Origin of the sequence: Thiocystis violascens DSM 198 (assembly GCF_000227745.2) — a bacterium.
GTDB classification, from domain to species: domain Bacteria; phylum Pseudomonadota; class Gammaproteobacteria; order Chromatiales; family Chromatiaceae; genus Chromatium; species Chromatium violascens.
In genome coordinates this window covers 401,230-514,504 of record NC_018012.1, presented here as the reverse complement: position 1 = coordinate 514,504, position 113,275 = coordinate 401,230, and the positions used below count along the sequence as shown (strand labels likewise).

Annotated in this window: 107 protein-coding genes, 3 pseudogenes and 1 CRISPR repeat array (2 of these 111 running past the window's edge); of the genes and pseudogenes, 37 read left to right on the top strand and 73 right to left on the bottom strand. The window is 62.2% G+C overall.

Features of this window, described 5'->3' with window-relative positions:
* The 6 genes in view from THIVI_RS02415 to THIVI_RS02390 are tightly spaced (at most 5 nt apart) and all read right to left on the bottom strand, a layout consistent with a single transcriptional unit that may run on beyond the window.
* Nucleotides 1–248: the 5' portion of a 4Fe-4S dicluster domain-containing protein gene (locus THIVI_RS02415; RefSeq protein ID WP_014777058.1), read on the bottom strand. 103 nt of this gene lie to the left of the window's left edge; only the first 248 of its 351 coding nucleotides appear in the window; it begins with the start codon at nt 246–248; the stop codon falls past the left edge of the window.
* A 5-nt stretch (nt 249–253) separates the two neighbouring features.
* On the bottom strand, nt 254–1,336 hold the full coding sequence (locus THIVI_RS02410; RefSeq protein WP_014777057.1) for a hydrogenase large subunit: 1,083 nt from the start codon (nt 1,334–1,336) through the stop codon (nt 254–256).
* A gap of 3 nt (nt 1,337–1,339) precedes the next feature.
* Nucleotides 1,340–1,777 carry an NADH-quinone oxidoreductase subunit C gene (locus THIVI_RS02405; RefSeq protein ID WP_014777056.1) on the bottom strand — a complete coding sequence of 146 codons (438 nt, stop codon included), beginning with the start codon at nt 1,775–1,777 and terminating at the stop codon, nt 1,340–1,342.
* Nucleotides 1,774–2,223 carry an NADH-quinone oxidoreductase subunit B family protein gene (locus THIVI_RS02400; protein ID WP_014777055.1) on the bottom strand — a complete coding sequence of 150 codons (450 nt, stop codon included), beginning with the start codon at nt 2,221–2,223 and terminating at the stop codon, nt 1,774–1,776. The genes THIVI_RS02405 and THIVI_RS02400 overlap by 4 nt, the downstream gene beginning before the upstream one ends.
* A gap of 5 nt (nt 2,224–2,228) precedes the next feature.
* Entirely contained in the window at nt 2,229–3,089 is an 861-nt protein-coding gene (locus THIVI_RS02395) for a respiratory chain complex I subunit 1 family protein (protein WP_014777054.1), read from the bottom strand.
* Nucleotides 3,086–5,020, bottom strand: a complete 1,935-nt coding sequence (locus THIVI_RS02390; protein WP_014777053.1) for an NADH-quinone oxidoreductase subunit 5 family protein — start codon at nt 5,018–5,020, stop codon at nt 3,086–3,088. Before THIVI_RS02390 ends, THIVI_RS02395 begins: the two co-directional genes overlap by 4 nt.
* 351 nt (nt 5,021–5,371) lie before the next feature.
* On the opposite strand from THIVI_RS02390, the gene THIVI_RS02385 reads away from it, so the two are divergent.
* The 4 genes from THIVI_RS02385 (at nt 5,372) to THIVI_RS02370 (ending at nt 11,613) form a co-directional block, all read left to right on the top strand.
* Nucleotides 5,372–6,481, top strand: a complete 1,110-nt coding sequence (locus tag THIVI_RS02385) for an IS5 family transposase (protein WP_041447215.1) — start codon at nt 5,372–5,374, stop codon at nt 6,479–6,481.
* 168 nt (nt 6,482–6,649) lie between these two features.
* Nucleotides 6,650–8,761, top strand: a complete 2,112-nt coding sequence (gene pta / locus THIVI_RS02380) for a phosphate acetyltransferase (protein WP_014777052.1) — start codon at nt 6,650–6,652, stop codon at nt 8,759–8,761.
* Nucleotides 8,758–9,963: an acetate/propionate family kinase gene (locus THIVI_RS02375; RefSeq protein WP_014777051.1), complete on the top strand. Its 1,206-nt coding sequence runs from the start codon at nt 8,758–8,760 to the stop codon at nt 9,961–9,963. The genes pta and THIVI_RS02375 overlap by 4 nt, the downstream gene beginning before the upstream one ends.
* Before the next feature lie 99 nt (nt 9,964–10,062).
* The gene (locus tag THIVI_RS02370) at nt 10,063–11,613 is read left to right on the top strand and encodes an OmpA family protein (RefSeq protein ID WP_014777050.1); all 1,551 of its coding nucleotides are present in this window, start codon (nt 10,063–10,065) and stop codon (nt 11,611–11,613) included.
* Nucleotides 11,614–11,677: 64 nt separating this feature from the next.
* On the opposite strand, the gene THIVI_RS02365 is transcribed toward THIVI_RS02370, so the two are convergent.
* Nucleotides 11,678–12,007 carry an FmdB family zinc ribbon protein gene (locus THIVI_RS02365; protein ID WP_014777049.1) on the bottom strand — a complete coding sequence of 110 codons (330 nt, stop codon included), beginning with the start codon at nt 12,005–12,007 and terminating at the stop codon, nt 11,678–11,680.
* 102 nt (nt 12,008–12,109) lie between these two features.
* Between THIVI_RS02365 and THIVI_RS02360 the strand changes: the two genes are divergently transcribed.
* Nucleotides 12,110–12,964, top strand: coding sequence for an SDR family oxidoreductase (locus tag THIVI_RS02360; RefSeq protein WP_014777048.1), 855 nt, complete (start codon nt 12,110–12,112; stop codon nt 12,962–12,964).
* A gap of 1 nt (nt 12,965) precedes the next feature.
* On the opposite strand, the gene THIVI_RS02355 is transcribed toward THIVI_RS02360, so the two are convergent.
* The gene (locus THIVI_RS02355) at nt 12,966–13,235 is read right to left on the bottom strand and encodes a nitrogen fixation protein NifZ (RefSeq protein WP_014777047.1); all 270 of its coding nucleotides are present in this window, start codon (nt 13,233–13,235) and stop codon (nt 12,966–12,968) included.
* A 227-nt stretch (nt 13,236–13,462) separates the two neighbouring features.
* Here THIVI_RS02355 and nifU point away from each other — a divergent pair, with 227 nt between their 5' ends.
* Nucleotides 13,463–14,335: a Fe-S cluster assembly protein NifU gene (gene nifU, locus THIVI_RS02350; protein ID WP_014777046.1), complete on the top strand. Its 873-nt coding sequence runs from the start codon at nt 13,463–13,465 to the stop codon at nt 14,333–14,335.
* Nucleotides 14,336–14,726: 391 nt separating this feature from the next.
* The gene (nifS, locus tag THIVI_RS02345; RefSeq protein ID WP_014777045.1) at nt 14,727–15,953 is read left to right on the top strand and encodes a cysteine desulfurase NifS; all 1,227 of its coding nucleotides are present in this window, start codon (nt 14,727–14,729) and stop codon (nt 15,951–15,953) included.
* 304 nt (nt 15,954–16,257) lie between these two features.
* Here the strand turns inward: nifS and rpoS are convergent, their stop codons facing one another.
* The 4 genes from rpoS to surE form a co-directional block, all read right to left on the bottom strand.
* Nucleotides 16,258–17,274: an RNA polymerase sigma factor RpoS gene (rpoS, locus tag THIVI_RS02340; protein ID WP_014777044.1), complete on the bottom strand. Its 1,017-nt coding sequence runs from the start codon at nt 17,272–17,274 to the stop codon at nt 16,258–16,260.
* 30 nt (nt 17,275–17,304) lie between these two features.
* The gene (locus THIVI_RS02335) at nt 17,305–17,982 is read right to left on the bottom strand and encodes a peptidoglycan DD-metalloendopeptidase family protein (protein ID WP_245537358.1); all 678 of its coding nucleotides are present in this window, start codon (nt 17,980–17,982) and stop codon (nt 17,305–17,307) included.
* 152 nt (nt 17,983–18,134) lie between these two features.
* On the bottom strand, nt 18,135–18,803 hold the full coding sequence (locus tag THIVI_RS02330; RefSeq protein ID WP_014777042.1) for a protein-L-isoaspartate(D-aspartate) O-methyltransferase: 669 nt from the start codon (nt 18,801–18,803) through the stop codon (nt 18,135–18,137).
* 11 nt (nt 18,804–18,814) lie between these two features.
* The gene (surE, locus tag THIVI_RS02325; RefSeq protein WP_014777041.1) at nt 18,815–19,570 is read right to left on the bottom strand and encodes a 5'/3'-nucleotidase SurE; all 756 of its coding nucleotides are present in this window, start codon (nt 19,568–19,570) and stop codon (nt 18,815–18,817) included.
* 150 nt (nt 19,571–19,720) lie between these two features.
* Here surE and THIVI_RS02320 point away from each other — a divergent pair, with 150 nt between their 5' ends.
* The 3 genes from THIVI_RS02320 to THIVI_RS02310 all read left to right on the top strand — a co-directional run bounded on the left by THIVI_RS02320 (nt 19,721) and on the right by THIVI_RS02310 (nt 22,186).
* Nucleotides 19,721–20,275: a Smr/MutS family protein gene (locus THIVI_RS02320; protein WP_014777040.1), complete on the top strand. Its 555-nt coding sequence runs from the start codon at nt 19,721–19,723 to the stop codon at nt 20,273–20,275.
* A 45-nt stretch (nt 20,276–20,320) separates the two neighbouring features.
* On the top strand, nt 20,321–21,169 hold the full coding sequence (gene lgt, locus THIVI_RS02315; protein WP_014777039.1) for a prolipoprotein diacylglyceryl transferase: 849 nt from the start codon (nt 20,321–20,323) through the stop codon (nt 21,167–21,169).
* A gap of 198 nt (nt 21,170–21,367) precedes the next feature.
* Nucleotides 21,368–22,186, top strand: coding sequence for an IS982 family transposase (locus THIVI_RS02310; protein ID WP_014777038.1), 819 nt, complete (start codon nt 21,368–21,370; stop codon nt 22,184–22,186).
* Nucleotides 22,187–22,310: 124 nt separating this feature from the next.
* Here the strand turns inward: THIVI_RS02310 and THIVI_RS02305 are convergent, their stop codons facing one another.
* The 3 genes from THIVI_RS02305 to rpsT are packed head-to-tail and all read right to left on the bottom strand — an operon-like array spanning nt 22,311 to nt 24,854.
* Nucleotides 22,311–23,810, bottom strand: coding sequence for an ABC transporter permease/substrate-binding protein (locus THIVI_RS02305; protein WP_014777037.1), 1,500 nt, complete (start codon nt 23,808–23,810; stop codon nt 22,311–22,313).
* Nucleotides 23,807–24,559 (bottom strand): ATP-binding cassette domain-containing protein, encoded by a 753-nt coding sequence (locus THIVI_RS02300; RefSeq protein ID WP_245537357.1) that lies wholly within the window; start codon nt 24,557–24,559, stop codon nt 23,807–23,809. The genes THIVI_RS02305 and THIVI_RS02300 overlap by 4 nt, the downstream gene beginning before the upstream one ends.
* 31 nt (nt 24,560–24,590) lie before the next feature.
* On the bottom strand, nt 24,591–24,854 hold the full coding sequence (gene rpsT, locus THIVI_RS02295; protein WP_014777035.1) for a 30S ribosomal protein S20: 264 nt from the start codon (nt 24,852–24,854) through the stop codon (nt 24,591–24,593).
* Nucleotides 24,855–25,016: 162 nt separating this feature from the next.
* Here rpsT and THIVI_RS02290 point away from each other — a divergent pair, with 162 nt between their 5' ends.
* From THIVI_RS02290 to THIVI_RS22470, 4 genes are all read left to right on the top strand, one after another.
* Nucleotides 25,017–25,406, top strand: a complete 390-nt coding sequence (locus tag THIVI_RS02290; protein WP_014777034.1) for a hypothetical protein — start codon at nt 25,017–25,019, stop codon at nt 25,404–25,406.
* Nucleotides 25,407–25,596: 190 nt separating this feature from the next.
* A complete protein-coding gene (locus THIVI_RS02285; protein WP_014777014.1) occupies nt 25,597–26,652 on the top strand; it encodes a transposase in 1,056 nt (351 codons plus the stop codon).
* Between the two features lie 143 nt (nt 26,653–26,795).
* Nucleotides 26,796–28,331 (top strand): murein biosynthesis integral membrane protein MurJ, encoded by a 1,536-nt coding sequence (gene murJ / locus THIVI_RS02280; RefSeq protein WP_014777033.1) that lies wholly within the window; start codon nt 26,796–26,798, stop codon nt 28,329–28,331.
* 86 nt (nt 28,332–28,417) lie between these two features.
* Entirely contained in the window at nt 28,418–28,762 is a 345-nt protein-coding gene (locus THIVI_RS22470) for a PilZ domain-containing protein (protein ID WP_014777032.1), read from the top strand.
* Nucleotides 28,763–28,824: 62 nt separating this feature from the next.
* On the opposite strand, the gene THIVI_RS02270 is transcribed toward THIVI_RS22470, so the two are convergent.
* Nucleotides 28,825–29,808, bottom strand: a complete 984-nt coding sequence (locus THIVI_RS02270) for a Gfo/Idh/MocA family protein (RefSeq protein ID WP_014777031.1) — start codon at nt 29,806–29,808, stop codon at nt 28,825–28,827.
* Nucleotides 29,809–30,207: 399 nt separating this feature from the next.
* Here THIVI_RS02270 and apaG point away from each other — a divergent pair, with 399 nt between their 5' ends.
* Together apaG and THIVI_RS02255 are read left to right on the top strand one after the other, a co-directional pair.
* Complete coding sequence (apaG, locus tag THIVI_RS02260) at nt 30,208–30,582, top strand: Co2+/Mg2+ efflux protein ApaG (protein ID WP_014777029.1); 375 nt, start codon at nt 30,208–30,210, stop codon at nt 30,580–30,582.
* Between the two features lie 205 nt (nt 30,583–30,787).
* Nucleotides 30,788–31,624 carry a symmetrical bis(5'-nucleosyl)-tetraphosphatase gene (locus THIVI_RS02255; RefSeq protein WP_014777028.1) on the top strand — a complete coding sequence of 279 codons (837 nt, stop codon included), beginning with the start codon at nt 30,788–30,790 and terminating at the stop codon, nt 31,622–31,624.
* 141 nt (nt 31,625–31,765) lie between these two features.
* Nucleotides 31,766–34,360: a CRISPR direct-repeat array (repeat unit 29 nt; unit sequence CGGTTCATCCCCGCGAGCGCGGGGAACAC).
* 93 nt (nt 34,361–34,453) lie between these two features.
* Here the strand turns inward: THIVI_RS02255 and cas2e are convergent.
* The 14 genes from cas2e to THIVI_RS25500 form a co-directional block, all read right to left on the bottom strand.
* Nucleotides 34,454–34,753, bottom strand: a complete 300-nt coding sequence (cas2e, locus tag THIVI_RS02250; RefSeq protein ID WP_014777027.1) for a type I-E CRISPR-associated endoribonuclease Cas2e — start codon at nt 34,751–34,753, stop codon at nt 34,454–34,456.
* Nucleotides 34,734–35,651, bottom strand: a complete 918-nt coding sequence (cas1e, locus tag THIVI_RS02245) for a type I-E CRISPR-associated endonuclease Cas1e (protein WP_014777026.1) — start codon at nt 35,649–35,651, stop codon at nt 34,734–34,736. Before cas1e ends, cas2e begins: the two co-directional genes overlap by 20 nt.
* A gap of 35 nt (nt 35,652–35,686) precedes the next feature.
* Complete coding sequence (locus THIVI_RS02240; RefSeq protein ID WP_041447231.1) at nt 35,687–36,124, bottom strand: PIN domain-containing protein; 438 nt, start codon at nt 36,122–36,124, stop codon at nt 35,687–35,689.
* Entirely contained in the window at nt 36,114–36,341 is a 228-nt protein-coding gene (locus THIVI_RS02235) for a hypothetical protein (protein ID WP_014777024.1), read from the bottom strand. Before THIVI_RS02235 ends, THIVI_RS02240 begins: the two co-directional genes overlap by 11 nt.
* Nucleotides 36,342–36,421: 80 nt before the next feature.
* Nucleotides 36,422–37,081, bottom strand: a complete 660-nt coding sequence (locus THIVI_RS25510; RefSeq protein ID WP_245537356.1) for an IS630 family transposase — start codon at nt 37,079–37,081, stop codon at nt 36,422–36,424.
* Entirely contained in the window at nt 37,078–37,446 is a 369-nt protein-coding gene (locus THIVI_RS25505) for a helix-turn-helix domain-containing protein (RefSeq protein ID WP_245537355.1), read from the bottom strand. The genes THIVI_RS25510 and THIVI_RS25505 overlap by 4 nt, the downstream gene beginning before the upstream one ends.
* A gap of 158 nt (nt 37,447–37,604) precedes the next feature.
* Nucleotides 37,605–38,372, bottom strand: coding sequence for a type I-E CRISPR-associated protein Cas6/Cse3/CasE (cas6e, locus tag THIVI_RS02225; RefSeq protein WP_014777023.1), 768 nt, complete (start codon nt 38,370–38,372; stop codon nt 37,605–37,607).
* A complete protein-coding gene (gene cas5e, locus THIVI_RS02220) occupies nt 38,369–39,175 on the bottom strand; it encodes a type I-E CRISPR-associated protein Cas5/CasD (protein ID WP_014777022.1) in 807 nt (268 codons plus the stop codon). Before cas5e ends, cas6e begins: the two co-directional genes overlap by 4 nt.
* The gene (gene cas7e, locus THIVI_RS02215) at nt 39,172–40,269 is read right to left on the bottom strand and encodes a type I-E CRISPR-associated protein Cas7/Cse4/CasC (protein ID WP_014777021.1); all 1,098 of its coding nucleotides are present in this window, start codon (nt 40,267–40,269) and stop codon (nt 39,172–39,174) included. Before cas7e ends, cas5e begins: the two co-directional genes overlap by 4 nt.
* 26 nt (nt 40,270–40,295) lie before the next feature.
* Nucleotides 40,296–40,847, bottom strand: coding sequence for a type I-E CRISPR-associated protein Cse2/CasB (gene casB, locus THIVI_RS02210; RefSeq protein ID WP_217160936.1), 552 nt, complete (start codon nt 40,845–40,847; stop codon nt 40,296–40,298).
* Between the two features lie 20 nt (nt 40,848–40,867).
* A complete protein-coding gene (casA, locus tag THIVI_RS02205) occupies nt 40,868–42,421 on the bottom strand; it encodes a type I-E CRISPR-associated protein Cse1/CasA (RefSeq protein WP_014777019.1) in 1,554 nt (517 codons plus the stop codon).
* Nucleotides 42,405–45,158 carry a CRISPR-associated helicase/endonuclease Cas3 gene (locus THIVI_RS02200; RefSeq protein WP_014777018.1) on the bottom strand — a complete coding sequence of 918 codons (2,754 nt, stop codon included), beginning with the start codon at nt 45,156–45,158 and terminating at the stop codon, nt 42,405–42,407. The genes casA and THIVI_RS02200 overlap by 17 nt, the downstream gene beginning before the upstream one ends.
* A 366-nt stretch (nt 45,159–45,524) precedes the next feature.
* Nucleotides 45,525–46,400, bottom strand: coding sequence for a transposase (locus THIVI_RS24395; RefSeq protein WP_245537354.1), 876 nt, complete (start codon nt 46,398–46,400; stop codon nt 45,525–45,527).
* A 222-nt stretch (nt 46,401–46,622) separates the two neighbouring features.
* Complete coding sequence (locus THIVI_RS25500; RefSeq protein ID WP_245537353.1) at nt 46,623–46,811, bottom strand: hypothetical protein; 189 nt, start codon at nt 46,809–46,811, stop codon at nt 46,623–46,625.
* A gap of 144 nt (nt 46,812–46,955) precedes the next feature.
* Here THIVI_RS25500 and THIVI_RS02190 point away from each other — a divergent pair, with 144 nt between their 5' ends.
* The 3 genes and pseudogenes from THIVI_RS02190 (at nt 46,956) to THIVI_RS02180 (ending at nt 49,547) form a co-directional block, all read left to right on the top strand.
* Entirely contained in the window at nt 46,956–48,065 is a 1,110-nt protein-coding gene (locus THIVI_RS02190) for an IS5 family transposase (protein ID WP_041447215.1), read from the top strand.
* 62 nt (nt 48,066–48,127) lie between these two features.
* A pseudogene (locus THIVI_RS25265) lies at nt 48,128–48,790 on the top strand (Mu transposase domain-containing protein); the annotation flags it as partial.
* Between the two features lie 109 nt (nt 48,791–48,899).
* Nucleotides 48,900–49,547, top strand: a complete 648-nt coding sequence (locus THIVI_RS02180; RefSeq protein ID WP_014777017.1) for a hypothetical protein — start codon at nt 48,900–48,902, stop codon at nt 49,545–49,547.
* Between the two features lie 275 nt (nt 49,548–49,822).
* On the opposite strand, the pseudogene THIVI_RS02175 reads toward THIVI_RS02180, so the two are convergent.
* Together THIVI_RS02175 and THIVI_RS25985 are read right to left on the bottom strand one after the other, a co-directional pair.
* Nucleotides 49,823–50,065: pseudogene (locus tag THIVI_RS02175) on the bottom strand (hypothetical protein); the annotation flags it as partial.
* A 21-nt stretch (nt 50,066–50,086) separates the two neighbouring features.
* Nucleotides 50,087–51,781 carry an SbmA/BacA-like family transporter gene (locus THIVI_RS25985; protein WP_014777016.1) on the bottom strand — a complete coding sequence of 565 codons (1,695 nt, stop codon included), beginning with the start codon at nt 51,779–51,781 and terminating at the stop codon, nt 50,087–50,089.
* Between the two features lie 680 nt (nt 51,782–52,461).
* Here THIVI_RS25985 and THIVI_RS25495 point away from each other — a divergent pair.
* Nucleotides 52,462–53,190, top strand: a complete 729-nt coding sequence (locus THIVI_RS25495) for an HMA2 domain-containing protein (RefSeq protein WP_052314938.1) — start codon at nt 52,462–52,464, stop codon at nt 53,188–53,190.
* Nucleotides 53,163–54,611, top strand: a complete 1,449-nt coding sequence (locus tag THIVI_RS02160) for a heavy metal translocating P-type ATPase (protein ID WP_052314937.1) — start codon at nt 53,163–53,165, stop codon at nt 54,609–54,611. Before THIVI_RS25495 ends, THIVI_RS02160 begins: the two co-directional genes overlap by 28 nt.
* Nucleotides 54,612–54,766: 155 nt before the next feature.
* On the opposite strand, the gene fur is transcribed toward THIVI_RS02160, so the two are convergent.
* Nucleotides 54,767–55,186, bottom strand: coding sequence for a ferric iron uptake transcriptional regulator (gene fur, locus THIVI_RS02155; RefSeq protein ID WP_041447230.1), 420 nt, complete (start codon nt 55,184–55,186; stop codon nt 54,767–54,769).
* A 404-nt stretch (nt 55,187–55,590) separates the two neighbouring features.
* On the opposite strand from fur, the gene THIVI_RS02150 reads away from it, so the two are divergent.
* Both THIVI_RS02150 and hemP read left to right on the top strand, forming a co-directional pair.
* Nucleotides 55,591–56,646 carry a transposase gene (locus THIVI_RS02150; protein ID WP_014777014.1) on the top strand — a complete coding sequence of 352 codons (1,056 nt, stop codon included), beginning with the start codon at nt 55,591–55,593 and terminating at the stop codon, nt 56,644–56,646.
* A 349-nt stretch (nt 56,647–56,995) separates the two neighbouring features.
* A complete protein-coding gene (gene hemP, locus THIVI_RS02145) occupies nt 56,996–57,244 on the top strand; it encodes a hemin uptake protein HemP (protein ID WP_014777013.1) in 249 nt (82 codons plus the stop codon).
* A gap of 104 nt (nt 57,245–57,348) precedes the next feature.
* On the opposite strand, the gene THIVI_RS02140 is transcribed toward hemP, so the two are convergent.
* Genes THIVI_RS02140 through THIVI_RS02130 form a run of 3 tightly spaced genes read right to left on the bottom strand, consistent with a single transcriptional unit; the run spans nt 57,349 to nt 59,261 of the window.
* On the bottom strand, nt 57,349–57,582 hold the full coding sequence (locus THIVI_RS02140; RefSeq protein WP_157174340.1) for a SlyX family protein: 234 nt from the start codon (nt 57,580–57,582) through the stop codon (nt 57,349–57,351).
* An 11-nt stretch (nt 57,583–57,593) separates the two neighbouring features.
* Nucleotides 57,594–58,208, bottom strand: a complete 615-nt coding sequence (trhA, locus tag THIVI_RS02135; RefSeq protein WP_014777011.1) for a PAQR family membrane homeostasis protein TrhA — start codon at nt 58,206–58,208, stop codon at nt 57,594–57,596.
* A gap of 6 nt (nt 58,209–58,214) precedes the next feature.
* Nucleotides 58,215–59,261: a serine hydrolase gene (locus THIVI_RS02130; protein ID WP_014777010.1), complete on the bottom strand. Its 1,047-nt coding sequence runs from the start codon at nt 59,259–59,261 to the stop codon at nt 58,215–58,217.
* A gap of 163 nt (nt 59,262–59,424) precedes the next feature.
* Between THIVI_RS02130 and THIVI_RS02125 the strand changes: the two genes are divergently transcribed.
* The 3 genes from THIVI_RS02125 to THIVI_RS25980 all read left to right on the top strand — a co-directional run bounded on the left by THIVI_RS02125 (nt 59,425) and on the right by THIVI_RS25980 (nt 65,478).
* Entirely contained in the window at nt 59,425–60,666 is a 1,242-nt protein-coding gene (locus tag THIVI_RS02125; RefSeq protein WP_014777009.1) for a YcjF family protein, read from the top strand.
* Nucleotides 60,663–62,207 (top strand): GTPase, encoded by a 1,545-nt coding sequence (locus THIVI_RS02120; protein ID WP_014777008.1) that lies wholly within the window; start codon nt 60,663–60,665, stop codon nt 62,205–62,207. The genes THIVI_RS02125 and THIVI_RS02120 overlap by 4 nt, the downstream gene beginning before the upstream one ends.
* Nucleotides 62,208–62,649: 442 nt before the next feature.
* Nucleotides 62,650–65,478: a methyl-accepting chemotaxis protein gene (locus THIVI_RS25980; RefSeq protein WP_014777007.1), complete on the top strand. Its 2,829-nt coding sequence runs from the start codon at nt 62,650–62,652 to the stop codon at nt 65,476–65,478.
* A 152-nt stretch (nt 65,479–65,630) separates the two neighbouring features.
* Here the strand turns inward: THIVI_RS25980 and prfH are convergent, their stop codons facing one another.
* Both prfH and THIVI_RS02100 read right to left on the bottom strand, forming a co-directional pair.
* On the bottom strand, nt 65,631–66,266 hold the full coding sequence (gene prfH / locus THIVI_RS02105; protein WP_014777006.1) for a peptide chain release factor H: 636 nt from the start codon (nt 66,264–66,266) through the stop codon (nt 65,631–65,633).
* Nucleotides 66,263–67,417 carry an RNA ligase RtcB family protein gene (locus THIVI_RS02100; protein WP_014777005.1) on the bottom strand — a complete coding sequence of 385 codons (1,155 nt, stop codon included), beginning with the start codon at nt 67,415–67,417 and terminating at the stop codon, nt 66,263–66,265. The genes prfH and THIVI_RS02100 overlap by 4 nt, the downstream gene beginning before the upstream one ends.
* A 235-nt stretch (nt 67,418–67,652) precedes the next feature.
* On the opposite strand from THIVI_RS02100, the gene THIVI_RS02095 reads away from it, so the two are divergent.
* The 3 genes from THIVI_RS02095 to THIVI_RS02085 are packed head-to-tail and all read left to right on the top strand — an operon-like array spanning nt 67,653 to nt 71,462.
* Nucleotides 67,653–68,552 carry an alpha/beta fold hydrolase gene (locus tag THIVI_RS02095; RefSeq protein ID WP_041447229.1) on the top strand — a complete coding sequence of 300 codons (900 nt, stop codon included), beginning with the start codon at nt 67,653–67,655 and terminating at the stop codon, nt 68,550–68,552.
* Between the two features lie 49 nt (nt 68,553–68,601).
* The gene (locus THIVI_RS02090) at nt 68,602–69,390 is read left to right on the top strand and encodes a Fic family protein (RefSeq protein ID WP_014777003.1); all 789 of its coding nucleotides are present in this window, start codon (nt 68,602–68,604) and stop codon (nt 69,388–69,390) included.
* A complete protein-coding gene (locus tag THIVI_RS02085) occupies nt 69,387–71,462 on the top strand; it encodes an amylo-alpha-1,6-glucosidase (RefSeq protein WP_014777002.1) in 2,076 nt (691 codons plus the stop codon). The genes THIVI_RS02090 and THIVI_RS02085 overlap by 4 nt, the downstream gene beginning before the upstream one ends.
* Here THIVI_RS02085 and THIVI_RS02080 read toward each other — a convergent pair.
* The 5 genes from THIVI_RS02080 to THIVI_RS02065 all read right to left on the bottom strand — a co-directional run bounded on the left by THIVI_RS02080 (nt 71,459) and on the right by THIVI_RS02065 (nt 73,396).
* A complete protein-coding gene (locus tag THIVI_RS02080) occupies nt 71,459–71,914 on the bottom strand; it encodes a Uma2 family endonuclease (RefSeq protein ID WP_041447227.1) in 456 nt (151 codons plus the stop codon). The genes THIVI_RS02085 and THIVI_RS02080 overlap by 4 nt on opposite strands.
* Before the next feature lie 55 nt (nt 71,915–71,969).
* Nucleotides 71,970–72,173, bottom strand: a complete 204-nt coding sequence (locus THIVI_RS23290) for a hypothetical protein (RefSeq protein ID WP_014777000.1) — start codon at nt 72,171–72,173, stop codon at nt 71,970–71,972.
* 156 nt (nt 72,174–72,329) lie between these two features.
* Complete coding sequence (locus THIVI_RS02075; RefSeq protein ID WP_014776999.1) at nt 72,330–72,740, bottom strand: styrene oxide isomerase; 411 nt, start codon at nt 72,738–72,740, stop codon at nt 72,330–72,332.
* A gap of 33 nt (nt 72,741–72,773) precedes the next feature.
* Nucleotides 72,774–73,091, bottom strand: a complete 318-nt coding sequence (locus THIVI_RS02070; RefSeq protein WP_014776998.1) for a HigA family addiction module antitoxin — start codon at nt 73,089–73,091, stop codon at nt 72,774–72,776.
* 11 nt (nt 73,092–73,102) lie between these two features.
* Nucleotides 73,103–73,396 (bottom strand): type II toxin-antitoxin system RelE/ParE family toxin, encoded by a 294-nt coding sequence (locus THIVI_RS02065; protein WP_014776997.1) that lies wholly within the window; start codon nt 73,394–73,396, stop codon nt 73,103–73,105.
* Between THIVI_RS02065 and THIVI_RS02060 the strand changes: the two genes are divergently transcribed.
* Nucleotides 73,379–74,131 carry a group II intron maturase-specific domain-containing protein gene (locus THIVI_RS02060; RefSeq protein WP_083845673.1) on the top strand — a complete coding sequence of 251 codons (753 nt, stop codon included), beginning with the start codon at nt 73,379–73,381 and terminating at the stop codon, nt 74,129–74,131. The genes THIVI_RS02065 and THIVI_RS02060 overlap by 18 nt on opposite strands.
* 170 nt (nt 74,132–74,301) lie before the next feature.
* Here THIVI_RS02060 and THIVI_RS23285 read toward each other — a convergent pair whose 3' ends face one another.
* The 3 genes from THIVI_RS23285 to THIVI_RS02055 form a co-directional block, all read right to left on the bottom strand.
* The gene (locus tag THIVI_RS23285) at nt 74,302–74,838 is read right to left on the bottom strand and encodes a GNAT family N-acetyltransferase (RefSeq protein WP_014776996.1); all 537 of its coding nucleotides are present in this window, start codon (nt 74,836–74,838) and stop codon (nt 74,302–74,304) included.
* Between the two features lie 137 nt (nt 74,839–74,975).
* Nucleotides 74,976–75,188 (bottom strand): ParE family toxin-like protein, encoded by a 213-nt coding sequence (locus tag THIVI_RS23280; RefSeq protein WP_245537351.1) that lies wholly within the window; start codon nt 75,186–75,188, stop codon nt 74,976–74,978.
* A 41-nt stretch (nt 75,189–75,229) separates the two neighbouring features.
* Nucleotides 75,230–75,430: a hypothetical protein gene (locus THIVI_RS02055; protein ID WP_014776994.1), complete on the bottom strand. Its 201-nt coding sequence runs from the start codon at nt 75,428–75,430 to the stop codon at nt 75,230–75,232.
* 196 nt (nt 75,431–75,626) lie between these two features.
* On the opposite strand from THIVI_RS02055, the gene THIVI_RS02050 reads away from it, so the two are divergent.
* The 3 genes and pseudogenes from THIVI_RS02050 (at nt 75,627) to THIVI_RS25480 (ending at nt 77,299) form a co-directional block, all read left to right on the top strand.
* The gene (locus THIVI_RS02050; protein ID WP_014776993.1) at nt 75,627–76,811 is read left to right on the top strand and encodes an ISAs1 family transposase; all 1,185 of its coding nucleotides are present in this window, start codon (nt 75,627–75,629) and stop codon (nt 76,809–76,811) included.
* Nucleotides 76,795–77,031: pseudogene (locus THIVI_RS26240) on the top strand (phage integrase N-terminal SAM-like domain-containing protein); the annotation flags it as partial. The gene THIVI_RS02050 and the pseudogene THIVI_RS26240, both read left to right, overlap by 17 nt.
* 121 nt (nt 77,032–77,152) lie before the next feature.
* Nucleotides 77,153–77,299, top strand: coding sequence for a hypothetical protein (locus tag THIVI_RS25480; protein WP_245537350.1), 147 nt, complete (start codon nt 77,153–77,155; stop codon nt 77,297–77,299).
* Between the two features lie 279 nt (nt 77,300–77,578).
* Here THIVI_RS25480 and THIVI_RS02045 read toward each other — a convergent pair whose 3' ends face one another.
* The 13 genes from THIVI_RS02045 to hfq form a co-directional block, all read right to left on the bottom strand.
* The gene (locus tag THIVI_RS02045) at nt 77,579–78,688 is read right to left on the bottom strand and encodes an IS5 family transposase (RefSeq protein ID WP_041447215.1); all 1,110 of its coding nucleotides are present in this window, start codon (nt 78,686–78,688) and stop codon (nt 77,579–77,581) included.
* 88 nt (nt 78,689–78,776) lie between these two features.
* Complete coding sequence (locus THIVI_RS02040; protein WP_014776991.1) at nt 78,777–80,213, bottom strand: GTPase/DUF3482 domain-containing protein; 1,437 nt, start codon at nt 80,211–80,213, stop codon at nt 78,777–78,779.
* Nucleotides 80,213–82,585 (bottom strand): DUF2868 domain-containing protein, encoded by a 2,373-nt coding sequence (locus THIVI_RS02035; protein ID WP_014776990.1) that lies wholly within the window; start codon nt 82,583–82,585, stop codon nt 80,213–80,215. Before THIVI_RS02035 ends, THIVI_RS02040 begins: the two co-directional genes overlap by 1 nt.
* 22 nt (nt 82,586–82,607) lie before the next feature.
* Nucleotides 82,608–84,272 carry a methyl-accepting chemotaxis protein gene (locus tag THIVI_RS02030; protein ID WP_014776989.1) on the bottom strand — a complete coding sequence of 555 codons (1,665 nt, stop codon included), beginning with the start codon at nt 84,270–84,272 and terminating at the stop codon, nt 82,608–82,610.
* Nucleotides 84,273–84,357: 85 nt separating this feature from the next.
* Nucleotides 84,358–84,936 (bottom strand): PDC sensor domain-containing protein, encoded by a 579-nt coding sequence (locus THIVI_RS02025; RefSeq protein WP_014776988.1) that lies wholly within the window; start codon nt 84,934–84,936, stop codon nt 84,358–84,360.
* A 67-nt stretch (nt 84,937–85,003) separates the two neighbouring features.
* Entirely contained in the window at nt 85,004–86,299 is a 1,296-nt protein-coding gene (locus tag THIVI_RS02020) for an adenylosuccinate synthase (protein WP_014776987.1), read from the bottom strand.
* 12 nt (nt 86,300–86,311) lie between these two features.
* Entirely contained in the window at nt 86,312–87,538 is a 1,227-nt protein-coding gene (locus tag THIVI_RS02015) for an ATP phosphoribosyltransferase regulatory subunit (RefSeq protein WP_014776986.1), read from the bottom strand.
* Nucleotides 87,538–87,786, bottom strand: a complete 249-nt coding sequence (locus THIVI_RS02010; protein WP_342610419.1) for a DUF2065 domain-containing protein — start codon at nt 87,784–87,786, stop codon at nt 87,538–87,540. The genes THIVI_RS02015 and THIVI_RS02010 overlap by 1 nt, the downstream gene beginning before the upstream one ends.
* A gap of 94 nt (nt 87,787–87,880) precedes the next feature.
* Nucleotides 87,881–91,156, bottom strand: a complete 3,276-nt coding sequence (locus THIVI_RS22450) for a PAS domain-containing hybrid sensor histidine kinase/response regulator (RefSeq protein ID WP_014776984.1) — start codon at nt 91,154–91,156, stop codon at nt 87,881–87,883.
* 406 nt (nt 91,157–91,562) lie between these two features.
* On the bottom strand, nt 91,563–92,444 hold the full coding sequence (hflC, locus tag THIVI_RS02000) for a protease modulator HflC (protein WP_014776983.1): 882 nt from the start codon (nt 92,442–92,444) through the stop codon (nt 91,563–91,565).
* Nucleotides 92,444–93,616 carry an FtsH protease activity modulator HflK gene (gene hflK / locus THIVI_RS01995; RefSeq protein ID WP_014776982.1) on the bottom strand — a complete coding sequence of 391 codons (1,173 nt, stop codon included), beginning with the start codon at nt 93,614–93,616 and terminating at the stop codon, nt 92,444–92,446. Before hflK ends, hflC begins: the two co-directional genes overlap by 1 nt.
* Nucleotides 93,617–94,039: 423 nt before the next feature.
* Nucleotides 94,040–95,332 (bottom strand): ribosome rescue GTPase HflX, encoded by a 1,293-nt coding sequence (gene hflX, locus THIVI_RS01990; RefSeq protein WP_041446775.1) that lies wholly within the window; start codon nt 95,330–95,332, stop codon nt 94,040–94,042.
* 59 nt (nt 95,333–95,391) lie between these two features.
* Nucleotides 95,392–95,658 (bottom strand): RNA chaperone Hfq, encoded by a 267-nt coding sequence (hfq, locus tag THIVI_RS01985; protein ID WP_014776980.1) that lies wholly within the window; start codon nt 95,656–95,658, stop codon nt 95,392–95,394.
* Between the two features lie 34 nt (nt 95,659–95,692).
* On the opposite strand from hfq, the gene THIVI_RS26235 reads away from it, so the two are divergent.
* Nucleotides 95,693–95,932: a hypothetical protein gene (locus THIVI_RS26235; RefSeq protein WP_425358602.1), complete on the top strand. Its 240-nt coding sequence runs from the start codon at nt 95,693–95,695 to the stop codon at nt 95,930–95,932.
* Here the strand turns inward: THIVI_RS26235 and miaA are convergent.
* Nucleotides 95,927–96,904 carry a tRNA (adenosine(37)-N6)-dimethylallyltransferase MiaA gene (miaA, locus tag THIVI_RS01980; protein ID WP_083845810.1) on the bottom strand — a complete coding sequence of 326 codons (978 nt, stop codon included), beginning with the start codon at nt 96,902–96,904 and terminating at the stop codon, nt 95,927–95,929. The two genes, THIVI_RS26235 and miaA, sit on opposite strands and share 6 nt — an antisense overlap.
* A 44-nt stretch (nt 96,905–96,948) precedes the next feature.
* Here miaA and THIVI_RS01975 point away from each other — a divergent pair, with 44 nt between their 5' ends.
* Both THIVI_RS01975 and THIVI_RS01970 read left to right on the top strand, forming a co-directional pair.
* Complete coding sequence (locus tag THIVI_RS01975) at nt 96,949–97,293, top strand: flagellar protein FliT (RefSeq protein ID WP_014776978.1); 345 nt, start codon at nt 96,949–96,951, stop codon at nt 97,291–97,293.
* Nucleotides 97,294–97,361: 68 nt separating this feature from the next.
* Nucleotides 97,362–98,471 (top strand): IS5 family transposase, encoded by a 1,110-nt coding sequence (locus THIVI_RS01970; RefSeq protein WP_041447215.1) that lies wholly within the window; start codon nt 97,362–97,364, stop codon nt 98,469–98,471.
* A gap of 24 nt (nt 98,472–98,495) precedes the next feature.
* Here THIVI_RS01970 and flgL read toward each other — a convergent pair whose 3' ends face one another.
* From flgL to THIVI_RS01905, 13 genes are all read right to left on the bottom strand, one after another.
* Nucleotides 98,496–99,797 (bottom strand): flagellar hook-associated protein FlgL, encoded by a 1,302-nt coding sequence (gene flgL, locus THIVI_RS01965; RefSeq protein WP_014776977.1) that lies wholly within the window; start codon nt 99,795–99,797, stop codon nt 98,496–98,498.
* Between the two features lie 14 nt (nt 99,798–99,811).
* Nucleotides 99,812–102,241: a flagellar hook-associated protein FlgK gene (gene flgK / locus THIVI_RS22445; protein WP_014776976.1), complete on the bottom strand. Its 2,430-nt coding sequence runs from the start codon at nt 102,239–102,241 to the stop codon at nt 99,812–99,814.
* Between the two features lie 30 nt (nt 102,242–102,271).
* Entirely contained in the window at nt 102,272–103,348 is a 1,077-nt protein-coding gene (gene flgJ / locus THIVI_RS01955) for a flagellar assembly peptidoglycan hydrolase FlgJ (protein ID WP_014776975.1), read from the bottom strand.
* Nucleotides 103,349–103,357: 9 nt separating this feature from the next.
* Complete coding sequence (locus THIVI_RS01950; RefSeq protein ID WP_014776974.1) at nt 103,358–104,524, bottom strand: flagellar basal body P-ring protein FlgI; 1,167 nt, start codon at nt 104,522–104,524, stop codon at nt 103,358–103,360.
* 38 nt (nt 104,525–104,562) lie between these two features.
* Nucleotides 104,563–105,237 carry a flagellar basal body L-ring protein FlgH gene (gene flgH / locus THIVI_RS01945; protein ID WP_014776973.1) on the bottom strand — a complete coding sequence of 225 codons (675 nt, stop codon included), beginning with the start codon at nt 105,235–105,237 and terminating at the stop codon, nt 104,563–104,565.
* Between the two features lie 261 nt (nt 105,238–105,498).
* Nucleotides 105,499–106,290, bottom strand: coding sequence for a flagellar basal-body rod protein FlgG (gene flgG / locus THIVI_RS01940; RefSeq protein WP_014776972.1), 792 nt, complete (start codon nt 106,288–106,290; stop codon nt 105,499–105,501).
* A 197-nt stretch (nt 106,291–106,487) separates the two neighbouring features.
* The gene (locus tag THIVI_RS01935) at nt 106,488–107,228 is read right to left on the bottom strand and encodes a flagellar basal body rod protein FlgF (protein ID WP_014776971.1); all 741 of its coding nucleotides are present in this window, start codon (nt 107,226–107,228) and stop codon (nt 106,488–106,490) included.
* An 82-nt stretch (nt 107,229–107,310) separates the two neighbouring features.
* Nucleotides 107,311–108,765, bottom strand: coding sequence for a flagellar hook protein FlgE (locus THIVI_RS01930; RefSeq protein WP_014776970.1), 1,455 nt, complete (start codon nt 108,763–108,765; stop codon nt 107,311–107,313).
* Nucleotides 108,766–108,839: 74 nt separating this feature from the next.
* Entirely contained in the window at nt 108,840–109,517 is a 678-nt protein-coding gene (locus THIVI_RS01925; RefSeq protein WP_014776969.1) for a flagellar hook assembly protein FlgD, read from the bottom strand.
* Between the two features lie 107 nt (nt 109,518–109,624).
* Entirely contained in the window at nt 109,625–110,044 is a 420-nt protein-coding gene (gene flgC, locus THIVI_RS01920; RefSeq protein WP_014776968.1) for a flagellar basal body rod protein FlgC, read from the bottom strand.
* A gap of 4 nt (nt 110,045–110,048) precedes the next feature.
* On the bottom strand, nt 110,049–110,456 hold the full coding sequence (gene flgB, locus THIVI_RS01915) for a flagellar basal body rod protein FlgB (protein ID WP_014776967.1): 408 nt from the start codon (nt 110,454–110,456) through the stop codon (nt 110,049–110,051).
* Nucleotides 110,457–110,857: 401 nt separating this feature from the next.
* Nucleotides 110,858–111,670, bottom strand: coding sequence for a CheR family methyltransferase (locus THIVI_RS01910; RefSeq protein WP_014776965.1), 813 nt, complete (start codon nt 111,668–111,670; stop codon nt 110,858–110,860).
* Between the two features lie 56 nt (nt 111,671–111,726).
* Complete coding sequence (locus THIVI_RS01905) at nt 111,727–112,650, bottom strand: chemotaxis protein (RefSeq protein ID WP_014776964.1); 924 nt, start codon at nt 112,648–112,650, stop codon at nt 111,727–111,729.
* Between the two features lie 431 nt (nt 112,651–113,081).
* On the opposite strand from THIVI_RS01905, the gene flgA reads away from it, so the two are divergent.
* On the top strand, nt 113,082–113,275 hold the 5' end (the start) of the coding sequence (gene flgA, locus THIVI_RS01900; protein ID WP_014776963.1) for a flagellar basal body P-ring formation chaperone FlgA. 553 nt of this gene lie beyond the right edge of the window; the window shows 194 of its 747 coding nt (coding positions 1–194); the start codon lies at nt 113,082–113,084; its stop codon lies off the right edge, out of view.

Sequence of the window (113,275 nt, the reverse complement as noted above, 5' to 3'; positions counted from 1 at the left end):
ACACAGTTCCCGCAGAGAATGCAGAGGCCGTGGTCGATGGCCCAGGTCTTGTCTTTCTTGCTGGCGACGATGGCACCGGTCGGGCATTTCACGGCGCAGACGGTGCAAAAGGTGCAGTCGTTGATCTTGAATTCGATGTGTCCGCGCGTCTTGGCATAGGGCGTTCGCCGCTCGAACGGATAAAGCCGGGTCGCGGGACGGTGCAGTGCGCTGCGGGTCACGAGGGCGGAGATGGAGAACCAGGACATGGGCGTTACCTCTCGGTGCAACTGACGCAGGGATCGATGGTCAGCACGATGACCGGGACATCGGCTAGGTCGCAGCCCTTGAGCATGTGCACCAGCGGGGCGATGTTGGCGAAGGTCGGGGTGCGGACGCGGAAGCGCTCCAGGTTTTTCTGGCCGTTGGCGCTCATGTAATAGCAGACCTCGCCGCGCGGCTGTTCGAGCCGGATCATGGTCTCCCCTTTGGGCCGCTGTCCCTTGAAAGTGACCTCGATCTCGCCCTCGGGCATCCGGTCGAGACATTGCCGGATCAGGTCGATCGACTGGCTGATCTCGCGCAACCGAACCACGCAGCGGGCATAGCAGTCGCCCGCCTGTTCGACGATCGGCTCCCACTCCAGATCCGCGTAGGCGGCGTAACCAAGTTGTCGGGTGTCTCTTGCCACGCCGCTTGCACGCAGTACTGGGCCAACGGCGCCCAACGCATAGGCGTCATCTGCGCTCATGACGCCAACCCCGACCGTGCGCTGCTTGACCGTGTGGTCGCCACGGAAGATGTTGGCCACCTCGTCGAAGGCGGCTTCGATGTCCTGCATGCGCCGCCCGACCCGTCGCAGGGTCTCGGCATCCACATCCTTACGAATCCCGCCGACCTTGCACGACCCGAAGATGACCCGCCCGCCGGTGGTCTCCTCGATGATGTCGACCAACATCTCGCGGATGCGCCAACTGTGCTGAAAGAGGCTCTCGAAACCGAAGGCATCGGCGGACAGACCCAGCCAGAGCAAATGGCTCTGGATGCGCGACATCTCGGCCCAGACGGTGCGTAGATAGACTGCGCGCGGCGGAACCTCCAGCCCCAGGAGGTGCTCGATCCCCTGACAATAGCCCTGGCCGTGAATGAAGCTGCAAATCCCGCAGATGCGCTCGGCGACCTGGGCCATCTCGACGAAGTCGTGCCGCTCGGCGAGCAGTTCGAGACCCCGGTGCACATAGCCGATCGAAGGCAGTGCCTGGACGACCCGCTCGTCGTCGAGTTCGAGATCGAGATGGATCGGCTCGGGCAGGACCGGATGCTGCGGACCGAAGGGGACAATGGTGGTATTCGCCATGGTTCAGCCCTCCCGGACTGGCGTGGGTGGGGCGACCCTCGCGCCCGCTTCCGCCCGACTGGACGCGCGCTCCGGCTTCTCCTTCTTCAGGGTCACGTCGCCGGAAAAGGGGATCTTGGTCTTGGTGCGCAGAAAGTTCCCGCCATAGTCCAGAGCCAGACCCGGAATGTTGAAGCCGAACAGATCCTTCAGCTCGTTTTCATAGGTGAAGGAGGCGGGAAAGACCGCGCTTAGGCTCGGCAGTTCAGGCAGATCGCGAGGGACGCGCACGCGATAATTGACGCAACGGTAATCCTTGTCGTAGCTGATCATGACCTCGAAGTGATCCGCGCGCGCGGTCCCGGTCATCTGCACCAACCGGAAGCCCTCGGCCCGGTGGCGACCGGCCGTCGTAACCCATTGATCAAGTTCGATGTCCTCGAAGGATTCGTGCTGACTCATGACGCTACCACTTTACGTTGACGTTTACGGTCCTTGGCGCGCTCCTCCAGAATCGCGAGCGCCTGCACCACCCCATCGATGATCGATTCCGGGCGCGCCGCGCAGCCAGGGACATAGACATCGACTGGAATCACCTGATCGATCCCGCCATAGACGTTATAAGCATCGCGAAAGATCCCGCCGCTCAGGGCGCAGGCGCCGATCGCGACCACCGCCTTGGGGTCCGGCATCTGCGCGTAGAGATTCTCGACCACCTTGCGCGACTCCTCGTTCACCGAGCCGGTGACCAGGAAGATGTCGGCATGTTTCGGGTTGCCGGTGTTGACGATGCCAAAGCGCTCCACGTCGTAGAGCGGCGTCAGACAGGCCAGCAGCTCGATGTCGCAACCGTTACAACTGGTCGCGGCGTAGTGCAGGATCCAGGGGGATTTTTTGAGGAAGCTCATGGGATTCAGGTGATCAGAGGGAGGAGCATGAGGTTGGTCACGCCGAACAAGCCAGTGACCACCCAGGTTGCCTTCAGCGTCGTCGCCCATTTAAGCCGCGCATGGGTGTTGTCGACCAGTACCTCGGCGAAAAACAGCACCAGCGCGATCGGCAGCGCCAGGGCCAAGCCCCAGGGCGCGAAGAAGAGATACAGCCAGCCGAGCAGGATAACGTTCTCGTACCAGTGACCGATCTCCACCAGGGCCAGATCGCTCCCGGACAGGTCGGTCGTGATGCCCTTGACCAGTTCCTGATGACCGTGGTGCGACGCACTCAGATCGAAGGGCGATTTGCGTAGCTTGATGGTGAGGATAAAGAGAAACCCGAGCAGGATGCCGAAGAGTTGCACCACCTGCCAGGGACTGCCCGCGACGATGTCGCTCACCCGGAAGCTGTCCGCCACCAGAAAGAATCCGAGCGCCACGATGATGAGCATCGGCTCGTAGGCCATCATCAGCATCAGCTCGCGCGAGGAACCGATATTGCTGTAGGGCGAATTGGTCGAATAGGCCGCGAGACAGAGAAAGATCCCCGAGACCGTCAACGCGAACAAACTCAGCAGCAGGTCGCTACCGAGAAAGAGGATGAACCCGGAAATCACCATGAAGAACAGGAAGCCCCAGAGATAGAGCGTCTGGAGTTCGGTGACGACGACGGTGTCCTTTTCCAGCAGTTTCAGCACATCGTAGATGGGTTGCAGCAGCGGCGGCCCCTGACGGGACTGCATGCGCGCGGTCAGACGCCGGTCGAGACCGGCCAGCAGCGCGCCAAGCAACGGCCCGAGGACCAGAAAGGCAATCGCCAAACCCCAGTTTTCCGCATTCATGGATTTGCACTCAACAGCATCAAGGTCAACAGGAGCAGCGCGCCCAGCAGACCGCGACGGACCAGGAGATCTTCCTGGATGAATCCGGCGAGATAATACCCCCGGCTTTCGACCTCGCGCGTCGCCCCCATGGCGCCCCGGTAGGAGGCGCCGCCGTCGACATTCGCCCCGCTCAGATAGCCGCTCACCACGGCGAAGCGCGGCGGTCGCAGCCAGAAGATCAGCGGCAGCAGGAAGATCCCGCCCAGCATGGCCGTCATCATCGCAATCGTCTCCCAGGGAATGCGGTCATCCGTCAGCGGGATCAAACCCGCGCCGGTGAGGAACTCGGTATAGGGTTGCACGAAAATCCAATCGGCAAGCGGAAAGAGTGCGCAGGCCACATACGTGATCACCGTCAGCGCGAAGAGCGCGATCGCCTCGTCGCGAGGAATCGCCGCTTCGATGGGGTTTGGCCGGCGCGGCATGGCCACCAGCTTGCCCATCCATTTGCTCCAGAAAAAGAGCGTGGGCGCGCTGCCGAAGGCGAGAATGGCTGCCAGCAGGATACCGTCGCCCGGCATCACGTCCATGGTCAGGAACGCCTGGAAACAGGTGTACTTGCTCAACAGCATGCCGAAGGGCGCGAGGAACATCCCCAGGATGCCGACCAGCATCATCGCGGCCAGCACCGGACGCCGATAGACCAGCCCCTCCATGTCCTCGATGTCGCGGCTGCCGATCAGATGCTCGGTGGTGCCGACACTGAGGAACAGCAGGGCCTTGGCGACCGCGTGGAAGAGGATCAGCAGAATCGCCGCCCAGATCGTGGTGGCCGTCCCGACCCCGGCGCACATGACGATCAGACCGAGATTGGCGATGGTCGAATAGGCCAGCACCCGCTTGGCGTTGCGCTGATTGATCGCGACCAGCGAGGTGACGAGAAAGGTCACCCCGCCGACCAGCGACAAGAGGAAACCGGCATAGGTGTCATGGAAGACCGGCGAAAGCTTGACGAGCAGAAAGACGCCTGCCTTGACCATGGTGCTCGAATGCAGCAGCGCGGACACCGGCGTGGGCGCGACCATGGCCCCGAGCAGCCAAGACGAAAAGGGCAACTGCGCCGACTTGGTCAGCCCGGCGATCGCGATCAGGACCGCCGGAATCAGGGCGAGCGTGCTGCCGGCGGCAATCAACTGGTCCAGTTCCCAGGTATGCAGCCCCGGACCATGAGTCAGCCAAACGATGGCGCCAGCAAAGGCGACGCCGCCGATCAGGTTGAGCCCCAGCGCGCGGAAACCGTTACGGACCGCCTCCTCCGTCCCCGAGTAGGAGATCAGCCAGAAAGAGCAAAGCGTCGTCACTTCCCAGAAAAAGAACAGCCAGGGCAGATGGTTGGAGAAGACGATGCCGAACATCGCCCCCAGAAAGACGAACAGCATGAAGAAGAAGGCCGGACGGCGATCCTTCACCTCATGCTCGTGCGCCTGATAATCCTGCATGTAGCGGATCGCATGGAGGCAGATCAGACCGCCGACCAAGCCGACGATCAAGGTCATCAGGATCGAGAAACTGTCGACATAGAAGTGCCGGGCCACCTCGGGATGCTCCGGGGCGAGTTCCGCGAACAGCATCAGCCCGGTCTGCGCCAGGATCAGCAGCGGAATATACCACTCGCGCCCCTTGATTCGACGGCAGGCGAAGAGCAGATAGGCCGAGAGCGCGATCCCGCCCAGCAGGAAAGCCATGTCCAGCGCGCCGGCAACACCCGCACCGAGGCTGAAGAATTGTGGCTCCATCCGAAAATAGGACAGCGCCAATGCCAGCGCGGCGCCGCCCAGTCCATAGACCGACCAGCGCACCAGGTCAGCGCGCCGCGCGTGGGTCGGGGCAAACAGAATCGCCAGCCCCGCGATCAACGGGAACCCGATCAGGAGGACAATCAATGGCATCCGGGGATCCTCGGATTAATTCGCAAGGAGGCGAACGGCGCGACAGTGGCCGGACGAACCGCCCGGGCGGTGGGTGAACGATGATTCATGGGATCAGGATATGGCGTGTTTGAATGGCGATGGAAACCGGCGCCTGAACGGGCGTCTTCTTATGAGCGACGCGCTAATCTAGCCGATCCGGTCGCGTCCGGCATCAAAAATTCATTGCGAAAACGCAACTGATTGCGCCGGATCAGTCGAGATGATTGGCCTCAGGGGCACGAGCGCCATGGGTTTCCTCTGAGAGGGTGTAGACAAAAATAATTGAGCTGCTATTTGTATACCAGTCTACAACTGAGCTGGTGTGCGCTGATGTCGAAAGCTGGTCGTCCCCCCAAGATTCACGAGGCGGAGCAAGCGGTATTGCGTCAAATTGTCACGGATCGCCCGACCTCCACGCTGTCAGAGATTGCCCGGGAACTCGCGGCACGGACGGGAATCGAGGCTCATGAAGCAACGATTCGCAAGTCCTTGCGGGAGGCGGGCGTCACGCGCCTCCGGGGCGAGAGTGGTCTCGAGGCGCAAGCGCGCGCAACGCCGCGTCGGTATGGGTATACGGATGCGCATCGTCGCCACGACCCCGACCAAAGCTACCCAAGTTGTCTGACCGATGCGGAGTGGGACTTGGTCGCCGCTCTCTTTGAGATGCCGGGCGGGCGGGGTCAACCGCCCCGCGTGTCGCGCCGGAGCATCCTGGAGGCGTGTTGCTACGTGGTGCGCACGGGGTGCGCGTGGCGGATGCTGCCGCACGATTTCGCGCCTTGGCAGAATGTCTACAAGACGTTTCGCCGTTGGAGTGCGGCTGGGAAGTTTGAGCAGATGCATGATCGACTGCGGGGGCAATGGCGCGAACGCGAGGGGCGTGAGATCGCGCCGACGGCGGCGGTGCTGGATGCGCAATCGACCCGCGGCTCGCCGCAGGGTGGACCGAGCGGCTTTGATGCGGGCAAGCAGGTCAAGGGGCGCAAGCGCAGCCTGGTGGTCGATACCTTGGGGTTCGTGTTGGCGGTGAGCGTGGTCGCGGCCAATCTTCAGGACCGCGATGCCGCCTCGGGCGCCGTCGCTGACGCGGCCGCCAAGTACCCCCAGATCAACACGCTGTTTGTCGATAGCGCCTACGCCGGTCAATTTGCCCAAACCACCGAGCAGACCCACGCGATCCGCGTGGAAGTCGTGCGCCATCCAGCCAACAAAAGCGTTGGCTCCTGGCACGTGGACGGGGCGCCTGACCGAGTGGTGATCGCCAACGCCGACGGCTTCGTTCCGCTGCCGAAGCGCTGGGTTGTCGAGCGCACCCATGCGTGGAATGAGCGTGCCCGTCGATTGATCATGCATCATGACCGTCTGCCAGCGGTCTCCGAAACCTGGGTTTGGCTGGCGGAGGCGCGCATCCTGCTGCGGCGGTTGACCACAACGGTTTGATTTTGTCTACACCCTCTGAGGCATGGGTAGATAATCGTTCAACAAAGACCAACTCCGCCACTCCGTCACATCCCCATCGCCCCTTTCCCGGCGGAATCTGGTATTTTTGCGCAGTGCAGCATGCGGCAAGTCCCTCGCCGTCTGCCCCTTTCGCCAAGAGAGAAATCAATGCAAAGCGTCTATATCGCCGGTGCCGGTTCCGGCAGCGGAAAATCCGTGGTGGTCCTGGGCTTCATGGAGTTGTTGTCCGCCGTGAACCGGAAGGTGGGTTTCTTCCGCCCGTTCGCGCCCAAGGATGGCGAGTCGGATAATCTCACCGCCCTGATCCGCAGCCGCTACGATCTGCCCTACCCGCCCGAGATGCTCTACGGCTGTACCCTGGAAACGGCTCGTCAACTCCTCGGCAGCGGTCATTACGATGAGTTGCTCAAGCTCATCATGAACAAGTTCAAGATGCTCGAAGAGCGTTGCGATCTGGTGGTCTGCGCGGGGACCGACTACAACGGTCTCATCCCCTCGCTGGAATTCGACTTCAACGCGGATCTGGCGACCAATTTTGGCTGCCGTCTGGTGGTGGTGGTCAAGGGTTTCGGGCGCAGCCCGCAGGAGGCGGTCGACGCCCTGCATATCGCGCACGAGATGATGCGCGAACGCGGCGGCGACTTTCTGGCAAGCGTCGTCAATGGCGTGGCCGCCGAGTATGTGGAAACGGTCAAGACCCGCGCCCACGACCTGCTGACCGAGACCGAGAACGTCTATGTGCTCCCGGAACAATCCGTTCTCGGGCGGCCAACCGTCGGCGAGATCCGTCAGGCGCTCGATGCCGACTGTCTCTGCGGCGAGGGCGACGCCATGTATCAGGTGGTCACCAACTACAAGATCGCGGCCATGGAGATCCCGGACTTCCTGGGCTATATCGAGGATGGCTGTCTGATCATCACCCCCGGCGACCGCTCCGACATCATCCTCGCCAGTCTGGCGGCGGACGCCTCCTCGGCCTTCCCGCGCGTGGCCGGTCTGCTGCTGACCGGCGGTCTGCGCCCTGCCGAAAAGGTCCAGCGTCTGATCGAAGGTCTGCGCCGGACCAAAGTCTCGATCATGCAGGTGCCTGCCGACACTTTCACCACAGCGATGAACGTCAATCGCATCGAGGCAACCATCCTGCCCGGCGATGACCGCAAGATCGCCGCCGCGCTCGGTCTGTTCGAAAGCTATGTGGACGTGGAGGAATTGCGCGGACGGATCGCCGTGCACCATTCCGACCGGATCACGCCGCTGATGTTCGAGTACGAACTGATCCGTCGCGCCAAGGCCCGGCGTCAGCGGATCGTGCTCCCGGAGGGCAGCGACGAGCGCATCCTGCGCGCCGCCGAGATCCTGACCCTGCGCCAGGTCGCGGATCTGACCCTGCTTGGCGATCCGGACAAGATCCGCCGTCGTATCGGTGAACTGGGCCTCAAACTCGACGACATCCGCATCGTCGACCCGCTGACCTCGCCCGACCGCAAGCGTTATGCCCAAACCTATTTCGAGCTGCGCAAGCACAAGTGCATCTCCGAGCAGATGGCGTATGACGTCCTGGAAGATGTCAGCTATTTCGGTACCCTGATGGTCTATCTGGGCGAAGCCGATGGCATGGTCTCGGGCGCGGCGCACACCACCCAGCACACCATTCGCCCCGCCTTCGAGACGGTCAAGACCAAGCCTGGCATCAAGCTGGTCTCCAGCGTCTTTTTCATGTGTCTGCCGGATCGGGTGCTGGTCTATGGCGACTGTGCCGTCAATCCGAACCCGAACTCCGAGGATTTAGCCGACATCGCCATCAGCTCGGCCGCCACCGCCGCCGCCTTCGGGATCGAGCCGCGCATCGCCATGCTGTCCTATTCGAGCGGCAGTTCCGGCAAGGGCGAGGACGTGGAAAAGGTGCGCGAGGCGGTGCGGATCGCCCGCGAGCGCCGTCCCGATCTGAAGCTGGAGGGACCGATCCAGTACGATGCCGCCGTCGATATCGAGATCGGGCGCTCCAAGATGCCCGATAGCGAGGTGGCCGGGCACGCCACCGTGCTGATCTTCCCGGACCTCAACACCGGCAATAACACCTATAAAGCGGTGCAGCGCAGCGCCGGCGCGGTCGCCATCGGCCCGGTGCTGCAAGGGTTGAACAAGCCGGTCAATGACTTGAGCCGGGGCTGCACGGTGACGGACATCGTCAACACCGTGGCCATCACCGCCATTCAGGCGCAAAACGAACACGACGCCGTCAAGGAGATCGCCCAATGAAGGTTCTGGTGCTCAACTCGGGGAGTTCCTCGATCAAATATCAGCTCTTTCGCAGCGACGATTGGGTGGCGATCGCCTATGGCCTGGTGGCGCGCATCGGCGAGGCCGAGGGCGAACTCAAGCTAAATTGGCTGGATGGTGCCCACAATCATCAGTCCAGACAGGAGACCCTGCCGATTCCGACGCACCAGGAGGGCATCGACCACATCGTCGCCGCGCTCAGGGCGAGCGGCGCACTGGCGGACGTCTCGGAGCTAACGGCGATCGGCCATCGGGTGGTGCACGGCGGCCCCCATTTCAAACATCCCGTCATCGTGGATGACTGCGTGCAGGCCGAGATTCAGAGCGTCGTCCCGCTGGCGCCGCTGCACAATCCGGGTCATCTGGCTGGGATCGAGGTCGCGCGCCGACTCTTTCCCAGCGTGCCCTCGGTGGTGGTGTTCGATACCGCCTTTCATCAGACCATGCCGCCGGCCGCCTATCGCTACGCGATTCCGGAATTCCTCTATACCGAGCACCGCATCCGGCGCTATGGCTTCCACGGCACCTCGCATGGTTACGTCGCCAGTCGCGCCGCCCGCGTTCTCGGCAAACCGCTGGAGCAGTGCAATCTGATCACGCTGCATCTGGGCAATGGGGCCAGCGCCGCAGCCATTCGCGGCGGTCAGTGCATCGATACCTCGATGGGGCTGACCCCTCTGGAAGGACTGGTGATGGGCACGCGCTGCGGCGACATCGACCCGGCCGTGCTCATCTATCTCGGCAAGAATCTGGGGCTCGACGCCGAGGCGCAGGACCAGTTGCTCAATCGTCAGAGCGGGCTGCTGGGGATTTGTGGCGTCAACGACATGCGCGAGATCGAACAACTCGCCGTGGAAGGCAACGCGCGCGCCGAACTGGCCATCGGCATCACCGCCCATCGACTAAAAAAGTACATCGGCGCCTATTACGCCGAATTGGGCCGGGTCGATGCCATCATTTTTACCGGCGGGATTGGCGAAAACTCGGTCGGGATCCGGCGGCGGGCCTGCGCGGGGCTGGAGCGCCTGGGGATCGTGCTCGACGAGGAGGCCAACGCCTCGCGCGAATCGCGCGGGGAGCGTTGCATCAGCGTGGCGGATGGCGAGGTCAGGGTACTGGTGATACCGACCAACGAGGAACTGGAGATCGCCCGGCAAGCGCTGGCGGCGGTTGGGGGCTGACGCGGGCTTTATCAAGCATCGTCGGCGCAAATGCGGGATAATCGCGCTCTTCGATACCGAAGAGCGATCACCGCCGCAACCCAGCCGAAGGAGATGATGATGTCCGATCCCAGCACGTCGTTCTGGAAATCCATGGCGTTTTTTCTGCTGTTTGCCCTGATTGGCGTCTACCTGCTCTATGAGTGGTACGACGACCGACTCTACGCCCGACTCGCGGAAAAAGACGCGCTGATCGCCCAGTCAAACGCGCAGATCAAAAACGCCGGCACGCAACTTCTCCAGGCCGAGGATGCACAGGACAGCGTCCGCTCCGAAATCCTTGCCCTGCAAGAGCGGCATCAAGCCGAAAAGCGTCAATTAAACGATCAACTGGAGACGCTCGCGCAGGCCAAATCCGCATTCGAGGAGGAACTTGCGACACTCCAGGCAAGACACGCGGACGCATTAGCCGCCGAACAGTCGGAGACCAGCCAGGCGCTTGCCGAACGGGACAGAATCGCCATTGCGTATACCGAACTGCAACGACTCTACGATGCGAATATCGCAAAAACCTTCGCCCTGCAGTCCGACCTGGACAAAGTCCGCCAGGCGATCACGGAAACAGCAGAGGAACATCGGGCAAAGGTTGCGGAACTGGAAAGCCACCTCAACGAACGAGTCGAACTGGCCAAAACCACTCCGATGGATGCCGATCTGGTCCGCACGGCGATGGCGATCGGAGTGATACCGCCTGACGAGGCCGATACGGAAGAGCGCCAGGCGCTGCAAAACCAACTCGCCGCGGCAAAATCGCAGTTGGAGACGCTTCGATCGGACGATGCCGCCGTTCGCGAACAACTGGCCGACATCCAGCAGCAGCTTCAGGACACCCAAGCCGAACTGAACCAAAGCAGGACCCAAATTGCCGATCAGGGTCCGATCCAGGAAACCGAGGACAGGCTTGCCACCTTGAACAAGCGACTCGCGACCGAACAGAGTGTCCGCGAGGGTCTTTTGCAGCAACATCAGGCCGCGATTGCGGCACTCACCGAAACGCTGGACGAGACCCGGCAGAAACTCGCCGCGACCGAAGACGCCTTGCGGACCGCCCAAACCGAAACGCGCGAAACGGATCGGGATGTATCGGAGCAGGTCGAGTCGGCCTCCGCCCAAACCGCCGCGCTGGAAACACGTTTGGAAGAGGAACGTCATCGATCGGCAGCGGCTCAACAGGCGATTCGCGAAGAGGCCGACATGGCATTGACCAAACTGCGTGCACGCCATGCCGCCTTTGCCGATCTTGGCGGAACCTATACGCCGCGCGGCATTTTATTGCGACTAATGGAGACCGAACTGCGTTTTTCTCCGGGTCAGGCGACCCTGCCGAATGACGAACTTGCAAGTCTGGCGCGCATCGCCGGCTTGCTCGCGGAACAGCCCGAGCTGTCGGCCCGGATCGAAGGACACACCGACAGCCTGGGTGGCCCCGAACTCAATCGAGCCCTGTCTCAGCAGCGTGCCGAAGCCGTGAAGCAGTCACTCGTCGCGCGTGGCATTGATCCAGAACGCCTGACCGCCGAAGGAATCGGTGCCGCCAAACCCATCGCCACGAATGCAACCTCCGCTGGCCGGAGTCAGAATCGCCGGGTCGAAATTTACCTGGAGGAATAGGCGTCCGCCGATTCCTCATACCTTGCTGGTGGGCGCGGGCAAACCGCTCGCGCTCCCAGCGCGATCAAGCAACCGTTTTCTTTTCCGACGACGTCGCGGGTACCGTCGCGGCCTGACCGGCTCCCGCCGTCGTGCTTGAGACGGTTTTGTCCGCGGATTTGGCCGTCGTCTTCTCCCCCTTTTCGCCGCTGTCGTGCAGGTTCTTCTGTTTGTCCTTCTTGAAATCGGTTTCGTACCAGCCGCTCCCCTTGAGCCGGAAACCGGCGGCGGAGATCTGTTTTTTCAGGGTGGGCTGCCCGCAGGCGGGACAGTCCGCGAGGGCCGGATCGCTGACTTTTTGGATCTTTTCCAACTCGTGGCCACAACTTTCGCAACGGTATTCGTAAATCGGCATGCTTGTCTTCTCGCTAAAGTTTCATCGAATCCGGTTGCGGACGATCTCGGGATTGGCGTTAATGCCCGCCCAGCGCTTTTCGGGATTCCAGACGGATCACCAATGCACTCGACCAACCTCCGTTCCATCCTCATCACCGGCTGCTCCAGCGGCATCGGTCATCATTGCGCGCAAGGACTTGCGCGGCGCGGCTGGCGTGTCATCGCCTCCGCGCGTCGCCCCGAGGACGTCGCCCGGCTTACGCGCGAGGGTCTGACCGCGATCCGGCTGGATCTGGACGATCCCGCCAGCATCCGCGCGGGCGTCGAGCAAACCCTGGAGTTCACCGACGGTCGGCTGGATGCGCTCTTCAACAACGGCGCCTACGGACAGCCCGGCGCGGTGGAGGATCTGAGCCGCGAGGTTCTGCGCGCCCAACTGGAGACCAATCTCCTGGGCTGGCATGACCTCACCTGTCACGTCATCCCCATCATGCGCCGTCAGGGTCATGGGCGTATCGTCCAGAACAGCTCGATCCTGGGCTTCATGCCCCTGCCCTATCGCGGTGCCTATGTGGCGAGCAAATACGCGCTGGAGGGATTGACCGATACCCTGCGGCTGGAATTGCGCGGCACCGGCATCCGCGTCTCGCTGATCGAGCCCGGCCCGATCCTCAGCCATTTTCGCGACAATGCGCACCGCGCCTTTCTGGCCAACATCGACCGCGAACGCAGCCCGCACCGCGAGTCCTACCGCCGGGCCGAGGCGCGTCTGACCAAGGCCGGACCCGCCCAACCCTTCACGCTGCCGCCGGACGCGGTGCTGAAGAAGCTCGTTCACGCTCTGGAGAGTCCGCGTCCGCAAGCCCGCTATTATGTCACCCTTCCGACGCATCTGTTCGGAACGTTGAAACGCATTTTGCCGACCCGCGCGCTGGATTGGATCCTGGCGCGGGTGTCGCGCGGCGGTGAAGGATAGCTTAAAGCTCCGCCGATGGCTGGGCGCCAAGTTCCTCCGCCCAACAGCCCGTGGGCGGCCCCAGTACCAGATCCTTACCCTCGAAGCGCACCAGGAACAATTCCCGGCTCGGCTCCGCTTCCAGATAACCGATGTTGACGATCACCCCGCGCGTCCCCGCGCGGGCGATCAGCGCATCCTCGGGGAGATCCGGGATGCCGCCGTCATTGCGAATATCGGCGGTCGCATAGACCATGTCGCCGGGGTTCAGTTGGCTCAATTCGATCATCATCGTCGACTCCTGTTGTCGGGTTTGTCACCAGAGGACCGCCCTCGCTTGTTCCGGAAATGACAAGCGAATCGGCGTCGCCTTGAAAATTATCAATGAATCAGCGCCCTGCCTGTGAAACTGGCCGTGGCATAGAGTTTGCTGAATTCTCTGTATCGACAAAAGCAAGACTCAAGCCACGCGCCGGCCCTGACGCCGCGCGCTCAAGCCAACGCGACCGGAGACAAGCCATGTGGGAGTATTCTGAAAAGGTCCAGGAACACTTTTTTAGCCCGCGCAACGCCGGGGCCATCGCCGAGGCCAACGCGACCGGCGATGTCGGCTCGCTATCCTGCGGCGATGCGTTGCGTCTGACCCTGAAGGTCGACCCGGAAACCGAGGTTATCCTCGAAGCGGGCTTTCAGACCTTCGGCTGCGGCTCGGCCATCGCCTCCAGTTCCGCCCTGACCGAGATCATCAAAGGCATGACGCTCGACGAGGCGCTGAAGGTCAGCAATCAGGACATCGCCGACTATCTCGACGGCCTGCCGCCCGAGAAGATGCATTGCTCGGTCATGGGCCGGGAGGCGCTTCAGGCCGCCGTCGCAAACTATCGCGGCGAGGTCTGGAAGGACGATCACGAGGAAGGCGCGCTCGTCTGCAAATGCTTCGCCGTCGATTCGGCGCTGATCGAGCACACCATCCGCGCCAACGCACTGAGCACGGTGGAGGATGTCGCCAATTACACCAAGGCCGGGGGTGGCTGTTCAGCTTGTCACGAAGAGATCGAGGAGATCCTGACGCGCGTGCTGGCCGAAACCGGCAAGACCTTCGCGCCCACCGGCGCGGCCACCAAACCGGCGCCCGTCCGCCGCAAGCTGACCAACCTGCAACGCATCCGCTGTATCGAAAGCTCGATCGAGGCCATCCGGCCCAATCTTCAGCGCGATCATGGCGACGTGGAGTTGGTCGATATCGACGGCAAGAACGTCTACGTGAACATGACCGGCGCCTGCGTGGGTTGTCAGATGGCCTCCACGACGCTCGAAGGCATCCAGCAGCGCATCGTCGAGGATCTGGGCGAATTCGTGCGGGTGTTGCCGGCGGCGGCGCAGAGACATTAAGGAAGCTCCTGGAACATAAGGTGATTTACGGGAATGACTTTACTGATTTCCGTTCGTCCTGAGTCCTGAGCGGAGCCGAAGGGTCGAAGGACGGGCGGAAATCGCGCTCCGAGGCCGACATTGCATCCGTTCATGGTTCGACCCTTCGACTGCGCTCAGGACTCACCACGAACGGATGCAATGTCACCACGAAAGTGGGTATGAGCTTTTCCGGAGAATAACGACAACGACAACGAGATGCATGAAGCAGGCTTCGCTTCGCCAGGTCGCATCGTCCGGCTACTAGAGCGATCGGCGATATGTCGCCGCCAATCGCGCCAGTCGACCACATGCCGACGACCCCAGGCGCCGACGGCAAGTCGGCGCTCCCAGTTCATCGCGAGAGAAATCCATGACCACTTCCCCGCCCGTCCAAGGCATCTATTTCGATAACAACGCCACCACCATGGTCGCCCCCGAGGTCGTGGAGGTCATGCTGCCCTATTTCACCGAGCAGTTCGGCAATCCGTCCTCGCTGCATCAATTCGGCAACCGGGTGGGAATGGCGATCAAGCAGGCCCGCCAACAGGTCCAGGCGCTGCTCGGAGCCGAGCATGATTCCGAGATCGTCTTCACCTCCTGCGGAACCGAGTCCGATTCCACCGCCATCCTGTCCGCGCTCAAGGCACAGCCGGAGCGCAAGGAGATCATCACCACGGTCGTGGAACATCCGGCGATCCTCTCGGTGTGCGAACATCTGGAGAAGGACGGCTATAAGGTTCATTACCTGAAGGTGGACGGCAAGGGCCGGCTTGACATGCAGACCTACATGGATCTGCTCTCCGACCGGGTCGCGATCGTCTCGGTCATGTGGGCCAATAACGAATCCGGCACCCTCTTTCCGGTGCAGGAAATGGCCGAGCTGGCCAAATCCGCTGGCGTCCTCTTCCACACCGACGCGGTCCAGGCCGTCGGCAAGCTGCCGATCGATCTCAAGGACACCGCCATCGACATGCTGTCGCTGTCCGGGCACAAGCTGCACGCGCCCAAGGGGATCGGCGTGCTCTATCTGCGTCGCAATACCCGTTTTCGCCCACTGCTGCGCGGCGGTCATCAGGAACGCGGACGGCGCGCCGGCACCGAGAACAGCGCGGCCATCGTCGGACTCGGCAAGGCATGCGCGATGGCGCTGGAGCACATGGAGTCCGAAAAGACCGTTGTGCGCGCGATGCGCGACCGGCTGGAACAGGGAATCCTCGCCGCCGTGCCCAACTGTTTCGTCACCGGCGATCCGACCAACCGCCTGCCGAACACCAGCAATATCGCCTTCGAGTACATCGAGGGCGAGGCCATTCTGCTGCTGCTGAACAAGCTCGGCATCGCGGCATCGAGCGGCTCGGCCTGCACCTCCGGCTCGCTGGAGCCCTCGCACGTGATGCGCGCCATGGGCATTCCCTTCACTGCGGCGCACGGGACCACCCGCTTCTCGCTCTCGCGCTACAACAACATGGACGAGGTCGAGCGGGTCATTGCGGCGGTTCCGCCGATCGTCGCGCAACTGCGCAAACTCTCACCGTATTGGGGAGACAGCGGCCCCGTGGAAGATCCCGAGAGGGTCTTCGCGCCGGCCTATGCTTAGGAGCCATCCATCAACACTTTCCCCTGTATCGGCGTCGCCCGCAAGCGGGCGACTTGGCCGTCGGTTTCGCCGATTCGGGAAATCGTTGCTGGACGGTTTCTTGGAGCCTGACCTCGATCGCTGGAGCAAGACCATTAGCGGTACAGGAAGTGGCATTTTTCCGAGGGTGGCGGGCGGCAAAGTGGTCAAATCCTGACCAGTTACAGGATCAGGCTTCCCAGTCAGTCTGTTACCCATCCATCGCACAGCTTATCCACAGAAGCGCCCACTTGGATTGGGGACAACCACGGAAACAGTCCTCGTCTCACTTGAAAAAGGATTCGACTGAAAATCCTTCTTTTTCCAGGATATCCCGAAGACGTTTCAGTGCGTCCATTTGAATTTGGCGGACGCGCTCGCGGGTCACGCCAAGTTCCTGGGCCACGCTCTCCAGCGTCGAATAATCATAACCGTGCAATCCAAAACGCCGTTCCACCACCTCGCGCTGTTTGTCGTTGAGCTTGTTTAGCCAATGTTCGAGATTGGTCTGGATGTCGGTGTCCTGGATATTGTCGGCCGGATCGCTGGCCGCTTCGTCTTCCAGCATATCCACCAATGGCTTGTCGGCATCCTTGCTGAACGGCGTATCGACCGAGGAGATGCGTTCGTTGAGCCCCAGCATGCGTTTCACTTCGCTGATAGGCTTGTCGAGCAGGCTGGCGATCTCCTCGGTGGTGGGCTCGTGGTCGAGCCGCTGCCCAAGATTGCGCGCCGCCTTGAGATAGAGGTTGATCTCCTTGACGACATGAATCGGGAGACGCACCGTGCGGGTCTGGTTCATGATCGCCCGCTCGATGGTCTGGCGGATCCACCAGGTCGCATAGGTGGAAAAGCGAAATCCGCGTTCGGGGTCGAATTTCTCGACCGCCCGGATCAGGCCCAGATTGCCTTCCTCGATCAGATCGAGCAACGGCAGACCGCGGTTCAGATAACGACGGGCGATCTTCACCACGAGCCGGAGATTGCTGACAATCATGCGCTGACGGGCGGCGTTGTCGCCCCCCTGGGCCAGGCGCGAAAAGTAAACCTCTTCCTCGGCGGTCAGAAGCTTGGAGGCGCCGATTTCGTTGAGGTAGTACCGGGTGGCATCGAAATCGCCATCTCCCGAGCTGAAGCGCTCGCCGCGGGGCTCAATGCGATCCGGGGATTCGACCGCGTCGACCTCAACCTCGACAGCCTCCTCCGCCTCGATCAGTTCGGAATCCTCATTGAGCAAGAGCAGCGATTCGCTGTCGAGATCCGACGAATTCTCGTTTGCCTCCAGGTCTTCGGCGATTGGCATCCACATCTCCCTCCGCCCAGTCGGGCGGGGTTAGTTTCGCGCGGGCAGGTAAGCGATCGGGTCAACGGCCGTCCCGTGACGGCGGACCTCAAAGTGCAGCAGATGGGTTCCTTCGGCTCCTTGACCAACCTCCGCCACGGCCTGACCGCCCGTGACGCGATCCCCCTCCTTAACGAACAGCGAGCGGTTGAAGCCGTATGCACTCAAATAGTTGTCGTTATGTTTGATGATGATAAGGTTGCCATACGCCTTGAGTCCACCACCGCTATACACCACCAGGCCATCCGCGCTGGCTCTGACCGCCTCGCCGGCACGCCCGCCAATGCGGATCCCCTGGCGCGTGCGATCGCCGGCATGGAACCCCTGAATCAATGGACCGCTCAAGGGCCATGCCCAGGCAATTTCGGAGGATTCACGTTGGCTGCCAGGTTTGTTTTTATCTTTTAGCTCTCTGCTTTTTTTGCTGGCGGAGACTCTGGGCGTCTGGACATGGCCGCGGCTGGGGCGCACCGCGGCATCGGATTTTTTCTCGGGCGCGACCGCCGCCCCGGCGATCCGCCTGGGACTGGCTGGATCCGGCGGTGCCGCGCGCAGCAAGGTATCCGCATAGATGACGTAGGGCGGCTTCAGTCCATTCCATTTCGCCAGTTTGCGCGCGCTGATGCCGAGCCGCTGCGCGACAAGACTCAGGCTGTCGCCCGTGCGCACGAGGTAAAATCCCTCGGGAACCGGCCCCCGCCAATTCCAACCATACACTGGCGCCGGAGTCGTGCTACTGCAACCGCCAAGCATCGACGGCAACCAAACAATCAGGCAAAGGGCAAGGAGAACGCGCCTATTTGAAACACCCATCAACCCGCTTATCCTTCCGATACCGAATCGGAAATTCCCATCAGCAAGGGCACAAAACTCACCGCTTCCAGCATCTCCTGCTCGAATCCATCCCCGACCCTGGTGACTCGCACCAGCATCTGCCGCGCGGCATCCCCGATCGGCAGCACCATGACTCCTCCCGGCGCCAGTTGCTCGGCCAGCAGCCGCGGCACTCCGCGTGGCGCGGCGGTCACCAGGATGCCATCGTAGGGCGCATAGTCAAGCCAGCCCTTCGACCCATCGCCAAGCAGAAAACGAATATTTCGCTGTTTGAGAGCACTCAACCGTTGCCGCGCGCGATCCAGCAATTCGCGCACGCGTTCCACACTGTAGACACGGCGCACCATGGAGGCGAGCACGGCGGTTTGAAAACCCGAACCCGTGCCGATTTCAAGCACCGTATCCGGCCTGACGCGTTCCAACAGCGATTGCGTCATGCGCGCGACGGTATAGGGCTGAGAGATGGTCTGACCATGACCGATCGGCAGCGCCGAATCTTCGTAGGCCCGGCTCGCCAGCGCCTCGTCCACAAACAGATGCCGCGGCAGATCCCGCATCGCTGTCAGCACCTCCGGCGCGTGAATCCCGGCCTCGCGCAGACGGAGAATCAACCGTTTCCGTGTGCGCAGGGAGGTCATCCCGATCCCTGGATCCATCGTCACCTCAATCATCCTCTGGCCGCCAACCAATGGCCAAGCGTCTCTAGCGCGGCGTGGCGAGTCAGGTCGACCTGCAAGGGGGTGATCGAGACGAAACCATGACGCACGGCATCGAAATCCGTTCCCGGTCCGGCATCCTGCTCCGGTCCCGCGGGGCCGACCCAGTAAATCGTCCGGCCTCGGGGATCCCTCGCCATCACCACCGGCTCCGCCTTGTGTCGATGCCCAAGCCGGGTTGCCACGAATCCCTTAAGATCCTCGTACGGCAGATCCGGCACATTCACATTGAGGATGATGCTGGACTCCAGCGGATGCTCGCGTAATCGAGAGACCAGCCGCACGGCGACTCTGGACGCCGTCGCCAGGTACCTGGGCTCATGCGAGACGATGGACACCGCCATCGAGGGCAGGCCCAGGAAGCGCCCCTCGGTCGCCGCCGCGACCGTCCCGGAATAGAGCACGTCATCGCCTAGATTTGGCCCGTGATTGATCCCCGCGACCACGAGATCGGGGTCGGGGTCGGTTTGGAACAAGCCCGTCAGGGCGAGATGCACGCAATCGGTCGGCGTTCCATCCACTCGGATATAGCCATTCGCCGTGCGCGTTGCCCGTAGCGGCACATCCAGGGTCAGCGAATTGCTGGCGCCGCTCCGGTCGCGCTCCGGCGCGACCACCACGACCTCTCCGAGCTGACCCAGCGCACTGGCAAGTGCGATCAAGCCCGGCGATTGATAGCCGTCGTCGTTACTGACCAGGATTTTCATAGGATGTCATGCGTTCCGAAGACGGCGATAAAAGCAGGGAATGCTCCTGGGATCATACCCAATAGAAACCCATCAAGCATCCCGGCTGAATCAACGCCCGCACTGATATACTCCGGTGCCAAGTTCTGCACACCGCGGTCGCCACCCGTCATGAAGAAGCAAATCCAAGAGGCCGACCTGGACTTGTTTCGCGAGCAGGTCCGGGACGCCGCGCCGCTGCGGCATGACGCTGTCGCGACCTATCGCCCCAAGCCGCCGCCAATTCCGCGCCCGCGCCACATCGCGCCGCCGGAAGACGACGCGAACGCCACCCTGTCCGAATCCGAAGTCGAAACGCACGACTTCCTCCTGTTTGTCCGCCCCGGCATTCAACGCCGCGTCATCGCCGACCTGCAACGCGGCGCGATCGAGGTGGGGCTGGAGGTGGATCTGCATGGTCTGCATGCCGAGCATGCCCGGCAACTCCTCGCCGAATTCCTTGCCGAGTGCGGCCATCGTCATGTCCGGTGCGCGCGCATCATCCATGGCAAGGGGCATCGTTCCTCGGACAATCAGCCGGTGCTCAAGCAGAAGGTCAATTACTGGCTACGCCTCTACGATCAGGTTCTGGCCTTCTGTTCGGCCACCCGACGCGACGGCGGCACGGGCGCAGTCTATGTTCTGTTGCGAAATCCCAATAAACAGAGGCAGTCAGATCGACTCTGACGATCACTTCAACCCTGTCATATCACAGTGATACCATCCGCACCCATGTTGACCTACCCCGATCTCGACCCCATCGCGCTGGCCATTGGACCGCTCAAGGTCCATTGGTACGGTCTCATGTATCTCGTCGGCTTCGCCGTGGCCTGGACGCTGGGCCGCTGGCGCGGCTCGCGACCGGGCTCCGGCTGGACCGGCGAGATGGTGGACGACCTGATTTTCTATTGCGTCATCGGCACCATCGCCGGCGGACGTCTCGGCTACATGTTTTTCTACGGCTTCGACCAGATCCTCGCCAACCCGCTAAATCTCTTAAAGGTCTGGGAAGGCGGCATGTCCTTTCACGGCGGTTTGATCGGTGTCCTGCTGGCCATCCTCTACTTCGCGCGCCGACAGCGGATACGCTTCTTCCAGGTCGCCGACTTTCTGGCTCCGCTCGTCCCGCCGGGGCTCCTCGCCGGACGGCTCGGCAATTTCATCAACGGAGAGCTGTGGGGGCATCGCACCGACGCCCCCTGGGGCATGCGCCTGCCCTGTGACGAATTTCCAGGTCAATGCCTGGATCAAGCGCGGGACGCCCTCTGGAGTCCGCCGGTCCATGCCTCGCAACTCTACGAAGCGGCGCTGGAAGGACTCGCGCTGTTTTTCATCCTCTGGTTCTTCTCCCGCAAACCGCGCCCCATGATGGCCGTCTCGGGTCTGTTTCTGCTCGGTTACGGGACATTCCGATTCATGGTGGAATTCGTGCGGTTGCCGGATGCCCACATCGGCTACCTCGCCTTCGACTGGCTCACCATGGGGCAGTTGCTGACGCTCCCCATGATCCTCGCCGGAGCGCTCCTGCTGGCGCTCGCGTATCGTCCCCAAACCTCGACGGGGCGACCGCCAGCGCACTGATTGCTCTCTTAAACCGCGCCCAGAGCGAAAAACGTCGTTTTGTGGCTTTCTCCAGCTTTTGCGCCATGACGGACATCCCGGTGGGGCGCGGTTTAAAATATTAAAAAACCCAAGTTGCCACCTTGATGGATCGGCGTCCATCGGAGTTTGCTAGCGTTGTGAGTACCCCTACTGCGCAACGACTGGCGAGGAACCCCGATGGATACACAAATTATATTCGTGTACTGCTTTTGTGACGATCTGTTGAAAGCACTCGGTCATCGTGAAGACCCCCAGTGTCAGGTGTCCGACGCGGAAATTCTCACCACCGCGTTGGTCGCTGCCCTCGAGTTTGGCGGATGCTTCAAACGGGCACATCGGTTCTTGCATGAAACGGGCTATCTGCCACATCGGCTCAGTGCGAGTCGCTTCGTGCGCCGTCTCCATCGTTGCGAACCGTTCGTGATGCCGTTGTTTCATGTCTTGGCCAGCCTCGGGCATCAATTGAACACCGAGCGTCTCTATATCGTCGACAGCTTTCCGCTCCCCGTCTGCGACAACATCCGGATTCGTCGCTGTCGTCGTTATCAAGGCGAAGCCTGGCGCGGCTACCAGGCGAGCAAACACCGCTACTTCTATGGAGTCAAAATCCACCTGATGGTCACTGCTCAAGGACAACCCATCGAGTTTTTTCTGACACCCGGCGCGGACAGCGATGCTAAAGCATTGAAACAATATGCCTTCGATCTCCCGGCTCAGGCGACGATCACTGGCGATAAAGCCTATAACGACTATGGCTATGAGGATCTCCTGAAGGAAGCAGGTTTGCATCTGCTGCCGCTCCGCAAGAAAAACTCCAAGCGTCCCCACGAACCGGCGCTGACGTACTTGATGTCCTCCGCGCGTCATGCCGTGGAAACGACCGGGAGCCTCATCGAGCGATTGCTACCCAAGCATATCCACAGCGTGACCGCTGCCGGTTTTGAACTCAAGACGGCATTCTTTATCCTGGCCTGCAGCCTCAACTTCCTCTTCTGAATCTCGCTGGGTAGCAACTTGGGTTAAAAAATATAAATTTCTAAACCGCGTCTCTACCTGATGTCGCTGAAATCCACATCATTGAACACATAACGAAAATTACGCATTTCGCTCTGGACGCGGTTTAGCTGCGAATCCCGCGCGGAACCACCGCCCGCTCCGCCCGCTCGAACAGCCATTGCGCGGCGAGCGCGAACAGCGCCGAGGGGATGGCGCCTTCCAGGATCAAACCCGTGTCGTCGAGCCGAATGCCGGCCAGAATCGGCTGACCATACCCGCCGGCGCCGATCAGTGCGCCAAGCGTAGCCGCGCCGATGTTGATCACGGCCGCGGTTTTGATACCGGCGAGCAAGGTTGGCAGCGCCAGCGGCAGTTCGATCCGCCACAGACGGGCGCCAGCCGACAGCCCCAAGGCGTCGGCGGACTCGCGCAGGGTGGCTGGGATGCCAACGAGACCGGCATGGGTGTTGCGAACGATCGGCAGCAGACTGTAGAGAAACAGCGCCACCAGGGCCGGACCCGCGCCGATCCCGAGAAAGGGGATCATGACCACCAGCAGCGCCAGGGCCGGAATGGTTTGCAGGATGCCGACCAGGGCAAGCAGAGACTGCCCCAGACGGCGGCGGTAGGCGGCCAGGATGCCGAGCGGCACGGCCACGACCACCGCCGCCAGAAGCGACACGCCGACCAGCATCGCGTGCTCAAGGGTATAGCGTAGCAGGCGTGCGGCGCGGCCCTCGGTCGGGGCGGCGGCCGCGAGATCGAACCGGGTGCGCAGCCAGTCGGCGGCAACCTCGGCCTCGGCGCGGCCATCGATTTTCACCGCCGCATTCAGCGCGATCATCCGCTCCGCGTCGATCAGACCGAGACTGCGCCGCAATGCCGCCACCGCCAGGGGCGAGCGCTGCTCCAGGTCCGCCCGGTAGAGCAGCACGGCATCGTAGCGCGGGAAATAACCTTGATCGTCGACGAGGGTTCGCAGATCGTAAGCGGCAATCTCGGCGTCGGTCGTATAGACCTCGGTGACGTCGGCATCTCCAGCGCCAAGCGCGCGATAGGCCAGCTCGTGTTCGACGCCGCGCACATCGCGCTGCGGCAGTCCATAGACATCGCGCAGCCCCGGCCAACCATCGTCGCGATCCATGAACTCGCTGCCAAAGCGCAGTCGGAGATCCGGTTGGCCCTTCAGGTCGGAGATGTTCGCGATCCCCAAGGCGGCCGCCCTGGACTCCGGGATGCCGAGCGCGAAGTTGTTCTGAAAACCGATCGAGCCAGCCATGTGGATGCCATCCAGCGCCAGGCGGGCAACGAGCGCCGCCTCATCCTGGGGCTCGGCACGGGCCAGGATTTCATGGGTCAGGGTTCCGGTGTACTCGACATAGGCGTCGATCTCGCCGTTGGCCAGGGCATTGAAAAGGATCCGGGTGCCGCCGAGCGCGCGACGGTGACGCACCGGCATGCCGGAATCGGCGACCAGATCCTTCAGCACCTCCCCAAGCACGACACTCTCGGTAAACTTCTTGCTGCCGATCACGACCTCGTCGCCAGTCCGGCCGCAACCGGCAAGCAGCGGCATCAGGGCGGACAGCACGCCGAGAAAAGCCCATGCGCGGCGAGCAGTCAAAAGACCCCCTCCGTCAGATGGCTGCGCTGGGCGCGGATGAATTGTTCGACGAAAGGTTCGGCGGGCGCGGTCATCAGATCCGTCAGGCACCCGGCCTGGACGACCCGCCCGGCTCGCATCAGGACGATGGCGTGAGCGAGAAAGGCCGCCTCGGCCAAATCGTGTGTCACCAAAACGACCGTCTTGCCCAAGGTCGCGAAGATCTGTTTCAACTCTTCCTGAAGCTCGTAGCGGATCATCGGGTCCAGGGCGCCGAGCGGCTCGTCGAGCAGCAGCGCCTCCGGGTCGAGCATGAGCGCGCGCATCAGGGCCACGCGCTGATTCTGACCGCCGGAGAGTTCGCTCGGAAAGCGGTCCAGACCGTCGGCCGGGAAGTGGGTCAGTGCGGTGAGGTCCGCCAGGCGCGGCGCGATGCGCGCCTGGGACCAGCCGAGGTGACGCGCCATCAAGGTTACGTTCTGGCGAGCCGTGAGGTGCGGGAACAGGCCGCCCTGCTGGATGACATACCCCATCCGCTGGCGCAGACGACGCAGGCTTGCCGCCTCCAGGGGCTGAGCGTCAAAGCGGACGCTGCCCGCGTCGGGAGTCAGCAGCCCGATCAATAAACGCAGCAGAGTCGATTTGCCGCACCCCGAGGGTCCGATCAGCGCGGTGGTTCGCCCCCGCTCGAATGTCAGCGTGATCCCGTCAAGGGCGGTCGCCTGTCCGTAACGCTTGCAAACCTGATCGAGCGCAAACATGGACGACATAAAAAAACCGGCTAGAAGCCGGTTTTTTCGATCAGGCCATTGCCTTGATATGAGCGTTGAGACGGCTCTTGTGGCGCGCCGCCTTATTGGCGTGGATCAAACCCTTGCGCGCGGCGCGATCAATCCGTGGCACGGCGTCCTTGTAGGCTTGGGTTGCGGCTTCCTTATCTTCCGAACGAATCGCCTTGATGACCTTCTTAATAAAGGTGCGCAGGGTGCTGCGTTGCGCGGCATTGCGCTGGCGATGGACCTCGGCCTGACGGGCGCGCTTACGGGCTTGTACTGAGTTAGCCAACTGGGTCTCCTGAAAATCCGGTTTTTGAATTTTTATCCAAAACTTTAAGACCGAGCATTCTTCCTGAATTGGGGCCGATTGTCAATTCTTTGATCTCCTTGCTCATCACCTATCACATTCTGGCAAACTGCCGCTCAGGCGATGTTGAGTGGAGTGAGGATCATGGGAAGCGTCAAACGATTGGCTGATGAAGTGGCGCGCGGGCTGCGCGAGGTACATCCGCGCCTGCGCAAGACGGTGGTGAACAAGCTGGCGCTGGCGGTCGGGGCGATGATCGAAGGCCAAACCCCGAACACGGTGGAGTTGGCCAATCTGCTGCCCTTGGACACCGAGCGGCAGGATCTGCGCGAGCAATGGCTGAGGCGTTTGCTGAAGAATCCGCGGTTGGGTCCGGGGATGGTGATCGAGCCCTTTGCGCGAGCGGAGTTGGCGAAGGCGGCCAGCCATGGTCAGACGGTGTCCCCCGGTGTCAGGATAGAAGTCGCCTCCCAAAAGGGAGGCGACTTCTATCCTGACACCGGGGGGTTTCTGGACCTGCCCACAGGTTTATGAAACATCCGGGGTAGAACTGCTGCCTGTGAGGGCCGCGTGGCTCGCCACGAACGGCTGAACGCTACGCTTGTACGTTTTCCGTGCAGGTTAGGCTCAACCTAAGCATTGTGTTTTTGGTTGTATTGAGATCTCATCACCTATCACATTCTGGCAAACTGCCGCTCAGTCGATGTTGAGGTGATTGAGGATCATGGGAAGCGTCAAACGATTGGCTGATGAAGTGGCGTGCGGGCTGCGCGAGGTGCACCCGCGTCTGCGCAAGACGGTGGTGAGCAAGCTGGCGTTGGCGGTCGGGGCGATGATCGAAGGCCAAACCCCGAACACGGTGGAGTTGGCCAATCTGCTGCCCTTGGACACCGAGCGGCAGGACATGCGCGAGCAATGGCTGAGGCGTTTGCTGAAGAATCCGCGGTTGGGTCCGGGAATGGTGATTGAGCCCTTTGCACGAGCGGAGTTGGCGAAGGCGGCCAGCCATGGTCAGACGGTGTTGTTGAGCCTGGACCAAACCGATTTGGGTGATCGGATGGCGCTGCTGATGGTGGCGTTGCGGGTGGGTGATCGCGCGATACCGCTGGCGTGGCGGGCTGAGGAAGGGGCGGCCAATCTCGGCTTCGCGGGCCAGCAGGTGGTGTTGGAGCCGCTCCTGGCCTGGCTGCCGTCCGGGGCGCGCGTGCTGCTATCGGCGGACCGGTTCTATCCGTCGGCGGGCCTGTTCGGGTGGCTCCAAGCCCGGGGCTGGAGCGACCGGCTGCGCCTGAAGAGCAACGTGCTAACGGATACCGGGCAGGGCGATGAGACGACGACGGGCGCGTTGGCACACGGGGTGACGGAACGTTACTTCACCGGTGTGCGCCTGTTTGCGCAGGGGGTGATCACGAACCTCGGGATCCTGCACGAGGATGGCCACCCCGAGCCGTGGATCATTGCCATGGACGCCGCCCCGACACGGGCAAGCGTGCTTGACGACGCTGCTCGCTGGGCCATCGAACCGATGTTCTCCGACGTCAAGGGCCGGGGCTTCGACTTGGAGGATTCGCAACTCCAGCATGCCGAGCGTTTGGAGCGACTGGTGCTCATCATGGCCTTGGCCATGTACTGGTGTGTTCGCGCCGGCCGAGACGAGGGGCTGAACGATCCGACACCACTCGAAAAAAAGTCCAGGCGCAGAACGACCCCGCGCATTGGAGCTTCAGGAAACTCTATCGTAGCCTGGTCTCGTGGTTCACGCGCGGCCTGCGCCGTCTGAAGCGGTGCCTTCAAAACGACCTCCCGTTGCCCGCTTTTCATGCCCGTGAGTAACTGATAGGTGATGAGGATCTCCTTGCCCGCCATCGCCGCCAACCCCGGCCAGCCGTATAATCGCCGCTTTCCCGTGGAGCACCCCAATCCTTGGCATCACTCGCGGCCTCGCTCGCCAAGGTCGGCGGCAACACCCTGCTTTCGCGCATTCTGGGCTTTGCCCGCGATCTGGTCGTGGCACACGCGTTCGGCGCGGATGCGGGCACCGACGCCTTTTTCGTCGCCTTCAAGATCCCGAATTTCATGCGCCGACTGTTCGCCGAAGGGGCCTTTTCGATGGCCTTCGTGCCCGTCCTCAACGCGTATCGCGAAACGCACGGCTTCCCGGCACTCAAGCATTTCGTCGACGACATCGCCGGCACGTTCGGCGCCGTCCTGCTTCTGATCACGGCGCTCGGCGTCCTCGGCGCGCCGGTGCTGATCCTGATCTTCGCCCCCGGTTTCGCGCACGACGTCGCCCAGTGGGAACTCGCGACGGCCATGCTGCGGCTGACGTTTCCGTATGTGCTGTTCATCTCCTTGACCGCCCTTGCCGGCGGCATCCTGAACACCTACGAACGCTTCGGGATCCCGGCCTTCACCCCGGTGCTGCTCAACCTGTCGCTGATTGGCTGCACAATCGTGCTGGCACCGCGCATGGAACAGCCCATCATGGCGCTAGCATGGGGTGTGCTGTTTGCGGGCATGATCCAGTTGGCCTTTCAACTTCCATTTCTGGCGCAACTCGATCTGCTACCTCGTCCACGACTCACACGCAAGGATCCAGGCATCGGGCAGGTGATCCGGCGGATGGGACCGGCCCTGTTCGGCGTCTCGGTCGCCCAGATCAGCCTCCTGCTGGATACCCTTCTGGCCTCCTTTCTGACGACCGGCAGCATCTCCTGGCTCTATTACTCCGACCGTTTAATGGAATTCCCGCTGGGGATTCTCGCGGCCACGCTCGGCACCGTTATTTTGCCGCGCCTGTCCAGACGTCATGCCGCGAACGATCCGGAATCGTTCTCCGAGACCCTGAACTGGGCGTTACGCTGGATCCTGTTGCTCGGCGTCCCCGCGGCGGTCGGGCTGCTGGTTCTGGCTGGCCCACTGATGGCAACCCTGTTTCATTCCGGCGAATTCAACGCCGATGACGTAGCGATGGCGAGCCACAGCCTGATGGCCTACTCGCTTGGCCTTATCGGCTTTATGGGCATCAAGGTACTCGCACCCGGCTACTATGCGCGCCAGGAGATGAAAATCCCGGCGCGCATCGCCGCCATCGCCCTGCTGGTCGGCTTGGGCTGCAATCTGATCCTCATGATTCCGCTGGGTCATGCGGGTCTTGCGTTGGGCACCACCATTGCCGCCATGCTCAATGCAGGCTTGCTCCTGCGCGGCCTGCTGAAAGACGGGATCCTGCGACCGCAAGCCGGCTGGATCGTCCTCCTGGCCAGAGGTCTGACCGCCAGCCTCATCATGGGGTGCGTCATTCATCTCGGCGCCGACGACACCGCGCGCTGGATCGCAATGGACTCGGGCGAGCGCATCCGGCATCTTTTGACCTGGATCGCGCTTGGCGGTTTCGTCTATCTTGCCGCCTTGCTCGCGCTCGGGATCCGCCCGCGACACCTGAGGGCCCGGACTTGATTCGCGGCGTCAGACAACAATTGGCAAGAGCCTGCTATACTGCACGCTGATTGCTCGCCTGCACCTTCAACCTTGGATTGTGACCGATGCAGACCACTGGATTCGACAATCGCCGCCAACATCCTCGCGCCCCGCTCGGCTGCGAGGTTCAGTTACAGCCGATCAACAGTCAATTGGCAGGCACGGCGGGATGCAGCTACGACAGTGTGTCGTGCGACATTAGCGCGGGAGGAATGCGGATCTGGTCTGATCGGCCGTATCCGACGAAGACACGGCTGCTGCTTGCTTTCGAGTGCGATGCCCAGGGCTGGTCAGGCGTCACCTCCTGTGTCGGTTCGGTGGTCTGGATCGACCCGCACCCAGCCGAAGGCCGCTGCCTGCTCGGGATCAAATTCGGGGATGCGGAAGATGTCGATAAGGAGACCGCTTAGCCGTCATTGTCATCTCTGGATTCGTTGACGCCGGACCGCGACCGGAGCGGCGGCCCTCGCCATCATCGTCCAGCTTCTCTCCCTGCAGTCTCGCTGGACTGCGCAATCCGAGCGCGCACCTCCAGCGCCACTTCCAGCGCCTTCAGCCCAATCCGGCCGTCCACCAGTGGCGGTTGTCCTTCACGGATGCACCGCACGAATTCGGCAAGCTCAAGATCCAAAGGCTTGATCGGCTCCACCTGGATGCGCTGGCGAGCGATCTCGGGGCGAATGGCGCCATCGACCGGACGAGGCTCGGCGATGTCGATGGTTTGCTCGACAAAGTCCAGCGAGAGATACCGACGCGGCTGAAAGACCCGGATCCGCCGGGTGGTCTTCTCCGAGACGCGGCTGGCAACGACATTCGCGACGGTTCCGTTGGCGAATTCCAGACGGGCATTCGCAATATCCACATGCTCGGTTAGGACCGACGCGCCGACCGCGGAGATGCTCCCGATTTCCGCGTCCACGAGCGACAGAATGATGTCGATGTCATGGATCATCAGATCGGAGACGACATCCACATCCGTCGCCCGCTCCACGAAGCCGCCCATGCGTTGGGCCTCGATATACAGCGGCGAACGGATCCGTTGGGCGAGCGCCATGACGCCCGCGTTGAACCGCTCGACATGGCCGATCTGAAGCGTTGCGCCATGCGCCCCGGCCAGACGCACGATCTCGGCGCCATCGGCCAGCGTCGGAGCGATCGGTTTTTCGAGCAGGACATGAATCCCCCGTGACAGAAAGGGTGCGGCGGCGTCCAGATGCGCCGTGGTCGGAACCACGACGCTGACGGCATCGACCCTACCGAACAAATCCTCGATGCGCTCAACGCTCGCGCAACCGGCTTCCGCCGCGACCGATCGCGCGCGCGCGCGATCAGTGTCGAACACGCCGACCAGATCGACTCCTGACAGACGCGAATAGATCAGCGCATGGAAACGCCCCAGATAGCCAACACCGACAACGGCAATCCGAATCCTGTCGGACAACAGCGGATCAGACATAGACGTCAACCAGATCTGAGGTGATCGAAGCGCAAGTGCGTCAGGATAAACAACAGCGAACGGCCCGCACGGTCAGCCGCCCACCTCCGCGGGCCGAGGCGTCTGTGTCGCGAGCGGATTATCCGTCGCCACGGAGTAGATCGCCACCTGATAGCCGAGTGTCGCAAACATCCCGATGGCGACAAAAACCACAAGCAAAAAAAAGGGATCCGGTTTCCGGCGACTGGGTTTAGAGGGGATCAGCATCGCGGCCATCACTTCGAGTAAACTTTAAGAACAGCATACAACCCTATCAAATAATTAGAAAGGTGCTGAATAATCCGAATGGATGGATTACGCGAAGACATCGAATAGGTATTATCGCGCTTTCCGATCCGCTTGTCCGCAATGGAGTCTCAGGTGAAAGAATTTTCGATCAAAATCGTGACGCAAAGCCAATACCAGCCTGACCAGTCCTCCCCCTCGGAAGGCCGTTACGTCTTCACCTACACCATCACCATCGAGAATCAGGGGGACGAGCCCGCCCGCCTGCTGGACCGGCACTGGATCATCACCGACGCCGACGGCCAGGCACAGGAGGTACGGGGGCAAGGTGTCGTCGGCGAGCAGCCGCATCTGCGCCCAGGCGAACGTTATCAATACACCAGCGGCACCGTCCTGTCGACGCCACTGGGCAGCATGCACGGCAGTTATGGGATGGTCGACGATGACGGGATCCGTTTCGAGGCCAGGATACCGGCATTTTCGCTGATCTCCACGACGAGCATTCATTGACGCCGCCGCGCCCGGCCTTGAAAGGCGTCGTCATTATATTGATGGACGCGGTTCTAAGGTGATTTCCTGAAAAGCGCATACCCGCGTTCGTGGTGACATTGCATCCGTTCGTGGTGAGTCCTGAGCCCGTCGAAGGGTCGAACCATGAACGGATGCAATGTCAGCCTCGGAACGCTTTGTTTAACCTCATCGATCCAGCACGATTATGCCTACCTATGCGATCGGCGATCTCCAGGGCTGCTATCTTGAGCTGAGGGCACTGCTCGACCGACTCGCCTTCGATCCGCAGGTCGATCGGCTCTGGTTCGTCGGCGATCTGGTGAATCGGGGACCGGACTCCCTGAAGGTTCTGCGCTTCGTTCACGATCTCGGAGAGGCCGCGCTCGTCGTGCTGGGCAATCACGACCTGCACCTGCTCGCACTCGCCGCGGGCAATTCCAGGCACGCCAAAAAAAGTACCCTGGAGGCGGTCTTGAGAGCCCCGGATCGCGACGAACTCCTGCATTGGCTCCGTCATCGCCCACTGCTCCACCATGACCCGGAACGGAATTTCACCCTCATCCATGCCGGCCTGCCGCCCCAATGGGATCTGGCGGAGGCGCAAGTCCGCGCGGGCGAACTGGAAGCAGTGCTGCGCGGCACGGATTATCAGGACTTTCTACGCGACCTCTACGGGAATCAGCCAGACCGCTGGTCACCTGATCTAACCGGCCTGAAGCGGCTGCGTTTCATCACCAACTGTCTGACCCGTCTGCGTTTCTGCAAGCCGGATGGCACCCTGGCCCTGACCGAAAAAGGCAGCCTCGAAAACCATACGGTCGGACTCGTCCCCTGGTTTCGGGCCGCGGGCAGAAAGACCCGGTCCGACCGCATCATCTTCGGCCATTGGTCGACCCTGGGCTACCGTCAGGAAGACAACGTCTGGGCAATCGACAGCGGCTGTCTTTGGGGAGGCGCACTCACCGCCATCCGGCTGGACGCCACGTCATTGATTCCGATCCAATTGAACTGCAAAGGCTATCTCGCGCCCGGCCAGGATTGAACCCATCTCGTTATACGCAAGGGTTCATCCCGCGAGCGCGGGGAACACGATGTTCGCGGTGCACCTCTTCGGCGTCGTTCAACGCTCATCCCGCGAGCGCGGGGAACACGAGATTGCCGCCGCGCTCACGGCGGCAGACAACGGTTCATCCCCGCGAGCGCGGGGAACACGAGGGCCATGTGGGTTTCGCCGGTCGCGGGGTCGGTTCATCCCCGCGAGCGCGGGGAACACGTCGCCGACTTCGTTCAGGTGGAGCTGCGCGGCGGCTCATCCCCGCGAGCGCGGGGAACACCAGCACCCAGAAACGCTTTCCCGCACCATGTCCGGTTCATCCCCGCGAGCGCGGGGAACACGGCGGTGGTTTTCATCGGATTCCCCTAGGGGCCGGTTCATCCCCGCGAGCGCGGGGAACACAAGCGGGCCATCTCCTCGGTGCTGGCTTCGGTCGGTTCATCCCCGCGAGCGCGGGGAACACCGATTCGCGACGCCTGCGCGGCGATCCCCGGCCGGTTCATCCCCGCGAGCGCGGGGAACACTTTGATCCGGTAAATACATGGGTCTCGCCAGTCGGTTCATCCCCGCGAGCGCGGGGAACACCCGGATTCCTTGAAAACGTTTCCGCCAAGCGCCGGTTCATCCCCGCGAGCGCGGGGAACACATCAGAATGCGATCCGGGTAAGCACCCTCGTTCGGTTCATCCCCGCGAGCGCGGGGAACACCCTCAGCCGCCTAACCCTCTCGAATTCGCCACCGGTTCATCCCCGCGAGCGCGGGGAACACCGCCGCGACGGTGGCCACGTCCATCAATCCGGCGGTTCATCCCCGCGAGCGCGGGGAACACTTACCGCCGATCTACTCGCCATCCTTCATCACTTCGCGGTTCATCCCCGCGAGCGCGGGGAACACACGATTATGCGATTGCCGATATTCCCGCCGAGCGGTTCATCCCCGCGAGCGCGGGGAACACATCTCGACCAGCAGCAGCATGCACCCGCGCGCCGGTTCATCCCCGCGAGCGCGGGGAACACTCATACGGAAACGACAGCTTGCCGTCGGGCAGCGGTTCATCCCCGCGAGCGCGGGGAACACTTCAGGTCGCTCGCCCATATCTCTAAGAAAAGCGGTTCATCCCCGCGAGCGCGGGGAACACGCTCAGGCTGCCGTGTTCTGATACAGCGCCAGCGGTTCATCCCCGCGAGCGCGGGGAACACAGCGTCCGCTTGATGAAGAAGCCTGGCATCCGCGGTTCATCCCCGCGAGCGCGGGGAACACCCCCTTTGAGGCGGCCGCCATCGATTGAAAGGCGGTTCATCCCCGCGAGCGCGGGGAACACCGCGTTGATCGTGCGAACACGGCCGCCGGTTCCGGTTCATCCCCGCGAGCGCGGGGAACACATGGCCGGTCGTATCAGCGACATGAGCCATATCGGTTCATCCCCGCGAGCGCGGGGAACACTTATGTCAAAGGGAAAGGTTCAGGCGGAAGAGCGGTTCATCCCCGCGAGCGCGGGGAACACGCCATGCGAGAGGCGCGCAAGATGGCTGAAGACGGTTCATCCCCGCGAGCGCGGGGAACACCGCTCGATCTGCGCCCACATGTCCGGTGAGACCGGTTCATCCCCGCGAGCGCGGGGAACACTCCGCATAACTCACACCGCCCCGGCAACGGGGCGGTTCATCCCCGCGAGCGCGGGGAACACCCTGACGTGCTCGAGGCGGTCAAGGCTGGCACCGGTTCATCCCCGCGAGCGCGGGGAACACGACGTGGTGACGATGCGGCGCTACGAACTGGACGGTTCATCCCCGCGAGCGCGGGGAACACTCTCCGGTGACTGGAAGCATGCCGGGTTCGAGCGGTTCATCCCCGCGAGCGCGGGGAACACGGTCATGCGCGCGTCTTCCTTTTCGGCGGTCATGGTTCATCCCCGCGAGCGCGGGGAACACGGCGTTGGAGACGTCCGCCATGCCGTCGAAAGCGGTTCATCCCCGCGAGCGCGGGGAACACGCCATGCGAGAGGCGCGCAAGATGGCTGAAGACGGTTCATCCCCGCGAGCGCGGGGAACACCATCGACGCACGCGCCCGAATCCGGCGCCGACCGGTTCATCCCCGCGAGCGCGGGGAACACGATGCGCTTTGACGGGAAAATCATGCAGGTCACGGTTCATCCCCGCGAGCGCGGGGAACACGCTTGCGAATTGTCGGCGAGATGGGGCCGGAACGGTTCATCCCCGCGAGCGCGGGGAACACGTCCGCGAGCAGCAACGATTCGAGTCGAGAATCGGTTCATCCCCGCGAGCGCGGGGAACACCATCTGGTCGGCGACCTCGCCGGTGCCCTTGCCGGTTCATCCCCGCGAGCGCGGGGAACACAACATTGCCGCCGGCGCCCATCCACTGATAGCCGGTTCATCCCCGCGAGCGCGGGGAACACTAAATATCACGGCGAATAACGGAGGCTCTTACCGGTTCATCCCCGCGAGCGCGGGGAACACAGACATGAACGCGTTGACGACCAAGATTGGATCGGTTCATCCCCGCGAGCGCGGGGAACACCCGCGTTGATCGCGTCGACGGCATCGTCATAGCGGTTCATCCCCGCGAGCGCGGGGAACACAGCAGGCCCAATCGCCCCGCCCGTCGCCGTCACGGTTCATCCCCGCGAGCGCGGGGAACACATCGCCGCGTAAGGGCGAGTCCTGTCCTCCTACGGTTCATCCCCGCGAGCGCGGGGAACACTCTTCCCGTACTTACCTGATCCTCAAAAGAAAATCAGGCGCGGATAAATCTACCAGCAAAATGGCCAATTTCAAAGGGGTTAGTCTTCGATTGTTAAAGAGCTTTTTCAGGTTCATCGGGCGGCAGGAAACTCACTAATCGAAGCCCATCGAAATCGACCGGAATCCGCCGGTTCTTTCCGACGGTGAGAAAATCGTAGCCCGATTCCGTGTTCGTATTCCAGGCCATGACGGCGTTGCCCTCCTCGACACCCTCCAGCACCTGACCCCAGATGAACTCGCGCAGCCGTTTGGATGGGTTGCCGAGATAAACGCCGGCGCGAATCTCCAGCAGCCACACGGCGAGCCGTCCGCGCAAACGGGGCGGGACGTTTTCAGTGACGATGACCAGCATCGCCCAGATTCTCCGTGTCCTTGATGGCGGGGGCGACCGATTCCTTGGGAGGCTTGGGCGGTTCCAACCCGCCCGCGGAGAGCACCTCCTCGATCATCGGGATGATCTTGCCGAGCAGCTTGGTCTCGCGAAAGACATCGCGGCAGGCCAGACGGACCTGGCGTTCGGCCTGGGACTGAGGCGGATTTCTGGCCGCGATCTTGAACGCGACCGGAACCACCGTCTCAAATTTGACGATGTCCGCGATATCGTAGACGAACGACTGTGGTTTGCCGGTATGGATGAAACCCACCGCCGGGGCATAACCGGCGGCCAGCACGGCAGCCTCGGTGATGCCATAGAGACAGGCGGTGGCGGCCGACAGACAGGTATTGGGAAGGTCGCTGCTGTCCCAATCCGTGGCGTCATAGCGGCGACCGTGCCACTGGACGCCATGACGCTTGGCCAGATTGTCATAGGTTTTCTTGACACGCGCCCCTTCGATACCGCGCAGTTGCTCGACGCTGCGCCGCTCGGGCGGTGCTTCGCCGAAACGCAGTTCATACATCTTGCGAACGACCTTGAGCCGGGCCTGATCGTCGAGCGCGAGTTTGGCCTGATAGAGCAGCCGATCCGAGCGGGCGCCACCGGGTTGACCGGAGGCATAGAGCCGCACGCCGGCCTCGCCGACCCAGACCAGCAGGGTACCGACCCGCGCCGCCAGCGCCGCCGCCCGGTGCGAGACGCGGGTGCCGGGCTCCAGCATGATGCAGGCGATGCTGCCGATGGGAATATGCGTGCGCACGCCGGTCTTGTCGATCACGACGAAAGCGCCGTCGAGTACGTCGATCTCGCCGTACTCGATGAAGATCATCGAGATGCGTTCTTTCATGGCGATGGGCTTGAGAGGTGGAAGCATAAGACACGTCCCTGTTCGGTGAGATTAGGTCCAGGTTATCCTGCTGAAGTCGCCGCTTCGAGCAATGGATTCAGAATCGTGAGTTTGTGGTCAATCACCTGGCCATGCTGCATGTCTTCCGAGTAAAGCATCAGGCAGTCGGCTTCCAGTGCGGCAGCGACAATCAAGCTATCCCAGAAACTGAACTGATGCGCGCTTCTCAATCGGCTGGCGGTGCGGTGACACTCAAGGTCCGTACTCACGACCCGACACCGGCGATAAAATCCCTCGACGATGTCGAGCAGGCTATTTTCTTCCATTCCAGCCTTTCTCAGCAGATTGACCGAAACCTCGGAAACCACCTGGGTGCTGATGGTGTAGCGGTCGCGTGCTTCCAGCAACGCCAGGGCGCGGGCATGTTTGACCTCCTCGCCCGGCCGCAGAACGAAGGCATAGAGCCAAAGGTTCGAGTCCACAAAGATGCTATCGCGCATGGGCATCGTCGCGCGAGAGCGGAACAAAACCCGCCATCACCAATGGGTGTCGCGCAAGCCTCAGGATCGCATCATCATCGGGCGCCGGCTGATCCACATCAGGTGTCGGCTCATACATCACCACGACCCGCACCGGCTGTCCTGGGGAGAGCGCGGCGGTACTCGGAAGCGGAATGGCTTGTCCCTGTACGACGGATTCGAACTCAATGGCTTGCATGATTCTAACTCGCAGTGGCGCGGTGAATGACGGGGCGGCGGTGACATCCTATACCGAGCTAATACCAATTTTTCGTTGACTCACTCACCGACAATGGCGAAGTTTTCCGTCAGCAACGATCGTAGATCACCACGATATTGGTTCGGGTGACGAAAGAAATTTTCGCAAGCGGCTTTAAAGTCAGCGAACGACTCGAAATAGCGGTTGTAGAGCACTGTCTTTTTGAAATACTTCCAGAACCGCTCGATCAGATTGAGGTTTGGCGCATAGGGAGGGAGAAAGACCAATTGCACGCGTGATGTCTTCAAGTGCTCACGAACCGCCTTGGAGCGATAGTAGCGCGCATTGTCGCAAATCACGTGAATCACCGCCGCGTCTGGATGCCGCTGCTCGATTTGCTGAAGCAGAGCAATGGTCGAGACGGCATTGACGCTGTCGTCGAAACGCACGACGGGTTCGAGGCGCTTGAGATCGATGGCGCCGTTGATGTTGACGCGTCGCCGCCCGGTGTTGGAGCGGATCTCACGATCCTCGCCGCGCTTGATCCAGCCCTGGGCGATAACCGGATTGTGCTGCGGGTGGACCGCGTCCATGAAATAGATTGGATCGTCGACGCCCTTGGTTTGCTTGAGCTTTTCGTACTCGGCCAGGAAGGTTTTCTGTGCCTCGGGATCAGCCTTGCCGGGGATGAGCTTGGGCTTCTTGTAGACGTAGCCCAGGCGATGCAGCAGCGCCGTCATGCCGCTGACGTGTAGGCAACATCAAAGGTGTCTTCCACCCACTGGGCGACAGCCTTGGCGCTGAGATAGAGGTGGCTTTGCAGGTGTGCTTCCAAGCACGCCAATTGCGCGGCGTCGAGCTGGCACGCGCTGCCACGGAACGCCACGTGCCCCAGTGACTTCAGGCCATCCTGGCGATAGCGCTTGAAATGGTTGCGCACCGTATTCGGGTCGATCTGTAGCACCTCGGCGATTTGCTCGGCTGTCCAGCCGGTCGCGAGCAGAACCACAGCCTTGATCCGATCAGCCTCGCGTTTATCGCGCGTGCCTCGGTGGGCGGCACGCAGCTCCGCGAGTTGCTTGTCAGTGAGACAGTAGTCAGACATGGCGAAGATTCTACAGATCCGGTTGATGTGTCACAAAATGCCTGTCGGCGAAAAACTCAAATGAGAGCGGTATATCCTGAGTCGAACGGTCCGGAAGCGTTGCAGCGGCGGGCATTTTTCCAGCTGATCAAACGAAGTGCCTGCATGGTTGCTTTTTTTCAATGGTCCGTCATACGCCGCACTAGCAGCAGACCGCAGCCGAAGGCTTTGGCGGGACCGATACCGTTGAACAGGATCGGGGTGAATCGTTCCAGATCGGTCACCTGCAATTCGCCCTCGAAATCGACCGTCGACAGCGCGATCCCGCGTTTTCTGTGCATCCGATGGGTGCGATAACCATCGACGCGAAGTCTGGCCGGGTTGAACTGGCAGCCCAGGCGCTCCTCCCGCTCGCGCAGCCAACCGGCGCACGCCTCATAGGCAAGGTGGGCCAGCGATGGTCGCTCGTCCGGCGGTAGTGCCTTCCAATCCATGCGCTGTTTGGCGTCCATCACCACATCGTGCCGCTTGATCCTGTGCCTGGGTTGCCCGGTTTTCAGACCGCTTGTTCTCAGCTTCGGTGCCCCATCGCGACCGAGCACGACATCGCCAGGCCGTGCCACGGTTGGATTGGCGCGCAGCTTGAACGCCAGGCGGTCACCCAAAGTCAGCGCCGGGCGATAGTCCTTGGACTCGATGCGCCACTTTCCGCTGGTGTCGCGCGGCTCGTCGCTGGAGAGCACATAGAGCAGCGGCAGCCCATCCCGAACTTCCGCCCGGAACAGGAATGGAACCTGCGTCGGTGTCGGCTCGCGCGGCAGGTCGAAGAATTTCCACACCAGTTGATGTTGGCCATAGGGATCGAGTCCGCCCAAGGCGACAAGGTCGCTGAAATCCAGGCCAGGCCGAGGCGTCATCCGGCTCAGCCGATAGGATGCGCCATTCATGTCGCGGCTCCGGTCGTGTGGTGGGCGCGGCACTCTTCACGCACGGCGAACTGCCAGCGGCGGCGGGAGGTTGGAAGATCGCGCCGGCTGACCGTGAGTTCCTTCTCAAGACTCGTTTCAGCGTCGCTGTCCCAGCAGAGGATCGGTTTGGATTCGTCCAGGTGCCGTTTGATCGCCGAAAGATCCCGGTCGTCGATGACGCCCTTGACGGCTTGAGCAAGACCATATCCGTCAAGCGCCGCCTCAATGCCGTCCGCCGTGCGAATGCCAGGATTCAGCGGCAAGGCGAGTGGGCAAGACTTGCGCCCCAGGTAAAGCACGAACTCAGGCGCCAGCAACCGATCATGCAAGGTTTGCAGCGGGTAAGGCGCGCCCTCCCGTGCCCACAGTGCGATGCCCGCGTAGGCATCCTGTCGATAGTCGCGTCGGGACAGGATAGTGTTGAGTTCATGGCGCGGCATCCAGGTCAGTTCATCGCGACGGGTGGCGAAGACCTTCCGGTTTCTGCCGCTCCCGGAGGACGGTACCTGAGCCGTGTGATAGTCGGTGAGTGGCAAGCCCGGCAGGGTGATCTTCGCGGCCATGCCGTAGCCCTCGGCCAGTGCCAGGTGTTCCGCTTCCCACTGGCGACGCTGGCTTTCATCGGCGGTCGTGTCGGGACGGCGCAGACCCAGCGCGGCGGCGATCAAGCCCAGCACGGCGGATTTGGATGGGGCGAGATCCGCTGGCCGGGTCTCGCCCACGGCGATGTCACCCCAGGCCGAGAGCGGGCCATAGAGTTGAAAGACCAGATACTCCCTCATGCGTCATCCCCAACGCCAGCCGCCCATTTCTTGAGCTTTGTGAAATCGCCTTCGCCAGAAAGAGCATTGATGCTGCGCGAGGGTAGCGAATACTGCTTATTCTCGCTGTTCTCGCTATTTTGGTAATACACCTTGTCGATGTTATCGCGCATGCTGGTCAGCGCGTTGACGGCGCTATCGAGCATATCGCCTTCACTGACCGGCTTCATGAAGGCCAGCGACAGCGAACGGGGTTGGCGGCTGCCCTTTTCGGCCAGAACGTAATAGGCGCAGGCGCGGCTGGCGAAACTGTTCTGTTTGCCGGTGGGCGCGACGGTGGCGGCGGCCTCGATCAGGGCCTGAATGGTCCGGCTGGCGAGGTCGGGATCGCCGCCGAGGTTTTCGCGCAGCCGGTCGCAATCGATGCAGACATATTGATAGAACAATCCGGCGCCAAAGCCCTGCTCGCCCATGTGGGCGGAACCGGCGTCTTCCTCATGATCATTCAGATCGTCCACGGCGGTGAAAAAATCGTCTTCGACCGCTGCGCGGTGAACCGTGATGGCATGGGCGACCTGGCAAGCGGCTTCGGTGTTGAACGATGGGTTGTCGGCCAGCATGCGACCGAAGAGCGCGATATCGGCGGCCGTGTGTTGTTTGCGCAGCAAGGCCAATTCCGGTTCCGTGGGCGCCCGGCCCTCACTGATCAGTACCTCGGCCAAGGCATCGATGGCGCCCTCTTCTTCTGGGCTGAAATGGGCCAGTTGCTCGATTTCCAGATCATTGAGTGGCTTGTTGTCTTTTTTACTTTTGAGTTTGCCGAATTGCTTGGCAATAGCTTGCGCACATTCTCGCGCCGCTTTCTCCTTGATACCGGCGGCGACCAGCTTCTCGAAAATCTTGACGCCCTTGAGTTTCGTTCGGGTGCCCAGGTGTCCCGTCAAGGCATCCTCGAATTGTTCGGAGGCTCGCCAGGCGCGTTTCAGACTCTGGCTGGAGATCCGCAGTCGTGGGACGCCGCCCATGATGGCGCTCTTGGGCCGATTCAGATCATCGCGATTCAGGCAGGCGGGCGGATAACTGGTCAGCAGGTGCAGTTGCAGAAAGTTCGACATGGTTGGCTCCAGGAGTCTGAATCGGCTTAGGATTTAATCGGCGCGGCGGCGTAATAGTCATAGGCCAGACGGCGACGTGGGTCGTAGGGTCGCTTGTCATCCAGCGGCGACCAGTTCCAGACCGTTGCGGCGAGGTCCGCCAGATCGGCCTTATCGTCCAGCACGGCCAGCGCACGGCGCAGCAGGGTGTACAGCTCTTCGATGTCATCACAGGCCAGGATGCGGCGCAGGCGCAGTTGCGAGACTGTCGGTGTGGAACCAGCCGCTTTCGGTGTACCCATGCGGGTGGCGAGTCCCGCATCGGCGGGTGCCTTGATGCGAGCCGATAGGCCGGCAATGGCGGCAATCCTGGAGAGCGGATGGTTATGGTTGCTGACGGCATAGCCCTGGTTGCGGAGCGTTCGCAGCAAATCCACGAAACTCGGGCTCAACATGACTTCGGTTAAAGTGCCGGCGCGGCGCAGGAAGGCGCGTTCGCCTTTGTCGTCCTCCAGCCGTCGCCACCAGGCGATCAGTAATCCAAAGGATGGATGGTCAGGCTTACCTTGTGGAAATGGGTATTCCCCCCAGTCTGTCACGGCGATCTCCTTGTGAAGGTTCAAGATTTCTGGCGCTTCGGTTTCAGTGGCTTGGGTAGACCAAGGATTTTTTCTTTCAGTGGCGCACCTGCCAGCGCTTTGCCCAAGCCATTACGCGCCCGAGCGATCTGTCCAGGGTCGACGGCATCGAAATCGCCCGTCTGAGAATGTCGGTCGAATAAGAGAAAAGCCGCGGCGCGGAGCGTCTTCAACCAGCTTTCCAGGATTGGATGAGCCTGTTGATCGGTCGGCAGGAGGTCGCGGAGTTGGCGCAGATGGTCATAGAAAGCCGCTTCGGTTTCCGCCCAGAAAGCGCTTTGCACGAAACTCAAGTCACCGCGTACCTTGGTCTCGCCAAATAAGGCGGTTTTCAAGCTATTGCGCAGGTCACCGGCAACTTTGTCGGCGGTATTGACCAGACGAGTCACCAAATCCCTGAAGACAGCCTCCATGTCTTTAGAAATCAACAGGATCGGCATCCGAGCGTCATACCAGCAGCGCGCTTTGTTGCTTTTCATGTCATAACCGAACGCCCATAGATCGCCATCCATGCGCGTCAAGCTGCGAAACTGTTCAACGACTCGGGCAGGTCTGTGAACACCATCCGCGTCGCTCTCTACTAGACCGAGCCAGTGCCGGTAACCGATTCCGCCGGGTTGCGGATGCGCTGGCATGAGAGCGCCATCCTTGACGTAATGCGGACTGAGCGAATGCTGAAATCCGCTGTAATTCACGCCATAGTTTTTGGCTGTGAAATTGCGGTAGATCATCTGGGTTTCCCGGCCGCAGAGATCGCAAGCAGTTGGTTCCGTTTCCTTTGGCAACAAGCGAATACGCCGTGGTAAGGCCCAGAATTGCTGATCGGGATGGACATCGACTGGAGTCGTGACGCCCGCCGGGGGCTGCGCTTCGCTGGTCCGAGTCGGTTTCAGCCAAGGGAAGCGGTCTTGACTCAGCAGGTCTGAATCGGACGCCCCGAAAACATACCGTGATTTTTCCAGAACATTCAGCCAGCCGGTATCCCAAAGGTGCTTGCCAAGAACCAACGTGGTCAGCGGCCCACCACCGCGTAATCCAGTGCGGTAACCACGACCTCCTTCGGGGGAATCGGTTTGCAAGGAAAACAGAGCTGTCGCTGCGCAATGCGGGCAAAGCTGTTTCACCGTCTCCTGTTTGATGAAGAGATCCGTCTCGCTGTCTTCTGGGGGCGAACCGATCAACAGGGCGGAGATGGCGAATTGCTTATCCAGCTCGGTTGGACTGAAATCCTGCATGAACGCCTTCTCGCCCTCCAACTCGAAGGCATAGGCCACAGTCTCGAAGCGGGTCTTGAGTTCCGCTGGCGTTGGCGGTGTCTTGCGCCAAGTGCGCCAGGTGAACAGATCGGGCGTACAGGTGGTTTGCAGCAGGCCAATGAGGAACTGCGTCAGCGCGCCATCGAAGTCGGGGCGAGGGCTGGCGACCGCGAGGATAGGGTTGTCATCAATGGCATCGGTCAACTGCCAGGGTGCGATGCGTTGCCGGGAACCGTCGGCGCGCCGCACGGGAATCCAGCATTCAGAGATCAGATTCATCGATGACGTCTCCTGTTTCGATGCGTAAACCTGCCGTGGGTGAATAGATCACGCGGATCTCTTCGTCTTGCTGATTCACCGCCCAGCCGCGCCATTCGGCCCCAGACTGTTCCAGCGGCACGATCAGACAGTACCGGCCTTCGTCCGGCATGGATTGGCGCGCGCGCTCGATCCGGGTCGCTTCGCGAGGGCTTTCGCCCGCCACCAGACGGCGCGCGACCGTGAGTTCCGACAGCGACCAAGCGATGCCGGGGTCCGCTGCCGCCCAGGCGATCAATTCATCCTCGACGATTTTCGCGAGACGCAGGCGCACGGTCTTCTCGCCCAAGCGGGTGGTGATGTCGGCGTGCTCGTCCTCGTCGGGCCAGTGCAACCCGGTGGGGTCATAGCCCTGCTCGAAACTCAGCAGGTTGCCCCGCGCCGTGCCGCGATCCGCATGACAGGCGCCCTCGGCATCGTCCGTGATTTTTTGAAGCGGTGCCGGGGTCCGGTCATAACCCGTATCGCCATAGACGCTCTCGATAAGATCGCGTGCCTGCGCGGCGAGATCGAAGCCGCCGTGCTCAACCAACCAGCGCGCCGTCAGCCAGAGTTTCCCGTGATCGGGGTAGACCCTGGCCGCCTTGGAGAGAAACCCCTTGAACCAGTCGGCGGCGGCGTCAGGCGTCGGCTCGGGCATCAGTACGCCTAGCCGGGCGCCGCCACGCCCCTCCGTCGGTGCAAGATTCCCCGTGGCCTCGCGCGTATGACGTTGCAGGCGTCCTGCCCGCTGGACGACGAGATCGATGGGCGCCAGATCGGTCACCATGTCGTCAAAATCGACATCCAGCGATTGCTCGACCACCTGCGTGGCAATGACCAATCGGCCCCCTCGGGTCTCGGCTGTGCTGTCTGGTCCGAAACGGTGCTTGATGGTCTCGGCGATATCGAGCCGATCGCCCAGTGCAAAGCGGGCATGGAACAGGATCGCCGGGCTGTCGGGATGGTTGGCGTTCCAGGTCTGCCAGGCACCCATGGCATCCGCCACGGTGTTACGCCCCCAGACCGCGCAACCGCCGCGCTGGATGGTCGATTCCAGTCGTTGGAAGACGGCGGCCTCATCCGCAAGCGAGTCGATAGCAACTGGGCGCGAAACCGCCTCCCGCGCCTGGAGTGGCGTTTCGTCGAGATCGGTGGAATGCAGATGAGTAGCCAGCGGATAGGCGGATTCTTCGGGTTTGGTTGTCGGATAACCCGCGCCATCGGCAAAGGCGGCCAAGAGTCTTGCCCGCTGGTCGATGGGCAGGGTGGCGGAAAGGAGGATCGCCGACCCGCCGAGCCCGGCATGAAAGCGCAGCAGGCGGGCGAGCAGTTCGCCCATGTAGCAGTCGCAGGCGTGAACCTCGTCCACCACCAGAATCTTGGTGGAGAGCCCCAGCAGGCGTAGCGATTGGTGCCGCAGCGGCAGCACCCCGAGAAGGGCTTGATCCACCGTCCCGACGCCGAAATCCGCGAGCAGCGCCTTCTTGCGGCTGTCTGCAAGCCAGGCGGTGCTGTGCTGAGAGGCCGAAGGTTCCTCGTGCTGGGGGTCGTAACCTGCATCGCGCCGCCGCAGGGCATCCAATTTGGTCTTGGTCGCGGCGGCCGAATGCGCGAGCACCAGGGAGGATTCGCCGGTCGAGAAAAACCCTTGCCAGGTCTCTTGGTCATGACCGGCATGCCGTTTCCGCAGTCGGTCGAACATGGCGTCCGCGGTGGCCATTGTCGGCAGGGCGAAATAGAGGCCGAAACCCCGGCCTTCGGACATGAGACGCGCGGCCAGCGTGAGTCCGGCTTCGGTCTTACCGCCGCCTGTCAGCTCTTCCAGGATGAAGAGTTGTGGCCCCGGCGCGATGGTGACGGAATTCGCCCAGGTCTGGAGTGGTGTGAGCGCGGACGCGAGATGGGGAAACAAGCCGGCGAATGTGGCCTGTTTGGCTGGAGACGGTCCGAGCAAACCGCTTTCGTAGACCGCCTGTTCGGCAGTCGGGAGCGCGACGGTTTGCCAATAGTCTTCCAGGCTCCGTTCCGGATGCTGATAGTTGAACCAGCGGGTATTCGACCCGAGCCAGTCGCTGACGACGGCGAAACCGGCAACCAACCACGAGGCTTGCTGTTGTCGCTCAGCCCCGCCGGGCGCCGGTTCGGGCAGGCACCAACCGATGGGGAACAACAATTTCCTTGCATCGTCGACGAATTGCCGAACATCGGCGAGCACAGCCGGGCGGAACTGACGCTTGAGAATCGCTTGTGTCGGCAGGTTTTTCGGCGGACGGCCATGATGCCCCGCGACAGCCGCCAGCCAGGGTCGCAGCAGATCGCTTTCCAGATCATCGCTCGCATCGTGCCCAAGCCAGCCGGGCAGCGATTCCATGCCCAAGGCATAGCCCAGCGTGTCATGGCGCACGTCGTAAGCGACTCGTGCCGCTTGCCCTTGAAGCTCGCCTGGCAGATCAGGCCGCAACGCCTGAAAGCCATCCCCGAATTTGCCGATGTCGTGCATCGAGAGGAGAAAAATCAGCCATTGCGACAGCGCGGCGGGGTCGAGTCCGGACAAGACGGCTATTTTTTCCAGCCAAGCCGACTGATGCCGCAGAAGCACCTGACCGCAAGCCGCCACATCCAGGCAGTGATAAGCCAGTGGGTGCCATTGCACGCCTCCCTCACCCGCCGAATCCGCCTTCCCCCAATAGCGAAAATACTGTGCCGTGAACTCCATTCTCCGTGGCTCCGCTGCATTCGCATACGTATCGACGCGATAGTAACTCAGCACGCGCCGGCATGATCGCTTTCTTGAGCCACCTCAGCAATTCTCATTTTGGCGTAGGCGCCCGCGTGCGGGCCTGCGGTTTTGCTTGCGAGCGACGGGGGTTGGCAACCCCAAAGCTTTTGGCGGTCCATGTCGCCCGCAAGCGGGCTCCTACGATGGCGGATGACGCCAAAACGAGAATGGCTAGGAGCCTGTCCGACTTAGATCGGACGTAGCGTCGAAGCCGCTCTGGAGGCTGAGACTCGAGGTGGCTTTCTCTTCAATGGGCCAATGAATGGCGGTTTTTCACGACATCGACGCCATTTCACGCTGTTTTTATGGATTTAAGGCGAACAGACGCTTCAGGTTCCAGCCCAAACACACGAGCGTCCACTCGCCTTGAACGGCACGCCGCCCCCGCAGCAAGAATTGGCGGAAGCCCAAGACGTGCTTGAGGATGCCGAACACGGGTTCCACCGTCGCTTTGCGTTTGGCATACAGCTCCTTGCCGGCACGGGTGCGCAGGCGATGCTGAACCGCCTGGACCGGGGTGGGCGTGGCAGGCGGCGCGGGATCCGCCGCGAAGCGTTCGGCCAACGGCGGATTGTGGGTCTGACGACTCGCCGGCATCAGTGGTTCGATCGCGACCGCGTGGCAACGGTCAATATTCACGGCGCTGTGATAGCCGGTATCGGCCAACAGCAGCTTAACCTGGCCGAGTGGGGCAGGCAGGGCCTGCAGGCGCTCAATGGCCGTCGCGATTTCCAGCTTGTCGTTGGTGTGCTGAGTGACATGCTCGGCGACGATCAAGAAGGTCTCGACATCCACGCTGGCTTGGGCGTTGTAGGCTTGTTCGAAGCCTCCGCCGGACGTCGGCATGAGACGCGATTGCGCATCGGTGAGGCTGACTTGATCCTTGGCGCGCGGACCGGGGGTGGGTGGCGCGGGCGCGTTGCCCCGTGGCGGTTTCCCGCACGCCTGCGTGGCGGCCTCGCGCGCGGCGAGCTTGCGTTCATACTCAGCTTGCTCGTGCTCGAAACGCACCTGCGCGCGGGCCGCCAGCTCTGTTTTGGCTACCGCGATGACCGCCAGCCGCTGCTCGCGTCGCGCCAATTCCTCGGGAATGTCGATCGGTTCGGCCAGCGCCGCTGGCTTTGCCGGCCGCGGCGCGTTGCAGCAACGCCGCCACCTCGCCTTGGAGTTGCTCCTCAAGCCGATTGGCGTAGGCCCAACTCAGGGCCTTATGCTTGCTGGCATTGGCCTTGATTTTGGTACCGTCCAGGCTGACCGTCCCGAGCTTGAGCAACCCCATCGCCTGCGCCCAGCGCAGGATCGCCACGAACAGGCTCGCCAATTCGGGCAGAAACCGTTGGCGGAAATCCGCGATGGTGCGGTGTTCAGGATGGATATTGGCACAGATGAACCGACACGCGATCAAGTCATCGGTCGCTTGCGCCAGTTTGCGGCTGCTATAAGCCCCGTGGCATACCCATAAAACAACAGCGCCACCAGCATCGCCGGCGGATAGGGCTGGGAACCGGTGCCCCGGTAAGCCTCGACCAGCACACGCAAGTCCAACTGTTCGGGTTGTTTCAGGAAAACCCCGCGCCGACCCAAGCTCACCCACGATCTCAGAATCAGAGGGATAACGGTCTGATGCGGGTAAAATCATCTTACAAGGTTGACGGATGTTACCTGAGAGGGTGTAGACAAAAATAATTGAGCTGCTATTTGTATACCAGTCTACAACTGAGCTGGTGTGCGCTGATGTCGAAAGCTGGTCGTCCCCCCAAGATTCACGAGGCGGAGCAAGCGGTATTGCGTCAAATTGTCACGGATCGCCCGACCTCCACGCTGTCAGAGATTGCCCGGGAACTCGCGGCACGGACGGGAATCGAGGCTCATGAAGCCACGATTCGCAAGTCCTTGCGGGAGGCGGGCGTCACGCGCCTCCGGGGCGAGAGTGGTCTCGAGGCGCAAGCGCGCGCAACGCCGCGTCGGTATGGGTATACGGATGCGCATCGTCGCCACGACCCCGACCAAAGCTACCCAAGTTGTCTGACCGATGCGGAGTGGGACTTGGTCGCCGCTCTCTTTGAGATGCCGGGCGGGCGGGGTCAACCGCCCCGCGTGTCGCGCCGGAGCATCCTGGAGGCGTGTTGCTACGTGGTGCGCACGGGGTGCGCGTGGCGGATGCTGCCGCACGATTTCGCGCCTTGGCAGAATGTCTACAAGACGTTTCGCCGTTGGAGTGCGGCTGGGAAGTTTGAGCAGATGCATGATCGACTGCGGGGGCAATGGCGCGAACGCGAGGGGCGTGAGATCGCGCCGACGGCGGCGGTGCTGGATGCGCAATCGACCCGCGGCTCGCCGCAGGGTGGACCGAGCGGCTTTGATGCGGGCAAGCAGGTCAAGGGGCGCAAGCGCAGCCTGGTGGTCGATACCTTGGGGTTCGTGTTGGCGGTGAGCGTGGTCGCGGCCAATCTTCAGGACCGCGATGCCGCCTCGGGCGCCGTCGCTGACGCGGCCGCCAAGTACCCCCAGATCAACACGCTGTTTGTCGATAGCGCCTACGCCGGTCAATTTGCCCAAACCACCGAGCAGACCCACGCGATCCGCGTGGAAGTCGTGCGCCATCCAGCCAACAAAAGCGTTGGCTCCTGGCACGTGGACGGGGCGCCTGACCGAGTGGTGATCGCCAACGCCGACGGCTTCGTTCCGCTGCCGAAGCGCTGGGTTGTCGAGCGCACCCATGCGTGGAATGAGCGTGCCCGTCGATTGATCATGCATCATGACCGTCTGCCAGCGGTCTCCGAAACCTGGGTTTGGCTGGCGGAGGCGCGCATCCTGCTGCGGCGGTTGACCACAACGGTTTGATTTTGTCTACACCCTCTGAGATGCCGTTTGTAAGCCGGACAGACTCCTAGAGTGTCCCCGCCGTCTGGGCTGGCAAAGTGGTGTCGGTGCGCCTCACCGCCGCGACCCTGCGCATCGTGGCTGACGCTCAGATGGTGGCCGAGCATGTCCGTTGCTTTGGTCGTGAGCAGTTGATTTGCAACCCGTGGCACGACCTGCCAATCCTGGAGCGGAAACCGGGTGCCTTGGGTCATGGAATCCCCTTCCAGGCGTGGGATTTACCAATGGCCATCCGGATCGTGCGCGACCGCCTGCGGAAGTCGCCCAAGGGGGATCGGGCGTTCGTCGCACTGGTGCTCCTGGCGCGTGAGTTGGGACAGGAGGCGCTAGAGGTGGCCTGTGAGCTAACCATCGAGACGGGCGTCATCAGCGCCCCGGTCGCGAGCAACGCCAGGCGCCGACTGGCCGCGCCCACACGTCCCGCCGTGCTTGAGAGTCCTTCCAGCCCCACGCTGCGCCGGAACCGCTGGCCGATTGCGCGCGCGACGCCAGCTTGCGGGAGGTCCGTCATGGCCATTGATCGCCTCAGCAAACTCAACGCGCTCCACCTCGACGGCATGGCGATGGCCTGGCGCGCATGGCAAGCGCATCACCTCGATTGCCTCGCCCATCACGGCGACATCCTCGAAACCGGCAACGACTCCTACCGCTTCAAGCAACGCAAAAAGGCGACTCAGACCACCTGAAATGCCCCAGCAACTGGAAAACATTCGATGTTGATCCCTGGTCACTTTTGGATGGTGATTGACAGAAAACGGCATCTTGCACGCCGCTCTACCACCGGGAATCGAGACCTTGAAGGCGACGGTCCAGTGCCGTGAGACGGAAAGCCGCATCGAGGACGGGCGCCTCGCCATCCAGGTGGGTGAGTACGCGCCGCAAGGCTGCGTGGTCGACGTTAGCTGGACGCTGGATGCGAAGGGATGGCGCGCGGATGATCCGACCTCCTGGCTCGGGCCTGACGGCTACTGGCTGCATGCCACGGATGTCATGCCGCGCCTGGACTTGGACACCGACCGAATCGCACTTTCACCGAGGAGCTGGCATCGGCGCGTTCCAGGCTCGGAGGCGATCCCTCCGCCTTACCCCGCCGCACTGGCCAGCAATTGGCGCTGGATCGTTCACATCGATGGGCTCGAGACCGAGCAGCCGGTTCGCCGGGGCAAAGTCAGTGCTCCGCTGGACTTCGCGGATGTGTGGCTGCCGAAGCTTGAGCGCTCCGGCATGGGAGCGCTCGAACGGCTTCGCGACCCGAACCGGCAAAATACCTCAGCCTTTGACGGTTGGACTGTGCTCGAACGATCGGCGGAGGACAACGGCTGGCGAAACAGGCAACCGCGACCTGTGACCCCGACTGAACTCCAGTCGGGGGGCGCTGTCGGCCAACGGCGGGAGACGGCTAGGAAAACCGACACTCCAACCCTGATGAGCCGCAAGCGGTGAGAGATCTCTCTCGATGCGATGGGAGCTGAAGAGCGCTGCCGTCGAGTTCAAGGCGCTCAGCGGCTGGAATCAGCGATCAGCCTCACGCAGGGCCTTCCAGCGCTGATCGCGCTCGGAGCCTTCGCGTATTCGCTCAGTGGAATTCCCGCATCTTAGGCGATTTCCGGGAAAGACTTTACCGATCCAAAAATCGCCTTAACCAGCATTAGCGCTCTGAGGTTCATCAATCGCGGGAGCGCCACGCCAGGATGGCGCCCGCCTGCACCCCCGGCGGCTCAATCGAGCAGTGCCTTGACGAGGGTTCGCCACGCCGGGTTTTCGGGCAGCTCGGAGACGGGCAGATCATCCATCAGGAGCAGCGCGCGACCGTGATCGTCGTAGAGACGCACCTGGTGTCGCGAGCCCTGCGGTTCTGGGCGCTCCAACACCCAGGCGCTGTCGATCACGCTCGGCCCCAAGGTCAGACGGGCCTCCTCGCAAGTCAGTTCCAACCACTCATTCCGGCGCGCCCGATAGGCATTGAAGCAGCCCTGGAAGCTTTAAGCGACGCCGGCCTTGCCTGTCAGCACCCGCACGACGAGCGCCTGATCGGCGATCGTTTCGAGAAGGCAGGGAATCAGCTCCGGTGCGGCCAAGCGGATCCGTCCGCGCACCTGCATGCGCGCTGGGGTGAGGCTCAGCCAGCCGCAAGCCTCAGCGATGTCGCCGACATCCAGGGGCGAACCGCTCCAGTCGCGGTAGCCCGCCAGATCACTGAGATGCCTGGCGAGTCGCGATGCCGTGTCCGTGCGACGGCGAAACGGGACGACGCGCCGGCTCTCGGCCTGATAGGCCCCCATCAGGACACGCAGGGCGAAGCCGTGCGACTGTCGATCCGCCGCCAGCGTCAAGAGCGTGCCCCGATCATGCGCCTCGATGTCGAACCCTGTTGGCGGCTCGGCTTTTGACTCGCTCCGGGGACGCATGGCGTGCCATTCGTCCAGAAAACAGCACAGCCCAAAGGTTGTCCCCTCGGCGAGACCCATGTCATCCCTGAACTGAATCCCCTGCAGCTCGACCGACTGACCGAGGGCGACACCTGGGATCGCGGTCTCGATCCGCACGGGGTCGAGACAGGCGAGATCCCAGAGCAGTTCTTCCCACTGACCGCTGAAGCAGACCGGAGCAGCGGAAGCGCCGACCCGCGCGAGCGCTTCCGACAAGGGATCGGGCGAAAAAGGGCGGATAGAGGCAACCTGACTCGAAGCTGTCATGACCGGAATCTCAATGAACGGGCAGTTGGAAGGGGCTGGCTGGCGACCCGCGAGCGCCGTGCCAGGGCTCAAATCGATTCCTACCGACACGAGCGATGGCTGCCGCTCGAAGGCTGCCTCGAACGCCACCAGTCGCTTGTGGATGGACTGCAACTCGACGATGGTGGTCCAGGAGTTGACCAGATACTGGAAGCTCGACGACACCTGCCCGAAGGCCGTCAGGATCTGCTGCAGGATGCCGAAGGTGACCTGACCGGCGGCGATGGTCGGCACCAGGATGAGATAGACGAAGATGTTGTCGGCCTGCAGGTAGTTATAGTGGGCGATGTTGAAGTAGAAATAGTGGAAATAGAGCCGGAAGTAGTGCCGGCGCACGTTGGCGAAGAGCGTCCGCAGCGTGGGCAGCTGGGCGCGATCGGGATCGTCCTCCCCATAAACCAGTTCCTTGCGGTAGGCGGCCTCGACCCGTTGATTGCGAAAGTAGAGACCCGGTAGCTTGATCCCCGCCACGGCCAGGACCGCCGTACCGAAGAGTGACCACACCAGAGCGGCGGTGAAAAGCGGCGCCGGAATACTCCCCAGGATGGGCAGCTCGGTGACATAGGACGAGAGCGCGAAGAGCAGCGGCAGAAAGGGGAACAGGGCCATGACCGAGTCCACGATCTTCACGCCCAGCGTCTCGACGATGTCGGCGAAGCGCATGGTGTCTTCCTGGATGCGCTGGGCGGCGCCCTTGATCGATCGCACCTCGGCCCAGCGCGCGACATCATAGTAGTCGTTCATCGCGGTGCGCCAGCGGAAGACGTAGTGACTGACGAAGAAGCTGGTGGCCACGACCACCAGGATGGCGATGAAGGCGATCTCGGCGAAGTCGATCAGCAGTGCGAAGAGCGCGCCGGAGGTCACGCCGGCCTCGCCGGAGAGCGCAGCCTGGACGGTATCGAAGAAAGGGCGGCGCCACTCGTTGATCGCGACCGACACCTAGACGGAGAAATTAGGTGGAGAAGAGAATCGTCGAGGAACCGAGGATCGACCACCAGCGCCACGGATCCTTTGCCAGGACGAGCCGGGTCGATTGAAGTCAAGTGTCTCTTGTGGCAATCGTACAGAAGCGTGCCACTCAGTAGGCGGTTGAGGGTGCCGTACTGATCATCAAATAATAAGAATAATTTTTATGTGTATTTAATAACGACTCACATCCTCAGAAGAGCGGCTGCACTGTCTGTCACAGCGTCGATGCCGCCATCGTCGGCCCGGCGTACAAGGATGTCGCGGCCAAGTATAAGGGCGACGCCGCCGCACCGTGGATGCTTACCGCCAAGGTGAAGGCGGGCGAGTCGGCACCTGGGGCCAAATCCCCATGCCGCCGAACGTCGCCGTCAGCGATGCCGACATCAAGACGCTGGTGACCTGGATCCTCGGCCTCTGACTCCCGCAGCTCGATGAGATCGATCTGCGCGACAAGACGGTCGCGATCTACGGGGTGGGTGACCGGATCGGATATCTGCGGGAGTTCGTGGACGCCATCGGCACGCTTTATGAAGAACTGGAGTTACGTGTTCTCAATGTAATCACGCATGTTAACGTCAATCATTCCTTTTCCAAAAACCGTCACCCATACCCTCTGGCCTGGGCCAGTTTAGAGCAGCGAGGAGAAAGGCATGATCGAGACACGTCACCGGATCCCGGGCCGCGTGCGGCTGCGTATCCGACAGCTCGCGCATAATGGCGCCCTGGCCTGGCGCCTCGAACAGCGCCTGACTCGTGTCGAGGGGGTGGCGGATGTTGCCTGCAACCTGGGCTGCGCCTCACTGGTTCTGCGCTATCGGGAATCCCTGCTCGGCCAGGCCGAGTTGGAAGCGATCATCCTCGGTGTTCTGCATGCGCCGGAGGATGACGAGGCCGATCCGGCGGGTCAGACCATTGCATGCCTGGGCTGCCAACGCGCGACCCGCAAAGGTCGAGAGCATCGCTCCTGGCTGGGACGCATCCTGGGCTTTGGACTGCTGTGCGGCTACCTGGCGTATGTCCTGATCCGCGAGCACGTCCTGAAACGACCGGTGACCCAATCGCCGCTGAGCCTGACCGGCCTGATCGCGCTCGCGGGCGCCCTGCCCCTGTTGCGCGACGCCTGGCACGAGACCTTCACGGAGAAGCGCTTCACCATCCACCAGTTCCTGGCCTTCTCGCTGCTGCTGGCGATCCTGGTCGGCGAGGCGCTGACCGCCTTCGAGATCATCTTCGTGCTGCACGGCGGGCAACTGCTGGAGGCCTATGTCGCCAACCGCTCGCGCCGCGAGATCCGCCGAATGCTCGCGCTCTCGATCAAGGACGCGCCGAGGACGCGGAGATCCGCACGCCGGTGGCGGCGCTGCGTGCGGGCGACCTAGTGGTGATCCGCACCTGCGAGAAGATACCGGTCGACGGCGAGATCGAGCGCGGCGCGGCGGAACTGAGCGAGGCGGCGATCACCGGACGGCAGGAGCCGGTCTTCAAGACGCTGGGCGAGCGGGTCTTCGCCGGAAGCTATCTCGAACAGGGGGTGCTCTACGTGCGGGCGCACGAGGTCGGCGAGGACACCTATCTGGCCCGCATCGCGGCCCTAGTCGACGCCTCGCTCGACCGGAAGGCCCCACTGGAGCAGCGCGCCGACGCCCTGGCCGCGCGGCTGCTGAAGCTCGGGACACTGTCGACGCTCGCCACCCTAGTGCTGACCCAAAGCCTGAGCCGCGCGCTCACCGTGATGCTGGTGATGTCCTGTCCCTGCTCGACCATTCTCGCCGCCTCGACCGCGGTTAGCGCGGCCATCCACAACGCCGCGCGGCGCCAGATCCTGGTCAAGGGCGGGGTCTATCTAGAGCAGATCGGCACCGCGCAGTGCTGGTGTTTCGACAAGACCGGCACCCTGACCACGGAGACGCCGGAGGTCGCGGAGGTGGTGTCCGGCGACACCGAGCAGCTCCTCTTTTGGGCCGCTTCGGCGGAGCTGCACAACCCACACGCGCTGGCGCATGCCATTGCGCAGCGCGCCGCCGCGCAGGGGGTGGAGCCGGAGCCGCACACTCTGAGCGAGCAGATCCTTGGGCAGGGCGTGAAGGCTCGGGTACAGGGACGGACGGTGACGATCGGGAATGCCCGCCTGCTTGACGGCGAGGGGGTACGGCTGAACCGCCAGTTCCGCCGCGCCGGCGAGGAGCTGAGCGCACGGGGCCTGACCGCCGTCTATGTCACGCTCGACCGCGAGGTGCTGGGGGTGCTCGGGATTCGCCACCAGCTCCGCTCAGGCGCGCGGGAGACACTGGATGCCCTGCGCACGGGGGGTGTCACGCACCTCTGTCTGATCTCGGGCGACGAACCGGCGGTCGCCGAGGGACTGAGCCGCGAGCTGGGGCTGGATGCCTGCCATGCCGGGCTGCTGCCGCGGGACAAGGCCGAGATCGTGCGTTGCTTGCAACGCGAACACGAAACGCTGGCAATGGTCGGCGACGGGGTCAACGATGCCCTGGCACTCTCCGAGGCCGAGATCGGCATCGCCATGGGCGCCGGCGGCTCGGAGGTCGCCATCGAGGTGGCCGACATCGCACTCGCCGACAGCGACATTCGCAAGCTGCTCGCGGTACGCGAACTGAGCCGAGCCACCCTGCGCACCGCAGACCAGAATTACGCCTTTGCAGTAGGCACCGATCTGGTTGGGATCGTCTTCGGCGCCCTGGGCGTCCTGAACCCGGCCATGGGCGGGATGATCCACATCGCCCATACGCTCGGCATCCTGGTCAATTCGTCACGGCTGCTGGGGTATCGAGGGGAATAGTTGGCGGTGGAGAGCGCCGGATCGATCCGGCGCAGAGCGTTCTTCAGCGGCTGACTTCCCTCAGGCGACGCGGCTGGAGCTGCGTCGCCCGTATGAAGAAGCACCGCTCCGCGAAAATCGAACCTTGCGCGTCAAAGCGCTGGCACGCGGCTCGGTCAGGACTTGTCCTGACAGACGGGACAGGTGCCGTAGAGCACCAGCGAGTGATCCTCGGTGATAAAGCCATGGTCTTTCGCCACCGACGCTTGCCGCTGCTCGATCTTCGGATCGACGAACTCGAGGATACGCCCGCAACGGGTGCAGACCAGATGATCGTGGTGCTCTCCGCGGTTGATCTCGAACACGGCTTGGGCACTATCGAAGTTTTGCCGGCAGACGAGGCCCGCGCTTTCGAACTGGGTCAGCACGCGGTAGACCGTGGCTAGCCCGATCTCCGCATCTTCCGTCAGTAACTGGCGAAAGACGTCCTCGGCACTCATGTGCCGCTTGGCGTTGCGCTCGAGGATCGCCAGGATTCTGGTTCTGGGAACCGTTACCTTGAGCCCCGCTTCTCTGATCTGGTCAATTTCCGACATGATGCCCACCACTGACGCGGCCATGCGACCCAGGCGACGAAAACCTTCGTCGACCTGAGAATCATGGCTGCAATACATGCACGCTCACGACAGCAAGGGACGACACGCAGTCCAGCCGCTGGGAGCTTCGCGCCAATCACGAGCCAAGGCGGTACGCGCCCCATCTCCTATATCCTGTCAATCGCCCGGCAGCATAACGATTTTTCGGCTTGATGACATCATCGCAGATCAACTCAGGCGTGACCCGAGTCGGCCAATGCGGCGCATCCAGACGGCACTCACCCCTGGATTCTGACCACGCGATTCCCAGGTCCGATCGGAAGGGCGGAGGATACCGACCCGCCTCATCACCTATCACATTCTGGCAAACTGCCGCTCAGTCGATGTTGAGGTGATTGAGGATCATGGGAAGCGTCAAACGATTGGCTGATGAAGTGGCGTGCGGGCTGCGCGAGGTGCACCCGCGTCTGCGCAAGACGGTGGTGAGCAAGCTGGCGTTGGCGGTCGGGGCGATGATCGAAGGCCAAACCCCGAACACGGTGGAGTTGGCCAATCTGCTGCCCTTGGACACCGAGCGGCAGGACATGCGCGAGCAATGGCTGAGGCGTTTGCTGAAGAATCCGCGGTTGGGTCCGGGAATGGTGATTGAGCCCTTTGCACGAGCGGAGTTGGCGAAGGCGGCCAGCCATGGTCAGACGGTGTTGTTGAGCCTGGACCAAACCGATTTGGGTGATCGGATGGCGCTGCTGATGGTGGCGTTGCGGGTGGGTGATCGCGCGATACCGCTGGCGTGGCGGGCTGAGGAAGGGGCGGCCAATCTCGGCTTCGCGGGCCAGCAGGTGGTGTTGGAGCCGCTCCTGGCCTGGCTGCCGTCCGGGGCGCGCGTGCTGCTATCGGCGGACCGGTTCTATCCGTCGGCGGGCCTGTTCGGGTGGCTCCAAGCCCGGGGCTGGAGCGACCGGCTGCGCCTGAAGAGCAACGTGCTAACGGATACCGGGCAGGGCGATGAGACGACGACGGGCGCGTTGGCACACGGGGTGACGGAACGTTACTTCACCGGTGTGCGCCTGTTTGCGCAGGGGGTGATCACGAACCTCGGGATCCTGCACGAGGATGGCCACCCCGAGCCGTGGATCATTGCCATGGACGCCGCCCCGACACGGGCAAGCGTGCTTGACGACGCTGCTCGCTGGGCCATCGAACCGATGTTCTCCGACGTCAAGGGCCGGGGCTTCGACTTGGAGGATTCGCAACTCCAGCATGCCGAGCGTTTGGAGCGACTGGTGCTCATCATGGCCTTGGCCATGTACTGGTGTGTTCGCGCCGGCCGAGACGAGGGGCTGAACGATCCGACACCACTCGAAAAAAAGTCCAGGCGCAGAACGACCCCGCGCATTGGAGCTTCAGGAAACTCTATCGTAGCCTGGTCTCGTGGTTCACGCGCGGCCTGCGCCGTCTGAAGCGGTGCCTTCAAAACGACCTCCCGTTGCCCGCTTTTCATGCCCGTGAGTAACTGATAGGTGATGAGACCGACCCGCTCCACACATCTCCGCGGAGCGGCCGCCCGCCATCAGTCGAGCTGTATATAGATGAGAAGTGCGAGCGCACAGCCCGATGCGAGAATGGCGGGCACCAGACTCCCTCTGAGGTTCAGGATGGATCGCCTCATCGCCATGAAGACATCTTGCATGCGGAACTCCTCGGCCTGCAAACGGCTGTCGATGCGCGCTGTCGACCGACTTGAAATACAAATAATAACGGTTACTATTATCGTACAAGTAGGTCTCATCGTCAAGCCGGGTCCCCATCATGAGCATGCATGCCGACAACGCCGCCCAAGGCAACGGACTGCTTCCCGAGACATGCCCAGATCGAAACAATAAAACCGAGCCACCACCACTCAGCGTCTACAGTGCCGAGCTGCTGGGCTCCGATCCGGAGCTGACCATTCTGCACGCTGGCGAGCGCTATCGACTGCGCCGCAACCGCTCCGGGCGGCTCGAACTGATCGGCCCGGACACTCCGCCGCAAGACATCCCTCGCCTATCCCAACCCTGAAGCCGACTCACGCCCGAGGCGATGGAACGGTTGCTTCGGCTTCGCTACCGATCGGCCGTCTCATCCCGCTTCGTTGAAGCATCCGCCCAGACAGTCGACACGGTTTAATAATGAGGCGGTGGCGATTCCGCCCGCGCGGTCTCCGAGTGCGTCTCTGGCAGGGCGGCGACCCGCGCGCGCAGTTGATTCATCGCCTGCTGGAGCCGGGAAAGCTCTCCCTGCTGGCGGGTGACGATGAGATTGAGTTGCTTGATGTCGTCGTCCTGATAGGTCAGACGCATCTGCAGATCGGCGATAGCCGCGAGGATGGGGTTTGCGACATCGGTTGGCTCTGTCATCTTCGGCGACATCAGAGAAAAAAGAGAATCGTGACGTAATGACTGACGCTGCCGGCAAGCACGAACAGGTGCCAGACGCCATGACACCAGGGGTAGCGATCGTCCAGGACATAAAAAACGATGCCGACGGTGTAGAAGAGTCCGCCCGCCAGCAGCCACCAGAATCCGCCAGGGGGGAGTGCGGCGATCAGCGGATCCAGGGCGAAGAGCACCAGCCAGCCCATGCCGAGATAGATGAAGATCGCAAGTATCCGCGGACCCTTGCGGGGCAGCGAATCCAGGACGATGCCGATCAGCGCCAGGCCCCAGACGGCGCCGAACATCCACCAGCCCGTGGCGCCTTGCAGGACCAGCAGGGTGAAGGGGGTATAGGTGCCAGCGATCAGCAGATAGATGGCATGGTGGTCGAGCGTGCGGAAGATCCGTTTCGCGCGCCCGCGCAGGCTGTGGTAGAGGGTCGAAAAAAGATAGAGCAGGAACAGCGTGAACCCATAGATGCTGAAGCTGACGATTCGCGGCGCGCTCCCTTCCGCGCCCGCGAGGGTCACCAGGACGGTGGCGCCGATCAAGGCAAAAACGGCGCCGACAAGATGCGAAATGCTGTTGAAGCGTTCGCCGTCGTACACTTTGAATTACCTCGCGGCGGTCTTTTGCCCGTTCAGGAGCCAGTCCCGTACCCGATTGGAATCGCCCAACGGGGTCAGTTTTCCAGAGCCGTCGAGCAGCACGATATAGAGCCGCCGGTCGGCGATGCGGGTTTGCATGACGAGACAGCGTCCAGCCTCGTTGATGAAGCCCGTTTTGCTGATTTCCACGTTCCAGTCGGGATTGCGGACCAGCGAATTGGTATTGCGGTACAGCAGTGCCCGCCCGTCGGCGAAGGGATGCAGCGTCATTTCGCCGGTGGAGGTGGTCTTACGAATAAAGGGATAGGTAGAGGCCGCTTTGACCATCTTGACCAGATCCTCCGCGGAAGAGCGATTCTGTCCGTTGAGTCCGCTGGAGTCGGCAAAATAAGTATCGTACATCCCGAGCGACTTGGCCTTGCGGTTCATGGCGCTGACAAAGGCCGGCGTGCCGCCGCGGAAGGTAGTGCGTCCCAGGGCGTGGGCGGCGCGATTGTCGGAGGACATCAGGGCCACCATCAGGAGTTCGCCGCGCGTCAGGTTGGCCTTGCCGATCATGAGTCGGGAACTGCTGTTGCGCAAACGGTCGCGGTCGTCCTCGATGATGCCGATCCGGGTACTCAGCGGGACGCCAGCGTCCAGTACCACCATGGCCGTCATCAATTTCGTGACGGAGGCGATGGGTTTGATCTGCTGCGCGTTTTTGGCGTAGATGCGGTTGCCGCGCTCGTCGACCACCAGCGCGCTAGCGGACTGAAGTTGCAGTCCGGGGGGATTCCGATGGGGCTGGTTGTCCTGGCGATAGAGTTCGCGCGCCATGGACAGGATTTCCGACGGATCGCGCTCGTCGATGCTGGTTCGACTGCGTGACTCGGGTGAAGCGTAGGTCCGCGAGACGATCTCGGGTTCGCTGCGCTCGGGCGCGGCGCAGGCGCCGCCGCTCAGAACCAGTGGACCCAGGAGCATTGCCGTCAGGAGCATCCGGACCATGCCACCGGGCCAGTCTCCAGCAAGGGCTTGGGGCAGGGATCGCAATACGCGGAACCTGGACATGACGGCGGCCTCTCTTTTAGTTTTGCTCGAAAAATAAGTGTCGATTATCGCATAGGCCCACGGACGCGCGCGTCCTGGGTTTTGTTCGTTCTTTCTCAATTGCTGGCCGATTGCCCATCTCCCGATACAATCGGCGGGATGCCGCACTCCCGAGGTCCGCTCCATGTCCGCTCCCCACGAGAAGAACTGGCCGAATCGCTGGCGCGATCTGCGTCAGGCGCTGCTGGATCCGCGCGTGGACGACGCAAGGCTCGGGCTTGCGCTTGACGAGGCCCATCTGCGCCATCCCCTGCCGGTGATCTGGCTGATCGGCAAGACCCAGTCCGGCAAGACTTCGATCGTCCGCGCGCTCACGGGTAGCGTACAGGCCGAGATCGGCAACGGCTTTCAGCCCTGTACCCCGACCCTGCGTTTTTATGATTTTCCGGCCGAGGCGCCGGTGGTGCGCTTTCTCGACACCCGCGGGCTGGGCGAGGTGGACTACGATCCGGCGGAGGATCTGCGCTTCGGCGAGTCCCGGGCGCATCTGCTGTTGGGGGTGATGAAGGCGACCGACAGCCATCAGGAGGCGGTCTTCGAGGTGCTGCGCGCGGTGCGCCGGCGGCATCCCGAATGGCCGCTGATCGTCGCCCAGACCGGACTGCATGAAGCCTATCCCCTCGACTCCAATGGCGGGGCGGACCATCCGCTGCCCTATCCGCTCGCGCGCGAGCCCTGGCCGGCGTCGGTTCCGCTCGATCTCGCCCGCGCCCTGCGGGTGCAGCGTGATCTGGCGGGCAAGCTGCCGGGCGCGGCGCCGGTGTCCTGGGTGCCGGTGGATCTGACCTTGCCGGAGGATGGCTACGAACCTCCGGACTATGGTTTGGAGGCGCTGTGGCAGGCGATCGAGACGGTTTCGACGTTGCGTCTGCGGACGCTTCTGCTCGGCGACGCCGCGGTTCGCGATGTCTATGCGCGGGCGGCCCATCCGCACATCGTCGGCTATGCGTTGACGGCGGCCGGGATCGGTGCCTTGCCGGTGGTCGATCTGATGGGCGTGCCGGCGATCCAGGCTAAAATGCTGCACAGTCTGGCGGTTCTCTATGAACAGACGTGGGATCGCCGGGCGATCGCTGAATTCCTGGGTCTGCTGGGGACCGGCATCGGGGTCGCCTATGGCGCGCGAGTCGCGGGGCGGGCGCTGGTCAAACTCGTGCCCGGCATCGGGCAAACGGTCGGCGCGGTCTGGGGGGCGAGCGCCAGCGGGGCGACGACCTATGCGCTGGGCAAGGCGGCTGGCGTGTATTTCGATCATCGCAATCGGGGACTGACGACCGAGGCGCGGGCGTTACGTCAGGTCTTCGCCGAGCAACTGTCGCGAGGTTCGGAGATTTTACGGGACAGCATCCGCGCGGGACGAACATGAACGCATTTTTCAAACGGATCGATCGCTGGTGGCTGGCGGCACTGCTGCTCTGGACGGTGCCCTTCCTGGCGCTGTTGCCGCTCGGGATGCTCTGGCTCCGTCAGGAAGGCGCGCTGCTGGTCTGGCTCGCCGCGTTGGTGGTCTTCAGCGCGGTGGGCTACGGCATGCAGTTCTGGCTGAGACGGCGCGAGCAGACCGGTTTGGCGGCGGGTCAGACCCAACCCAACCCGGACTGGCCCCCGGACGCGGACGCGGCCTGGGCGCTGGTCGAGGCGTTCGCCGGGAGCATCGAACCGGACGACTGGCCGCTGGGCGACGGTCAGCAATTGGGGTTGCTCGCCCAGCGCACCCTGGAAAAGGTCGCTGGCCATTTCCATCCCGACGTGGACCGCCCGCTGCTGGAACTGACCCTGCCCCATGCGTTGCTGATCGTCGAGCGGGCCAGTCGCGACCTGCGCGACACCATCACCGAAAATATCCCCTACAGTCATCGTCTCACGGTCGGGTCGCTCATCCGCGCCTATCGCTGGAAGCCCTTCGCGGAGCGGCTGTTCGGACTCTATCGGGCCGGACAATGGGTCATCAATCCGGCTCACGCTGCGCTGAACGAAGTCTCGGAACATCTGCGCGGACGCGGCTATGCCATGGCCCAAAAAGACCTCTCGCGCTGGCTGCTGCGGGAATATGCGCGCAAGGTCGGACGCTACGCCATCGACCTCTACAGCGGACGCCTCTTGCTGACCGACGGAGATCCCGTCAGCCGGGCGACCGCAGGCTCGGTCAAGGATCTGGCCGTCGCGGCCGAGTCCGAGATCGAGGACGGCTCTGGACCGGCGGGCGAGCCGCTGCGGATTCTGGTGCTGGGCCGCGCCAATGCCGGCAAGTCGAGTCTCGTCAACGCGCTCTTCGGACAACTGCGCGCGGCCACCGATCTGGCGCCCGACACCACGCGGGCGCTGACGCCTTACCGTCTGGAACGCGAAGGGCTGGAGATCGCCCTGATCCTCGACGCGCCGGGCGTGGAAAGGCTCGCGTACAAAAATCTGCACGAGGCGGCGAACACGGCCGACCTGATCCTCTGGGTCAGCGCCGCACACCGTCCCGACCGGCAATCCGAGCGCCAGACCCTGGACGCGCTGCGCACGGCGCAATCCGCGCGGGTCGGACGCCGCCCGCCGCCGCTGCTGGTGGCGGTCACCCATATCGACCGTCTGCGCCCCCTGCGCGAATGGCAGCCGCCCTATGACCTCACAGAGACGCGCAACCTGAAGGCGATGAGCATCCAGGCCGCAGTGACCGCGCTCGCAACCGACCTGGAGGTGCCGATCGCCAGCGTGATCCCGGTCTGCCTGGCCGAGGGACGGGTCTACAACGTCGAGGATACGCTCTGGGCCGCGCTGCTTGACCAGATGGACCGCGCGCAGCGCGCGCGGCTGTTGCGCTGTCAGGACGAGCGTCGCCGCAAGGAAAACTGGATGCTGCTACGCCGCCAACTCGCCAATGCGGGTCGGTTTCTGCTTGCCCTGCCTGGGCGGTTGTAGGGGCAAGGGGCGTTTTCGCGATAACGCTTTGCTGTGTCATGAGAAAACAGGAAATCCTCCGAGCGTTTGGCTGCACAATCGCCTAACCGCCCGACGAACCGACGCCCCTGCCTGAAGCCGTTCGTGGTGAGGCCCTCGAACCACGAACGGCTTCGCGCGCCGAGCCCGGATTTCCCGTTCGTCCTTCGAGAACCTCAGGACGAACGGGAAATCCGGGCTCGGCGCGAACAGTTTCAGCCTCAAGACAAACTGCTTCAGGTACGAACCCTTGCCCCTTGCGCCTTGCCCCTTATCCCCCTTGCCTCTCCCGTGATGAAGTTCGCTCCACTCATAGATAAATCCCCGAACCATGGAAAGTGGCATGGATATATCATAGCGGGCTTGCGATGCACGCAACACTCTCGCTCCGTTCAGGACGACCCTACCGAGAAGGCTCCGAATCATGCGCACCAATCTGCCCGTCACCGATACCGAACACCTGATGCTGGACGATCAGCTGATTGTCTCCAGTACCGACCTGAAGGGTCGGATCACCCATTTCAATCGCGATTTCCTGGACATCAGCGGTTTCAGTAAGGAGGAGTTGCTCGGCGCGCCGCATAACCTCGTCCGCCATCCCGACATGCCGGCGGCGGCCTTCGAGGATCTGTGGAAAACCGTCAAGACCGGGCGTCCCTGGACCGGGCTCGTCAAGAATCGCTGCAAGAATGGCGATTTCTACTGGGTCGAGGCGAATGTCTCGCCGCTGCGCGAAAATGGGGCCGTGACCGGCTATATCTCGGTGCGACGCAAGCCGACGCGCGAGCAGATCGCGGCGGCGGAGGCCATTTACGAGCGGCTACGGGCGGGCAAACCGGCACAGCCCTGGTTGTCCAGGTTCATGAGTCGCCTCAACGATATCGCCATCAGCCGGGCGTTGCCGGGCGGTCTCGTCCTGATTTCACTGCTGTTTATCCTGGCGGCGGGATTTTCGCTATTCGGTCTGCGTCAGGCGAGCGATCAAGTGCGGCGGATCTCGGAGCAGACCCAGGTGCTAGAGGAGGCCTATAACGACATGTATGGTCACGGTCTCCAGATGGTCGCCGCCATGCGCTATCTCCTGACCGAACCCACGGATAAACAGGCGCGCGACAACGTCGGCAAGTCCGGGATCGTCTTCGCCAAGGCGCTGGACGATGCGCGGCGCGTCTCGGCCGGCGACGCCAACGCAAAGCAACGACTGGACGCCATCGCCGAAGGACGACAGCGGCATGTCGATGCCCAGGCTCAGGTTCTTCGGCGCCTGGACGCGGGAGAGATGGCTGACGCCAAACAGGTCTATAACGAGCAAGACAACGCCATCTGGCGTGCCTATCGAATTCTGATCATGGATGGCCTCAAGCAGGTCAGGCAGGACTCCCAACTCGAACGCGACGCCTTCATGGCCTCCGCCGTCCAGGCCGAGCGCGCGGCGATCGGGTTCTCGCTGCTGGCGGTTATCGTGGGTACGTTGCTCGGTTTCTGGCTGGTGCGCAAGATCACGGTGCCGCTGAAGGTCACGCTCGGTCATCTGGAGGCGATTTCCAACGGCGATTACACCACCCGTATCGCAGCCATCCATCAGGACGAACTGGGCGAGATGCTGCTGGCCGTCAAGTCGGTTCAGGCCCGGCTGGACTATGACATTCAGGAGGCCCGGCGGATCGCGCGGGAGAATCTGCGCGTCCGTTCCGGTCTCGACAGCCTGACGCTTCCGGCCACGATCTCCGACGACAGGAATCGTCTCATCTATATCAACTCCGCCGCCCAGGCGCTCTGGCAAGGCATGGCGCCCGAGATCGCGCGCCGCTGTCCGGGATTCGACGTCAATCGCATGCTGGGGGGATCCTTGGCCGAGTATTTCGAGGACGAACAGGCGCGCGCGATCTACCGGTCGGAATTGTCGGGAACCTGCACGGTCGAGATGGTCCTCGCCGGGCGCAATCTGCACCTGATCGCCAGTCCGGTACAGGATGGAACGGGGATCTATTGCGGACGCGTGACCCAATGGGCGGACCGTACCGCCGAGGTGACGGCCGAGCGCGAGATCGCCGGCATCGTCGAGGCGGCGGCCAGCGGCGACTTCACGCGCCGGATCGAGCTGGCGGGCAAGGACGGTTTCTTCCTGCAACTGGCCGAGGGACTCAACCGGCTGGTGGAGATTGTCGCGGCTGGTCTGACGGATGTGGCGCATGTACTCAACGCCATTGCCCAGGGCGACCTCACTCAAAGCATGGAGGCCGACTACGCGGGCACCTTCGGGCAGCTCAAGGACGACACCAACCTCACGGTAGAGCGTCTGCGCGAGGTCATCGGGCGCATCCTGGAGGCATCCGAATCGATCGGCAGCGCCGCCAGCGAGATTGCCGCCGGCAACGCCGATCTCTCGGGGCGCACCGAGGAACAGGCCGCCAGCCTGGAAGAGACCGCCAGTTCCATGGAGCAGCTCAACGCCACGGTCCGACAGAACGCCCAGAACGCCAATCAGGCCAACCAACTGGCGCAGACCGCCAACGCGGTCGCCGCGCGCGGCGGCGAGATGGTACACCAGGTCGTGGGCACCATGGGCGCGATCCAGGAGTCCAGCAAAAAGATCGCCGACATCATCAGCGTGATCGACGGCATCGCCTTTCAGACCAACATCCTGGCGCTCAACGCGGCGGTCGAGGCGGCGCGCGCCGGCGAACAGGGCCGGGGGTTCGCGGTGGTCGCCGCCGAGGTGCGCAACCTCGCGCAGCGCAGCGCCCAGGCCGCCAAGGAGATCAAGGGACTGATCACCGACTCGGTCGCCAAGGTCGAGGACGGCGCGAAACTCGCGAGTCAGACCGGCGGCACCATGGACGAAATCGTCACCGGCTTCCGGCAGGTCGTCACACTGGTCGACGAGATCACTCAAGCCTCGCGCGAGCAGAGCACCGGCATCGAGCAGGTGACCCAGGCGGTCGCCCAGATGGACGAAGTGACCCAGCAGAACGCCGCGCTGGTGGAAGAAGCCGCCGCCGCCGCCGAGAGTCTGGAGGATCAGACGCGCGTGCTCTCTCAGGCCGTCGCGATGTTCAAGGTCGATGGTCATGGCGGCGCGCATCCGCGCGAGTCAGCCCGGCTGCCCGCGCGTAACAACAACATCCGTCAACCGAAAACCGTTGCGCGCAATGCTCCAGCGACATCGGCCAGACCGGGCCGCGCGCAGCTCAAGACGGTCAAACCCCTTGCGGCACCCGTCGGTGAGGACGATCAGTGGGAGGAGTTTTAGGCGATTTCCGGAAACGCCCATACCATTCGCCCCGCCTGAAGCCGTTCGTGGTGAGTCCTGAGCCCGTCGAAGGGTCGAACCATGAATGGATGCAATGTCAGGATATGAGACGCGGCAAGGGTTCGCGACATCACCTATCGCAAACCGAAGGCTCAGCGTTCGCGCGTCCAGTCGATCCCGCGATAGACCCGCACCGGGTTGCCGCGGATCAGCGTGGTGTGTTGGCGCCAACGGGCGGTGTCGGCGGCCTGGGTCTGAGTGTCCGCGCGTTCCTCGAAGCGTTGCGCCAGGCGGGCCAGCGCGAGCCGGCGATTGAGGTGCTGCGAGCGTTCTTCCAGGGCCGAGGCGCTCAGGCCGGTGGGCAGATGGGTGACGCGCACCGCGCTCTCGGTGCGGTTGACATGCTGACCGCCGGGGCCGCTGGCGCGCAGGGTCTCGATCCGCAGTTCCCGTTCGTTCCAGACCTCGGCGGCAGGCTCGCGGAAGGCGGCGACGCTGACGAACCAATTCTTGCGTGGGTGACGCGGGCGATAGGGGCTCTGGCCGATCCACTGGACGGTGCCCAGCCAGTCCGCGATCCGGGTCGGGGCCTCGGGGCCGGTCACCCGCAGCAGGATGGAGCGGGCATCGCCCGCCTGCCCGCCAGGCGTGCGGTCGAGTTCCTCCAGAGTCAGCCCGCGCGCCGCCAGGTCACGGATCAACACGGGAACCAGATGCCCCACCACCCATTCGCACTCGGCCGGACAGCGCCCGGCGGAGACTTGCAGCCAGAGGGTTGGCGCATTCATGACCGGCGCCGATCGATCTTGCGGGCGCCGGACTGTCGGTGGGCCGACTGGCGCATCTTGTAGGTCAAGACCGGGCGCAGGGTGGCGATGACCGTGCAGAGCCCGGCCTCGACCAGATCCGCGATGACGCGTTCGATGCCCTTGTAGCTCTCCGGGGCCTCGTCGTAGAGCAATTCCTTGTCCTCGCAGATCACCTGTCCGCCGAGCGCGGTGGTACGCAGATCCTCCGGACGCTGGCGGGCGCTCAGACGGCCGCGCGCCTCGCCGCGTTTCCATTTGCGCCCGGCGCCATGGGCGAGCGAACGCAGGCTCAGGTCGCTCTCGGCGCTCGGCTGGACCAGATAGGAAAGGCTGCCGCGCGAGCCGGGGATCACGACCGGTCCGCGATCGGCGGGCGCGGCCCCCTTGCGGTGCAGCCAGAGACGCTCGCCGTGCCAGTCGACCGGCTGCACCAGATTGTGCCAGACATCGAGCCGACGCTCGGCGTCCGCCCCCAGGGCGTCGAGGAGGCGTTCGGCGATCAGCCTCCGATTGGCATCGGCCCAGCGCAGCGCCTGATCGTGGCGTCCGAGATAGTCGCGCGCCGGCGGCGCCTCCGGGTCGAGCCCCTGGTGGCCCTGGCTGTCGATCGCCCCGCGCAGGATCGCCTCGCCCAGCCCGCGCGAGCCCGAATGCACCAGCAGCAGCACGCGGTCCGAATCCAGTTCCAGCCCGGCGAAGGCCGTCGCGTCCAGCACCGTCTCGACCGCCTGGAGCTCGGCGAAGTGGTTGCCGCCGCCGATGGTGCCAAGCGCGGTATCGAAGTCGGTCGGCGCCAGATCCCGCGCGGCCCGCCAGGCGGCGAGGTCGCCGTCCCAGGGACCTTCGAGCCCCTGCAAACGCTCGGCGGCCCGCGCGGGCTTGAACTTGCGCGTCGGCAGATCGGTCTGCCACAGCGCCATGCCGCAACCGATGTCGTTACCGACCAGGGCCGGATAGATCCGCTCGCTCAGAAAGGCCGCGCCGATCGGATAGCCCTTGCCGGGATGCAAATCGGGCAGACCGACCGCCGCGCGCATGCCCGGCAGCGCGGCGGTCTGCTCCAACTGGCGCAGGGCTTCGCCCTCGATCCAGGTCTCTTGCGAGGCGATGAGTCGGTAAAACGCGGTCATCAGGTCAAATCCTCGACGGTGTCCAGTTCATTCGACAGGTCAATCCAATTCCGTAGGGCTGTCGCGCATTCGAGCGGATCGACTAGAATCCGACCATCGTCAGATCGAGACCGAACCTGGAACAGGATACAAGTCGCCCCGGCCAAGGCCCAACCTCTCGGCATTGCTCGAACGGGGCGAGGCGGGCAAGGACATCGTCTTACCACTGAATCGACCGCAGGCATTCCGCTCCCTCATGGATACATTCGCCGCCTTACAGAATCGACTCGCCGACGCCGACAGCCAGTTTCTGGACTGCAATGGGTTCCGGGTCCATTACAAACGCGCCGGCACCGGCCCGACGCTGATCCTGCTGCTGCATGGTAGTTTCCTGAGTTTACGCTCCTGGAGACGGGTCATGGAACCGCTGGCCGAGCAGGCGACAGTGGTCGCGTTCGACCGCCCGGTTTTCGGCCTAACCTCGCGCCCGCTCCCGCGCGACGGCGGCGGCGCGCGCTACAGCGCGGAGGCGCAGAGCGATCTGGTGGCCGCGCTGATCGGCCAACTGGGATTCGAGCGCGCGATCCTGATCGGCAACTCGACCGGCGGCACCGTCGCCCTCCTGACGGCATTGCGCCATCCCGCGACGGTTCAGGGTCTGGTGCTGGTCGGCGCCATGATCTACAGCGGCTATGCGACCAGCGAGGTTCCTGGCCCCATGCTGGCGGTCATGAAGGCGGCGCGGCCGGTGTTTTCGCGTCTAATGAAGTTCATGATCGCGACACTTTATGACAAGGCGCTGCGTAAATTCTGGTTCCGACAGGAGCGTTTTTCGGACGAAGAACTCGCCGCTTACAGGGCCGATTTCATGATCGGCCCCTGGGACCAGGCGTTCTTCGAGCTGTTTCTGACCACGCGGCATCTGGGGCTGGAGTCGCGTCTGCCGACCCTGGCCGTCCCTGTCCTCGTCGTGACCGGCGCGTATGATCGGGCGGTCAAGCCCGAGGAAAGCCGACGCCTGGCCGCCGACATCCCGCAGGCCACGCTGGAGGTCATCCCCGATTGCGGGCATCTTCCGCAGGAAGAATCCCCGGAGGCATTCATTGCCGCCGTCAGGGCGTTCCTGCATCGGGCGGCCATTCCCGGTCTGGATTGAGACTCTTCGTGGCTGTGTCGCGAATCCGAAACAGGACGGCCTAGACCCCATGGACCGCCAATCACCCATCCCCGCCCTGCCCCATCCGGACGTCGTGCGGTCGTTGAAGCAGCGCCTGGACCGCCTGCGCCCGCTCTCCAAGGGTGCGCTCGACACCCTGGCGGCCTGGTACGAGGTCGAGTTGACCTACACCTCGAACGCCATCGAAGGCAACACCCTCACCCGCTCCGAAACGGCACTGGTGCTGGAGCAGGGGATCACGGTGCGGGGCAAACCGCTCAAGGATCACCTGGAGGCGATCGATCATCGCGATGCCTGGCGGTTCGTGCGCGAGTTGGCCCAACGCGGGACACCCGTTTATGAACTGGACATCCGCCAGATCCATGCCTTGGTTCTCGGACGCAGCGACCGGGACGAGGCGGGCCGCTACAGCCAGCGGCAGCGGATGATCTCCGGCTCATTGGCCGTCTTGCCCGCGCCGGCGGAGATCCCCGCGCGCATGGGCGATTTCGCCCATTGGCTCGCGTCGGCCGCGCCCAATCCCGAGACGGCCTTCGAGGCCCATTTCCGGCTGGCCGCCATCCATCCCTTCTCGGACGGCAATGGACGCACGGCGCGCCTGCTGATGAATCTGATCCTGCTCCAGGCGGGATACCCGCCGCTCGTCATCGCGCCGGAGCAGCGCCCGGACTATGTCGACGCACTCGAAGCCCGCCACGCCCACAGCGAGACTGGCCCCTGGCTGATCTTCATGGAGGCGCGTCTGATCGAGGGACTGGAACGTTACCTGGAGATTCTCGCCAAAGAACAAGACGCGGGAGACTCGACGCACGGATGACCATCGCGAAGACCTTGAGCCAACTTCCGCAGTCGATCCGGTTCGGCCGCGAGATCTGCGGTCAACTCGATCAGGCCGAGCGGCGCGAGTGGTGGCTGACCAACGGGCGCGGCGCCTATGCGTCCGGAACCGTCGCGGGCACGCTCACGCGACGCTATCACGGTCTGCTGATCGCGCCCCTGTCGCCGCCGCTGGGCCGATTTCTGGTATTCGCCAAGGCCGACGCGACGCTGCTGGACGGCGACCGGACCTGGCCGCTGTTTACCAACCGCTGGTCCGATGGCACCCTCTCCCCGCGCGGCGACCGCCATCTCGAATCCTTCCGGCTCGACGGTCGTCTGCCGGTCTGGCAATTCGCCATCGGCAACCGGCGTCTGGAACAACGCCTCTGGATGGATCAGGGAACCGATCAGGTCCATCTGGCCTGGCGCTTACTCAGCGGCGGCGGCGAGCGTCCGTTGCGACTCCAGGTCGACCTGCTCGTCAACGCCCGCGATCATCATGGCGTCACCGACGGCGACCGGATTCAGCCCGATTGCCGTGTCGCGGGCGACCGGCTGCGCGTCGTGCACGCGGATTGGTTCGCGCTGGAGATTCAGGCCCATGGCGGCGGCATCCGGGCCGATCCGGTCTGGATCGAGAACTTCGACCTGCCCGTCGAACGCGAACGCGGTCTGGAGGATCGCGACAACCATCTGCGCGCCGGCGTTGCCCTGCTGGATCTGCCGCTTGGCGAGTGGGTCGGTCTCAGCGCTGAGATCAACAGAGGGACGGACATTCCGCCCGTCGACGAGCGGGACACCGCCCTCCCCTTCCATCGCGATGGCTGGGGTCGGATTCGCCCGCCCCGAAGTCATGACCGACAGCAGACACGCGACCGACAACTGTTGGAACAGGCCCGGACCGCTCACCCGGCGTTCGCCGACGCGCCGGACTGGATCCGGCAACTCATTCTCGCCGCCGACGCCTTTCTCTTCGCGCGACCGCTGGCGGAGGTTCCAGATGGCGAGTCGGCGATCGCCGGCTATCCCTGGTTCGGCGACTGGGGCCGCGACACCATGATCGCCCTGCCCGGCCTCGCGCTGGCCACCGGCCGTCCCGCCAGCGCGCGGCGCATCCTGCTGACCTTCGCCCGCTTCGTCGACGCCGGCATGCTGCCCAACTGCTTCCCTGGCGCGGGCGAGACACCCGCCTATAACAGCGTGGACGCGGCGCTCTGGTATCTGGATGCCTGGCGGGCCTATGTCGAAGCGACGGAGGACACGGCGTCATTGACCGCCGCCTTCCCGGTTCTGGAAAGCATCGTCGACGCCTATTGCGCCGGCACCCGCCACGGCATCCGCATGGACCCGACCGACGGGCTGATCCAGGCCGGGGAGCCGGGCATTCAACTCACCTGGATGGATGCCAAAGTGGACGATTGGGTGGTGACGCCGCGCATCGGCAAACCGGTCGAGATCAATGCGCTTTGGTACAACGCGCTGATCGTCATGCGCGATTTCGCCGCACGGCTGGGCCGGGATCCAAGCCGTTATGCCGAACTCGCCGAGCGGGTCGCAGCGGGTTTTCAGCGCTATCTCCGGGCCGATGGCGAGGGTTTGCTCGATCTGCTCGACGGTCCCGCGGGCGCTGACGCAAGCGTGCGCCCGAACCAGATCCTGGCCGTCAGCCTGCACGCCTCGCCGCTCGCGCGTGCCGATCAGGCGCGGGTGGTGGACGGCTGCGGACAAATCCTATTGACCTCTTATGGTTTGCGCTCGCTCGCCCCCGGTGAGCCGGAGTATCGGGGACGGTATCGAGGCGGCATCCGCGAACGCGACGGCGCCTATCATCAGGGGACCGTCTGGTGCTGGCTGCTCGGTCACTACGCGCTGGCCGAATACCGCGTCACCGGCGACGCCAACCTGGCCCGCTCGCGGCTAACACCCCTGTCCGACCATCTGCGCGACGCCGGGCTCGGCAGCCTGAGCGAAATCTTCGACGGCGACCCGCCGCACCAACCGCGCGGCGCCCCGCTCCAGGCCTGGTCGGTTGCCTGCACGCTGGATGCCTGGCGGCGAATAGGCGATTAGCCTTGCATTTCTCTGCTTTCCGGAATTGAGCCCTCATGCGAGAAATACGAGATGACGCCGTTTTCGTCGACGATCCAGACTTCTTTCGCCCCCTTAGCGAGATAGAGTTGAATCTTTTCCTCCATTTCAGCATTTGAATTTGAAGGAGAAGTGATCTCGACACAGATCTCGGGAGCTTTATTGTAAGGCGTGTCGTACCCAAATTTCTCGATAAAGGCATCTGAAGCCCAAGCAACGTCAGCAACCTTTACGCCATCGCTTGTTCTAATCGAGCACTCCATAATAATCTTGCCATTGCCTTTTTTTCTGTCGATCGACGAACCCACCTCATACTGAAGACTTCCATGTTTATTGCTGGCAGGGCTCATCAAAATTTTCCCCCATTTATTGAGTTCAATCTTGAACGGGAGATTTTTTAGATAAGGATCGTTAACGACGCTTGCCCATTCCATCTTGTTCACCATTCGACGCTGATTACGGATAAACGGATACCAGAAATTTTAGCTTTTAGAGGCTGGTTTGAATTGAGCATTCGGTAATGACTTTACCCTTGCCTTTTTTGGCATCTCTAATTTTAACGCCAGTTTCAAATTGAAGACTTCCATGATTATTGCTTGCAGGACTCATGAGTATCTTGCCCCACTTATCAAGCTCAATCTTAAAGGGAAGGTTTTTCAAGAAAGGATTATTGATGGTTGACGCCCAATTCATGATTTGCCTCCTTTTTTAAAAATTGTAGTGATGCAGCACAACGACAAACTCAGCCGAGCCGTTTGAGCGAGAGCGAAACCTGCTTCGGCTGGAGCACCTGGTTAGGCAATTAACGTGGTCCGTTCCTTAGGTATCCCCGATTTGGGCAGCACTGCGTTATGAGGCACGACGCAAACCCCACAGCGAGAGGGCTACAGCGATTAATGACGCAATAGCAACGCTTACAAAAAGAGCGGAAACCAGTGCCTCTACTTTGCCGCTACCGACGAGACCAGCGGATGCAATAGGTGTCATTTTGCCCGCGCCAAGAAACGCGCCGACGATACACGCAAACCAATTGATGTAGCTTGAATAAAGCCACGACCACTTGAGCCATGCGCCCTGCGTATTGGAAAGATGAAAGTGCTGCCAGATGGCACCAATCGCAATGAGCAGGACACCGCCAAGAGCGCCAATGGTATGTGCGGAGAGTCCAAGCCGTGGAACAGCCATGGCAGGAATGAAGAAGCCACCGACGAGCGAGAGCAGGATCAGCACAAAAGCATAGCGAAATAAACTCACATTCATGTCGCCTCCGTTACTGCTGCCTAACCTTATTCGTTAGGCCATTTTTTGCAGATGAAGATAATCCTCAATCGAGGCCAACTCTTCTGCCTCAGTGGCTTGAACTCGAAAAAGATCCCACCGAACCTGAAGATTCAGCCAAAAATCCGCGGAAACCCCGAAAAACTTTGCCAACCGAAGCGCAGTACTTGGAGTGATACCGCGCTTTTGATTAACGAGCTCATTTACTCGCTGATACGGAACATGAATGGCATCAGCCAAATCACGTTGACTAATATTCATAGGCACGAGGAACTCCTCCCGAAGCATTTCTCCGGGATGAGTAGGTGCCCTTTGCGTTGGAATTCGAACCATATTCGATACCTCTAGTGATAATCGGTAACCTCGACTTCGTCCGGACCGGATTCGCCCCAGACGAAGCAGATTCTGTACTGCTCGTTGATACGAATGCTGTACTGACCTTTCCGATTTCCCGCAAGCGCCTCAAGGCGATTACCAAGCGGAACCTTCAGTTCTTCGAGCGACTGTACTGAATCGAGTTGATCGAGCTTCCGCCTGGCAATTTTCCAGAGCTTTTCTGGACAGATTTTCCTAGTGACTTTCGAATTGACACCGTTGAAGATGTCCTCAGTAGCCCGATCATGAAACGATTCAATCATGGGCACATGATAGCACGGTCTCCATGCTACGCAAGAAGGCAGCGACGCCCGAGTGGCGGCAAGGGGAACCGCAAGGGGACGCCGCAAGGCGGGGTCATTTCTCCGCTGTTGGCCAACCTCTACCTGCATCTGTTGGACCGGATCTGGGAGCGGCACGACGTGGAGCGGCGATTGGGCGCACGTTTGGTGCGCGACGCCGATGATGCCGTGATCTTGTGTCGCGGCGACAGCCAACCGGCCATGACCGTGCTCGAAACCGTGCTGGAACGCTTGGAACTGACGCTCAACCGGGACAAGACCCACGTGGTCGACGCCCGCGAACAGGCGTTCAACTTTCTGGGCTTCAGCATCAAATGGGCACGCAGCCGGCGAACCGGCAAGGGCTACCCCAATGTCGAGCCAAGCAAGCGCGCCGAGCAACGGATCAAGGCGCGTCTCAAGGAACTCACCGCTCGGCGCCGAACCCCGGTGCCGATGCCGCGCATGATCGAGGAAGTCAATCAGGTTCTACGCGGCTGGTCGGGCTATTTCCATGACGGTAACTGCACCAAGGTGTTCGGACGCATTCGGTGGTTCACGGAGGAACGGGGGCGTACCCAACTGCGGCGACGCCATCACGTGCGCACGCGCACGCGCGGGTATGAGCGCTTCTCCTCTGCCCACCTCCGCGACGCCCTCGGACTGTTCAAGCTGCCCCACACGGCAGGCTGGACATCGGCGCATGCCTCGGCGTGAAGCGCATCGGAAAGCCGTGTACGGGAGAACCGTATGCACGGTTTGATGAGGGAGGGCTGGCATCCTGTGGCGACGACTCGGCTAGTGAGGCACCGCCAAACGAAAGGGGCGGAAACAGATAGGCCGGATCTACGGACGCCGGATGCCTGCTCTCTACTCTACCCTTTTATTCATTTATTGCTCATTCGTTTTTCAAATTTAAACATATCTTCATCTGAATCGTTACTTTGTTTTTTATTTGGATCAGGATGATATTTGTTATAGTATTCCACTATTTTAAAACCACATTTATTAACATAAAAATGAATATTTCTTTTTTCAAAATATGGCGTAACGGTTTCCCAAGATTTTGTTTTAGGATGTTTTTCTTCAATTGATTTCCATGCTTCATGTCCAATGCCTTGATCATGACAACTTGTTTTTATAAAAAAGAGCAATAGTTTATTATGTTGAATTACTTCATCAATTGATACAATGGCACCTCCTACGATTTTTTCATTTTTAAGAACTTGATATACTATGGCACCAGCAGATTTAAATGCCGCTTCTATATCTGAATCAGAAGGAATTGGTTCATCTAATTTGTGCCCGAACTCTTTTTCGGCCGATATTTTAAAGGCTTCTTGTAAATCAGTTTTAAACTTTTCAAACTCTGATTCATTTGCGATTCTTAGACACACTTTTGTTTTGTGAGTATCATTTGCCATTCTTTATTTCATATCCTTGCTATCTTAGCGCCAAAGGCGTCCACCTAACGCCCAAGGTAAGCCGGGCGCGTGGAATAAGTGTGAAGAATGAGCTGCGACGCCTCCCGCGCCTCGGCTTGACCGACGTGTTAGGCCAATCAACCATTAATCAAACGATCATATTCTTCATGGGTACCTATCCAGACCCACACGTATCCATCTTCATCCTCCATGGCAAGTGCACGGTGATTGCCTCCAACCCGAGCTGACCATAATTTCCCGAATTTCTTGAAACGCAGAGATGGATGACGTGGATTTTCTTTCAGCAGCTCATAATTCTTGCGTGCAAGTTGCTGAACTTGTTCCGGCAAGGAATAGAAACACGTCCAAAACCGAGCCGTAGTCTTGTGCATTAAATCTGACCGAGATTTCCTCTTGTTTTTTCTTCAAGAGCCTCCCTTATTAGAAAATCCAATTTTCCAGCGGCAGAATCTCTTTCTATTTCTTCGTCCCATGCGTTCCAGTCATGCTCTGAAAACCAGTGCAATAGCTTCATGTACTCGCGATGAGGAAGGGCTTCGATTTCCGTCTTGATGTCTTCGAATGTTCTCATGAGGGAGACCTCTGTGGGCCTAACGAATCGGTTAAGCGGACCCGCTGGCACGGCATTGCAGAATGAGCACCGCGCTGTCTGCGGGGTCCGCTCTTTAACCAGGGCAATCGCATCAACGCATTAGCGCATACTGTTAGACAATCCGTACTGCGGCCCCAATGATTTGAGTCTTTAGAATCTTGGGGAGATCTCGCCGATGTGCGACTTGAGTGTGGAGCGATCGATTGCGCACCATTTTGCCCCGCTGGACGAGCCGCGCAGCGCGATCCAACGACGGCACCTCTTAAGTGAGATGATCGTGATCACCATCGCGGCGTCCTTCAGTGGCGCCGACGGTTGGGTGGGTGTCGAGACGTTCGGACAGGCCAAGGAGGCGTGGCTGCGCACGTTTCTGAAACTGCCCGCGGGCATTCCGTCGCACGACACCTTCGGGCGGGTGTTTGCGCTCATCGATCCCGCACAGTTTGCCGCCTGCTTTCGCCAATGGAGCGCGTCGGTGGCCGAACTGATCCCCGAAGAGATCATTGCCGTCGATGGCAAGACCCTGCGCCGCTCCCACAGCCGCGGCAAGGGCTTGGCGGCGTTGCACCTGGTCAGTGCCTGGGCGACGGCCAATCGGGTGGTGCTCGGACAGGTCGCCACCGACGCCAAATCCAATGAGATCACGGCCATTCCACGTCTGCTGGAGTGGCTGAAGCTGGAGGGCTGCATCGTCACCATCGACGCCATGGGCTGCCAGACCAAGATTGCCGCGCAGATCATCCACCAGGGAGGGGACTATGTGCTCGCGCTCAAAGGCAACCAGGAAACGCTGGCCGCCGAGGTCGAGGAGGCGTTCATCGACGCCGACGCCAGAGGCTACGCCGGTGTCGATTCGGCATTCCTCGAAACCGTCGAGCGAGGGCATGGTCGTCTCGAAACCCGTCGCTACCAAACCTTGGGCGATCTTTCCGGCGTGCCGCACAGCGCCTCGTGGGAGGCAATGAACATGATCGGCATGGTTGAATCGCGCCGTGAGGTCGCCGGCAAGGTCTCGGTCGAGACCCGCTATTTCATTGGCAGCATCGGCACCAGCGCCGCGCGCTTTGCCCACGCAGTACGCGGTCACTGGGGCATCGAAAACGGGTTGCATTGGAATCTCGATATCGCCTTTCGTGAGGATGAGTGCCGTGTCCGCGATCCGGTGGCGCGCGAGAATCTTGCCGTCCTGCGTCACCTCGCCCTCTCGCGCCTCAAGAATGACGGCACCAAGCTCGGCATCCAGAACAAACGCTTGAAAGCCGGTTGGGACGAGTCCTACCTGTCGAAATTGCTCTTCGAGTCGCCTCAGAGGAAGGGCGACGCTGATACATCGGTACCCGCTAATGTTAGCAGCGCTTGATGCGATTGCCCTGCCCGGTGGTCAAGTCGTGGCGCCGATGGATGCCCCATCGCTCGCGTCGATTCGCCAGACGCATGACCCGCTTCTGGAGCGGGTGACTCGTTCTCTGCGCGCGTGGGGCTATGTGATTCGTACCGAGCAGACCTATCTGCATTGGATTTTGCGCTATCTCGCTTCTCTCGGACAACGGGAGGCGACGGATGCCGGGGCGAATGAGGTCGCGACCTTCGCTCAGCGTTCCGAGCAGCCCTTCGGCTTAGCTCTTACGCCGAGAGCATGGGCGCCGAACCTGCCGCATCCGCCGTCGGCGATCCTGCGAATCGGGGGCTTCGCGCGGGTATTTGGCGCTGATCGCGCCCCTGTCCGATCATCTGCGCGACGCCGGGTTCGGCAGTCTGAGAGAAATCTTCGACGGAGACCCGCCGCGCTGCGTTCCGCTCCAGGCTTGGCTGGATGCCTGGCTGCGGCTAAGAACCGTCCAGCAATGATTTCCCGAATCGCTGAAACCGACGGCCAAGTCGCCCGCAAGCGGGCTCCTACGCGCCTCGTCACTGCCATTAAGTTAAGGATTTTCCGTTCGCCCTGAGCTTGTCGAAGGGCGGACGAAAAATCCTAAGCCTCTGAACGTTAAGCCGTTCATGGTTCGAGGGCCTCACCACGAACGGCTTAACTCAATGGCAGTGACGCGCCCCGTAGGAGCCCGCTTGCGGGCGACGCCGATAAGGGGAAGTTGTTGATGGACGGTTCCTAAGAGGGTGTAGACAAAATCAAACCGTTGTGGTCAACCGCCGCAGCAGGATGCGCGCCTCCGCCAGCCAAACCCAGGTTTCGGAGACCGCTGGCAGACGGTCATGATGCATGATCAATCGACGGGCACGCTCATTCCACGCATGGGTGCGCTCGACAACCCAGCGCTTCGGCAGCGGAACGAAGCCGTCGGCGTTGGCGATCACCACTCGGTCAGGCGCCCCGTCCACGTGCCAGGAGCCAACGCTTTTGTTGGCTGGATGGCGCACGACTTCCACGCGGATCGCGTGGGTCTGCTCGGTGGTTTGGGCAAATTGACCGGCGTAGGCGCTATCGACAAACAGCGTGTTGATCTGGGGGTACTTGGCGGCCGCGTCAGCGACGGCGCCCGAGGCGGCATCGCGGTCCTGAAGATTGGCCGCGACCACGCTCACCGCCAACACGAACCCCAAGGTATCGACCACCAGGCTGCGCTTGCGCCCCTTGACCTGCTTGCCCGCATCAAAGCCGCTCGGTCCACCCTGCGGCGAGCCGCGGGTCGATTGCGCATCCAGCACCGCCGCCGTCGGCGCGATCTCACGCCCCTCGCGTTCGCGCCATTGCCCCCGCAGTCGATCATGCATCTGCTCAAACTTCCCAGCCGCACTCCAACGGCGAAACGTCTTGTAGACATTCTGCCAAGGCGCGAAATCGTGCGGCAGCATCCGCCACGCGCACCCCGTGCGCACCACGTAGCAACACGCCTCCAGGATGCTCCGGCGCGACACGCGGGGCGGTTGACCCCGCCCGCCCGGCATCTCAAAGAGAGCGGCGACCAAGTCCCACTCCGCATCGGTCAGACAACTTGGGTAGCTTTGGTCGGGGTCGTGGCGACGATGCGCATCCGTATACCCATACCGACGCGGCGTTGCGCGCGCTTGCGCCTCGAGACCACTCTCGCCCCGGAGGCGCGTGACGCCCGCCTCCCGCAAGGACTTGCGAATCGTTGCTTCATGAGCCTCGATTCCCGTCCGTGCCGCGAGTTCCCGGGCAATCTCTGACAGCGTGGAGGTCGGGCGATCCGTGACAATTTGACGCAATACCGCTTGCTCCGCCTCGTGAATCTTGGGGGGACGACCAGCTTTCGACATCAGCGCACACCAGCTCAGTTGTAGACTGGTATACAAATAGCAGCTCAATTATTTTTGTCTACACCCTCTCAGCCCGCGCGCATGACAATCAAAGATCGCTGCGACTGTCGATCTCGCTCAACGACACGCCGCGCAGAATTCCCTTGACGATCTCCCGGCATGCATCCTCGTGCTCGGATTCCTTGCCGCGCCGCGCGGAGTTGAAGAAGCGTGCAAGTTCACGCTGCTGCTGGGCGGAGAGTTCCTCGCTGAAACCCTGCCGGCGAATGTCCTTGTCGGGCACCTTGTCGGGGGCGTCTTCCTCGGCGGCCTGACGGCCATGCGCCCAGTTCATCGCCCGCGCGCTATAGAGCATGACGCGGTCGAGCAGCACGAAGGGGAAACGCGGATTGGAGACCGGGCCGATGGTGAAACGGTGGGTACCGGGCGCGCGCTCGATATCGAACTTCGCCAGCGCCTTGCCGCCGACCATGCCCAGCACGCCGCCAGCGGCCGCGCCAAAGAAGGCGCCAGCCCCCAAGGAATGGCCGGCGGTGGCCAGGTCGAGGGTCACCCCGGAGGCCGCTCCGGCGGCCATGCCGACCAGCGCAAGCTGACGCCGCGACAGACCGAGCGCCTGTCCGACCTCGTCGGAAAGCAGATCCTGTCCCAGCACGGAGTTGGACGAGACATTCCAGACGTTGTGTCGGAAATGCGCGCGGATCTGCTCCTGGGCTGCAATCTCCAATTGTCGCAACCCGTCCTCGAACTCGGCCATGATCTCGGCCTTGACCCGATCCCGACCGCTCTTGAAGATGAGCTTGCTGTCCTTGACCGTCTTGGACACCTTGTAGGTCAGCGACTCCTTGAGCAGATCCAGAATAGTGGCGGCGGCCTGATCGGTGCGCCGATCCCAATCCATCGCGAAGGCATTGATGGCATTCTCGACCAGATGCTCCCAACGCTGGTCGATGCTTTTGAGCGCGTTCAACAGCTTGATGCGCTCGGCATAGGTCGCGCGATGGGCGTTGAACTCGCGCACCGAGTTGAACGCCTTGCTCAGTGCGTCCTGCCACTGACTCATGTAGCGATCCTGCCTGGTCAGATTATTGAGAATCGCCATGCGCGGACGGGCGGTGAGACGCAGCAGTTCGATCTCGACCCGATCTTTTTCCTTGATCCGCTTGGAGCCGTCGACCACCAAAATGATGCCAGCGCCCTCGGCGACCGGCTCCAGCAGGGCGCAGTCGTGCGAAAAGAGCGGGTCCGCGCGGTGGGCGGCGACGAAGGCGCGGGCCAGATCCCGCTTGTCCTCGTTGGCCTGAAACCATTCCAGGATCGCGTTCGGGTTCTGAAACCCTGGGGTGTCGATGAACTCGATGACCGTGCGGCCATCGATGACGACGGGGTAGACATCCGATTCGGTCGTGGTGCCCGCGCGCTTGTCGATGGCGACCTGATCGTTTTCGGTCAGGGTCGCCACTACGGAGGACTTCCCGGCGTTCGGGTGTCCCATGATTGCCAGCCGGGGGATCTTCGCGGCCATCAGACGTCTCCATCCTCGCTGGGGGTTGCCAGCATCTCCAGGCGCAGATAGGGATCGGCCATCTGGTCGATCTTGCGCTGCCAATCGGTGAAATCGAACGCACGCAGGGGCGGCAGGCGATCCTCATCCTCCGGGTCGCCCACCAAAGCCAGAAGCATCTGGGCCTGGGTGCCCGCGGCGGCGCGCAGTTCGCGCAGGAACAGCAGGTTCTCGGTGATCGGCGGCTGCGAACCGTCCTGAACCACCGCGATGCGCGGCGGCGGGGCTTGCCAATCGCCAGCGTCGAGAAGATCCAGCGCGCGCGCGGTCATGGCGCTTCCGGCGCCGAAGGTCGCGTAGGCCGATACCCGCCAGCCGGTCAGTTGGGTCAGCAGTTGTTCGAGACGCGGGCGGTCTTCCGGTTCCAGCACATCGTCCACGTCCACATGCACCAACAGCAGACAGGCATCGGGGGCAAAACGGGTCGCGCCCTCGGTTGCGAGCGGAGGCGTTGCAAATGATGGCTCTAGCTCGGGTTCCGGCTCGGGTTCTGGCTCAAGTTCCCGCTCGGGCTCAGGCTCAGGTTCTGGTTCTGGCTCGATCTCAGGTTCCGGCTCAGGCTCAGGCTCGGGTTCTGGCTCGATCTCAGGTTCCGGCTCAGGCTCGGACTCAGGTTCCGGCTCGGGCTCGGGCTCGGGCTCGGGCTCGGGCTCAGGCTCAGGCTCAGGCTCAGGCTCAGGCTCGGGTTCTGGCTCGATCTCAGGTTCCGGCTCAGGTTCGGGTTTCCGCTCCCGCTCCAGCGCTTCAAGCTCAGACTTGCTTTCAGGCGCCTGCTCGATTTCCTGCTCATTCTCGGGTGGACTTGGCGGCGCGGCTCTGAACGAGGTGGCGGTTTCGACCTCATCCGACGTCTTCGCCTCTCCAGAACGCGGCTGAACAGGCGGTGAAGCCGACTCCAGCGGTTCGATTCCTGGCTTGACCTCAACCCCAGTCTCCCGCTGCGTCACAGGTGCCGCTGCCGCTTGATCCGGATGCGGCAAAGGAACCGGCGGCACGGGCTTGGCCTCGGGTTTCCGCAACTTCAGCGCGGACTTTTCGCGCCATGGCCGCGCAAGGCTAACCGGCTTCTCTCCAACCAGCGGTCCAACCAATCCCGAGCGCGGACCGCGTGGCGCGAGCGGCGCGGGAATCGGCATCTCCGGCCCCTTCTCCATCACGGTCGCGCTTGTGTCCAGGATCGGCGTCAGCATCCGCGCATAGAGCGCCTGAATACGACCGTGCGTGAACGGCAGCCGGGCAAGCGCCAGATGCTGGAGCACCATCGAAAGACCGAGCAAAATCAGTCGCGGCAGCAGACCGTAGGTAAAGACCGACAGCACCAGGAACCAACGCCAGGAGCGCAGATGCTCCGGATTGGGCTGAAACGAGGGCGTGGCGGCGGCCCATTGCTCCAGATAGACGCGCGAGCCCGCGATCTGATCGAGCGTCGGATAGCCGGCACCCTCGCCGAACAGCCAGCTCCACGGCAAGGCGATGGCGCGGGTGATGTCATAAATGGTCTGCGGATGGGCGATCAGCGACGTGCCCCAACCAAAGGCCAGGTCGGTGAACCATTCCAGGAAGATCGTTGTGAGAATGACGCCGAGATTGAATGCCACCCCGAACACCTGCGCCGGGATCAGCAGCGGAAAATAGGACACCGGTCCATAGATGGCGTAGTGCGATTTCACCAGTCCCTGCGTCGCGAGCGCGCGTTCGCGGATTTCCGTGGTGGACTGGTTCAGTCGCTGTTTCTGCAACCAGCTCGCCGCGCGAGTCAGCAGCGGACGCATGACCTGGGTCAGCAGCCAGGCATCCCGCCCCCCGCCCCCAGCGCGCCGGACGGCGCGCGAGAGCCAGGCCCACACCGCGGCGAGCACGAAGAGGAATTGCACCACCACCAGCAGAAAAACATAGGAGGGGACACTGACCGGGCGGTGACCGTCGTAATTCAGCAGGGCGGAGGCGACCCCGATTCCAAGCAGAAACCCGCACGCGGCCAGGGCGAAGGTGCCCAAACGCTGCGCCGCGGCAAAGGCGCCGCCGGGCAGGAGCGGACGAATGCTCGGATCCTCGTCGGCGCGCCGTGCGTTTAGCCAACGGCGCAGACTCGTCCGACGGTGCGAAGGCGTATGCGGCTGGGCCGGCGCGATCTCTCCCTCGATGCGGTCGAGATAGATCGCGCGGTCACGCTCGGCAAGCTCCTTGCGCGAGGCAGGCTGTTCGCGCAGCTTTCCTTCATCGGCATCGAGGTAATATTCGAAGTCGATGATGTCGGCAACGGTCCATGCTTCATCCCCGAGAGGCGCATCCTCGGCCAGGGTGGGGTTGGTGCCTTCGTGTCGGGGATCCATAACCAGTGATTCCTGCGTCGGTTCACACCTTGAATTGCGACAGACCCGCATTCAACGACTGGGCGAGCGAGACCAGCTCGCCGCGCGCGAGCGCGGTCTGACGATTCGCCGCCACCGCATGCTCGGCCAAACGCTGGATACTGAGTGTGTTGCCGTTGATTTCCTCGGTCACCGCCGTTTGCTCCTCGGCGGCGCTCGCGATCTGGTCATTCATCGCGTTGATGGTGGCGACCGCGCGGGTGATCTCCTCCAGCGATTGGCTGGCCTGGGAGGCTTTTTGTAGGGTCTCGTCGACCATGCCGCGTCCCGCCTGCATGACGCCGACCACATTCCGGGCGCTCGATTGCAGGGAAGCGATCATGGACTCGATCTCGCCCGTCGACTGCTGGGTGCGCGAGGCGAGGTTACGGACCTCGGCCGCGACCACGGCGAAGCCTCGCCCGCGCTCGCCCGCGCGCGCCGCCTCGATGGCCGCGTTCAAGGCGAGCAGGCTGGTCTGCTCGGCGATGCCCTTGATGACCTCCAGCACGGCGCCGATCCGCTTGGTCTCGGACTCCAGCGCGGCGATCGCCTCGGCGGCCCTGGAAACGACCTCGGCGAGTTGTCCGATCGCCACCGATGCCTCGCCCACCACCTTGGCTCCGGAGCGAACCCCAACGTCGGCGGTGCGTGCGCTCTCGGCGGCGCGCGAGGTATTGAGCGCGACCTCGTTCACCGTGGCCGCCATCTCGTGCATGGCCGTGGCGACCATCTGGATCTGGGTCGACTGCTCCAGCAAGGCCTCGTCGCTCTTGGTCGCGACCGACGCCAGGTTCTCGGAGGCGTCATCGACCTGCTTCGCCGAGGTCGCGGCCTGCGCGACCAACCGATGCAGCTTGGCGAGCAGCCGGTTGAAGTGCTTCGCCAATTCGCCAACCTCATCGCGCGTGTCCTCGTTCAGCCGCGCCGTCAGATCGCCCTCGCCCTCGGCGAGGTCTTGCACACGATGCAGGATACGTCGTAGGGGGCCAATGATCAGCGGCGGCAGTCCCAACGCCATCAGCATCAGGAATCCCATGCCAATCGCCAGCAGGACAAGCGTTTGCAGTCGGCTGGCCGACACCGCCGACTCGGTACGCCCGGCGGCTTGCTCGGAGAAATCCGTGACGACCTCTTCGAGCTGGTCCAGGATCGTCCGCATTTGCTCGAAAGCCTCGCGCGCTTCGCGCAGCGTGAGATCGATCGCGGTCGAGCGCCCAGCCCTGGTATCCAAGCCACGCTCGCGCACCACCCGGTTACTGAGATCCTCCCAGACTTGGCGCAATTCTCCGAATGTTTTGAGCTTTTCGGAAACTTCAGGGATGGATCCCAGATGGCTGGTTGCGATGATCGCGGCCGCGCGATCCATTCGCTCGCGCGCTTGCTTGACATTCTCGGCGTGCTGCGCAGCCATCCCGGCATAGTCCGGCGATCCGACGTTCATGAAGATCAGGGTGCGCTCCGCCACCAATGCCTGATAGAGGTCGCGGTCGGCCTGCAGCAGCAGGGCGGCCACCGGCATGTTGACCCGCGCCAGGCTGGCGACTTCCTCGCCGAGCGTGTCTACCCGGCGCAGCGTGCCCCAGGCGAACAGGATGAACAGCAGCGCGATCAATCCCAGCGGAAGCAGCAATTTGTAGCGAAACGCAAGATTCTGAAACCATTTCATTCGCCGGTCGCTCCTGATGACGTACTTGAATTCGTGCGTGAACCTACTTTGCGCCTTGAGTCCTTGTCCCACGACCGACACATTGCTACTGATTCGACTCCCCGAGCTGGTCGAGATCGATGCCGATGGTCATGGCGCCAATCGCGCTCCCCCCATCCAGCACCGGCACCGAGACCTGCACCAGATAGACCTGGGCGCTCTCGTCGAACTTCACCTCGCCGATATGCAGGGCGCCCTGCCCGTCCTTGAATGAGTACGTAAACTTTTCCTCATCGCCCTGCCAATAATCCGAGGTCTTGTTGGTCATGGCCACGTTGGCGCCCTGACCGTCCATCAGGAAGACTTCGAGAAAATAGGGCTTGGTCTGCTCCAGTCGCTTCAGCTCCTGCGCGGGAACATTGTTCATCATGCCTTCCATGAAAGGCGTCACGCCGCTGGCGGCCATCCACTCCGCGTCGAGCCGCTTGATTTCGTCCAGCGGCCGGGCGAGTGCATTCTGCTCCCGCACGGCCTCGACCAGGATCGGATTGGAGCCCCATTCCTGCAGCATCGGGAGGATTCGATTCACGGCGTCAGGCAGATCCCCATCGGCGGCAAATGTCGGAAAAGTCGCGCACAGTCCGGTGGCAAGCGTCAACGCAGTACACAGCTTTCGGTAGGACATCGGATACCTCCATCATGTCAGTGGCAAGAGAGTGGGAACTCGAACACCCGCATGATCGCATCGCGGTTCAAACGTCGAACGGATGGCGCCGGATCAGGGTTTCGACCCGATCGGGTCCGGTCGAGATGATGTCGATCGGCAGACCGCTCAACGCTTCGATGGTCTCCAGATAGGCGCGCGCATTCGCTGGCAAATCATCGAGCGAGGTCACGCCGAAGGTCGATTCGGACCAGCCGGGGCATTCCAGATACCGCGGCTGACAACGCGCGAAGGCATCCGCGCCGACCGGCGGGGCGGCAAGCTCCTCGCCATCCATGACATAACCGGTACAGATTTTCACCGTCTCCAGGCCGTCCAGGACATCGAGCTTGGTCATGCAGATGCCGGTGGCGCTGTTGATCGCGAAGGAGCGTTTGAGCGCCACCATGTCGAGCCAGCCGCAGCGGCGCTTGCGTCCGGTCGTCGCGCCGAATTCGTTGCCCCGCTCGCCCATGTGAGCGCCAGCAGCATCGAAGAGTTCGGTCGGGAACGGCCCGGCGCCCACGCGCGTCGTATAGGCTTTGACGATACCCAGCACGTAATCGAGATCGCGCGGTCCGACCCCGCTGCCGCTCGCCGCCCCGCCCGCCGTGGTGGTGGACGAGGTGACATAGGGATAGGTGCCATGATCGATGTCGAGCAACGCGCCCTGGGCGCCCTCGAACAGGACATCCCGCCCCTGCGCGCGCAGTTCGTGCAGGAGTCCGGGCACGTCCACGACCAAGGGACGCAGCGCGTCGGCATGGGCCAGCGCCTCGTCGAGCACGGCGGCATAGTCGACCCGCTCGGTCTTGAAATAGTGTTCGAGCGCGAAATTGTGGTAGTCGAGCACCTCGCGCAGACGCTCCTTGAACTGCTCGGCGTCGAGCAGCTCGCCCAGCCGGATGCCGCGCCGCGAGGTCTTGTCCTCATAGGCCGGGCCGATCCCGCGTCCGGTGGTACCGATCGCCTTGGCCCCGCGCGCCAGCTCGCGCGCCTGATCGAGCGCGATGTGATAGGGCAGGATCAGCGGACAGGCCGCGCTGATACCGATCCGCTCGCGCGCTGGCACGCCGGATTTTTCCAGCATGCCGATTTCGTCGAACAGCGCCTGGGGCGAAAGCACCACGCCGTTGCCGATCAGACAGCGCACGCCCTCGCGCAGCACCCCGGAGGGCACCAGATGCAGGACGGTCTTGACGCCGTCGATGACCAGGGTATGTCCGGCATTGTGGCCGCCCTGAAAGCGCACCACCGCGGCGGCCCGATCGGTGAGCAGGTCCACGACCTTGCCCTTGCCCTCATCGCCCCACTGGGCACCAATGACTACGACGTTATTGCCCATCTATCACGCTTCCTACTGGTTATCGAACGACGGTGAATCAACCTTGCCGAGCGTCTGTAGCTCCCAACGGCCATCGCGCTCCGCGAGCATCCGCCGACAGCCGAGCTGGCGCGGATCCTGTTGCTGTCCCGGCAAGGCGTTGATCACGCGCTCGCCGGACGCGCGCAACCGCTCCACGGTCTCGCGTAGGGCCGGATCCGCGGACCAGGGCGCATAGACCGGATCGGTCTCCCGATAGCGCTGTTCGAGTCCCTGCCCGTGTTGCAGGAGACTTTTCAGATCGGTGCTGAAACCGACCGCCGGACGCGCCCGCCCGAACACCCGACCGATATCGTCATAGCGTCCGCCCCGCGCGACCTCCAGCCCCCAGCCGGGAACGAAGGCGGCGAACACGGAACCCGTTTTATAATGATAGCCCCGCAGCTCGGCGAGATCGTAGTGGACCGAAACCTCCGGATGCCAGCGGTTCAGTTCGTCGGCGAGCCGACGCAGATAATCCACCGCCTCGCGTACCGGACGGTCGGCGGCGCTCAGCAAGGCATCCGCTCGGGTCAGTGCGTCGCTGCCGTTGAGTTCGGCCAGCGCGATCAGCATCCGCGCCGGGGCGCCAGTGACGCCGAAGCCGCCGATCAACGACTCGATTTCAGGGATCGCCTTGCGTTGCAGCGCGCCAAAAAGTGCGTGTTCCTGGTTCGCGTCCAGGCCCGCCTGACGCGCCAGACCGCGAAAGATGCCCACATGACCGAGATCGAGATAGCTTTCGGCAATTCCGGCCGCGCGCAGGGTCAGCAGGATGAGACGCAGGATTTCGGTATCGCTCTCGATTCCGGAGTGACCGTAGATCTCGGCGCCGATCTGGAGCGGACTGCGGGTGCCCCCGAAGCCGTCGGCGCGGGTGTGCAGCACCGTGCCCAGATAGCAGAGACGGGTTGGAGCGTCGCGACGCAGATGATGGGCATCCATGCGCGCGACCTGTGGGGTCATGTCCGCGCGCACCCCGAGCAGGCGGCCAGTCAGCTGATCGGTCAGCTTGAAGGTCTGAAGGTCGAGATCCTGCCCGGTCCCGGTCAGCAGCGACTCCAGATAATCGATAAACGGCGGAATCACGAGTTCGTAACCCCAACTCGCGTAGAGATCCAGCAACTCGCGCCGCAGGAATTCCATGATCCGCGCCTGGGGCGGCAGCACCTCTTCGATGCCGGCGGGCAGCAGCCAGCGTTCTTCGTTCGTCGCAGTCATCAATTCACCAGATACAGGAGCCCGAGACCCGCGAGCATGCTTATGAGTCCGGAGATGCGCAACGGCCGCTCGCCCTCCGCGGCGATCATGGCCAGCACGCGCCGGAAGCTGGCTGGATTCAGAAAAGGCCAGATGCCTTCGATGACCAGCAGGAGCGCAAAAGCGACGAGGATGTCATGCACGAACGGTTGTGTCCCGAGCCTCGGATTGAAGAACGCCATGCCCCGCCAGGAGATCAGTGCGCCCAAAGGGTGTTATCTTTTCAGACAGCCCGGCGTTTGTCCAACCTCGGAAAATGTCTTTCATGACTTAGCTTCATCATCGACGCGTTCGCGTGATGCGTCAGCCAAACTTGGCCAACCAAGTCAACAGGGCCGCGAACAGCACCTCCGGATCGATCGGCTTGGCGATGAAATCGTTCATCCCCGCCGCGAAACAGCGCGCTTTATCGTCGGCAAAGGCATTGGCGGTCAAGGCCAGGATGGGCACCAGGGAACGGTCAGGCCACTGCCGGATGCGCCGGGTGGCTTCTAACCCATCGAGGTTCGGCATCTGCATGTCCATCAGGATCAGGTCATAATCATAGCGGCAGGCCAGCTCAACAGCTTGCGCCCCATCCTCGGCCATCTCGACGATCATCCCCAGATCGTCCAGCAGCATTCTGGCCACCTCGCGATTGATCGGTTCATCCTCGACCAACAAAATCCGCCGGCCCGAATAGTCCCGCAGGAGGCTGGCTTCGGCGGAATCCGTGAGCGCGGGGGAAGCGTTGGTCGCGCACGGGTCTTTGTTGAGTCGTGCCGTGAACCAGAAGGTACTTCCCACGCCCGGCGTACTCTCCACGCCGACCTCTCCGCCCATCAACTGCGCGAGTTTTTTCGTGATGGCCAACCCTAACCCGGTGCCGCCGTACTTGCGGCTGATCGAATTGTCGGCCTGCTCGAAGTTGGAAAATAACTTGGGAAGGATGGCCGGGGCGATCCCAATGCCGGTGTCCTGCACCTCAAATCGGACCAACACGCGGTCGCTCAGGTCCACCTCAACCCGCGTGCGCAGGGTGATGGTCCCCGTCACGGTGAACTTGATCGCATTGGTGGCATAGTTCAGCAAGGCTTGCTGGAGTCGGGTGGGATCGCCGCGCAGCGAAGACGGGAGTGGTTGGATGTCGATCACCAAGGTGAGCCCTTTCGCGCGCGCGCCTTCGGAGAGGATCGAGGCGACATTCGCGACGAGGGTGACCACATTGACCTCGACGTCCTCAAGGGCAAACTGGCCGGCCTCGATTTTGGAGAGATCCAGCACGGCATTGATGATCTCCAACAGGTGGCGTCCCGCCGTCTCGATCGTGCCGAGTCGTTCGGCTTGTTGGGCGGTGACACCGGCGCGCTTGAGCAGATACGTCATCCCCGTGATCGCATTCAATGGGGTGCGAATTTCATGGCTCATGTTCGCGAGGAAGGCGCTCTTGGCCACATTGGCCGTTTCAGCGGCCTCCTTGGCGATAACGAGTTCGCGGGTCCGCGCCTCGACCAGTTGTTCCAAATGCTGACGGTAGCGATCCAGTTCCTCGGCGGCCGCCTTCTGTTCGGTGATGTCGACACAGAACCCGATATAGCCGAGAAAGACGCCCTGACTGTCATAGCGCGGATTGCCATCGTCGCGCAGCCAGCGATAGGCGCCGTCGGCATGGCGCAAGCGATAGTTCATGCTGAAGGGTTGGCGTTGGTCGAACGCGGTGACATAGGTCTGCAAACACCGGTCGAAATCCTCGGGATGCACGCCCTCTGACCAACCATTGCCGACCTCCTGCGCGAGCGCGCGTCCGGTAAACCGCAACCAAGGTTCATTGAAGTAGTCGCACAGCTTGTCTTGCCCGGAGGCCCAAATCAGCGTTTCGCCGCCATTGGCCAGGGTGCGGAAATGCTGCTCGCTCTCGCGCAGCGATTCCTCCGCAAACAGCCGTTCCAATTCGCCTGCCGCCCGGATCGCCACCTGCTTTAAGATCGCTTCCGCCTGCGGGCGGTGGTTCAACGGTTCCCGTCCAATGACGGCGATCAGACCGATCGGCTGGCCGGTATGACTCCAGAGCGTCGTCCCGATATAGCTCTCGGCGCGCAGATCCTGGAGCACCTGATCCCGCGGGAAGCTTTGACAGACGCGGGCCGGGAAGCAACAGATCTGCTGGCCGACGACCTCGCCGCAGGGCGTGTCCCGCAAGGCATAGGTGACGTTATCCTCGAAGTGTCCATCGCACCAGACGGCCAGGGTACGGGCGTTCAAGCCATCTCCTTCGAGACGATCGATGCACACGTAAAACACGTCCAGACGCTCGGCCAGGAAACGCGCTAACGCCTGGAAAAAGGATGCATCCGTCGCCTTGCTACTGGTCTGCGCTAAAAACGCCTGGATCTCCTCGGCCTGCTTGCGTTCGGTCATCTCGAAAAAGATCACGACAATCTGCTCGATTTGACCCTGATCCCCCAGGATGGGATGCGCCTGACACTGCACCCAGGTCGGTCCTTTGCGGTCGGGCCTGAGAATCCCCAAGATCACCTGGTGCGTCGCGACGCCGGACGCGACGACGCGATGCACCGGATACTCCTCCACGGGCATCCGGGTTCCGTCTTCGCGGATGAAACACCACGCCGGATCGATGGCCGTGAGGCCACGCATCTGGGCGGTCGTCAGCCCCAGTAGCTGCGAGGCCATCGGATTGGAAAACAAGATGCCGGTGTCGGGGCCATGCACCACCACCCCGGCGAAGAGGTTGTCAAACAGGACGCGGTAATGGCGTTCGCTGTCGCGCAACGCGGCCTCGACTTGAAGCCGCGCGGTGATATCGGTCCCGATTCCCACCATGGCGACGGGTTTGCCGGCGTCGTCCTTGATCAAGGTGGTGCGTAAATCGAGCAAGAGGGATGAGCCATCCGGCCGAACGTTCACCACCTTGCCGTTCCACGCCCCTTGCGTCAGCGTGGCCTCCACGATTTCCTGCTGGGTCGCATCCGCCTGGAGGCTTTCGCCATAGGCCGAGACATGCTGATCGATCATCGCGGAGGGCGGACATTGCAAGGCTTCGACTTGGGTGCGGTTGACGTAGGTCACGACGCCGTTCAGATCCGTGATGGTGACATGATCCTGGATCTGATCGAGCACTAGCGCCTGGAGGCGGAGCTGAACCTCGTCCTGCTGACGCTGGGTGATGTCATCGAAAATGACGACGAAGTGATCGGGTTGCGGGCAAAAGACTTGAATCGAAAACCGCTTGTTGAGGGCGTTGATCGCGAGTTCGACGCGTTCCGGGTCGCCACCCGCCGCCACCCGTCCGTAGATCTCGAACAACTGGGGATCGGCCTCGCGGATCCCGGGAATCACGTCCGTGATCCGCTGACCGCAGACCGGTCCCAGCCCGGTTTGCGCGTGGAAGGCCGGATTCGTATAGAGATGGATGTAGTCGCAGGGAATCCCCTCCTCGAACAACATCCGGCACACCGCCAGGCCGTTGGGCATGAGTTCCAACAACTTGCTAGACAGGTCACTGGCCAATATCGCCTCGCCATGCGTCAGAGCCGGCAAGCCTTGCCCCGCACGGATGCTCTTGGGGTCAGTCGTTGACATGCACCGCCTCCCGAAGGCGTATTCTGCGTTGGACTGGCGAGGCAGTGATAAACGACCGCCCTTTCGACACCGCCCATCATACGCTGAAGATCAGCAGTACCAGGCGCCGGTCGGGTCGGCCTCGGCGGGCGTGGGTTCGTCGAGCAGGCGACAGAGATCGCAGAAGTGTTCCTAGGCCGCCGAGCGTTCCTTGAGGGTGACGCCGGTCCATTTGGCGACGAACTGCTCCGGGGTCATGGCGCGTGTCCAGCGGCGGGGTCAATGGCATTAGGTTAAGGCGATTTCCGAAAAAGCGCATGCCATTCGCCCCGCCTGAAGCCGTTCGTGGCAAGTCCGACGTCGCCTCGAACAGACGCATCGAGCCACGAACAGCTTGCGTTGGCACTCAGAGAGAGGCGGGGCGCCTTTAGGGTTGCCCGGACGACTCGCGAAAGAAGCGGAAAAACTCGGAATCAGGCTCCAGAACCATCATGTCGCCGCCCTTGCCGAAGGTTGTCCGATAGGCATTCAGGCTGCGGTAAAAGGCATAAAAGCTGGGATCCTGATTGAAGGCCGCGGCATAGATTTCAGTCGCGCGGGCATCGCCCTCGCCCCGCAGTTCCTCGGATTCCTTGTATGCCTCGGCAACAATGACGGTGCGCTGCCGGTCGGCATCGGCGCGAATCCGCTCCGCAGCCTCCGCGCCCTTGGCCCGCAGATCGCGCGCCACCCGTTCACGCTCGGCGCGCATGCGCTGATACACGGATTCGCTAACTTCCGGCGGCAGGTCGATCTTCTTGACCCGAATATCGACGACCTCGACACCCAGATCGCTCGCATTGGCGTTGACCTCCTTGGTCAGGATATCCATCAAGGCGAGACGATCGTCCGAGACGACTTCCTGGATGGTCCGCTTGCCGAATTCGTCGCGCAGACTGGTATTGATGCGCTCCGAGAGCAGCCGACTGGTGCGGGCACTGATACCGCCGGTGGAACGGTAGAACTGGGCGGCATTCGCGATCCGCCATTTTGCGTAGGAATCGACGATCACGTCCTTTTTCTCGATCGTCAAAAAGCGCTCCGGCTGCGAATCCAGAGTCTGGATGCGGCGGTCGAACGTCTTGATCTGGTTGAGAATCGGGATCTTGAAATGAAGACCCGCGCGATAGTCGTCCGAGATGATTTCGCCGAGACGCAGCTTGATGGCGACCTCGTATTCCCGGACCACGAAGGTAAAGGCATAGAGAAAGATCACCAGCGCGGCGAGGCCGACGGGAACAAAGGTCTTTAATTGATTGGACTGGCTCATCAACGCGACCTCCGATCGCGATCGACCACCCGTTGAGGAGGATCGATGTTCTCCGGTACATGCAAGGCGCCAACCGGCTCGGTCCGCGCGGGTTCGACCGGCATCTGACGCTGTTTCATGAGTTGTTCGACCGGCAGATAGAGAAGACTGTTCGCGCCATCCTGGACGTCGAGTAGAACCTTGCTGTTCTCGGTGAACACCTGTTCCATTGTCTCCAGATACAGACGCTGACGGGTCACCTCGGGGGCCTTGGCGTACTGCGTCAGGACCGCCGTGAAGCGCGATGCCTCGCCCTCGGATTCGGCGATCACCTTGTCGCGATACGCCTTGGCGTCGGCCAGGATGCGCGCCGCCGCGCCACGCGCCTGCGGAAGCACTTCGTTGGAATAGGCCTCGGCCTGATTTTCGAGCCGTTCTTTGTCCTCGCGCGCCTTGATGGCGTCATCGAAGGCCGCCTTGACCTGATCCGGCGGCTTGGCCGGCTGCATGTTGACGGAGGTCACGACCAGGCCAGTTCGATACTGATCCATCAAGGCCTGGATGCGTTCCTTGATGGTGACCGCCACCGCGCCACGCCCCTCGGTCATGACATAGTCGAGCTTGCTCTGCCCGATGGTGACCCGCACCACCGTCACGGTGGCGTCATTGAGGGTCTTCTCCGGATCCTGGTCCTGGAACAGATAATCGGCGGCGTCCTGAATGCGCGACTGCACGGTCAGTTCGACCTCGACGATATTCTCGTCCTGGGTCAACATCGCCGCGCGATGACTGAAGGTGGAAATTTCGTCGACATTGACCTTGACGACCGACTCGATCGGCATCGGGATATGCCAGTGCGGACCGGGGCCGGTGGTATCGACATAGCGTCCGAACCGCATGACGACGCCGCGCTCGGCGGGCTCGACGATGTAGATTCCGGAGGCCAGCCAGACGACGACCAGAACGCCGACAATAATACCAATGGCTCGCGAGCTGAACTGACCGCCCGGCAGACCGATTCCGGAGCCACCGCCAGAGGAACCGTTCCCCGGGGGCTTGTTGCCGCCGAATAATCCGCCGAGTCGCTCCTGAAGCTTGCGCACGACTTCATCGAGGTCGGGTGGACCTTGATCGCCGCCGCTCTTGCCGCTCCAAGGGTCTTGGTTACCGCCACCTGGCTCATTCCAGGCCATAGCTACTCCGTCTGTTCATGTTTCAAGGTATGGGGGTGTTTGGGACGGCCACTGCTCGAATGGCCTATCAAACACGGTTGCGAAAGACATCAATGATCTTGCCCGTCTTTAGCTTGGGAGTATAGGTGCCGACGCTGGCGATCGATATCAAGTTCGGGCAGCGTCAAGGCGCGCGACGAGAACCGGACGAGGGTCCGATTGTATGTGACCGACCGGGTAACGGCAAATAAGCCGCTAAACCGCGGCCAGAGCGGAATGCGTAATTCTCATTTTGTGCCTAGCTGTGGAGATGTCCTCGATCTCGGTGAGACGCGGTTTGAAATTTATATTTTTTAATAAGTTAAACCGCGCAAGCTCCAGCGGTCGTTGATTCTGCCGGGGCCGGTCTAATGCAAAAACAGCGCATACCGCGCTGGGCGCGGTTTAACGGGAGAGCGCATGCAGTCGCCGTCGCAGCGCATCGTCGGTGGCCAGAAGCCGGTCGAGCTGAGCGCTCCCGACGACGAACTCGATGGTCCAGCCACCCGTCTCGACCGGCTGGTCCGACAGCACCCGCGCATGCTCGAAGAGCCAGGCCCGGAGTTTGCCGTCGCCTGGCTCCAGACGAAAACGCTTCCGCGTTTGGCTGCCGCCGGTCAGTTCGCCCAGCGCCATCAGGAGAGCCTCGATGCCCGCGCCCGTGCGGGCCGACAGCCAGACGCGGGTCGGCATGCCGTTCGCGTCGCGCTCGGTGCGCGGCAAGGCGTCATCGAGCAGGTCGATTTTGTTGAAGACCTCCAGGCGCGGCAATTCGTCGCAGCCGATGTCGGCCAGGACGTGTTCCACATCGTCGATCTGGCGCGCGCGCTGGATGGCCGCCGCGTCCACGACATGCAGCAGCAGATTGGCGTTGCGGGCCTCTTCCAGGGTCGAGCGGAAGGCGGCGACCAATTCATGCGGCAGGTGACTGACAAATCCGACGGTATCGGCGACCAACACCCGTCCGCCGCTCGGCAGCGCGAGACGCCGCAGGGTCGGATCCAGGGTCGCGAACAACTGGTCGGCCTCGAAGACGCCCGCCGCGGTCAATTGATTAAAGAGGGTCGACTTGCCGGCGTTGGTATAGCCGACGAGCGAGATCACCGGCAGCTCGGCTCTGGCCCGCGCCTTGCGGCCCTGGGCGCGCTGAACCTCGATGCGCTCCAGACGCCGGTCGAGCGTGTCCACCCGCTTGGAAAGCAGGCGCCGATCGGTTTCAAGCTGGGTCTCGCCGGGGCCGCGCAGACCGATACCACCCTTCTGGCGCTCCAGATGGGTCCAGCCCCGCACCAGACGGGTGGACAGATGCTTGAGTTGCGCCAGCTCGACCTGGAGCTTGCCCTCGAACGAGCGCGCGCGCTGCGCGAAGATATCCAGGATCAGACCTGAACGATCCACCACCCGACATTGCAGCAGACGCTCCAGATTGCGTTCCTGGGCTGGCGACAGGGGATGGTTGAAGATCGCCAGATCGGCATCGAGCGCCGCGACCATTGACTTGAGTTCCTCGGCCTTGCCGGTCCCGACGAAGAGTCGCGGATCGGGCACCGCGCGCGAGCCGCCCAGGGTGCCAACGACTTCGGCGCCGGCCGCCGTCGCTAGAAGCGCGAACTCCTCGCGCTCGTCCGGCAAGACGGTCGAACCAATATCCAGATGCACCAGCACCGCCCGCTCGCCAAGTTTGGGGCGCTCGAACACGAGCGAGCCCCCGGACGGAGCGGGCGTTCCGTGCCCGGCTGAAACGTGTGTCGTCGCTTTCAACGATTGCCTGGCTCTAGCAGGTCTGGCTCAGGCAGTGCGTCGTCGGCGAGTGGCAACTTGACGTTACGGGCGGGCACCACGGTCGAAATCGCGTGTTTATAGATCATCTGGCTGACATTGTTCTTCAGCAAAACCACGAATTGATCGAAGGATTCGATCTGCCCCTGCAATTTGATGCCATTGACCAGAAAGATCGACACGGGAACGCGCTCCTTCCGTAGTGCGTTGAGAAAGGGGTCTTGCAGGCTTTGGCCCTTGGACATGGGGTTATCTCCTTCTTGTTGTTGCTTGGCATGAATGCCCGGCTTGAAAATCCGTGGCCCCGATTCGGGTCCACGAAAGGATCCGTTGGGTTGCAGCCGGGACAGGCACACCCAACGAAAGAGTGGTCAGTGGTCAGTGGTCAGTGGTCAGTGGTCAGTGGTCAGTGGTCAGTGGTCAGTGGTCAGTGGTCAGTGGTCAGTGGTCAGTGGTCAGTGGTCAGTGGTCAGTGGTCAGTGGTCAGTGGTCAGTGGTCAGTGGTCAGTATCATTATGATGCAATCGTGGCCTGCTCAATCAGCGCCAGCGCCTGCTCCAACGGGGCTGGATCGTCGGCCAGCCAATGGGCGGCGGGCTCCGGACGGAGCCAGGTCAATTGACGTTTGGCGAGTTGTCTCGATGCCGCGATACCGCAGTGCAGCATTTGATCCCATTTGTACTCTTCCCGCAAATATTTCAAGACCTGCCGATACCCCACGCACCGCATCGATGGCAGATCCTCGTTCAGATCGCCACGTTCCAGCAGACCCGCCACCTCCTCTACCAGCCCCTGATCCAGCATGGCGCGAAAGCGCCGTTCGATCCGCGCGTGCAGGACACTGCGCTCCAGGGGCGCGCGGATCAGCTTCAGCAACCGGTACGGAAGTTGCTGGGATACTCCGGCGGATCGGATCAGTTCGCTCATCGAACGGCCAGTGAGGACATGGACCTCCAGTGCGCGCTGGATGCGTTGCGGATCGTTCGGATGGATCTGGCGCGCGGAATCGGGATCGACGCGGGCCAAACGGTCGTGCATGGCCGGCCAACCAAGCAAGGCGGACTCCTCCAGGAGCGCGCGACGGACCTCGGGATCGGCGCTCGGCAGCCAGGCCAAGCCTTGCTGTAGAGCGCGAAAATACAGCATGGTTCCGCCGACCAGCAGCGGAATGCGACCCTGCGCGACAATCTCGGCCATCGCCGCCAGGGCATCGGCGCGAAAACGCGCGGTCGAATAGGCATCGGCCGGGTCCAAAATGTCAATCAGTCGATGCGGCGCCTCGGCCAGGATCTCGGGGCCGGGTTTGGCTGTCCCGATATCCATGCCGCGATAGACCATGGCCGAATCGACGCTGACGATGTCGCATGGCAGGCGCCGGACCAATTCGACGGCCAGATCGGTCTTGCCGGAGGCGGTCGGTCCCATCAACAGGATGGCCAGGGGCCGTTGATCGGGAATGTCTTGCGACGGAACTTGATGCGTTCGTGTCATCATCCGCAACTGAAATCGCCTCTGAAAATAGCCGGAGAACTCGCATGTCTACTGTAACGGATCTGCTCCATGAACTTTGCGCGGCAACCGGCCAGATGCAACAGGCCGCGATGAAGGACGATTGGACATTGGTCGAAAAGATACAGAAACGGCGCGCGCCGCTGATCGAGCGGATCGTCGAACGGGCAGGCAGCGAACCCCTGACCAAGGAGCAGACACTGGAACTGAGCAAGGTGCGCGAACAGGAGAGCTTCATTGCCGCGCGAGCGGACGCCCGACGGCGCGTATTGGGTCAGGCGCTGGTCGAGACGCGCGCGGGTTTACGGGCGGGAAAGCAAAACCGGATGCGCAAGGCCTATGGTGCCTTAGGCAACAGCCAGCCATCCTAAGAGGGTGTAGACAAAAATAATTGAGCTGCTATTTGTATACCAGTCTACAACTGAGCTGGTGTGCGCTGATGTCGAAAGCTGGTCGTCCCCCCAAGATTCACGAGGCGGAGCAAGCGGTATTGCGTCAAATTGTCACGGATCGCCCGACCTCCACGCTGTCAGAGATTGCCCGGGAACTCGCGGCACGGACGGGAATCGAGGCTCATGAAGCAACGATTCGCAAGTCCTTGCGGGAGGCGGGCGTCACGCGCCTCCGGGGCGAGAGTGGTCTCGAGGCGCAAGCGCGCGCAACGCCGCGTCGGTATGGGTATACGGATGCGCATCGTCGCCACGACCCCGACCAAAGCTACCCAAGTTGTCTGACCGATGCGGAGTGGGACTTGGTCGCCGCTCTCTTTGAGATGCCGGGCGGGCGGGGTCAACCGCCCCGCGTGTCGCGCCGGAGCATCCTGGAGGCGTGTTGCTACGTGGTGCGCACGGGGTGCGCGTGGCGGATGCTGCCGCACGATTTCGCGCCTTGGCAGAATGTCTACAAGACGTTTCGCCGTTGGAGTGCGGCTGGGAAGTTTGAGCAGATGCATGATCGACTGCGGGGGCAATGGCGCGAACGCGAGGGGCGTGAGATCGCGCCGACGGCGGCGGTGCTGGATGCGCAATCGACCCGCGGCTCGCCGCAGGGTGGACCGAGCGGCTTTGATGCGGGCAAGCAGGTCAAGGGGCGCAAGCGCAGCCTGGTGGTCGATACCTTGGGGTTCGTGTTGGCGGTGAGCGTGGTCGCGGCCAATCTTCAGGACCGCGATGCCGCCTCGGGCGCCGTCGCTGACGCGGCCGCCAAGTACCCCCAGATCAACACGCTGTTTGTCGATAGCGCCTACGCCGGTCAATTTGCCCAAACCACCGAGCAGACCCACGCGATCCGCGTGGAAGTCGTGCGCCATCCAGCCAACAAAAGCGTTGGCTCCTGGCACGTGGACGGGGCGCCTGACCGAGTGGTGATCGCCAACGCCGACGGCTTCGTTCCGCTGCCGAAGCGCTGGGTTGTCGAGCGCACCCATGCGTGGAATGAGCGTGCCCGTCGATTGATCATGCATCATGACCGTCTGCCAGCGGTCTCCGAAACCTGGGTTTGGCTGGCGGAGGCGCGCATCCTGCTGCGGCGGTTGACCACAACGGTTTGATTTTGTCTACACCCTCTAAGTGCCTCACAAAAAATCGAACAGCGAGAGCTTGTTGACCTGCACGTAGGTCTGCTGGGCGGCCTGCAGAGCGACTTCCTGGAGCTTATAACGACTGATGGCGTCCGCGTAGTCGAGGTCGCGCACATCGGAAAGCGTGGATGTGAGATCCAGGACGTTCTGATCGTTCAGGTCCGTCTGGGTCTCCATGGCGGCAATCCGCACGCCGACCGTGGCACGAACATCGTTCAACCGATCGAGGCCGGAGTCGATGTTGCGCAGGGCGATGCTGCTCGCCCGCGAGAGCGCCTCGCGTCCGGCGTCATCGGTCCCGGCGGTCTCGAAGGCGGTGGCGATGCTGTCGAGCGTCTGGAACAGGCTGACGCGCTCGATCGGGCGGGAGATGATCTCGTCGCCGTTGTCCGGCGCGGTTGGCGCACCGGTGAGGGTGACGCTGCGCCCGGCGAAGACGATCGGGTCGTTGGGCACGGGCGTGACATAGTTGCCGCCTGCATCGACCGAGCCATGCGTCCCGCTGAGCAGATCGCCGTTGGCGTCGCGCACGGCATTGCCGTCGAGATCGAGGATGTCGTACTCCACGTCGCCACCCGGGGCCGCCGGGACGGTGAAGCGAATCCGGTAGGTCTCGCCGGCGCTGTTCAGCGCATCTTCCAGGTCAGCGACCGCGACCGTCGTCACTCCCAGGTCGCCCGCATTCGTGGCCTTGGGCACCGCCTCCGTCAACAGCCCGCTCCGCTCGGGGATCTCCATCAGGAGATGCGCGCCGGTATCGCCAGTCGCCATTTTTCGGGTATTGGTGATCGCGACCTCGCGCACGGCGCCCTCTCCCGTGGCGCCGACGTAGGAGACCTGTCCGTCATCGGCGATGACGAAGGGGGCCGTCTGCGAGCGCGTGCCGGCGAAGAGATACTCGCCGTTGGCGAACTTGGTGTTGCCGAGATCGTAAATCTCGTCGCGCAACTGACGGATCTCGCCGGCGATGACCGCGCGGTTATCCCGGTTGTAGGTGTCGTTGCTGCCGGTGACCGCCAACTCGCGGACCCGCTGCAGCGCGTTCAGCACGGCTTCGATCTGCGACTCCTCCTGTTCGAGCCGCGGCTGGGCGTAATCGACATTGCGCTGATACTGCTTGGTCGAATGGATGGCGTCGCTCAGTTGCACCGAGAGCGCCGCGCCGCTGGGGTCGTCGGAGGGCGTGAGAATGCGCCGGCCCGTGGACATCTGCTGGCTGGTGCGATTGAGCTCCGCCTGCGCGTTCTGCATGATCTTGACGCCGGTTTGGAACATCTGGGGTGTGGAGATACGCATCGGCTTACCCCTCCTTAACGCCGCGTGGCGGCGATGAGTGTGTCGAACAGGGTGCTGGTCACGGCGATGACCTGCGCCGCGGCCTGATAGGCCTGCTGAAAACGCAGCATGTTGGCCGCCTCCTCGTCCAGGTTCACGCCCGAAACCGACTCGCGCTGGGCCTGGGCGTCCGCCAGCAGGGTGGCGCTGGAATCGCGCGCGATCTGCGCCTGGCGCGTCTCGTTGCCGACCTCGGCCAGGATATTGGTGTAGCCGTTCTGGAAGCTGGTCTCCCCTCCCACCACCCGTGCGTCCTGCAGCTCGGCCATGGCCTGGATGTTACGCGCGTCGCCTGGACGTCCCCGGCTGAGATCCACGGTGAAGGTATCGTAGGCCGCCGGGGTGCCGCGAACATCCATCTCCCAACCGTTGCCGGTCACGGTCGTGGTGGCGGTGGGGAGGGTCTCCGCGGGGGTGGGCGTGACATTGATCGTGAAGGCGTCGAGGGCCGGGCCGACGCCGGTCGGCTCGCCCCTGACCTGTAGTTCCCAACCGTTGGCGCGGATGGTGGTGACGCCGGAAGGGTCGAGGGCAAAACGCTCGTTGTTTACGACGAACTGCTGCTGCGTCGAGTCGTAAGTGATCGGGGTCGCCGCGGCGAACAGGTCGGCATCCTTCGGATCGAGGACGCGGAAGCTCTCGACGGTGGCCGCGCCGGCGTTCGCGCCATAACTCGGGCTCACCACGTTGTAAATATCGCCCGCACCATTAACGACCACGGTGGCCGGCAGATAGGTCTCCGGCGTCCCGGCAGCGGTCACGCGCAGAGCGGCAATGTCGGCCTCACCCGTATTGGCGGCATCCTCTAGCGCGCCGGAGATGGCCGCGAGATCAGCTGGGTCGGTCATGGTGACCGTCATCCTGCTGGCCGCGTTGCGGGTGGGCTGAATCAGCCACTCGTCGCCTGCTGCGGCGGCCGCGATCGCGGTGGTATCGATACGCAGGCCATCCCCAACGAGGACATCCGGGTCGTAATCCGAGGTAATCGTCCAGCTATCGCCCGCTACGGCGCCCGCGAGATCCCCAGTGTGAAAGTTCAGTCCATCGCCGACGAGGATGGTGGCATCGCTCGGATCGGCGACGAGCGGGACAGCTACGCCGCCGGGATTGGTCGTCAATTGATAATTGGCGCCGTCGTAGGTCAGAGTGTAGTCGGTCTCTTGCAGCGCCGTGGGGTCATCAACCGTCACCCCGAGTTGACCGGTTGCCGTGTTGCCCCCGGCTGGCGTGGCGGCGGTCGCGGGCAGCGCGGGCGCGAGGGGGGGCTGCACAGGCTCGTTTTCGGGCTGACGGGTGAGCAGAAAAGTCGTGCCGTTGTAACTCAGGCGGTAATCGCTCGCGGTCAACTCGTTCACGTCGTCGACGGTCACCGCCGGTATGGCATTAACCGAATTGCCCGGAAGCGAATAGACATCCGGCTGCGGCAGATTGAAGATGTCGCCACCCAATTCGTCGTTCAGATCCAGGCCCAGTCGGTTCTGTTCGTTGAATTCGGTCGCCAGGGTCAGACCGATCAGCCCCAACTGGTTCTGGGCGGTATCGAGAACGCTGCGCCGGGTCTCCACCAAGGCGCCAATCTCGCCCCCGGTCATAAAGCGCGTGATATCGACGATCGCGCCGTTGCTGGTTCGGTAGCCGATATCCAGGTTGTTCGGGTCGCCCGTCAGGCGCTCGGCCACCAGTTCGCGCGCATTGCCCCCCATGACCAGCGATTGGCCGCTGCCGATAAAGACATTGAGCGCGCCATCGTCCTGCCGCACGGCGCTGACATCGATCTTTTCCGCCAACCGATTGAGCACGAGATCGCGCTGATCGAGCAGATCGTTGGGCAGGCCGCCCTGCCCCGAGGAGCCCGAGACGATCCGGCGATTGAGATCGGCCAGGGATTGCGCGTATTGATTGATCTCGTCGACGGCGGTGCGCATCTGGTCGTTGACCATGGCGCGCTGCTCATTAATCTGATCGTTGACATTATCGAAGCGCTCCGACAGCGTCTCGGCCTGGCTCAGCAAGACGCTGCGGGCCGGGAGCGAGGTCGGGTCGCTGGCCACGTCCTGGACGGCGGAGAAATAATTCTGCAGGGTCAGGGTCAGCCCGGTGCTTTCGTCCGATAGCAGGTTCTCCACCCGCTCGGCGAAGGCCGTGCGCACCTCGGCGTTGCTGTTGTTCGTGAGGTTGGCGCGCAGATTCGCTGTCACGATATCATCCTGAATCCGCTGGACATTTCCGACCTGAACTCCCTGACCGAGATAACTTCCGCCATGAAAGAGGGGGGCGCGACTCTCTAATTCGGTGCGCTGACGGCTGTAGCCCTCCGTCGCCGCATTGGCGATGTTGTGACTGGTCGTCGCCAGGGACCGCTGCGCGGCCAGCAAACCGGATACGCCGATGTTCAATATGCTCATTGCATTATCCTGTGTGCATGAGTCGCTCGCTCAACTCTTTGCCACTGCATCGGCCTGAGTGGACAAAACTTGAGACTCGGCGTTGGCGCTCATGCGTTCGAGCCGCTCGCGAATCCCAAGAACTTTAGCCGCGTAGCGCGGGTCGGTCGCATAACCGGCCTTTTGCAAGCCGCGGATGAAATCCTCGCCGTTGGTGCTGGCCAGGGCGCCGCGATAGCGCGGGTTGCGACGCAAAAAGGCGACATAATCGACGAACGAATCCGCCGGGCTGGCGTAGGCGCGAAACTGCGCCCGCTCGCGCTGGGCCACGCCATTGCGGTATTCCAGCGTGCCGACCGCGACCTTGTCGCCCTCCCAACTCCGGTCGGCCTTGATGCCGAAGAGGTTGAAACTGGAACCGCCGTCCGCGCGGCGTGGCACATGCTTGCCCCAACCGGTTTCAAGCGCGCTTTGCGCCAACAAGACATCGGTGTCCATGCCGAGCGTCTCCGCCGCCTGATCGGCATAGGGTTTCAGATAGGCGAGAAATTCCTCGGGACTGCTCGGCGGCCATTTACCCTGAGGAACGATGGCGGAACTGGCCGTTTTGCCGGCGTTGACGGTGGACGACACAGTCTCCGTCAGCGTCTCGGCGGTGTCGGCGGAGGCGGCGTCAACTTCCCGACGCCGCAGGCTTTTCAGCCAGCGATTGCGTTCGGGGATGCGCAGATCCGCGGGATCGCGCGCGGCGAAATCGGTGGTGCCGGCGGCCTGCTCGGGCGCCAGTTGACGCATCAGCGCCTTGCGGATGCCCAAACCCTCGCCTTCGCTCAACAGGCTCGTCAACTGTTGGTCGTGGAGATCCTGGTAGAGCTTGGTCTGCTCGGAATCGAACAGCCCGCCACCCGTGGATGCCGAGCGCATCTGTTTAAGCATCTGACCGGTCAGCAGCGCCTCGAAGGCCCGCGCGGCGGCCTCCAGTCCGGAGCGGTTGCCAGTGCGGGCGGATTTGGCCAGCGCGCCGAAACTGGCCGGATCGCTGACCAATCCGGTCGGAGCCGACAGCGCGGTTTCGCCGCCCTTCGTGACGCCAGTTCCGAGCAAGGTCGTGGAGCCGGAGGGCAGCATGGCCGCGGCTCAGATGACGACCAGGTCGGCGCGCAGGGCACCGGCTTCACGCAGGGCTTCGAGGATGGCCACCAGATCGCCGGGCGCGGCACCGACATCGTTGACGGCCTGGACGATCTCGCCCAATGAAGTCCCTGGGGCAAAGAGGAACATGCGGTTTTTGTCTTGCTCAACCGCGATATCGGTCTGCGGGACGATGGCGGTCTGGCCGCCCGCGAATGCACCTGGCTGCGACACCTGTGGGTTTTCGCTGATGGTCACCGTCAGGTTACCGTGAGACACCGCCGCCGGCGTCACCTTGACGCCGGAGCCGATCACGATCGTGCCGGTCCGCGCATTGATGACCACCCGCGCCGGCGGATCGCCGGTCGCCACCGACAGGTTTTCGAGCATCGAGACGAAGGCGACGCGCTGCCCCATATCGGTCGGCGCGCGAACCTGCACCGAGGAGCCGTCGAGCGGTTGCGCGACATCCCCGCCGAACCGTTCGTTAATGACCTCCGACATCCGGTTGGCGGTGGTGAAATCCTGACGCTTGAGATTGAGGACCAGCGAATCGCCCTGCCCGAAGCTACTGGGAACCTCGCGCTCCACCGTGGCGCCGTTGGGAATACGCCCGACACTCGGGACGTTGACGGTGATGCTGCTGCCATCGTCGCCCCCGACCCCGAAACCGCCGACGGTCAGATTGCCCTGAGCCATGGCGTAAACCTGGCCATCGGCGCCCTTCATTGGGGTCATCAGGAGCGTCCCGCCGCGCAGGCTTTTGGCGTTTCCGAGCGAGGAGACGGTGATGTCCATGCGCTGCCCAGGCTTGGCGAAAGGCGCGAGGTCGGCGGTGATCATGACCGCCGCCACGTTCTTGAGCTGCGGATTGACATTGGGCGGAATGGTCACGCCAAGCTGACCCAGCATGTTCTTGAGACTCTGGACGGTAAAGGGCGCCTGGGTGGTTTGGTCGCCGGTGCCATTGAGACCGACCACCAGACCATAGCCGACCAGTTGGTTATCGCGCACGCCGGCGATATTGGCCAGATCCTTGATCCGCTCGCTTCCCATCGAGTTGCCGTCGTCGGTACCGTCATAGGCCGATTCGTTCCCGGCCAGAAGATTGGCCGATCCGAGGCAAATCCCTGCCAGCAGCGCGATACTTGTGACGAGTCTGATCCTGCTCATGACAAACCTCGGTAATGCGTTGTCATCCCGAACCCGGCTCATAAGGGCCAGATCGGGCTGTTGAAAAAGCGCGAGAGCCAACCTTGCGCGTTGCTGTCCGGGATCGCCCCCGTGCCCCCGTAATAGAGCTGGGCGTTGGCGACCTGGGTCGATTTCACGGTATTGGCCGCGCTGATGTCCACCGGACGGATGATGCCGCGCAGACGCACGAATTCATTGCCCTGATTGATGCCCAGCCACTTCTCGCCTTGCACCACCAGATTCCCGTTCGGCAGCACCTCGGCGACGGTGACGGTAATCTCGCCACTGAGCTGGTTGCTCTGGCTGGAGTCGCCAGAACCGTCGAAGGTGCGATCGCCGCTGCTGGAGGCTTTAAAGAGCGACAGCCCGCCGGGAAGAACATCACGCCCGGCAAGGCTCAAACTGCCCGCATTCATGTCCAGCTCGGACTTCTTGGCGGTCGTGGTTTCCGCCGACTTTTTGGCGTTGGTCTGCTCCGCCAACTCGACCATGACCAGATCGCCGACCCGACGCGCCTTGTAATCTTCAAACAGACCCTGGCCCTGCGTGGCTTGAAAGATCGCGCCGTGATTGTCGGTCGGGGCGAGCGGCAGGAGCGGTGGCGTGGGACGATATTCCGACGAATCGCCCGGTTTCGGCGGATTGAGCGTACTGCAGGCCGTGAGTCCTGCTGCCAGCAGCAGTAGAACCAAACGACCAAGGTGATTTCCGGGAATGACTTTGCCGATTTCCGTTCGTCCTGAGTCCTGAGCCCTTCGGCTTCGCTCAGGACAGGCTTGTCGAAGGGTCGAAGGACGGGCGGAAATCGCGCTCCGAGGCCGACATTGCATCCGTTCATGGTTCGACCCTTCGACGGGCTCAGGACTCACCACGAACGGATGCAGTCTGGGTAAGTTCTTTTCCAAAAATTGCCTAAAAGTAAGGATGATCTGCATGGCGTTCGCGTCTGGCGCTTAGCGTGCGAGGTTGTTATTGACGAACTGCAACATCTGGTCCGCCGCCGACACGGCCTTGGAGTTGACCTCATAGGCGCGCTGGGTCTCGATCATGTTGACCAGTTCCTCGGCCATGTTGACGTTGCTGGTCTCCAGGGCGCCCTGCATCACGGTGCCGACGCCATTCTCGCCAGGGGCGGAGATCTGCGCCGCGCCGGATGCGCCGCTCTCCAGATAGAGGTTTTCGCCCACGGCTTGAAGTCCGGCGGGATTGACGAAATCGGCGAGTTGAATGTTGCCCAATTCCTGCGGCGCGGCTTCGCCGGGCAGTTGCGCGGACACGGTGCCGTCCTTGCCGATGGCGACCGACAGCGCGTTGGCCGGTACCGTCAGCCCCGGTTGCAGGGCGTAGCCGTTGGACATCACGATCTCGCCGTCGGCATTGAGCTGGAAGGTACCGTCGCGGGTGTAACCCATGTCGCCATTGGGCATGAGGATCTGGAAGAACCCCCGTCCCTCGATGGCCATGTCCAGCGAATTTTCGGTCTGCACGAACCCGCCCTGCCCGAACAGCTTTTCGGTCGCGACCGTGCGCACGCCCATTCCGAGCGTGAGTCCGGAGGGCAGTTGCGCCTCCTGCGTGGCCTGAGCGCCCGGCTGGCGGATGGTCTGATAGATCAGATCCTCGAACACCGCCCGCCCCTTCTTGAAGCCGTTGGTGTTGACGTTGGCCAGATTATTGGCGACCACGGTCATGCGGGTCTGTTGCGCGTCGAGCCCGGTCTTGGCGACCCAGAGCGATTGGTTCATGGTCTCTCTCCGTTAAACTGCGTCCGGCACGGCAACGATGATTCGTCGCTTGATTCGGTTTCGCCGGAACCTGCAAAAGCCGGAGCTGACGCAGTTTAAATATTGAATTTTGAAGCTTGAAACCGCGTCTCGCCCTGCGCCGCGAATCACCGTTAGGCGAAGATCGCCGTCACCGGGCCTGTCATGCCGAACCCGGTTTAACCGATCGCCAGGAGGCGATTGTGGTTCTGTTCCACATTGTTGGCGCTTTCCATCATCTTCACCTGCATCTCGAAATGGCGGGAGAGTTCGATCATCTTGGTCAGCGCCGCCACCGTGTTCACGTTGCTGGTCTCCAGCATCCCGGTCACCACCCGCACGTTGGCGTCCGCGGGCGGGGCTTGACCATCTCCAGCACGAATCAGGCCATCCTCGGTGCGTTTCAGGCTTTTGACATCCGGATTGACCAGACGGATGCGCTCGACCGCCGCCAGCGCGTTCGGCGCCGAGCCCACGGGCCGCACGGTGATGGTTCCATCGGTGCCGATGAGCAGGGTTTCGTTGGGCGGGATGGCGATCGGGCCGCCATCCCCGAGCACCGGCAGGCCGCGCTCGTTGCGCAACATGCCCAGCGCGTCGATGTGCAGATTGCCGGCGCGGGTATAGGCCTCGCCGCCGTCGGGTGCCTGGACGGCGATGAAGCCCTCGCCCTCGATGGCGATATCCAGATCGCGCCCGGTGCTCTGGAGCGCGCCGTGGGTGAAGTCGATGGCTTCGTTCCCGGTCTGGACGTAATCGCGCGAATCGTAGACCGGACCGCGCACCGGCGCCGTGTAGGCTTCTCCGAGCGCCTGACGAAAGCCATGCGTATTGGCGTTCGCCAGGTTGTGGTTGTTGATGGCCTGCGCGTAAAGGTTTTCCTTGGCGCCGGACATCGCGAGATAGAGAAAGCGGTCCATGGTCGTGACTCCTGGCGGTCAGGCCGGCTCGGGCGGCTCCTGCGCGCCGGACGCGCCCGTGGCGTCCGGCGTCCCGTGGGCGTTACCGGATATTCAGAATCGTCTGGGTGATTTGATTGGCGGCGCTGATGGTCTGCGAATTCGCCTGATAGTTGCGCTGGGCGGTGATCAGGTTGACCAGTTCGGTCGCCAGGTCCACGTTCGCGGTCTCCAGCGCACCGCCCTGGATATTTCCCAGGCTGCCGGTGCCGGGCGAGAAGATCACCGGCCCCCCGGAGTCCGTGGTCTCGGCCCAGGAGGTGTCGCCGATCTGCTGGAGTCCCTGCGGATTGTCGAAATCGGCCAGCGCAACCTGACCGAGCGGCAGCGCCCGACCGTTGGAATAGCGGATGAAGAGCACGCCTTCCTCGTCGGCGTCGACGCCCGTGATGCGTCCCGTGGTGTAGCCGTCCTGTTCCAGGCTACTCACGGCATAGCGCTCGCCATACTGGGTCGTGCCGGTGAAATCGAGCGAAATGATGTTGGTGCCGACGGTCGAGGGAGGGGGGACCGGCTGCGTCGGATCGTCCTCACCAACCGTGGCGCCATTCACCGGATCGTATTTTGTCATGTCGAATGTTAAATCGGCGCTTGTTGGTGGAATCAGCAGACCATTCGTATCGAATTCCAACTGCATTGGCGAGTTCGTCGGAAACGTCGGAGGACTGGCGCCCGTGTTTTCGCCATCCATCTGTACATGGACCTGCCACACACTGGAACCGCCTGCAGCAGCCGCATTGACCTCATCCTTAATGAAATACATCGTCACGGGACGCGGTGTCCCCAACGAGTCATAGATCGTGGTCGAGGTCGAAAAGTTGTAGGTATCGGGGTCATCGATGTTGAATCCGGGCACTGCTGGCGTTGTTACCAGTCCGGTTACTGGATCTACCACAGGTGCCACATATAAAACTGTTGGATCGATGAGCGTGGGGGGGGTCGTCTGAGGAACCACCGTCTCGTCGATCGGATTCGACGCATCCGAACGCAGATTGAGCTGGGCGGCAATCTCGGCCGTCGCATTCGGCGGCGAGTCGCCCAGATTGATCTGCATATCGGACCGCAGTCCGGTGCGAAAGAGGCTGTTGGGATCGGTCGGATCGGTCGGCGGAAAGCCTTGGAGCCGCATTGGCGGCGAACCGTTATTGACGATATATCCCTCATTATCAACCTGGAAGGCACCGGCGCGGGTATAGACGTTATCGTCGCTCCCAGCGCTGTTCAGAACGAAAAAGCCGCGGCCGGTGATGGACATATCGAGGCTGTTGTCGGTGAACTCGAGCGTCCCCTGGGTAAACTGTTGGCTGTTGGAGATCAGCCGCACCCCGGCACCGATATTGGTTTTGCCGATGGTTCCATAGGACCGGGTGAAGATATCGCCGAACTCGGCGCGGGATCCTTTGAAGCCAATGGTGCCGACATTCGCGATGTTGTTGCCGGTCACCTTGAGATCCGCGGCCGCAGCGGTCAGTCCGCTCAATCCGATGTTAAAAGCCATGAGGTTGCTCCCTCGTGAATATTGGGTGGTTAACGCTCAACCGGCGCGAATGCGCAACGCGACGATCCCCGGCTTCAGCCAATCCGGGCAACATCGCCGAATGCGACCCCGCCCAAACCCTGTACATTGAGAATCAGACCGCCGCTGGCGTAGTCGGCGGTCACACTTTGCACCTGACCTCCAAGAAAGGTCTCGACCGCCGCCGAAGCGTCGCCGCTGGAAGCGGTGGCGCGAAATTCATAAATACCCTCGGGCGCGGGCTGCCCATCGGACGTGAGTCCATCCCAGGTAAAGTCGGCCATGCCCGATGCCTGGGCGCCCAAATCCAGAGTCTGCATCAGTTGGCCAGTGGAATCGTAGACACCAACCGTCAATTGATTCACCGACGCGCTTAACCCGACCGACCCCCGCATGCCCTGTCCCGCGTCCAGTTGAGACTTGGTCGCGGGCGACAGAACCTCCTTACCCACCAGCGCGGCCGCCTGTAACGCCTGCCCCTGATTGAGCGACAGCGACAAGGCACCGAATTTCTCGGTCAGCGCCTCAATGCCGGTGACGGTCGAGAATTGGGCCATCTGACTGAGGAAATCGCCGTTTTCCATCGGCTTCATCGGATCCTGAGTAGCCAGTTGCGTGGTCATCAGTTTGAGAAAATCCGATTGTCCGAGTGTGCCGCTGCTCTCCTTGGCGGTCTGAGCCCCGTAACTCGTCAGCCCCAGTCCGCTCAAGACATCCGAGGATATTTCCGCCATGGTCTGTTCTCCGACACTGTATCCAATAGGGTGCGCGTTGTTCGCGCAATGGACGTTCGCCTAGGGTTGCGCAACGCACGTCACGGTTGATTCACACTGCACGCGGTTTAACTCTGACCGACCCGCAGCGTGCGTTCCAATAATTGCCGCGTGGTATTCATGACTTCCACATTGGCCTCGTAACTGCGCGAGGCCGACATCATGTTGGCCATTTCCTCGACCACGCTGATCGCGGGCCGAAAGACATAGCCGTCATCATTGGCCTGGGGGTGATTCGGCTCATAGGTCGGGATGGGCAGCGCCGGAGAGTCGACGATGTCAGCAACCCGCACCGGCATGGCGGCCCGATCAGGATCCTCTCGGTCCAGAATCGTCTGGAACAGAACCTGTTTCGACTTGTAGGTCTCTTCCGGCGTCTTGGCGGCGGTACTGGCGTTGGCCAGATTGGAGGCCACGGTATTGAGCCGGATCGATTGCGCCGTGAGCGCCGAGGCCGAGGTATTGAAGATGCTGAACAGATTGCTCATGGCGTTATTCCTTTCGCAGGGCGGCGCGGATACCCGACACGCGTCGATTCAGGAATTCAAGCGTGCTCTGATAATGCATGGCGTTTTCGGCAAAGGCCGCCCGCTCCAGCTGCGGGTCGACGGTATTGCCGTCGAGGGCCGGCTGCGCGGGAATGCGATAGAGCATATCGGGCACGGTATTGACGTCCGGTTGACCGGGCAGCGGCAGGTGATTGGATTGCGTTTGGGCTAATGCCAACCCCTTGCCCCGGCCTTCGATCGCCGCCAGGGTGCCCCTGAAATCGTAATCGCGTGATTTGTAGTTCGGGGTATCGGCGTTGGCCAGATTGGAGGCCAGCAATTCGCCGCGCCGATCCTGAAGCTTGACCGACGCTGGCAAGATGCCAAAGGCTTTATCGAGTGAAAGGCTCATGGGTGCGGCTCATGGGTTGCAATGACCCGTCAATCTCTTTGCGGGAGATCATGCAAGCCGCGCGCCAGTAGACGCGGGAGGGAAAAGCGAAAGCAAGGCTTCCAGTGACCGGATTTAAACCGCCAACCAGTCGTCATACCGGACGCGGTTTAGGGCGATTTCCGGGGAAATTCCTATCGGAATCAACGCTTCAAATGGACGAGATTAACAGGATTTTTCAAGATTCACAGGGTTGAAAACAATGACTTCTATCCTGTTCATCCTGCGAAATCCTGTCTATTCGATCCGAGCGCAGAGATGAACTTTTCAGGAAATCGTCTAAACCGCGTCTCCACCGATGTCGATAAAATCCCCAAAATCAAACACAAACTGAAAATTACGCATTTCGCTCTAGACGCGGTTTAACGCCGACGCAGCATGGAGCCTTGCGGCGTGCGCAGAATCTCGAAGGCTTCGGTGTAGGAGCCGACCGCTTCGGACGCGCCGACAAACAGATAGCCGCCAGGATCCATCTGACGGGCGATTCCGTCAAAGATCCGACGCTTGGTTTCGGCCGAAAAATAGATCAGGACGTTGCGACAGAAGACGATGTCGAATTTACCGAGCGTCGCGTAGGATTCCATCAGATTGAGCTTCTGAAAACGCACCCGGCGCTGAATCTCCGGCTTGATCCGATGCCCGTTCTCGATCGACTCGAAAAAACGCTGCCGACGCTCGGGACTGAGTCCGCGCACGATGCTCAGCCCGTCATAGACACCGGCGCGGGCATCGGCCAGCACGCTTTCCGAAAGATCCGTCGCCAAAATACTGACGCTCGCGGTCTTGGGCGGATAGCTTCCTTCCCATTCCGCAACGATCATGGAGATGCTGTAGGGCTCCTGGCCGCTGGAGCAGGCCGCCGACCAGATCCGGATCGGCTTTTGCTTGGCCGCCAGTTCAGGAAGCACGATTTGACGAAGGATATCAAAGGGATAGTTATCGCGAAACCAGGATGTCTCGTTGGTCGTCATCGCATCGATCACGCGGGATTTCAGCGTGGGATTGGCGGAACGCCGCAACGCCTTCAGCAAATCTTCAACTTTCGCGAACGAAAATTCGTCGAGCAGACGCGACAGACGACTGGAGACGAGATATTGGCGGTTCTCGCCGAGCACCAGACCGCAACAGTCGGAGAGGAATCGGGAAAACTCGGCGTAATCCTGCGCATCAATCACGGCTGAACCTTAGGAGTGATCTGGAAATCGAGGTCGGTTGCGACAGCCTGCGTTCATCAGGATTTCTTCGCATACTTGAGCACCGTCGTCGCCAACTCGTCCGGGTCGAACTTCGCCAGAAAATCGTCGGCGCCAGCCCGCTTGACCATGTCGTGATTAAACTGGCCGCTCAAGGATGAATGCAGGATCACCCGCAGATCCTTCAGCTTGCCATGTTCGCGAATCTTGCGTGTCAGGGTGTACCCGTCCATGCGCGGCATCTCGATGTCTGCGATGACCATTTCGATGGACGACTCCACCATGTCCGCGGCGGCCAGCTCTTCCAGATACTCCAGCGCCGCTCGACCATCGGAACGGGTTTCGGTGCGAAAGCCCAGTTCCATGATGGCGCGCTCGATCTGTTTGCGCGCGACCAGCGAATCGTCGACGACCAGGATCCGACGATCATGAGGCAGGATGGCGGCCTGTTTCTGCACCTCGTCGGAGACATCGGACTTGAGCGGATTGATCTGCGCAAACACGCGTTCGACGTCGATGATTTCGACCAACCGGTCGTCCACCTCGGTGACCGCGACCAGATAACTTTCACGCTCGGTTCCGCGTGGCGGCGGCTTGACCGTCTCCCAATTCACGTTGACGATCCGATCCACCGCGGACACCCAGAAACCCTGGACCGATCGGTTGAACTCGGTGACGATCACCTTGGCGTCCCGATCATCGTCGATCGGTCGTGCGGCAAAGCCGATCGCCAGCGCCAGATCGATCACGGAAACCGTCCTGCCGCGAATGTTGGCCACGCCGCGAACCGTCGGGCTGGAGCCGGGAAGGTGTCGTAGCGTGGGTTTGGCGATCACCTCTCGAACCTTGAAGACATTGATGCCGAACATCTGTTTGCCACCCAGGTGAAACAGCAGCAATTCCATGCGATTCTGCCCAACCATGCGGGTGCGCTGATCGATATCGTCAATAAACTGACTCATCCAACGTCTCCAGATCGAAATTGACCATCACGTAAACCGCGTCCGCCGCGACGCCGGTTGGCTCATGCAAGGCCGATCCAACTCGAAAACAACGCATTTCATGCTAAACCGCGTCCGGTACGGTATGCGTCGTTTTGAGCGGTCAGCCAAGTTGGCATCCATCTGCGATGTCGGCGTTGACGCGGTTTAACGATTTAATTTTTAAACATTTTAAACCGCGCCAGCTCCGACGATCATGGAGGCTTCCGGGGTCGATTCAATCCATAAAACATCGCCTACCGCGCCGGGCGCGGTTTAGACGTGGTTCAAGTCTAACAGCATGATAGCTTAGCGGGTGGACTGGATTGTACCAGCCAGGAACCCAGGCTTCCGCAAGGCAAGGCGCATTTCCTGCTTGTCGATTGTCAAACACATCACGCAGGATACTCGCCATGTCTCACGCCCGACCGCATCGGATCGATCACGCCTTGCGCCGACTGCTTTCCTTGACCGTCATTCTATTGGCGACGCTGAACGCCGGCACCATCCGCGCGGCAGACAAACCGAGCGAACCGCTGGAGCGTATCCTGGAGACGGCGCGTGCGTTTCTGACCGATTCGCTAAATACGGATGCCAGCGTCGAGAC

Coding starts and splice junctions, on each gene's coding strand:
- THIVI_RS02300 (WP_245537357.1), bottom strand. CDS start 24,559: ATGTCGTCCATGTTTGCGCTCGATCAGGTTTGCAAGCGTTACGGACAG.
- nifU (WP_014777046.1), top strand. CDS start 13,463: ATGTGGGAGTATTCTGAAAAGGTCCAGGAACACTTTTTTAGCCCGCGC.
- THIVI_RS02030 (WP_014776989.1), bottom strand. CDS start 84,272: ATGAAATGGTTTCAGAATCTTGCGTTTCGCTACAAATTGCTGCTTCCG.
- THIVI_RS02310 (WP_014777038.1), top strand. CDS start 21,368: ATGGATACACAAATTATATTCGTGTACTGCTTTTGTGACGATCTGTTG.
- THIVI_RS02150 (WP_014777014.1), top strand. CDS start 55,591: ATGGGAAGCGTCAAACGATTGGCTGATGAAGTGGCGTGCGGGCTGCGC.
- THIVI_RS02085 (WP_014777002.1), top strand. CDS start 69,387: ATGACCATCGCGAAGACCTTGAGCCAACTTCCGCAGTCGATCCGGTTC.
- THIVI_RS02390 (WP_014777053.1), bottom strand. CDS start 5,020: ATGCCATTGATTGTCCTCCTGATCGGGTTCCCGTTGATCGCGGGGCTG.
- THIVI_RS02235 (WP_014777024.1), bottom strand. CDS start 36,341: ATGCAAGCCATTGAGTTCGAATCCGTCGTACAGGGACAAGCCATTCCG.
- THIVI_RS02015 (WP_014776986.1), bottom strand. CDS start 87,538: ATGACTGCGACGAACGAAGAACGCTGGCTGCTGCCCGCCGGCATCGAA.
- THIVI_RS02140 (WP_157174340.1), bottom strand. CDS start 57,582: ATGACAGAGCCAACCGATGTCGCAAACCCCATCCTCGCGGCTATCGCC.
- cas2e (WP_014777027.1), bottom strand. CDS start 34,753: ATGCTGGTCATCGTCACTGAAAACGTCCCGCCCCGTTTGCGCGGACGG.
- THIVI_RS02405 (WP_014777056.1), bottom strand. CDS start 1,777: ATGAGTCAGCACGAATCCTTCGAGGACATCGAACTTGATCAATGGGTT.
- THIVI_RS01950 (WP_014776974.1), bottom strand. CDS start 104,524: ATGAGCAGGATCAGACTCGTCACAAGTATCGCGCTGCTGGCAGGGATT.
- THIVI_RS02360 (WP_014777048.1), top strand. CDS start 12,110: ATGCACTCGACCAACCTCCGTTCCATCCTCATCACCGGCTGCTCCAGC.
- THIVI_RS02070 (WP_014776998.1), bottom strand. CDS start 73,091: ATGGTTCGAATTCCAACGCAAAGGGCACCTACTCATCCCGGAGAAATG.
- THIVI_RS02395 (WP_014777054.1), bottom strand. CDS start 3,089: ATGAATGCGGAAAACTGGGGTTTGGCGATTGCCTTTCTGGTCCTCGGG.
- THIVI_RS02270 (WP_014777031.1), bottom strand. CDS start 29,808: ATGTCTGATCCGCTGTTGTCCGACAGGATTCGGATTGCCGTTGTCGGT.
- THIVI_RS02100 (WP_014777005.1), bottom strand. CDS start 67,417: ATGACCGCGTTTTACCGACTCATCGCCTCGCAAGAGACCTGGATCGAG.
- hfq (WP_014776980.1), bottom strand. CDS start 95,658: ATGTCCAAGGGCCAAAGCCTGCAAGACCCCTTTCTCAACGCACTACGG.
- THIVI_RS02255 (WP_014777028.1), top strand. CDS start 30,788: ATGCCTACCTATGCGATCGGCGATCTCCAGGGCTGCTATCTTGAGCTG.
- THIVI_RS02035 (WP_014776990.1), bottom strand. CDS start 82,585: ATGGATCCCCGACACGAAGGCACCAACCCCACCCTGGCCGAGGATGCG.
- flgB (WP_014776967.1), bottom strand. CDS start 110,456: ATGAGCCTTTCACTCGATAAAGCCTTTGGCATCTTGCCAGCGTCGGTC.
- miaA (WP_083845810.1), bottom strand. CDS start 96,904: ATGACACGAACGCATCAAGTTCCGTCGCAAGACATTCCCGATCAACGG.
- THIVI_RS02125 (WP_014777009.1), top strand. CDS start 59,425: ATGTCCGCTCCCCACGAGAAGAACTGGCCGAATCGCTGGCGCGATCTG.
- casA (WP_014777019.1), bottom strand. CDS start 42,421: ATGAATCTGATCTCTGAATGCTGGATTCCCGTGCGGCGCGCCGACGGT.
- THIVI_RS02040 (WP_014776991.1), bottom strand. CDS start 80,213: ATGGCCGCGAAGATCCCCCGGCTGGCAATCATGGGACACCCGAACGCC.
- THIVI_RS02190 (WP_041447215.1), top strand. CDS start 46,956: ATGTCGAAAGCTGGTCGTCCCCCCAAGATTCACGAGGCGGAGCAAGCG.
- THIVI_RS02365 (WP_014777049.1), bottom strand. CDS start 12,007: ATGCCGATTTACGAATACCGTTGCGAAAGTTGTGGCCACGAGTTGGAA.
- THIVI_RS02200 (WP_014777018.1), bottom strand. CDS start 45,158: ATGGAGTTCACGGCACAGTATTTTCGCTATTGGGGGAAGGCGGATTCG.
- THIVI_RS25505 (WP_245537355.1), bottom strand. CDS start 37,446: ATGTCTGACTACTGTCTCACTGACAAGCAACTCGCGGAGCTGCGTGCC.
- flgK (WP_014776976.1), bottom strand. CDS start 102,241: ATGAGCATATTGAACATCGGCGTATCCGGTTTGCTGGCCGCGCAGCGG.
- THIVI_RS02290 (WP_014777034.1), top strand. CDS start 25,017: ATGGGAAGCGTCAAACGATTGGCTGATGAAGTGGCGCGCGGGCTGCGC.
- THIVI_RS02020 (WP_014776987.1), bottom strand. CDS start 86,299: ATGGGCAATAACGTCGTAGTCATTGGTGCCCAGTGGGGCGATGAGGGC.
- THIVI_RS25495 (WP_052314938.1), top strand. CDS start 52,462: ATGATCGAGACACGTCACCGGATCCCGGGCCGCGTGCGGCTGCGTATC.
- THIVI_RS22470 (WP_014777032.1), top strand. CDS start 28,418: ATGCAGACCACTGGATTCGACAATCGCCGCCAACATCCTCGCGCCCCG.
- THIVI_RS02075 (WP_014776999.1), bottom strand. CDS start 72,740: ATGAATGTGAGTTTATTTCGCTATGCTTTTGTGCTGATCCTGCTCTCG.
- flgJ (WP_014776975.1), bottom strand. CDS start 103,348: ATGCTGCCCTCCGGCTCCACGACCTTGCTCGGAACTGGCGTCACGAAG.
- prfH (WP_014777006.1), bottom strand. CDS start 66,266: ATGAATGCGCCAACCCTCTGGCTGCAAGTCTCCGCCGGGCGCTGTCCG.
- THIVI_RS23290 (WP_014777000.1), bottom strand. CDS start 72,173: ATGAATTGGGCGTCAACCATCAATAATCCTTTCTTGAAAAACCTTCCC.
- THIVI_RS02060 (WP_083845673.1), top strand. CDS start 73,379: ATGAAACGATTCAATCATGGGCACATGATAGCACGGTCTCCATGCTAC.
- THIVI_RS02045 (WP_041447215.1), bottom strand. CDS start 78,688: ATGTCGAAAGCTGGTCGTCCCCCCAAGATTCACGAGGCGGAGCAAGCG.
- THIVI_RS02320 (WP_014777040.1), top strand. CDS start 19,721: ATGAAGAAGCAAATCCAAGAGGCCGACCTGGACTTGTTTCGCGAGCAG.
- THIVI_RS01925 (WP_014776969.1), bottom strand. CDS start 109,517: ATGGCGGAAATATCCTCGGATGTCTTGAGCGGACTGGGGCTGACGAGT.
- hflC (WP_014776983.1), bottom strand. CDS start 92,444: ATGAGCCAGTCCAATCAATTAAAGACCTTTGTTCCCGTCGGCCTCGCC.
- THIVI_RS25980 (WP_014777007.1), top strand. CDS start 62,650: ATGCGCACCAATCTGCCCGTCACCGATACCGAACACCTGATGCTGGAC.
- cas7e (WP_014777021.1), bottom strand. CDS start 40,269: ATGTCGAACTTTCTGCAACTGCACCTGCTGACCAGTTATCCGCCCGCC.
- surE (WP_014777041.1), bottom strand. CDS start 19,570: ATGAAAATCCTGGTCAGTAACGACGACGGCTATCAATCGCCGGGCTTG.
- THIVI_RS23285 (WP_014776996.1), bottom strand. CDS start 74,838: ATGGCAAATGATACTCACAAAACAAAAGTGTGTCTAAGAATCGCAAAT.
- flgL (WP_014776977.1), bottom strand. CDS start 99,797: ATGCGTATCTCCACACCCCAGATGTTCCAAACCGGCGTCAAGATCATG.
- THIVI_RS01930 (WP_014776970.1), bottom strand. CDS start 108,765: ATGGCTTTTAACATCGGATTGAGCGGACTGACCGCTGCGGCCGCGGAT.
- THIVI_RS01935 (WP_014776971.1), bottom strand. CDS start 107,228: ATGGACCGCTTTCTCTATCTCGCGATGTCCGGCGCCAAGGAAAACCTT.
- nifS (WP_014777045.1), top strand. CDS start 14,727: ATGACCACTTCCCCGCCCGTCCAAGGCATCTATTTCGATAACAACGCC.
- THIVI_RS02055 (WP_014776994.1), bottom strand. CDS start 75,430: ATGAGAACATTCGAAGACATCAAGACGGAAATCGAAGCCCTTCCTCAT.
- THIVI_RS02025 (WP_014776988.1), bottom strand. CDS start 84,936: ATGTCCTACCGAAAGCTGTGTACTGCGTTGACGCTTGCCACCGGACTG.
- THIVI_RS02050 (WP_014776993.1), top strand. CDS start 75,627: ATGTGCGACTTGAGTGTGGAGCGATCGATTGCGCACCATTTTGCCCCG.
- lgt (WP_014777039.1), top strand. CDS start 20,321: ATGTTGACCTACCCCGATCTCGACCCCATCGCGCTGGCCATTGGACCG.
- THIVI_RS02375 (WP_014777051.1), top strand. CDS start 8,758: ATGAAGGTTCTGGTGCTCAACTCGGGGAGTTCCTCGATCAAATATCAG.
- fur (WP_041447230.1), bottom strand. CDS start 55,186: ATGTCGGAAATTGACCAGATCAGAGAAGCGGGGCTCAAGGTAACGGTT.
- THIVI_RS02095 (WP_041447229.1), top strand. CDS start 67,653: ATGGATACATTCGCCGCCTTACAGAATCGACTCGCCGACGCCGACAGC.
- THIVI_RS26235 (WP_425358602.1), top strand. CDS start 95,693: ATGCCCGGCTTGAAAATCCGTGGCCCCGATTCGGGTCCACGAAAGGAT.
- pta (WP_014777052.1), top strand. CDS start 6,650: ATGCAAAGCGTCTATATCGCCGGTGCCGGTTCCGGCAGCGGAAAATCC.
- THIVI_RS02410 (WP_014777057.1), bottom strand. CDS start 1,336: ATGGCGAATACCACCATTGTCCCCTTCGGTCCGCAGCATCCGGTCCTG.
- THIVI_RS02370 (WP_014777050.1), top strand. CDS start 10,063: ATGTCCGATCCCAGCACGTCGTTCTGGAAATCCATGGCGTTTTTTCTG.
- THIVI_RS02080 (WP_041447227.1), bottom strand. CDS start 71,914: ATGGAATGGGCAAGCGTCGTTAACGATCCTTATCTAAAAAATCTCCCG.
- THIVI_RS02330 (WP_014777042.1), bottom strand. CDS start 18,803: ATGGATCCAGGGATCGGGATGACCTCCCTGCGCACACGGAAACGGTTG.
- THIVI_RS02355 (WP_014777047.1), bottom strand. CDS start 13,235: ATGATGATCGAATTGAGCCAACTGAACCCCGGCGACATGGTCTATGCG.
- THIVI_RS02240 (WP_041447231.1), bottom strand. CDS start 36,124: ATGCGCGATAGCATCTTTGTGGACTCGAACCTTTGGCTCTATGCCTTC.
- THIVI_RS22450 (WP_014776984.1), bottom strand. CDS start 91,156: ATGTCAACGACTGACCCCAAGAGCATCCGTGCGGGGCAAGGCTTGCCG.
- THIVI_RS02385 (WP_041447215.1), top strand. CDS start 5,372: ATGTCGAAAGCTGGTCGTCCCCCCAAGATTCACGAGGCGGAGCAAGCG.
- THIVI_RS02285 (WP_014777014.1), top strand. CDS start 25,597: ATGGGAAGCGTCAAACGATTGGCTGATGAAGTGGCGTGCGGGCTGCGC.
- cas6e (WP_014777023.1), bottom strand. CDS start 38,372: ATGAATGGCGCATCCTATCGGCTGAGCCGGATGACGCCTCGGCCTGGC.
- THIVI_RS01905 (WP_014776964.1), bottom strand. CDS start 112,650: ATGAGTCAGTTTATTGACGATATCGATCAGCGCACCCGCATGGTTGGG.
- hemP (WP_014777013.1), top strand. CDS start 56,996: ATGAGCATGCATGCCGACAACGCCGCCCAAGGCAACGGACTGCTTCCC.
- cas5e (WP_014777022.1), bottom strand. CDS start 39,175: ATGAGGGAGTATCTGGTCTTTCAACTCTATGGCCCGCTCTCGGCCTGG.
- flgG (WP_014776972.1), bottom strand. CDS start 106,290: ATGAACCAATCGCTCTGGGTCGCCAAGACCGGGCTCGACGCGCAACAG.
- flgC (WP_014776968.1), bottom strand. CDS start 110,044: ATGAGCAATCTGTTCAGCATCTTCAATACCTCGGCCTCGGCGCTCACG.
- THIVI_RS02400 (WP_014777055.1), bottom strand. CDS start 2,223: ATGAGCTTCCTCAAAAAATCCCCCTGGATCCTGCACTACGCCGCGACC.
- THIVI_RS02065 (WP_014776997.1), bottom strand. CDS start 73,396: ATGATTGAATCGTTTCATGATCGGGCTACTGAGGACATCTTCAACGGT.
- THIVI_RS02120 (WP_014777008.1), top strand. CDS start 60,663: ATGAACGCATTTTTCAAACGGATCGATCGCTGGTGGCTGGCGGCACTG.
- THIVI_RS25510 (WP_245537356.1), bottom strand. CDS start 37,081: ATGACGGCGCTGCTGCATCGCCTGGGCTACGTCTACAAGAAGCCCAAG.
- hflK (WP_014776982.1), bottom strand. CDS start 93,616: ATGGCCTGGAATGAGCCAGGTGGCGGTAACCAAGACCCTTGGAGCGGC.
- THIVI_RS01975 (WP_014776978.1), top strand. CDS start 96,949: ATGTCTACTGTAACGGATCTGCTCCATGAACTTTGCGCGGCAACCGGC.
- THIVI_RS01970 (WP_041447215.1), top strand. CDS start 97,362: ATGTCGAAAGCTGGTCGTCCCCCCAAGATTCACGAGGCGGAGCAAGCG.
- cas1e (WP_014777026.1), bottom strand. CDS start 35,651: ATGCTTCCACCTCTCAAGCCCATCGCCATGAAAGAACGCATCTCGATG.
- rpoS (WP_014777044.1), bottom strand. CDS start 17,274: ATGCCAATCGCCGAAGACCTGGAGGCAAACGAGAATTCGTCGGATCTC.
- THIVI_RS02090 (WP_014777003.1), top strand. CDS start 68,602: ATGGACCGCCAATCACCCATCCCCGCCCTGCCCCATCCGGACGTCGTG.
- THIVI_RS02130 (WP_014777010.1), bottom strand. CDS start 59,261: ATGTCCAGGTTCCGCGTATTGCGATCCCTGCCCCAAGCCCTTGCTGGA.